This is a genomic window from Collimonas sp. NPDC087041, from assembly GCF_044745265.1.
GTDB lineage: Bacteria > Pseudomonadota > Gammaproteobacteria > Burkholderiales > Burkholderiaceae_D > Collimonas.
Genome location: NZ_JBIUZX010000001.1, coordinates 567,666 through 666,322 on the forward strand (window position 1 = coordinate 567,666; position 98,657 = coordinate 666,322).

General features: G+C 59.5%; 80 protein-coding genes, 1 tRNA gene and 1 pseudogene (1 of these 82 only partly in view). 34 read left to right on the forward strand and 48 right to left on the reverse strand.

Translation table 11 applies throughout. The features are described from left to right. The 10 genes from ACIPF8_RS02635 to ACIPF8_RS02680 form a co-directional block, all read left to right on the forward strand. A protein-coding gene (locus ACIPF8_RS02635; protein WP_061533537.1) for a sugar ABC transporter substrate-binding protein crosses the window boundary here: on the forward strand, positions 1-1,007 show its 3' portion. 49 nt of this gene lie to the left of the window's left edge; the window shows 1,007 of its 1,056 coding nt (coding positions 50-1,056); its start codon lies off the left edge, out of view; its stop codon occupies positions 1,005-1,007. 200 nt (positions 1,008-1,207) lie between these two features. Beyond that, a complete protein-coding gene (locus ACIPF8_RS02640; protein ID WP_400416923.1) occupies positions 1,208-2,368 on the forward strand; it encodes an ABC transporter permease in 1,161 nt (386 codons plus the stop codon). A gap of 2 nt (positions 2,369-2,370) precedes the next feature. Further along, positions 2,371-3,153 carry an ATP-binding cassette domain-containing protein gene (locus ACIPF8_RS02645; RefSeq protein WP_400416924.1) on the forward strand — a complete coding sequence of 261 codons (783 nt, stop codon included), beginning with the start codon at positions 2,371-2,373 and terminating at the stop codon, positions 3,151-3,153. 21 nt (positions 3,154-3,174) lie between these two features. After that, positions 3,175-5,148: a 5-dehydro-2-deoxygluconokinase gene (iolC, locus tag ACIPF8_RS02650; RefSeq protein ID WP_400416925.1), complete on the forward strand. Its 1,974-nt coding sequence runs from the start codon at positions 3,175-3,177 to the stop codon at positions 5,146-5,148. Further along, positions 5,145-7,016: a 3D-(3,5/4)-trihydroxycyclohexane-1,2-dione acylhydrolase (decyclizing) gene (iolD, locus tag ACIPF8_RS02655; protein WP_400416926.1), complete on the forward strand. Its 1,872-nt coding sequence runs from the start codon at positions 5,145-5,147 to the stop codon at positions 7,014-7,016. Before iolC ends, iolD begins: the two co-directional genes overlap by 4 nt. 18 nt (positions 7,017-7,034) lie before the next feature. After that, on the forward strand, positions 7,035-7,949 hold the full coding sequence (iolE, locus tag ACIPF8_RS02660; RefSeq protein ID WP_400416927.1) for a myo-inosose-2 dehydratase: 915 nt from the start codon (positions 7,035-7,037) through the stop codon (positions 7,947-7,949). Beyond that, the gene (gene iolB / locus ACIPF8_RS02665; RefSeq protein WP_400416928.1) at positions 7,946-8,740 is read left to right on the forward strand and encodes a 5-deoxy-glucuronate isomerase; all 795 of its coding nucleotides are present in this window, start codon (positions 7,946-7,948) and stop codon (positions 8,738-8,740) included. The genes iolE and iolB overlap by 4 nt, the downstream gene beginning before the upstream one ends. Before the next feature lie 140 nt (positions 8,741-8,880). Then, positions 8,881-10,383, forward strand: a complete 1,503-nt coding sequence (locus ACIPF8_RS02670; RefSeq protein WP_400416929.1) for a CoA-acylating methylmalonate-semialdehyde dehydrogenase — start codon at positions 8,881-8,883, stop codon at positions 10,381-10,383. A gap of 694 nt (positions 10,384-11,077) precedes the next feature. Beyond that, positions 11,078-11,162, forward strand: a tRNA-Leu gene (locus ACIPF8_RS02675). A 211-nt stretch (positions 11,163-11,373) separates the two neighbouring features. Next, positions 11,374-12,909 carry a BCCT family transporter gene (locus ACIPF8_RS02680; protein ID WP_400416930.1) on the forward strand — a complete coding sequence of 512 codons (1,536 nt, stop codon included), beginning with the start codon at positions 11,374-11,376 and terminating at the stop codon, positions 12,907-12,909. 5 nt (positions 12,910-12,914) lie between these two features. Here ACIPF8_RS02680 and ACIPF8_RS02685 read toward each other — a convergent pair whose 3' ends face one another. After that, positions 12,915-13,469, reverse strand: a complete 555-nt coding sequence (locus ACIPF8_RS02685) for a GNAT family N-acetyltransferase (protein ID WP_400416931.1) — start codon at positions 13,467-13,469, stop codon at positions 12,915-12,917. Positions 13,470-13,480: 11 nt separating this feature from the next. Further along, entirely contained in the window at positions 13,481-17,518 is a 4,038-nt protein-coding gene (locus tag ACIPF8_RS02690; RefSeq protein WP_400416932.1) for a Pls/PosA family non-ribosomal peptide synthetase, read from the reverse strand. A 360-nt stretch (positions 17,519-17,878) separates the two neighbouring features. Here ACIPF8_RS02690 and ACIPF8_RS02695 point away from each other — a divergent pair, with 360 nt between their 5' ends. Then, positions 17,879-20,716 (forward strand): EAL domain-containing protein, encoded by a 2,838-nt coding sequence (locus ACIPF8_RS02695; RefSeq protein ID WP_400416933.1) that lies wholly within the window; start codon positions 17,879-17,881, stop codon positions 20,714-20,716. A 19-nt stretch (positions 20,717-20,735) separates the two neighbouring features. On the opposite strand, the gene ACIPF8_RS02700 is transcribed toward ACIPF8_RS02695, so the two are convergent. The 4 genes from ACIPF8_RS02700 to ACIPF8_RS02715 all read right to left on the reverse strand — a co-directional run bounded on the left by ACIPF8_RS02700 (position 20,736) and on the right by ACIPF8_RS02715 (position 24,630). Next, on the reverse strand, positions 20,736-21,956 hold the full coding sequence (locus ACIPF8_RS02700) for a winged helix-turn-helix domain-containing protein (RefSeq protein ID WP_400416934.1): 1,221 nt from the start codon (positions 21,954-21,956) through the stop codon (positions 20,736-20,738). 69 nt (positions 21,957-22,025) lie between these two features. Then, entirely contained in the window at positions 22,026-22,907 is an 882-nt protein-coding gene (locus tag ACIPF8_RS02705; protein ID WP_400416935.1) for a Dyp-type peroxidase, read from the reverse strand. A gap of 83 nt (positions 22,908-22,990) precedes the next feature. Further along, complete coding sequence (locus ACIPF8_RS02710) at positions 22,991-24,337, reverse strand: type II toxin-antitoxin system HipA family toxin (RefSeq protein ID WP_400416936.1); 1,347 nt, start codon at positions 24,335-24,337, stop codon at positions 22,991-22,993. Continuing rightward, positions 24,334-24,630 carry a helix-turn-helix domain-containing protein gene (locus ACIPF8_RS02715; protein ID WP_400416937.1) on the reverse strand — a complete coding sequence of 99 codons (297 nt, stop codon included), beginning with the start codon at positions 24,628-24,630 and terminating at the stop codon, positions 24,334-24,336. The genes ACIPF8_RS02710 and ACIPF8_RS02715 overlap by 4 nt, the downstream gene beginning before the upstream one ends. 266 nt (positions 24,631-24,896) lie before the next feature. Between ACIPF8_RS02715 and tauA the strand changes: the two genes are divergently transcribed. From tauA to tauC, 3 genes are read left to right on the forward strand one after another with little or no spacing between them, the layout of a single operon-like run. Continuing rightward, entirely contained in the window at positions 24,897-25,898 is a 1,002-nt protein-coding gene (gene tauA, locus ACIPF8_RS02720) for a taurine ABC transporter substrate-binding protein (RefSeq protein ID WP_400416938.1), read from the forward strand. A gap of 10 nt (positions 25,899-25,908) precedes the next feature. After that, entirely contained in the window at positions 25,909-26,751 is an 843-nt protein-coding gene (locus ACIPF8_RS02725; RefSeq protein WP_400416939.1) for a taurine ABC transporter ATP-binding protein, read from the forward strand. Then, positions 26,748-27,614 (forward strand): taurine ABC transporter permease TauC, encoded by an 867-nt coding sequence (gene tauC / locus ACIPF8_RS02730; RefSeq protein ID WP_400416940.1) that lies wholly within the window; start codon positions 26,748-26,750, stop codon positions 27,612-27,614. Before ACIPF8_RS02725 ends, tauC begins: the two co-directional genes overlap by 4 nt. A gap of 43 nt (positions 27,615-27,657) precedes the next feature. Here the strand turns inward: tauC and ACIPF8_RS02735 are convergent, their stop codons facing one another. After that, positions 27,658-28,392: an SDR family oxidoreductase gene (locus tag ACIPF8_RS02735; RefSeq protein WP_400416941.1), complete on the reverse strand. Its 735-nt coding sequence runs from the start codon at positions 28,390-28,392 to the stop codon at positions 27,658-27,660. Positions 28,393-28,585: 193 nt separating this feature from the next. Here ACIPF8_RS02735 and ACIPF8_RS02740 point away from each other — a divergent pair, with 193 nt between their 5' ends. Beyond that, entirely contained in the window at positions 28,586-29,530 is a 945-nt protein-coding gene (locus ACIPF8_RS02740; RefSeq protein WP_400416942.1) for an AraC family transcriptional regulator N-terminal domain-containing protein, read from the forward strand. On the opposite strand, the gene ACIPF8_RS02745 is transcribed toward ACIPF8_RS02740, so the two are convergent. The 8 genes from ACIPF8_RS02745 to ACIPF8_RS02780 all read right to left on the reverse strand — a co-directional run bounded on the left by ACIPF8_RS02745 (position 29,527) and on the right by ACIPF8_RS02780 (position 36,836). After that, positions 29,527-30,708, reverse strand: a complete 1,182-nt coding sequence (locus ACIPF8_RS02745; RefSeq protein ID WP_400416943.1) for a low temperature requirement protein A — start codon at positions 30,706-30,708, stop codon at positions 29,527-29,529. The genes ACIPF8_RS02740 and ACIPF8_RS02745 overlap by 4 nt on opposite strands. Positions 30,709-31,028: 320 nt before the next feature. Beyond that, positions 31,029-31,580 (reverse strand): acyl-homoserine-lactone synthase, encoded by a 552-nt coding sequence (locus tag ACIPF8_RS02750; RefSeq protein ID WP_400416944.1) that lies wholly within the window; start codon positions 31,578-31,580, stop codon positions 31,029-31,031. Positions 31,581-31,800: 220 nt separating this feature from the next. Next, entirely contained in the window at positions 31,801-32,511 is a 711-nt protein-coding gene (locus tag ACIPF8_RS02755; RefSeq protein WP_400416945.1) for an autoinducer binding domain-containing protein, read from the reverse strand. 382 nt (positions 32,512-32,893) lie between these two features. Next, positions 32,894-34,273 (reverse strand): ATP-dependent RNA helicase DbpA, encoded by a 1,380-nt coding sequence (gene dbpA / locus ACIPF8_RS02760; RefSeq protein WP_400416946.1) that lies wholly within the window; start codon positions 34,271-34,273, stop codon positions 32,894-32,896. 148 nt (positions 34,274-34,421) lie between these two features. Beyond that, complete coding sequence (locus ACIPF8_RS02765; protein ID WP_400417018.1) at positions 34,422-34,808, reverse strand: VOC family protein; 387 nt, start codon at positions 34,806-34,808, stop codon at positions 34,422-34,424. A 93-nt stretch (positions 34,809-34,901) separates the two neighbouring features. Further along, positions 34,902-35,432, reverse strand: a complete 531-nt coding sequence (locus tag ACIPF8_RS02770) for a chromate transporter (protein ID WP_400416947.1) — start codon at positions 35,430-35,432, stop codon at positions 34,902-34,904. After that, the gene (locus ACIPF8_RS02775; protein WP_400416948.1) at positions 35,429-36,001 is read right to left on the reverse strand and encodes a chromate transporter; all 573 of its coding nucleotides are present in this window, start codon (positions 35,999-36,001) and stop codon (positions 35,429-35,431) included. Before ACIPF8_RS02775 ends, ACIPF8_RS02770 begins: the two co-directional genes overlap by 4 nt. A gap of 55 nt (positions 36,002-36,056) precedes the next feature. Then, a complete protein-coding gene (locus tag ACIPF8_RS02780; RefSeq protein ID WP_400416949.1) occupies positions 36,057-36,836 on the reverse strand; it encodes a methyltransferase domain-containing protein in 780 nt (259 codons plus the stop codon). A gap of 183 nt (positions 36,837-37,019) precedes the next feature. On the opposite strand from ACIPF8_RS02780, the gene ACIPF8_RS02785 reads away from it, so the two are divergent. Further along, a complete protein-coding gene (locus ACIPF8_RS02785) occupies positions 37,020-37,907 on the forward strand; it encodes a transcriptional regulator GcvA (RefSeq protein WP_400416950.1) in 888 nt (295 codons plus the stop codon). Positions 37,908-38,063: 156 nt separating this feature from the next. After that, positions 38,064-39,359, forward strand: a complete 1,296-nt coding sequence (locus ACIPF8_RS02790) for a lipase family protein (RefSeq protein WP_400416951.1) — start codon at positions 38,064-38,066, stop codon at positions 39,357-39,359. On the opposite strand, the gene ACIPF8_RS02795 is transcribed toward ACIPF8_RS02790, so the two are convergent. The 7 genes from ACIPF8_RS02795 to ACIPF8_RS02825 form a co-directional block, all read right to left on the reverse strand. Then, complete coding sequence (locus ACIPF8_RS02795; RefSeq protein ID WP_400416952.1) at positions 39,356-40,024, reverse strand: hypothetical protein; 669 nt, start codon at positions 40,022-40,024, stop codon at positions 39,356-39,358. The genes ACIPF8_RS02790 and ACIPF8_RS02795 overlap by 4 nt on opposite strands. Next, positions 40,021-40,959 carry an MlaD family protein gene (locus ACIPF8_RS02800; protein WP_400416953.1) on the reverse strand — a complete coding sequence of 313 codons (939 nt, stop codon included), beginning with the start codon at positions 40,957-40,959 and terminating at the stop codon, positions 40,021-40,023. Before ACIPF8_RS02800 ends, ACIPF8_RS02795 begins: the two co-directional genes overlap by 4 nt. Before the next feature lie 18 nt (positions 40,960-40,977). Further along, a complete protein-coding gene (locus ACIPF8_RS02805) occupies positions 40,978-41,781 on the reverse strand; it encodes an MlaE family ABC transporter permease (RefSeq protein WP_400416954.1) in 804 nt (267 codons plus the stop codon). 126 nt (positions 41,782-41,907) lie between these two features. After that, a complete protein-coding gene (locus tag ACIPF8_RS02810) occupies positions 41,908-42,396 on the reverse strand; it encodes a winged helix-turn-helix transcriptional regulator (RefSeq protein WP_400416955.1) in 489 nt (162 codons plus the stop codon). Positions 42,397-42,507: 111 nt separating this feature from the next. Continuing rightward, a complete protein-coding gene (locus ACIPF8_RS02815; protein WP_400416956.1) occupies positions 42,508-43,209 on the reverse strand; it encodes an SDR family oxidoreductase in 702 nt (233 codons plus the stop codon). A 379-nt stretch (positions 43,210-43,588) separates the two neighbouring features. After that, a complete protein-coding gene (locus tag ACIPF8_RS02820) occupies positions 43,589-45,220 on the reverse strand; it encodes a rhodanese homology domain-containing protein (RefSeq protein WP_400416957.1) in 1,632 nt (543 codons plus the stop codon). After that, the gene (locus ACIPF8_RS02825; RefSeq protein WP_400416958.1) at positions 45,217-45,825 is read right to left on the reverse strand and encodes a cysteine dioxygenase; all 609 of its coding nucleotides are present in this window, start codon (positions 45,823-45,825) and stop codon (positions 45,217-45,219) included. The genes ACIPF8_RS02820 and ACIPF8_RS02825 overlap by 4 nt, the downstream gene beginning before the upstream one ends. A gap of 302 nt (positions 45,826-46,127) precedes the next feature. Between ACIPF8_RS02825 and ACIPF8_RS02830 the strand changes: the two genes are divergently transcribed. The 3 genes from ACIPF8_RS02830 to tolR are packed head-to-tail and all read left to right on the forward strand — an operon-like array spanning position 46,128 to position 48,122. Continuing rightward, positions 46,128-46,856, forward strand: coding sequence for an energy transducer TonB (locus tag ACIPF8_RS02830; RefSeq protein ID WP_400416959.1), 729 nt, complete (start codon positions 46,128-46,130; stop codon positions 46,854-46,856). A 32-nt stretch (positions 46,857-46,888) separates the two neighbouring features. After that, positions 46,889-47,692, forward strand: a complete 804-nt coding sequence (locus ACIPF8_RS02835; protein ID WP_400416960.1) for a MotA/TolQ/ExbB proton channel family protein — start codon at positions 46,889-46,891, stop codon at positions 47,690-47,692. Between the two features lies 1 nt (position 47,693). Then, the gene (tolR, locus tag ACIPF8_RS02840; protein ID WP_400416961.1) at positions 47,694-48,122 is read left to right on the forward strand and encodes a protein TolR; all 429 of its coding nucleotides are present in this window, start codon (positions 47,694-47,696) and stop codon (positions 48,120-48,122) included. A gap of 95 nt (positions 48,123-48,217) precedes the next feature. Here tolR and ACIPF8_RS02845 read toward each other — a convergent pair whose 3' ends face one another. From ACIPF8_RS02845 to ACIPF8_RS02940, 20 genes are all read right to left on the reverse strand, one after another. Then, complete coding sequence (locus ACIPF8_RS02845; protein ID WP_400416962.1) at positions 48,218-48,583, reverse strand: 4Fe-4S binding protein; 366 nt, start codon at positions 48,581-48,583, stop codon at positions 48,218-48,220. Further along, a complete protein-coding gene (locus ACIPF8_RS02850; RefSeq protein WP_400416963.1) occupies positions 48,583-50,190 on the reverse strand; it encodes an FAD-binding protein in 1,608 nt (535 codons plus the stop codon). The genes ACIPF8_RS02845 and ACIPF8_RS02850 overlap by 1 nt, the downstream gene beginning before the upstream one ends. A 6-nt stretch (positions 50,191-50,196) precedes the next feature. Further along, the gene (locus ACIPF8_RS02855) at positions 50,197-50,892 is read right to left on the reverse strand and encodes a peroxiredoxin-like family protein (protein ID WP_400416964.1); all 696 of its coding nucleotides are present in this window, start codon (positions 50,890-50,892) and stop codon (positions 50,197-50,199) included. Positions 50,893-50,928: 36 nt separating this feature from the next. Further along, the gene (locus ACIPF8_RS02860; protein ID WP_400416965.1) at positions 50,929-52,260 is read right to left on the reverse strand and encodes an LLM class flavin-dependent oxidoreductase; all 1,332 of its coding nucleotides are present in this window, start codon (positions 52,258-52,260) and stop codon (positions 50,929-50,931) included. Between the two features lie 48 nt (positions 52,261-52,308). Then, entirely contained in the window at positions 52,309-53,301 is a 993-nt protein-coding gene (locus ACIPF8_RS02865; protein WP_400416966.1) for an ABC transporter substrate-binding protein, read from the reverse strand. Beyond that, complete coding sequence (locus ACIPF8_RS02870) at positions 53,291-55,846, reverse strand: TonB-dependent receptor plug domain-containing protein (protein ID WP_400416967.1); 2,556 nt, start codon at positions 55,844-55,846, stop codon at positions 53,291-53,293. Before ACIPF8_RS02870 ends, ACIPF8_RS02865 begins: the two co-directional genes overlap by 11 nt. A gap of 329 nt (positions 55,847-56,175) precedes the next feature. Beyond that, positions 56,176-57,138: an ABC transporter substrate-binding protein gene (locus tag ACIPF8_RS02875; RefSeq protein WP_400416968.1), complete on the reverse strand. Its 963-nt coding sequence runs from the start codon at positions 57,136-57,138 to the stop codon at positions 56,176-56,178. A gap of 123 nt (positions 57,139-57,261) precedes the next feature. Beyond that, positions 57,262-57,696: a c-type cytochrome gene (locus tag ACIPF8_RS02880; RefSeq protein ID WP_400416969.1), complete on the reverse strand. Its 435-nt coding sequence runs from the start codon at positions 57,694-57,696 to the stop codon at positions 57,262-57,264. An 11-nt stretch (positions 57,697-57,707) separates the two neighbouring features. Next, positions 57,708-59,306, reverse strand: coding sequence for a flavin monoamine oxidase family protein (locus ACIPF8_RS02885; protein WP_400416970.1), 1,599 nt, complete (start codon positions 59,304-59,306; stop codon positions 57,708-57,710). A gap of 45 nt (positions 59,307-59,351) precedes the next feature. Further along, complete coding sequence (locus ACIPF8_RS02890) at positions 59,352-61,757, reverse strand: TonB-dependent receptor plug domain-containing protein (protein WP_400416971.1); 2,406 nt, start codon at positions 61,755-61,757, stop codon at positions 59,352-59,354. A gap of 66 nt (positions 61,758-61,823) precedes the next feature. Next, entirely contained in the window at positions 61,824-63,191 is a 1,368-nt protein-coding gene (locus tag ACIPF8_RS02895; RefSeq protein ID WP_400416972.1) for an LLM class flavin-dependent oxidoreductase, read from the reverse strand. 261 nt (positions 63,192-63,452) lie between these two features. Next, a complete protein-coding gene (locus ACIPF8_RS02900) occupies positions 63,453-63,959 on the reverse strand; it encodes a RidA family protein (RefSeq protein ID WP_400416973.1) in 507 nt (168 codons plus the stop codon). A 35-nt stretch (positions 63,960-63,994) separates the two neighbouring features. Continuing rightward, complete coding sequence (locus ACIPF8_RS02905; RefSeq protein WP_400416974.1) at positions 63,995-64,990, reverse strand: ABC transporter substrate-binding protein; 996 nt, start codon at positions 64,988-64,990, stop codon at positions 63,995-63,997. Between the two features lie 64 nt (positions 64,991-65,054). After that, positions 65,055-65,921 (reverse strand): class II aldolase/adducin family protein, encoded by an 867-nt coding sequence (locus ACIPF8_RS02910; RefSeq protein ID WP_400416975.1) that lies wholly within the window; start codon positions 65,919-65,921, stop codon positions 65,055-65,057. Positions 65,922-65,953: 32 nt separating this feature from the next. Then, the gene (locus tag ACIPF8_RS02915; RefSeq protein ID WP_400416976.1) at positions 65,954-66,910 is read right to left on the reverse strand and encodes a D-isomer specific 2-hydroxyacid dehydrogenase family protein; all 957 of its coding nucleotides are present in this window, start codon (positions 66,908-66,910) and stop codon (positions 65,954-65,956) included. Positions 66,911-66,924: 14 nt separating this feature from the next. Further along, on the reverse strand, positions 66,925-68,037 hold the full coding sequence (locus ACIPF8_RS02920) for an LLM class flavin-dependent oxidoreductase (protein ID WP_400416977.1): 1,113 nt from the start codon (positions 68,035-68,037) through the stop codon (positions 66,925-66,927). 28 nt (positions 68,038-68,065) lie between these two features. Further along, positions 68,066-69,307 carry an acyl-CoA dehydrogenase family protein gene (locus tag ACIPF8_RS02925; protein WP_400416978.1) on the reverse strand — a complete coding sequence of 414 codons (1,242 nt, stop codon included), beginning with the start codon at positions 69,305-69,307 and terminating at the stop codon, positions 68,066-68,068. 4 nt (positions 69,308-69,311) lie between these two features. Next, on the reverse strand, positions 69,312-70,199 hold the full coding sequence (locus ACIPF8_RS02930; RefSeq protein ID WP_400416979.1) for an ABC transporter ATP-binding protein: 888 nt from the start codon (positions 70,197-70,199) through the stop codon (positions 69,312-69,314). Between the two features lie 2 nt (positions 70,200-70,201). Further along, positions 70,202-71,065, reverse strand: a complete 864-nt coding sequence (locus ACIPF8_RS02935) for an ABC transporter permease (protein ID WP_400416980.1) — start codon at positions 71,063-71,065, stop codon at positions 70,202-70,204. Between the two features lie 185 nt (positions 71,066-71,250). Beyond that, positions 71,251-72,192, reverse strand: coding sequence for a LysR family transcriptional regulator (locus ACIPF8_RS02940; protein WP_400416981.1), 942 nt, complete (start codon positions 72,190-72,192; stop codon positions 71,251-71,253). Between the two features lie 274 nt (positions 72,193-72,466). On the opposite strand from ACIPF8_RS02940, the gene ACIPF8_RS02945 reads away from it, so the two are divergent. The 5 genes and pseudogenes from ACIPF8_RS02945 (at position 72,467) to ACIPF8_RS02965 (ending at position 79,034) form a co-directional block, all read left to right on the forward strand. Then, on the forward strand, positions 72,467-74,869 hold the full coding sequence (locus ACIPF8_RS02945) for a TonB-dependent receptor (protein ID WP_400416982.1): 2,403 nt from the start codon (positions 72,467-72,469) through the stop codon (positions 74,867-74,869). A gap of 16 nt (positions 74,870-74,885) precedes the next feature. Then, a pseudogene (ssuD, locus tag ACIPF8_RS02950) lies at positions 74,886-75,926 on the forward strand (FMNH2-dependent alkanesulfonate monooxygenase); the annotation flags it as partial. Positions 75,927-76,185: 259 nt separating this feature from the next. After that, complete coding sequence (locus tag ACIPF8_RS02955) at positions 76,186-77,052, forward strand: alpha/beta fold hydrolase (RefSeq protein WP_400416983.1); 867 nt, start codon at positions 76,186-76,188, stop codon at positions 77,050-77,052. A 124-nt stretch (positions 77,053-77,176) separates the two neighbouring features. Further along, the gene (locus ACIPF8_RS02960; RefSeq protein ID WP_400416984.1) at positions 77,177-77,962 is read left to right on the forward strand and encodes a Crp/Fnr family transcriptional regulator; all 786 of its coding nucleotides are present in this window, start codon (positions 77,177-77,179) and stop codon (positions 77,960-77,962) included. A gap of 97 nt (positions 77,963-78,059) precedes the next feature. Further along, entirely contained in the window at positions 78,060-79,034 is a 975-nt protein-coding gene (locus ACIPF8_RS02965) for a sulfonate ABC transporter substrate-binding protein (RefSeq protein ID WP_400416985.1), read from the forward strand. A 55-nt stretch (positions 79,035-79,089) separates the two neighbouring features. Here the strand turns inward: ACIPF8_RS02965 and ACIPF8_RS02970 are convergent, their stop codons facing one another. Next, positions 79,090-79,974, reverse strand: coding sequence for a TauD/TfdA dioxygenase family protein (locus ACIPF8_RS02970; RefSeq protein ID WP_400417019.1), 885 nt, complete (start codon positions 79,972-79,974; stop codon positions 79,090-79,092). 434 nt (positions 79,975-80,408) lie between these two features. On the opposite strand from ACIPF8_RS02970, the gene ACIPF8_RS02975 reads away from it, so the two are divergent. Both ACIPF8_RS02975 and ACIPF8_RS02980 read left to right on the forward strand, forming a co-directional pair. Then, on the forward strand, positions 80,409-80,690 hold the full coding sequence (locus ACIPF8_RS02975; RefSeq protein WP_400416986.1) for a hypothetical protein: 282 nt from the start codon (positions 80,409-80,411) through the stop codon (positions 80,688-80,690). 34 nt (positions 80,691-80,724) lie between these two features. After that, positions 80,725-82,164 (forward strand): DUF389 domain-containing protein, encoded by a 1,440-nt coding sequence (locus ACIPF8_RS02980; RefSeq protein WP_400416987.1) that lies wholly within the window; start codon positions 80,725-80,727, stop codon positions 82,162-82,164. A 7-nt stretch (positions 82,165-82,171) separates the two neighbouring features. Here the strand turns inward: ACIPF8_RS02980 and hmpA are convergent, their stop codons facing one another. After that, positions 82,172-83,353, reverse strand: coding sequence for an NO-inducible flavohemoprotein (hmpA, locus tag ACIPF8_RS02985; RefSeq protein ID WP_400416988.1), 1,182 nt, complete (start codon positions 83,351-83,353; stop codon positions 82,172-82,174). Between the two features lie 169 nt (positions 83,354-83,522). Here hmpA and norR point away from each other — a divergent pair, with 169 nt between their 5' ends. After that, on the forward strand, positions 83,523-85,067 hold the full coding sequence (norR, locus tag ACIPF8_RS02990) for a nitric oxide reductase transcriptional regulator NorR (RefSeq protein WP_400416989.1): 1,545 nt from the start codon (positions 83,523-83,525) through the stop codon (positions 85,065-85,067). Positions 85,068-85,117: 50 nt separating this feature from the next. On the opposite strand, the gene ACIPF8_RS02995 is transcribed toward norR, so the two are convergent. Beyond that, positions 85,118-86,047 (reverse strand): MlaD family protein, encoded by a 930-nt coding sequence (locus ACIPF8_RS02995; protein ID WP_400416990.1) that lies wholly within the window; start codon positions 86,045-86,047, stop codon positions 85,118-85,120. An 18-nt stretch (positions 86,048-86,065) separates the two neighbouring features. Further along, entirely contained in the window at positions 86,066-86,878 is an 813-nt protein-coding gene (locus ACIPF8_RS03000; RefSeq protein WP_400416991.1) for an ABC transporter ATP-binding protein, read from the reverse strand. 236 nt (positions 86,879-87,114) lie between these two features. On the opposite strand from ACIPF8_RS03000, the gene ACIPF8_RS03005 reads away from it, so the two are divergent. Further along, complete coding sequence (locus tag ACIPF8_RS03005) at positions 87,115-87,540, forward strand: hypothetical protein (RefSeq protein WP_400416992.1); 426 nt, start codon at positions 87,115-87,117, stop codon at positions 87,538-87,540. A 147-nt stretch (positions 87,541-87,687) separates the two neighbouring features. Here the strand turns inward: ACIPF8_RS03005 and ACIPF8_RS03010 are convergent, their stop codons facing one another. After that, positions 87,688-88,812, reverse strand: coding sequence for an MlaE family ABC transporter permease (locus ACIPF8_RS03010; RefSeq protein WP_400416993.1), 1,125 nt, complete (start codon positions 88,810-88,812; stop codon positions 87,688-87,690). 276 nt (positions 88,813-89,088) lie between these two features. On the opposite strand from ACIPF8_RS03010, the gene ACIPF8_RS03015 reads away from it, so the two are divergent. The 4 genes from ACIPF8_RS03015 (at position 89,089) to ACIPF8_RS03030 (ending at position 97,197) form a co-directional block, all read left to right on the forward strand. After that, positions 89,089-90,111 (forward strand): alpha/beta fold hydrolase, encoded by a 1,023-nt coding sequence (locus tag ACIPF8_RS03015; protein WP_400416994.1) that lies wholly within the window; start codon positions 89,089-89,091, stop codon positions 90,109-90,111. Between the two features lie 186 nt (positions 90,112-90,297). Next, a complete protein-coding gene (locus tag ACIPF8_RS03020; protein ID WP_400416995.1) occupies positions 90,298-95,148 on the forward strand; it encodes an NAD-glutamate dehydrogenase in 4,851 nt (1,616 codons plus the stop codon). Positions 95,149-95,298: 150 nt separating this feature from the next. After that, positions 95,299-96,075, forward strand: coding sequence for a crotonase/enoyl-CoA hydratase family protein (locus ACIPF8_RS03025; protein ID WP_400417020.1), 777 nt, complete (start codon positions 95,299-95,301; stop codon positions 96,073-96,075). Between the two features lie 168 nt (positions 96,076-96,243). Then, the gene (locus tag ACIPF8_RS03030) at positions 96,244-97,197 is read left to right on the forward strand and encodes a cupin-like domain-containing protein (RefSeq protein ID WP_400416996.1); all 954 of its coding nucleotides are present in this window, start codon (positions 96,244-96,246) and stop codon (positions 97,195-97,197) included. A gap of 98 nt (positions 97,198-97,295) precedes the next feature. Here the strand turns inward: ACIPF8_RS03030 and ACIPF8_RS03035 are convergent, their stop codons facing one another. After that, the gene (locus ACIPF8_RS03035) at positions 97,296-97,757 is read right to left on the reverse strand and encodes an MEKHLA domain-containing protein (protein WP_400416997.1); all 462 of its coding nucleotides are present in this window, start codon (positions 97,755-97,757) and stop codon (positions 97,296-97,298) included. Between the two features lie 271 nt (positions 97,758-98,028). On the opposite strand from ACIPF8_RS03035, the gene ACIPF8_RS03040 reads away from it, so the two are divergent. Then, the coding region (locus ACIPF8_RS03040; RefSeq protein WP_400416998.1) for a thiamine pyrophosphate-binding protein at positions 98,029-98,657 on the forward strand (629 nt) is incomplete at its 3' end.

The window sequence follows — 98,657 nt, forward strand, 5'->3', positions numbered from 1 at the left end:
TGATGGTGGCGACACTGGCGATGACTTTTGGTGCAATGAATACAAGCTATGCCGCGAATGAAAAATTTGTTCTGATCAGCCACGCACCGGATTCCGATTCCTGGTGGAATACCATCAAAAACGCCATCAAGCAGGCCGGCGAAGATTTCAACGTCACAGTCGATTACCGCAATCCACCGAATGGCGATCTGGCCGACATGTCGCGCCTGATCGAGCAGGCTGCAGCGCGCCATTATGATGGCGTGATTGCCAGTATCGCCGATTTCAGTGTGCTGAAAAAAGCCATGGAAAATGTCACCGCCAAGAAAATCCCGCTGGTCACGATCAATTCCGGCACCCAGAAGCAAAGTGAAGAACTCGGCGCGATCATGCACGTAGGCCAGCCGGAATACGATGCAGGCCATGGCGCAGGCGAAAAGGCCAAGGCTGCCGGCATCAAGTCTTTCCTGTGCGTCAACCATTATGCAACCAACCCGTCTTCGTTCGAACGCTGCCGCGGCTTTGCCGATGCAATTGGCGTCGATTACAAGAAATCGACCTTAGACGCCGGCCAGGATCCTACCGGTATCGAGAGCAAGGTAAGCGCCTATTTGCGTAATAATCCCGGCACCCAGGCGGTGTTGGCATTGGGACCTGACTCCGCATCCCCAAGCCTGCGCGCACTGCAGAAAATGGGCTTGAAGGGCAAGATGTGGTTCGCCACCTTCGACTTGTCCGAAGAAGTCGCCAAGGGCATCAAGGATGGTTCGGTGCAGTTTGCGATCGATCAGCAACCCTACCTGCAAGGCTATATTCCGGTTGCTGTCCTGGCAATCATGACGCAAGACAAGATCACCGATGTCGCCGCCATCCAGGCCAAGCTCAAGGCCAATCCGAAATTCCAGGCGCGGTTGGCTGAATACGGTCTGGCGCCAATTTATGGTCCACGCCACATCAGCTCCGGTCCGGGCTACATTACCAAGGACAATCTCGATAAAGTGTTGAAGTACGCCGGCCAATATCGCTGATCCTCACCTGTCCATATAAAAGCATATACAAACGCATGATGCGGTTGCCCGCAACAACGGTGCGGGCAACCAATGAATTGAATCAAGGGGACGAATCGCCCGGGCGCTAGCTTGCCCGCAGCATTCCACCAGGCCCCGCAATAAGCCGCCAGTTTGACGTTTGATCCGGTCGCTGGCCAATACAAGCAGGAGATACAGTCATGAATTCAAGCAGTGCGCACGCTGACAAGCTAAGTGCCGACAGCAGCAGCCCAGCGCAGCAGAATAGCGCCCCGAAAGACGAGCGGGTACGCAAGGAAGGCTCTCTGAAGCGCTTCCTGGGACGTCCCGAGTTCGCCTCGCTGGCAGGAGCGATTCTGGTATTTATCGTATTTGGCATCGCCGCTGGCGATTCCGGCATGTTCAACCTGGATGGCGTGATCAACTGGATGCAAGTGGCCGCGTATCTGGGCCTGATCTCGATCGGCGCCTGCGTATTGATGATTGCCGGCGAGTTCGACTTGTCGATCGGCTCGATGATCGGTTTTGCCGGCATGATGGTGGCGATCCCGACCGTCTATTTTCATTGGCCGTTCTGGCTGGCGGTGATTTTTGCCTTTGCCGGTTCGATGGCGCTGGGCTACCTCAACGGCTATCTGGTGGTGAAAACCCGGCTGCCGTCGTTCATTGTCACACTGGCCTTCATGTTCATCCTGCGCGGCTTGACGCTGGCGCTGTCGATCATGTTTGCCGACCGTACCATCGTCAGCGGTGTCGGCGAATTTGCCGCGCATGACTGGCTCGGTAGCTGGCTGTTCACAGGCAATCTCGGTAGCGGACTGTTCCAGTGGATGGCCAGCCACGGCTGGATTGCTACGGTAGACGGCGGCAAGCCGCTAGTGGCAGGCATTCCCAAGGTCATCGTCTGGTGGGCGGTGCTGGCGCTGGGGGCGAGTTTCGTGCTGGCGCGGACCCGTTTTGGCAACTGGATTTTCGCAGTCGGCGGTGACGCCAATGCGGCCAAGAACGTCGGTGTGCCGGTCAAGCGTGTCAAAACTTCGTTGTTTGTGTTCACCGCATTTTGCGCCTGTTTGTTTGCCGTGCTGCAGGTGGCCGACGTTGGCTCGGCTGCCGCTGATCGCGGCTTGCAGAAGGAATTCGAGGCGATCATCGCCGCAGTGATCGGCGGCGCCTTGCTGACCGGCGGTTACGGCTCGGTAATCGGTGCCTGCTTCGGCGCGCTGATCTTCGGTGTGGTGCAGATCGGCATTACTTACACGAATTTGAATTCCGACTGGTTCCGCGTGTTCCTTGGCGTGATGCTGCTGGTCGCGGTCCTGTTCAACAACTATGTCCGTCGCCGCGTGACGGAGGCGAGGTAATCATGAGTGACATTATTCTGGCATTGGAAAACGTCAGCAAGTATTTCGGTTCGGTGATTGCGTTGCAGAACGTCACGCTGCGCCTGAAAAAAGGTGAAGTGCATTGCCTGTTGGGCGATAACGGCGCCGGCAAGTCAACCTTGATCAAGACGCTGGCCGGGGTGCATAAACCCTCGGAAGGGCAATACCTGGTTGACGGCAAACCGGTTTCCTTCAATTCGCCGAAGGAGGCGCTGGATGTCGGTGTAGCCACCGTCTATCAGGATCTGGCGCTGGTGCCATTGCTGTCGGTGGCGCGCAATTTCTTCATGGGCCGTGAACCGACCAAGAAAGTATTCGGCATCACTGTCATGGATATCAACTATGCCGCCGAGACAGCACGCGCCAAGCTGGCGGAGATGGGCATCATGGTGCGCGATCCGCATCACGCGATCGGCACCATGTCCGGCGGCGAGAAGCAGTGCCTGGCGATTGCCCGCGCAATCCATTTCGGGGCTCGGGTATTGATTCTCGATGAGCCGACCGCAGCGCTTGGCGTCAAGCAGTCGTTCAATGTGCTGAAGCTGATCCACAAGGCGCGCGAACGCGGCATTTCGGTGATTTTCATTACGCACAATGTGCATCATGCCTACCCGATCGGCGATTCCTTTACTTTGCTGAATCGCGGCAAATCGATGGGCACCTTCACCAAGGACAATGTCACCAAGGATGAAGTGCTGGACATGATGGCGGGCGGCGCGGAGATGCAGACGCTGATGAATCAGTTGGAAGGCATACAGGTTTAGGCCAGGTAAAAGGACGCATTCATGCTACACACTAATCAAAATTTTGCATCGGGGCGCAAGCTCGATGTGGTTTGCATCGGCCGCCTGGCGGTGGATCTGTACGCACAGCAGATCGGCGCACCGCTGGCCGATGTCACCAGCTTTGCCAAGTATCTGGGCGGGTCGTCAGCCAATATCGCATTTGGCTGCGCCCGGCTGGGCTTGAAATCGGCGATGCTGGCCAGGGTTGGCGACGAACATAATGGCCAGTTCCTGACTGCCGCTCTGGCAGCCGAAGGCTGCGATGTCAGCCACATCAAGGTCGATCCGGAACGACTGACCGCACTAGTGATGCTAGGGCTGAAGGACAAGGATACATTTCCCTTGATTTTTTATCGCGACAATTGCGCCGACATGGCGCTGGCCGAAGAGGATATCGACGAAGCCTTCATCGCTTCCAGCAAGGCATTGCTGATTACCGGCACGCATTTCTCCACCGCCCAGGTGCATCGCAGCAGCAGCCTGGCGCTGAAGTATGCGCGCCGCAATAATGTCCGTACCGTGCTGGATATCGACTACCGGCCGGTGCTGTGGGGATTGACGCAAAAGGGTGACGGCGAAACCCGCTTCATCGCCAATGACGGCGTGACCGCCCATTTGCAAGCGATACTGCCGCAGTTCGACCTGGTGGTCGGCACCGAGGAAGAATTCATGATCGCCGGCGGCGGCAAGGACATCATGGCGTCGTTGCATGCGGTGCGTGCGGTCAGCCAGGCGACATTGGTGGTCAAGCGCGGGCCGCTTGGTTGCGCGGTCATCCATGGCGCAATTCCGGCTTCGCTGGATGCCGGTTTCAATTACAAGGGCGTGCAGGTCAAGGTGCTCAACGTGCTGGGTGCAGGCGATGCCTTCCTGTCCGGTTTCCTGAAAGGCTGGCTGAATGGCGAGGACGACGAGAGCTGCTGCCGCTATGCGAATGCCTGCGGTGCGCTGGTGGTGTCGCGCCATGCCTGCGCGCCGGCCATGCCGACTCCGGTTGAGCTGGCTTATTTCCTGAAGCACGCCGATCACATGCAGCGGCCCGACCAGGATACCCATCTGCAGCGGCTACATCGGGTCACCGTGCCGCGCAAGGCTTGGGATGAAGTCAATGCGTTTGCCTTCGACCACCGTAACCAGTTTTTTGAACTGGCGCGCGAATCGGGTGTCGGCGAGGAACGGCTGCCGCAACTCAAGCAATTGCTGGTGCAAGCGGTGGCGGCCACGGAACAAGCACTTGGATTGCAAGGGAAAATCGGTATCCTGGCCGACGACCGATATGGGCAGGATGCGTTGAATGCGGCTACCGGACGCGGCTGGTGGATTGGCCATGCAGTTGAGTTGCCACTGTCGAATCCGCTGGAATTCGACTACGGCCGCTCGATCGGTTCGCACCTGTTGAGCTGGCCCAAGGAGCATGTGGTGAAATGCCTGGTGCAGTTTCATCCTGACGATGCGGTCGAGAAGCGCCTGGAACAGGAAGCGCAGATTCGCAGTCTCTACAATGCGGTGCAGATTAGCGGTCACGAATTGCTGCTGGAAATCATCCCGCCCAAGGATTTGCCGAAAGCCGATGACACCGTGCTGCGTGGCATAAAACGCCTGTACAACCTCGGCATCTACCCGGAATGGTGGAAGCTGGAATCGATGTCGGAGAAGCAATGGGCGGCGATCGACGCATTGATTGCCGAGCGCGATCCGTATTGCCGTGGGGTGGTGCTGCTTGGCCTGGCGGCGCCGGTGGAAGCGTTGGCTGCCGGCTTCCGTGCCTCGCGCCACAGCAAGACCTGTCGCGGTTTTATGGTGGGACGGACGATTTTCCATGAGCCGTCGAAACTGTGGCTGCAAGGACAGATCGACGATGCCACGCTGATGCAACAGGTGCGTGGCACTTTTGAGAAATTGATCGGTGTCTGGCGCGATAGCCGCAACGGCCTGGAGGTTACACCGGCCGAGAAAGCGGAGCGGGCAGCATGAGCGCACATCAAAAAACCATACGCCTGACCATGGCGCAAGCGCTGGTGCGTTACCTGGCCGCCTTGCGCATCGATACGCCGGACGGTGAAGTGGCGCTATTCGGCGGCGTGTTCTCGATCTTCGGCCATGGCAATGTCGCCGGGCTGGGCGAGGCGCTATATCAATACCGTGAACAGCTGCCGACGTATCGGGCGCATAACGAACAGGCCATGGCGCACGCCGCGATTGCCTTCGCCAAAGCCAATATGCGACGCCGCATGATGGCGGTGACCAGTTCGATCGGCCCCGGTGCGACCAATTTGCTGACCGCCGCCGCATTGGCGCATGTGAACCGCTTGCCGGTACTGCTGCTGCCGGGTGATATTTTCGTGTCGCGGCGTCCCGATCCCGTGTTGCAGCAGGTCGAGAATTTCCAGGATGGCGGGATTTCGGCCAACGATGCGTTCAAGCCGCTGTCGCGTTATTTCGACCGCATCTATTACCCGGAGCAACTGCTGACGGCCTTGCCGCGCGCGATCCAGGTGTTGACCGACGCCGCCCAGTGCGGTCCGGTGACGCTGGCCTTGCCGCAGGATGTGCAAGCCATGGCCTACGATTATCCGGTCGAATTTTTCTCTCCGCCCGTCGTCAAGTTCCGCGCTCAGCCGCCGGCTGCCGACGAGCTGCATGCGGCGCTGGAATTGCTGAAAAACGCGCAACAGCCGTTGATCATTGCCGGCGGCGGCGTGTTGTATGGCGAAGCCACCGAGGCTTTGCGCAGCTTCGCTGAAAAGCATGGTGTACCTGTCGCCGAAACGCAGGCGGGTAAAAGCTCGCTGGCCTGGCGTCATCCCTTGCAACTGGGCGCGCTTGGCGTGACCGGTTCGCCGGCTGCCAATGCACTGGCAGCCAAGGCTGACGTCGTGATTGCGGTGGGTACGCGCCTGCAGGATTTCACCACAGGCTCGCATTCACTATTTGGGCAGGCCAAGCTGTTGAGCATCAACGTCAATCCAGTCGACGCCATCAAGTGGCAGGGCACGCCGCTGCTGGCCGATGCCCGGCTCGGGCTGGCGGCCTTGTCGCAAGGATTGGGCGACTGGCGCTCCAGTGCCGGCTGGCATGCATTGGCGCTGGAACAGGCGAATGCCTGGCGCGCTACGGTCGATACCATCACCAGCCAGCGTGAAGTGGCGGCGCCGGCCTTGCCGTATGACGGCGAGGTGATCGGTGCGGTGCAACGCTCCAGCATCGATTCGACCGTGCACGATATCGTGGTGTGCGCCGCTGGCACCTTGCCTGCTGAACTGCACAAATTGTGGCGCACCTCGACCCCGGGCGGTTATCACGTCGAATACGGCTACTCCTGCATGGGCTATGAAATTGCCGGCGGTCTCGGCGTCAAGATGGCGCAGCCGGACCGGGATGTCATCGTCATGGTTGGCGATGGCAGCTACCTGATGATGAATTCCGAAATCGCAACTTCGGTCATGCTGGGCCGCAAACTGATCATCGTGGTGCTGGACAATCGCGGCTACGGCTGCATCAACCGCCTGCAGCAGGCTTGTGGCGGGGCGCCGTTCAACAACATGCTGGAAGATTGCCTGCAAGGGCCGCTGGGCGCACCGGCCATCGATTTTGCCGCGCATGCCAAATCCCTTGGCGCGCTGGCGGAAAACGTCAAGGGTATCGCTGAGCTGGAAGCGGCGCTGCAGCGGGCGCGGGCGGCGGACCGCACCTACCTGGTGTGTATCGACACCGATCCCAAGCGCACCACCGAAGACGGCGGCTGCTGGTGGGAAGTGGCGGTGCCGGAGGTGTCGCAGCGGCCGCAGGTGCAAGCTGCCCGAGCCGACTACGAACAAGCCCGCGGCAATCAAAAAGTCTAAAGAATTGCGAGAGAAACCATGACATTCAACGTAAAGATCGGCATCAATCCCATTTCCTGGATGAACGACGATTTGCCGTCGCTGGGCGGCGAGACGCCGCTGGAGGTGGCCTTATCCGAAGGCGCGCAGATCGGTTATCGCGGCTTCGAGCTGGGCAACAAATTTCCAAAAGAACCGGCGGCGTTGGCGGCGGTGCTCGGCAAGCATGGCCTGGAATGCGTATCAGGCTGGTATTCCGGACGCCTGGCGACTGGTTCGGTAGAAGATGAAATTGCCGCCGTTGGTCCGCATCTGCGCTTGCTGGCGGAGAACGGCTCCAAGGTCATGGTGTATGGCGAGGTGGCCAATGCGATCCAGGGCCGGCCCGATCCGCTGTACAAGCGGCCGCGTTTCCTCAACGATCAGGAGTGGCGGGAATATGCCGACAAACTAACCGCCTTCGCGCGCTTTACCTTGTCGCATGGTGTGCGCGTGGCTTATCACCATCACATGGGCGCTTACGTTGAGACGCCGGCCGATGTTGAGCGCTTGATGGCGCTCACCGGCGATGAGGTAGGCCTGTTGTTTGATAGTGGGCACATCACGTTTGCCGGCGGCGATCCGCTGGCAGTGTTGCAGCAACATATCAAGCGCGTCTGCCATGTGCATTGCAAGGATGTGCGGCCGGCGGTAGTGAAGATGGCGCGCAATGGAAATTGGAGTTTCCTGCAGGCGGTAATCAACGGCGCGTTTACCGTGCCGGGTGATGGTGCCATCGATTTTGATGGGCTGCTGCGCGTGCTATATCGGCATGGCTATGAAGGCTGGCTGGTGGTTGAGGCGGAGCAGGATCCGGCTGTAGCCCCAAGCTATCAATACGCCGACATGGGCTATCGCCATCTGGCTGAACTGGTTCGCGCCATCGAAGCCGGTAGCGAAAAGGAGGCGGCATGAGCTTGCTGGTCAAAGGAAAGGCCCAAGGACGCGATATCGTCAGCGTCACGCCGCAATCGGCCAATTGGAATTTCGTCGGCTTTACCGCTTATCGATTGGCTGCCGGAGAGCGGATTAGTTTCAACACTGCCGACCGCGAGGTCTGCATCGTCGTGCTGCGTGGTGTCGTCAGCGTGCAGGCCGGCGATCACACGTGGAAAGAGATTGGCGATCGACAAAGTGTATTTGACGAGCGTTCGCCGTATTCGGTGTATGTGCCGCACTCGCACACAGTGGCTGTCAGTGCGCACGCCGATGCCGAAGTTGCGGTTTGCAGCGCACCGGGCAATGGTGATCTGAGTGCACGCCTGATCGAACCGAGTGCAGCCAAAAGATCGGTGCGCGGGCAGGGCAGTAACACCCGTTACGTCTGCGACATCCTGCCGCAAACCGAGCCTGCCGATCACTTGCTGGTGGTGGAGGTGGTGACGCCGGGCGGTCATTCGTCGAGCTATCCGCCGCACAAGCACGATACTGACAACCTGCCGCAGGAAAGTTTTCTCGAAGAGACTTATTACCATCGTCTCAACCCGCCACAAGGTTTTGCCTTCCAGCGCGTCTATACCGAAGATCGCAGCTTGGATGAATCGATGGCAGTGGAAAACCACGACGTGGTGATGGTGCCGCGCGGCTATCACCCGGTAGTGGCGCCGCACGGCTACGACAGCTATTACCTGAACGTCATGGCTGGCCCCAAGCGTGAGTGGCATTTCAAGAACGACCCGGCCCACGAATGGATGCTGCAGCGCTGACCGGCTGATCAGCTGACGCTGGCGGCGCATCCATTTCCTGAATTTCCTGACTGTTGCATGGCAAGCCTCGTGCCGCCCTTGGCGGCAGAGACTCGTCTCGACTGTTGTACTTAGCAAAATAAACTTCAAGGTTAAATCACATGTCTAGCTTACCTATCATCGGCCATTTTATTAACGGCCAGTGCGTTCCATCTTCCGGCGAACGTGTCAGCGATGTTTTCAATCCGGCCAGCGGCGCGGTCAGCGCCAGGGTTGGACTTGCCAGCTATGCGGATGTCGACGCTGCTGTCGCCGCAGCGCAGGCGGCTTTCCCTGCGTGGGCGGCGCAGCCGCCGCTGCGCCGGGCGCGGGTAATGTTCCGTTTCAAGGAATTGATCGAGAAACACCACGATAAACTGGCGGCGATCATCACCAGCGAACACGGCAAGGTATTTACCGATGCCAAGGGCGAAGTGGTGCGCGGACTGGAAGTGGCAGAATTCGCCAGCGGTATTCCGCAATTGCTCAAGGGTGAATATACGGAGCAGATCAGCCGTGGCATCGATGCCTGGACCATGCGCCAGCCGCTTGGCGTTTGCGCCGGCATCACGCCGTTCAATTTTCCGGTGATGGTGCCGATGTGGATGTTCCCGATGGCCATCGCCTGCGGCAATACTTTCGTGCTGAAGCCGTCCGAACGCGATCCGTCAGCAAGCCTGTTGCTGGCCGAGTTGCTCAAGGAAGCCGGGCTGCCGGATGGTGTGTTCAACGTGGTGCAGGGAGATAAGGAAGCGGTTGACGCGCTGCTTGATCATCCCGATGTCCAGGCTGTTAGCTTTGTCGGTTCGACCCCAATTGCGCAATACATCTACGCCACCGGCTGCGCCAAGGGCAAGCGGGTGCAGGCCTTGGGCGGCGCCAAGAACCACATGGTGGTGATGCCGGATGCCGATCTGGAGCAGACCGTCGATGCCTTGATGGGAGCAGCTTACGGCTCCGCCGGTGAACGTTGCATGGCGATCTCGGTGGCGGTGGCGGTTGGCGATGTCGCCGACAAACTGGTCGCAGCTCTGGCGCCACGGGTGCGTGAGTTGAAAATCAACCAGGGCATGGACCTGGACGCCGAAATGGGGCCGGTGGTGACGCAGCAGCACAAGGACAAGATCCTGGCGTATATCGATGATGGCATCGCCGCCGGGGCAGAACTGGCGGTGGATGGCCGCAATTTCACATTGCCAGGCCATGAGCGCGGCTTCTTCATGGCGGGAACCTTGTTCGATCACGTCACGCCGGATATGAAAATATACAAGGAGGAGATATTCGGGCCGGTACTGTGTGTGGTGCGCGTGCCGGATTTTGCGGCGGCGCTGGCATTGGTGAACCGCCATGAGTTCGGCAACGGTACCGCGATTTTCACGCGCGATGGCAATACTGCACGTGAATACACTTCGCGGGTGCAGGTTGGCATGGTCGGCGTCAACGTGCCAATTCCGGTGCCGATGGCTTTTCACAGCTTCGGCGGCTGGAAGCGCAGCCTGTTCGGCGATCATCATGCGCATGGCCCGGAAGCGGTGCGTTTCTATACCAGGCAAAAGGCGGTGACCCAGCGTTGGCCTGCCAGCATTGCAGCCGGTGCCGAGTTTGCGATGCCGACTATGAAATAAGGCGCTTGTTGAGGGTTTCATATTTCACGACATGGTTACGGGAAATGGCCAGAGTTATCTGGGAGCGGAGTTTTTTTCGGCGGGGTTTTGCCGAAAATTACTCTGCCTCCGTTTAACGGGCCACGGAGTGAGTGTGGTGGTGCATCAGCTTTGTTCGTCTGATTCTAGTTAAAACGGTTGCTACTCCGTGGAAGCTTGCCGGGGGTAGCCCGGCAGCTACTCACTTTCTTTGCTTCGCCAAAGAAAGTAAGCAAAGAAAGGCGATCGCACAGCCGTTGCCCGCCTTCGGCGGGTCCCCAAATGCGCCGTGCGCCAGTCGGATGGGACACAAACTCGCTGCGCTCAAACATGTGTCCCATAATTCCCGACTGTCACCCGACTCATTTGGCAACGTCAGCATGCGAAAAGTCAAAAGCAACGGCAACGTCAAAAGCCAATTCAAAAGCAACGTCAAAACCAACCCCGAGCAGTTAAATGGGGGCAGAGTTTTTTTCACGGTCTCTTGCGAAAGTTACTCTGATCCCAGTTAGCTGCATGCGTTAAGCGACGCGAAAACCGGATTACGGCTTGGTCGCGTTTGATGAATTTCTCAATAATTTCATAAATTTGCAAAACACGATTGACCGAAGCTATCAAATGCACGTATTATTCGGTCTTCGGAATTGCTGCAAGCCTTACTAGGCTTCGCATTACGGCCCACGTGGCGGAATTGGTAGACGCGCATGGTTCAGGTCCATGTGCCGCAAGGTGTGGGGGTTCGAGTCCCTCCGTGGGCACCAGGTAACTGGTGTAGGAAGTGTAGAGAAACCGCATAAACAGTCATGTTTATGCGGTTTTTTTATTGTCGTTTTATTTTCGTGAAAAAAACATGCACGGCATTTCGCCTGCGGTCACATTGTTTGCGTTTCTGCCATACTGCACGATGTTTGGCGTGGGAAAAGCAGATGCCGTGTCATGCAAGAAAAACAATAACAACCTTGGGAGCTTCCAATGGTATTGATCATTTCGCTGGCCCTGGTAGCCTTGTTTGTCGTGTGGGGTGCGCTTGCGCCGATGAGCCTGGCAGCCGTGATGCAAATGGCATTGGGCAGCACCATCGCCAATTTCGGTTGGTTCTACCTGTTGTCGATGTTCGGGTTCCTGGTGTTTGCGTTGTATCTGGCGTTCGGCCGCTTCGGCACGATACGGCTGGGGGGCGAGGATGCCGAACCGGATTTCAGCCGCCACAGCTGGTTCGCCATGCTGTTCGCCGCTGGCATGGGCATCGGCCTGGTGTTCTGGGGCGTGGCCGAACCGGTTTCGCATTTTGCGACGCCGCCTAGCGGTCCAGCTGGAGGTCCTGAGGCGGCACGGCTGGGATTGCGCTATGCCTTTTTTCATTGGGGCCTGCATCCATGGGCTGCATATTGCGTGGTGGCGCTGGCGCTCGGTTTCTTCCAGTTCAACCGCAATCGCCCGATGCTGATGAGCACCACCTTCGAACCCTTGCTCGGCAAGCATGCGCAAGGGCCTTTGGGTAAAGCCATCGACATCCTGGCGGTGCTCGCTACCGCAATCGGCGTCGCCACCTCATTGGGTTTCGGAACGCTGCAAATCAGCAGCGGGCTGCATTCGGTCTTCGGGTTGCCGAACGGGCTGGCCTTGCAATTGACGGTGATTGCGGTGGCTGCCGGTTTGTATCTGGCTTCATCGTTGAGCGGTCTTGATCGCGGCGTGAAAATCCTCAGCAATATCAATATGGTGTTGGCACTGCTGCTGATGCTGTTCGTGCTGCTGCTCGGTCCGACGCTGTTCATCATGGATTCGCTGACCACTACGCTCGGCGACTACCTGGATAACCTGATCAGCATGAGCATGCGCATGACGCCATTCTCCAAAGGCACCTGGATCGCCGATTGGACTTTGTTCTATTGGGCCTGGTGGGTTACTTGGGCGCCGTTCGTCGGCACTTTCATCGCGCGCATCTCGCGCGGCCGCACCATTCGCGAATTCGTCACCGGTGTGCTGTTGGTGCCGTCGCTGATCAGCTTCATCTGGTTCGCCACGTTTGGCGGCGCTGCACTGCACGGCATCATGTTCGAGCATTTGCCGTTGGTCGATATCGTCAAGCAGGACAGTTCGCTGGCGCTGTTTGCATTGCTCAATCATCTGCCCTGGAGCACGCTGACCTCATTGGTCGCCATTATCCTGGTGTCGGTGTTCTTCGTGACGTCGGCCGATTCCGCGACCTTCGTGCTAGGCATGATGACCAGCAATGGCAACCCGGCGCCTTCGGCGCGCATCAAATTGGCCTGGGGTGTCCTGACCGCCTTGATTGCCGGGGTATTGCTGATGGCCGGCGGATTGAAGGGCTTGCAGACGACCTCCATCGTGATCGCGCTGCCGTTCATGATCATCATGCTGGTGATGTGCGCCAGCCTGTTTCGTGCGCTCGGCGAGGAAGCCGATACACTGGAGCGTCGCCGTCACGCGCGCGACCGGCTGTTGGAGCGGCTGCTGCGCGAACGCGAGGAAAGTTCTTCCTGATCCGGTCAGGCGTTATCGGCAGTGGAGAACACGACCAGTTCATAGGTCTGGTCGTTGCACTTGAACGGTTTCAAGGGCGTCATCTTCAAGCCTTTGACATGCGCCGCAAATGAATGCGGATTGCGTTGGTCGATAAATGCTGCGCCGACGTCGTAGCCGGCGCGCGCATGCGATTTTACCGCCGCGAACATCTTCTGCAAGAGGCCTTGACCGCGCCATTCTCGCCCTATGCACACCGGGCCGTAAACAAACACACGTTGATGATCCAGCGGCTTGCCGTTGAACTGCTGGCTTGGAAATGTCGCCAGCATTGCCTCAACCACGGGATGGCGCGGCTGCATGGTGGTTGGCACCATGCAGAGGAAGCCCGCCAGTTGTTCGCCATCTATCGCAACCACCACGCCCAATGCGCGGTTGATGGCCTCCAGTTGGGCTTCATCCAATTGCGAGACGATAAAACCTTGCTGTTGTTCAGCGGCGCTTAGTCGTTCTGGCCGGTTGGCCATTTGCAGCGCGACGATCTTCGGGTAGTCCGCGGCAACTGCCTGTCGAATTTCCACGTCCTGTCCTTTTAGATTTTCGCCGGCGCTGCGGGGCAGCCGCGCCAGTTCGATCCTGGTGGAATCGATTCGCCTTTCATGACCAGCGTCAACGCGCCCAGCTTGGCGTTGTCGCCGACTGAGGCGCCGTACAATACGAAGCTGCGCGGCCCCATATAGACCCGGCTGCCGATGTTGACGTGGTCGATCTTCATGACGCGGTCTTCGAACAGGTGGGTCTGCGGACAGGCCTGGGCGTTGAGTTCGCTGTAATCGCCGACGTGCACGCAATCGAACTCGGTGATGTCGGTGGTGTTCATGTAGACGCCGCGGCCGATGCGGCAACCCAGCAGGTTGAACGCCAGCGGCAACCATGGCGTGCCGCGCAGGTAATTCATGAAATTCGGGATCGCGATCCCTTCATACAGGTTGGTCACGCCTTCCGAGAGCCAGACGAAGCGTGTCCACATCGGCGTGCTGCATTTCTTGTAGCGTCCGATCAGCAGCCATTTGAGGGCGGCGATGAAAATGAAGCTGCCGATGCCGTACATCAATCCGGCGGTGGTCAGCAGCGAAATCACCTCGCCCCATTGGCCGGCACCGGCCAATGGCATCAGGTTCAGCACCACGGTATAGCCGACTGCAATCACGATCGCATGTGGCGAGACGATGCGGAAGCCTTCCACCAGTGCACGGCCGAGACGGCGCCGGCGTGATGGCCGGAATGTCAGGTGTTCGGGGAAGCCTGTGGTTTCCTCACGCGCCGGCAGGTTGATCGGCGGCGAACCGAGCCAGGTATCGCCCGGTTGCATGCGGTGATTATCCGGGGTGCGCGAATGGACGCCAATCAGGACGTTTTCCGGCAGGATGCTGCCGTCCGGCACGTAAGCGCCGTTGCCGACGAAGCTGCGGCGCGAGATGATGGTCGGCTTCATGGTCATCCAGCCGCCGTCGATCTGTTCGTCGCCCAGCAGGACCGCATCGGCGATGAAGGTGTCGTCGCCGAGCGTCAGCATGTCCGGCACCACGCCCAGCGCGGTCGAGATCTCGGCGTGCTTGCCGATCTTGGCGCCCAGCAGTCGGTACCAGAGCGGGGCGTAGACGGTGGCATAAACGCCGTGCAGGATGGCCAGGCTGGATTCCTGAATCTGGTTGACCAGCCACTTGCTGCAATAGACATTGCTGCGTACCGGCCAACTGCCGGCCCGCATGCGCGGCAGCAAGGTCCAGCGGATACCGGCCGAGAGCAGGGCGGTGCAGATAATCAACACTGCAGTGGCGGGGAAGGCCAGGACAAAATATTTGGCCAGCTGGAACGGTAGCTGATTGCTTTGCAACCATGGATAGCGATCGGTATCGTCCAGCCAGTCGATCAGGATAAAGCTCGGGAACACCGGCATGAAGAACAGGGTCGTGATCAGCAAGGCGCCGAACAGGAAGAATGCCGATTCGCCCAGTTGACGGCGGCGCGTAACCGGCGGCCGTGCGGGCTTCGACGCCTGGTCGAAGGCGCCGGCATCGCGCGCCGGCGAACCGGTCCAGATACGGTGCGCGGGGACGCTCTGGCCATCGCTCAAGGCCGATTGGCCTTCCAGGTGACCGTAGGTGCCGACGCGGGTGTTGCCTTCCATGACCACATAGGAGCCGATACAGCTTTCGCGCTCCAGCGTGATCGGTCCGAGTATCAGCTCACCATGCTCGATCCGGGCGTTTTCCAGGTTGACTGCATTGCCGATGCTGCAACCGTCTTCAACGGTCAGCAGATCATGGGCGCGCAGCGTCATCGAGCCGATCACGACTTCGGAGCCGATGCGAGCGCCCAATGCTCTCAACCACCAGGTGTTGAGCGAAGAGCCGCTCAACAGGTAAGCCGGCGCCGCTTCGATCAGGCGGTCGGTCAGCCACCAGCGGTAGTAGACGACGCCCCACAGCGGATAGCGGCCGGGTTTCAGGCGGCCGGCGATCAGCCATTTGGCGGCGATCGCAATGCCGAATTCAAGCAAAGTGGCGACCAGGAAAGCGCCGACAGATACCAGGATCGCCAACGGGATCGAATCGCCGGGGTCGCCGGTGAAGAAGTGATAAGTGAAAAACGGCGCCAACCACTGCATCATGCGCATCGCCACCAGCCATGGCACGGCGGCCGCCTGGGCAGCGCCGCACAGCCAGCGCTTCACATCCGATGGCGCGCTCCAGCTGGTATCGACCGCAATGCTGGCACTCGGCGTTTCCGCCAGCACCTTGGCGATGTTGCCGACGGTGCGGTTCATGTAGATGTCGCGCACTGTCACATGGGCGAAATCCGGATTGGTGCGCAATGCCGAGGCCAGTTTGGCGGCAAACAGCGAGTGGCCGCCGAGATCGTTGAAGAAATCGGCGCTGCGATGGATCGGCTGGCCGGGAAAGAGTTTGTTCAAGGCGGCGAACAATGCGATTTCGGCCGGAGTTTCTGGAATGTCCGAATCGGCCGTGTCGGTTGCCGCAGCGACTGCCAGCGGCCGCGCTTTGAGCGCCTTGCGGTCGATCTTGCCGGACGTCAGGCGTGGCATTTCGCTCATCGGCTCGAAGAAGCCTGGCACCATATAGGGTTGCAAACTTTCGCCGAGCGCGGTGCGCAGTTTGGCTGGGGATACTTCAGCGCCGCTTTCCGGCACGATGAAGGCGATCAACTGGTCGATGCCGTCTTCCTGGCGCAACACCACCGCGACGGTGCCGACACCCGGCTGGCGCGCCAGCACTTCTTCAATTTCGCCCAGCTCGACCCGGAAACCGCGGATCTTGACCTGGTCGTCGGTGCGTCCCAGGCATTGCACGCGGCCGTCAGCTTCAATCCGCGCCAGGTCGCCGGTGCGGTACAGGCGGCGGTCATGTTCGGTGCTGGACCAGGGATTGTCGAGGAACTTCTCCGCGGTCAGGTCGGGCCGCCCCAGATAGCCGGCGGCAACGCCGGGGCCGGTAATGCACAATTCGCCGACTTCACCCCGCGGCAGCAGGGTCAGGCCGTTTTCCAGCGACGGATTGATGACCAGCAGGCCGTAATTGGGCAATGGTCTGCCGATAGTGACCGGCTCGTTGGCGTGCAGTTCGGCCAAGCTGGCCGAGACCGTGGCTTCGGTCGGGCCGTAGGTGTTGAAAATCTGTCGGCTCGGTCCCGCCCAGCGGCTGACCAGCGCTTCCGGGCACATTTCGCCGCCCAGGTTGATGATGCGCAAACTCGGTACATCCTGATTGAACAGCGCCAGCAGTGTCGGCACCGCATGCAGGACGGTCACGCCGTTGGCGGCCAGTGCCTGCGGCAAGGCTTCCGGATCGGAGGCCAGTTCCTTGGGGGCGATCCAGAGCGTGGCGCCGACCAGGTAGCTGATCCAGATTTCCTCGAACGACATGTCGAACGCTACCGAAAATCCCTGGTAGACGCGATCGCCGGCGGTGATGCCAAGTACCGCATTCTCGCTGCGCAGGAAATGACAGATTGCACCTTGGTTGATTTCGATGCCTTTCGGCTTGCCGGTCGAGCCGGAGGTGTAGATCACATAGGCCGGATGGCTGCGTTGTACACCCTGGCGGCGCTGCAGCGGCGCAGCGGACGGCGCCAGCAGTTTTTCGGCGGTCCAAATGTTGCAGGAGAGCTTGCCCAGGCGCGGGCTGAATGCGTCGCAGCTGACGATGCCGGGCGCGTTGGCGTCTTCCAGGCAAACGGCGATGCGTTCCACCGGCGTATCCGCATCCAGCGGCAGCCAGGCGGCGCCGGCCTTGGCAATGCCGGCCTGCATGACGAGCAGGTCGATGCCGCGCGGCAGCCACAAGCCAACAATCTGACCAGGACGGACACCGGCTTCGATCAGGTGCGAAGCGACCAGGTCGGCGCGCTTGTTGAGCTCCTGGTAAGTGACCTGTTGTTCGCCAAAAACCAGGGCGATCTGTTCGGGGGTGCGGGCAGCAGTGGCTTCCAGCAGGTCGGCCAGTACTTCATCGCGTATCAATTCCGGCTGTGCCGGGCCATGCAGGATGTCCGGATTGGATGAAAACGCCGTTGCGGCTGCACTATCGACGGGCAAAGTCTGGATCATGTAGGAAGCAGGTGAGAGATAGCAAACCGGCAATAGTAGCACGGGAGATATGCGTGGCGAATGAACATTTGTATCTTTCCTGTATCGCTGTTATGCCTTGTTTCGTGAGTTGCTTCTTTATATATGTGCCCGCTACTTTGCTGCTTGTGCCACAGTGCGTCAAGCGCAATGCCGAGTGTGGAGCGCGACTACCATGATGGCTTGCTATCGAGAAACTATTAGACGTATGATAGGTGGGGCTGGTTATATTTCAAGCATGTTTTGTTTGTCGCCATTTCTTGTAATTCCGCTAAAGCTTTCTGACCGTTTGACTGTTATCGGCGAGGTTTTGTGATGCAGCGATCCAAGAAATTCCCAGGTATGGTAGGGACAAGCGGTTGGCGTTGGGTAAAGGTGATACTGCCTTTCCTTGCCGTGGTATGCATGCTGGTCTGGCTGCTGGCGTTCAGCATGAATATCCTGTCTTCGGTGCGGGCCTTTGTCGGCGGCGAGAGCCAGTGGTCGAAGGCGCAGAAGGAAGCGGTATTCCATTTGAACCAGTATGCGATCTCCCATGCTGAGGCCGATTTCAACAAGTTCCAGAAGGCCATGGCGGTGCCGGAGGGGGACCGCCGCGCCAGGTTTGAGCTGGATAAACCTAAACCCGACCTGAACCTTGCCCGCCAGGCGTTCATCGCCGGCGAGAATCATCCCGATGACATCGACGGCCTCATCAGCCTGTATCGCAATTTCAAGAACTTCAGTTTGCTGAGCGAGCCGCTGGCGATCTGGCAAACCGGTGACGGCTTGCTGCAAGAGCTGAGTGCGGAAGCCAGTCGCTTGCACGCTGCCATTGAAACAGGCAAGCCTGATCCGGCGGCAATGGCTGGCAGCATCGCCAAAATCAAGGAAATCGATGACCGGCTGACGCCGCTGGAGCGGGATTTTTCGGCCAGCCTGGGAGAGTCGTCGCGCCGTGTGCAGCGGCTGCTGCTGTTGACGACGCTGATCATTGCACTCGCGCTGCTGATTTTTGGCAGCTGGATTTCGCGTTTTTTCCTGAACAAGAGCGATCATTTCGAAGAAGCGCTCAAGGTCAGCGAGGAACGCCTGCAGTTGGCGATGCTGGGCAGTAACGACGGTTTGTGGGATTGGGACATCCAGGCCGATAACATCTATTACTCGCCGCGTCTCAAGGAATTGCTCGGCTACACCAGTGCCGATGGTGAGCCGACGCCGCTGCAGTTCCTTAACTGTATCTATCCATCCGACCTGGATGCGGTGCGCGCCAAGCTGACTTTTCATCTGCATGACAACTCACCGTGCGATATCGAATTTCGCGTGGTGACCAAATCCGGCGAGTTGCGCTGGGTGCGTTCCTGCGCACAATCGACCAGCAACGCCGCCGGCCAGCCGGTGCGCATGGCTGGCTCGTTTACCGACATCACTGCACGCAAGCGAGCCGAAGAACAGTTATATGCGGCCAAGGAGCGTGCGCAGGTGACGCTGGAGTCGATAGGCGAAGCGGTGATCACGTTGAGCACCGATGGCCTGGTTGAATACCTGAACCCAACCGCCGAGATACTGACGCGCTGGACGCTGGCATCGGCGCGCGGCTTGCCGTTGGAGAAAATACTGAATGTGGTTGGTGAAACCTCGGGCAAGCGGATTCCGGATCTGATCCACCAGATTCTCGATATCAACAATCCGATCGCCCGCGAAACCAACCTGCTGCTGGTCTGCAGCGATGGCAGCGAGGTCGCCGTCAACCTGTCGGCCGAACCGATCCGTAACCTGAGCGGCGAGACCATCGGTACCGTGCTGGTGCTGCATGATGTCAGCAAGGATCGCGAATATGCGGCGCAGCTGTCCTACCAGGCCAGCCACGACGAACTGACCGGACTGATCAATCGCCGCGAGTTCGAGCGGCGCCTGACGGTGGCCATGATTACTTCGCGCGACCAGCAACGGCAGCACGCGGTGCTATATCTTGATCTCGATCAGTTCAAGGTGGTCAACGATACCTGCGGCCACGCTGCCGGCGACGAACTGATCCGCCAGGTCAGCGTGCTGTTGAAGCAGCGCCTGCGCGACACCGACACGATGGCCCGGCTGGGTGGCGATGAGTTCGGCGTGCTGCTGGAAAATTGTCCGGTTGAGCACTCGCTGCGGATCGCCGAAGGATTGCGCCAGACCGTCGCCGATTTCCAGTTTATCTGGAACAACAAGCCGTTTTCGATTGGCGTCAGTATTGGACTGATCAACCTGGCGGGCGACATGCATACGTTGGGGCAAATCATGAGCGCGGTGGATGCCGCCTGTTACCTGGCCAAGGAAAAGGGCCGCAACCGGGTGCACGAATATCGGCTTGATGACAGCGAGTTGTCGATACGGCACGGTGAAATGGAATGGATCACGCGTATCAACGAGGCACTGGCCAATGAAAAATTCTGCCTGTACTCACAGGAGATCGTCGCCCTGGGGCAGTTGCAGAGTCCTGGCGCGCACTTTGAAATACTGCTGCGCATGTTGGACAAGGACGATAACCTGGTGCTGCCGATGGTGTTCATCCCGGCAGCGGAGCGTTACAACCTGATGCCGGCGGTCGACCGCTGGGTGGTGTCGACCGTGTTTGCCACGTTGGCGAAAATGCTGCAACAAGGACTTTGCCGGGAAATCCAGACTTGTGCGATCAATTTATCTGGCGCCACCATCGGCGATAGCGACTTCCTGGCTTTCGTGCGCGAGCAGCACGCCAAATTCGGCATTCCGCCGCAAATCATTTGCTTCGAAATCACCGAAACCAGCGCCATCGCCAATTTTGCCAAGGCCGCGCAGTTCATTCAGGAACTGAGAAGTATCGGCTATCGTTTCGCGCTCGACGATTTCGGCGCCGGCATGTCGTCCTTTGCCTACCTGAAAAACCTGCCGGTGGATTTCATCAAGATCGACGGCGGGTTCGTCAAGGACATGCTGAACAGCCCGACCGATTACGCGATGGTCGAGGCGATCAACAAGATCGGCCATCTGATGGGCAAGCAAACTATCGCCGAATTTGCCGTCAATGAACGCACGATCGCCACCTTGACCGAGATCGGCGTCGATTTCGCCCAGGGTTATGGCATTGGCAGGCCGCAACCGTTTGGCGGCGCGGTCGGCAACAGGCTGCTCGACACCACGGAAGCGCTAAAGAGACTGAAGCCTTTCCTGAAAACCTGACGCGCTAAGCCCAAGGTCTTCAGGCCAGGGCCGCTTTCAACATCGGGCGAAACGCGCGTGGATCGCATTTTTCCACTACCACGCGCGGTGTGCCGTGCCAGTCGGCAAAGCGTTGCAGCGTGGCGGCCAGGTCTGTCGCCAGCCTTTGCGTCTGGCGGGTGCCGGCTTCCAGATACAGCGCCTTGACTTCGAACACGCCGTCGCTGCGATGGGCCTTCGCATCCAGCCGCCCGGCCAGGACGCCGCGATGCAGTATCGGCAGTGTGAAGTACCCGTAGTTGCGTTTGGCCTCGGGCGTGTAGCACTCCAGCCGGTAATCGAAATCGAATAATTCCAATGCACGTTTACGATCCCAGACCACCGGATCGAATGGCGACAACAGGCTGGTCATGCTCGGCTTCAGGCGGCCGTCGGCGGCTGCGAGAGCCAGTTCGCGATGAGCCGGATGGATATACACCGGCTGGTCCCAGCCCTCTACCGTAGCCTTGATCAGGCTGCCGTCGCCCACCAGCGATTCGGGGTCGGGAGTGGGGCGGCTTTTGGCGGTGCGGAAGTAATCGCCGATCCAACTGGCCTTGGCCACGCCAAGCGCCTGCACCGCCTTCAGCAGCAAGGTGCGATGGGTTTCGGCGTGGGACGGCATGCGGGTATCGTCCCAGTCCGGCAGGATGCGCTCGGCCAGGTCGTAGATACGGTGGAAATTGTGACGGCGCGCGATCATCAGCCGGCCGGCGGTGAACAGCACCTCCAGCGAGCGCTTTTCCGGTTTCCACTCCCACCAACCGCCGCCCTTGCCGTCGGTGCGTTTGAAATCGGCTGAGCGAACCGGGCCGTGGTCCCGAATGTGGGCCAGCAGTTTTTCAATGGTGGCGCCGTGCTCGCTCATCCACTTTTCAGAATATTTCCAACCCATCGAGCCGGGATCGATCATCCGATGCCGGTACAGGCCGTAATCTTCGATCGGCAGGAAGCTGGCTTCATGCGCCCAGTATTCGAACAGATGGCGCTCCGCCAGCAATTCGTCCAGCCATGCCTGCGGATAGCTGCCGAGCCGGCTCCATAGCACCAGGTAGGGACTGCGCGCCACCACGTGGATGGTGTCGATCTGCAGCACGCCCATTTGGCGGATGACATCCAGCACGTCTTGCTTGACTGCTTTCTTGCGCGGCGGATTGAGCAAGCCTTGCGCCGCCAATTGCAATGCGCGCGCAGCAGGAAGTGACAGATGGAGTGTGTTCATGCGAGGGCCCGATCGAGGGGATGGTGCGGGCGGGCCCGACGCATGCCGGGGCCGCTCAACGGTACTTTTTTAGAGGTCGATGGCGCGCAGATCCAGACGCTCGCCCTGACGCGGCGGACACCAATAGTAGCTGCCGCTGATCGGTTGCGAGAAGCTGAACAGGGCGTCGACGATATCGTCTTCCAGCCCCAGCATGCGCCGCAGGACGTGCTCGAAGCGGTCGCTGCTTTCGCCGAAGGCAATGAATTCGGTGCCTTGCTGCTTGCCGTTATCCCATGGCATCGAATGCCGCACCATGAAGGCTTCGGGCGTGAAGCTTTCCTGTGCCGAACGCTTGACGTGCGCCGATTCCGGCGCATCCTCGATTTCCTCGTTGTCGCTGTGGCGGCGGCCGATGGTGGCATCGCGCTGCTCAGCCGGAAAGCCACGGAAGCGTTGCAGATCGTGTACCCAACGCTGTACCGCGACGAAGCTGGAGCCTTGTCGTCCTTCGCCTTCGGCGACCAGCGCAGCGGCTGCCGCGTCGTCATCTTTGGGGTTTTCAGTGCCGTCTTCGTAGCCGGTCAGGTCGCGGTTGTCGCGGTAGCGGAACGTATCCAGCGCATCGTCCAGAACCAAGGCTTCGCTCAGCAGATCGACCAGTTGTGCGGTGCGTTCGAACAGCGTGCTGCGGTCGTCGCCGCGCAACAGGATCCACATGGCTTGCTGGGTCGACGGCGCCTGGCAGCCACGGCCTTCAAGCGCCGGAAACGGACGCAGGCCGGCTACATGCTGGTCCAGTGCCTCGATCAATGGTGCGCCCAGGCCGACGATGCCCCAATCGGCCGCGAAGCTGTCGCGCAGGCGGGCCAGTGCCGGCCGCGGGTCCTGGCCGTTCAGGCGAAATGTGAGCGAGCGTCCAAGCGGTGGCAGCGGTTTGAGAATTCCTAGTTGGGCTACTGTTACTGACATGTGCAAAATCCTTGTTCGGAAAAAGGGTTTGATATTAGCGGATTCCGCCAATTTGTTGCTGGCGAGTTGAAAAATTGGGAGGGTCAATCGGGTGCAATGTCGTCGCCGCTTGCCTGGGTTGTCGCGGTGGCGGCTTTTGCGGCCTGCCTTTCCTGGCGTGCACGCAAACCCGAAATGATTTCTCGGCTCATGAAATAGTCATGCAACCGGGTTTTTTGATGCGGCAGCAGCTGGCTGGCGGCAATCATGTCGGGCCAGGTTTTCAAGGCTTTCTTGCAGACCTCGGATATCACGTGGCGCAGTGGCGGTTCCAGCATGCCGCTGCGGTTGGCGAAGGCGCGCAAGGTCAGCGGCGACAGGAATGTTCGTTTGGGCTGGCCATCGGCGAATTTGAGCGCGTGGCCGCTACCGTTCAGGTAGACGCCGTAGGCCACGACGTCATAGGCCGGCGACAGTTCGATGGCGCCGTCCGCCAGGTAGCGGATGCCGAAATTCTTCAAGTGGCCGTCGTAGTTGCCGATCAGTTCATTGACCGTGATCCGACGCAACAGCTCATGGCAGGCGGCTTCGCCCAGGCCGTCCACCGACTGCATCACCAGGGCCATGTCGGCATAGCTGGCGCCGGTGTATTTCTTGTCTGGATCGACGCCGAGTATCTGGCAGAAATCTTCGACATGCAGACGGCCCGGTTGATCGCGGTCGAAGCGCTGCACCGCCAGGAATTGCTGGCTGCCGCCCGGTGCGTAGCTGTGCTCGGCCAGGATCGCTTCCAGCGGCTGCAGGCTGGCTTGGCAGACCGTGACGCCGGCAGCTTGCGCCAGTTGCAGCGATAAATATTCAACCTCGGGCAGGTGGTCGAACTGGGCGGTCGGCAATTTGCCGATGATGTGGGCATCGCGGTGGCGAGTACGGCTGACGTAGCGGCCGCCTTCCTGGATCAGGGCCAGCTTCGGCTGCATACCGGAAATCGATACGCCATCGACCAGCGGCGCGGCGATGACACTTTCCTCGATCGCTTCGTGATCCTGCGTTACCAGGCGCGTCATCATGGCGCGTGTCAGCTTGGTCGGCACTGCCTTGACGGCGCCCGGGAGGTCGCGCCCGCAGGCGGCCAGCAGTTCGAAGTGATTGTCTTCGGCACACTGGCGCTCCAGCGCAATCTGCTTGCGCAGCACGCCTTCGGGCAGCAGGTTTTGAAAGAAAGGCGGCAACCGTTGCTGGCCCGGTGAGTTGAACATGGCTGCCAGCGGGTTGAGCAGCAGCGCGGCATCCTGTTCAGGACTGGCGGCGCGCATCGATAGCGACAGCGTTGGCCGCAGCGGATCCTGGGCATAGTCGGCGTCGACCTGGAAACGCACCATGTCGCCGTATTGAAACAGTATGCCGACCTTGCGCTCGCCAAGAAAGATGTCCAGTGCGCTCAGGTTCATGGCTGTTTTCCTTGTCGCGCCAAGGCGGCGGACACCAGGCTTTGCACTTCAGCCGGGGCGGCGGGTTTGGCGGTAATCGAGGCAGCCAGCGCTTTTGGCACCAGCATCACCTCCAACCCCAGCTGATCGGCCAGCGTCATCAGTGTGCTCAGGCGCGGATCTTTCTTGCCGGCCAGCAGGCCGCGTATCGTTACCGCGGTGAGGCCGGTGTTGCGGCTCATCTCAATGATCGGCAGCGCCAACTGATCCTTGGCCTCGCGGAGGGTGGTGGAAAGCTCTGACAGGGTTTTCATAGATGGTCAGTAAACTATCTTTTTGTTGATTATAGATAGTATAGTATCTTTTTCTTGAAAGGATAGTTAAATATCTTTATTTGTAAAAAAGATACTTTAATATCTTTTTTAAGAATCTGATTTCTGCGCGAAAACCACATAAGCATTGCCGAAAACCTTCGTTTTGGAAGTTGGGAGAATCGATTAAGTTAGGAACCGGCTACAGCACCATTTTTCATTCGAATAATTCGATTATCCAACTAATCAACCAACTCAAAGGGGATTTCATGATTGCCAATATTTTCAAACGGCTGCCGGCCGTGGCGGCGGTTTTGCTGCTGGCGCTGTTGTCGGGACAGGCTTCGGCCGCGGATAAAGAAGTCAATATTGCCTATCAGACGGTCGTGGAGCCGGCCAAGGTCGCCCAGGCCGACGGTGATTATGAAAAGGCCAGTGGCTGGAAGATCAACTGGAAGAAATTCGATAGCGGCGCCGACGTGATTACCGCCGTGGCCTCGGGCGACATCCAGATCGGTTATGTCGGCAGCAGTCCGCTGGCGGCTGCCGCAACTCGTGAGCTACCGATTGAAACCATCCTGATTGCGGCGCAGATCGGCCAGGCTGAAGCATTGGTGGTGCGGAATGGCAGCGGCATCAAGACGGCACAGGACCTGGTCGGCAAAAAGATCGCCGTGCCATTCGTCTCGACCACGCATTACAGCCTGCTGGCCGCGCTCAAGCATTGGGGCATCGATCCTGCCAAAGTACAGATATTGAACCTGCGTCCGCCGGAAATTATTGCTGCCTGGCAGCGCGGCGATATCGATGCCGCCTACGTTTGGGACCCGGCACTGGGCAAGGTCAAGGAATCCGGCAAGGTCCTGACCAATTCGGCAGAAGTGGCGAAGTGGGGCGCGCCGACTTTCGATGCCTGGATCGTACGCAAGGATTTTGCGCAAAAGAATCCGGATTTCGTGACAGCCTTTGTCAAGGTCACCGGCAAAGCCTATGCGGATTACCGCGCCCATGGCAGCGATTGGAAGGCCGGCTCGCCACAATTCGAGAAGATTTCCCGCCTGACCGCAGCCAAGCAGAGCGACATTGCTGAACTGTTGGCCGGCAGCGGTTTCCCGACATTGCCGGAGCAGGCGCAACTGCTGAGTAACGGCACCGTCAAGGCCTTGGCTGCGACCTCCGGTTTCCTGCAGGAGCAAAAGAAGGTGGAACGCGTGCTGACGGACTACCAGCCTTATGTCAATCCAGCCTTCGCCAAGGCGGCGATCCAGTAAGGAGTTGTAGATGATCCGTTTGCAATCGGTCGGTGTTGTGTATCCGACAGCCGGCCGCGAGGTCGAGGTCTTGCGCGACTTGTCGCTGGATCTGCACGATGGCCGCTTTACCGTGGTGATCGGCGAGTCGGGCTGCGGCAAGACCACCTTGCTGAACCTGATTGCCGGCTTCCTGCAGCCCAGTTCCGGCAGCGCCAGCATTGATGGCAAGCCGATCAGCGGGCCCGGCGCCGAACGTGGTGTGGTATTCCAGGGCGATACCTTGCTGCCATGGCAAACGGTGCGCGACAACGTTGCCTTCGGCTTGCGCCTGGCCGGGCAAACATTGCAGCAACGGCATGCCCGGGCCGACGAATACCTAGCGTTGACCGGTTTGCAGGCATATGCCGACGCCGCCATTTGGGAATTGTCGGGCGGTATGCGGCAGCGGGTCAGCCTGGCGCGTGCGCTGGCGGTCGATCCGCGCTTCCTGTTGCTGGATGAGCCGCTCGGCGCACTCGATGCGCTGACGCGCGAGCAGATGCAGGAGCATCTGCTGCAGGTCTGGAAAGCGTCGGGCAAGGGTATTTTCATGATTACCCATAGCGTTGAGGAAGCCTTGTTCCTGGCGACTGACCTGGTCTTGCTGCGCGCCAGGCCGGGGCGCGTCGACAGCGTACGCAAGCTCGATTTCGGCGAGCGCTTTGCGGCTGGGGAATCGGCTCGCAGCATCAAGTCCGATCCGCATTTTGTCGGCTTGCGCGAAGAAATCCTCGCGCAGCTGTTACATTCGCATCCACATCCACATCCACATCCACATCCGCATCCGCCCGCGAGCCGTATTGCGGCAGACAGAGTGAAGGAACTGGCATGAGCGAATTATCCGTGACCTTTGCGCCGCTGGAGTTGCCGCAAGACGGTGGCGAGCAATTGTCTTCATCGCAACAACAACGCCGCGCCGTACCGGTGCGGCGCCTTTCCGATCGCAGCGTGACGCTGCTAACCGTGTTCGGCCTGCTGGGATTGTGGTGGCTGGTCAGCGCCTTGGCGCTGGTGCCGCCGTTGTTCTTGCCGTCGCCGTTGGCGGTCCTGCAGAAATTCAAGTCGGTGGCGCTCGATGGGTTTGTTGACGCCACCTTGTGGCAGCACACGGCAACCAGCGTCGCCCGGGTGCTGGCGGCCTTATTGCTGGCAATCGCCAGTGCGATTCCGATCGGCATCCTGATCGGCCTGAGCAATCAGGCGCGGGCGGTGTTTGATCCATTGATCGAGTTCTATCGGCCGATACCGCCGCTGGCTTACCTGCCGCTGATCGTGATCTGGTTCGGCATTGGCGAGTTGTCCAAGGTGCTGCTGATCTACCTGGCGATTTTCGCTCCGCTGGCGATCGCTACCCTGCACGGGGTGCGGCGGGTCGACCAGAATCGTCTGCGGGCGGCGCAGACGCTGGGGGCTTCGCGTTGGCAATTGATCCGTTTCGTGATCCTGCCGTCGGCGGTGCCGGATATCCTGACTGGCGTTCGCATCGGCCTCGGCGTCGGCTGGTCGACGCTGGTGGCGGCGGAATTGATTGCGGCTACGCGCGGCCTGGGTTTCATGATCCAGTCGGCGGCGCAGTTCCTGGTCACCGATGTGGTGATCATGGGGATTCTGGTGATCGCTCTGATTGCTTCGGCATTCGAGTATGGTCTGCGTCGGCTGCAACGCAAATACGTGCCTTGGGAGGGGCGCGCATAGCGCATAAACGCGGGCTGGTTATTGCCAGCCCGCGTTTATCCTCTTAGTGCGGACTGGCGGTCGGACGCACCACGATCTCGCTGAGGTCAACGTCAGCCGGCTGTTCGATGGCGAACAGTATGGTGCGCGCCACAGCCTCGGCGGAAATCGCAATCTTGCGATAGGCTTGCATCCCCAGTCTGGCGTCGGGATCGCTGATGCTGTCGGCCAGCTCCGATTCGGTAACGCCGGGCGAGATGACGGTGACTCGGATATTGTCAACCTCCTGGCGCAAGCCATCTGAAATCGCCCGTACTGCAAACTTGGTGGCGCAATAGACTGCCGCGCTGGGCACAACCCGATGGGCGCCGATCGAAGCGACATTGATGATCTGGCCACTACCCTGAGCTTGCATGACGGGTAACGCGGCGGCAATGCCGTACAGTACCCCCTTGATGTTGACATCCACCATGCGCTCCCATTCGTCCACCTTCAGCTGCTCCAGCGTCGACAGCGGCATGACGCCGGCATTGTTGACGATGACATCGACCCGCCCGAAGCGGCTTTTGGCGAGCGCCACGATATCCTCAAGCTGGCTGCGCTTGGTGACGTCCAGGGCTTGATATTCCGCCACGCCGCCAGCCGTGCGGATCAGTGCTGCCAGGGTTTCCAGGCGTTCGGTACGGCGCGCACCCAGCACTACCCGGGCGCCGTGTGACGCCAATATGCGGGCAGTGGCTTCGCCGATGCCGCTGCTGGCGCCGGTGATGACGACAACCTTATCGTGAATTCCTAACATGTTTTTCTCCTTGTGATTCCGGGCGGGAAGCGCCGGATATGTCAGCACTGTAGGGCGCGTTGACCGGGCGCAGATAGCCGGATTCGCGCAACTTCTTGCACAATCCTCCAGATCTTTGGATGGGCGCCGCCGCGACGAATCGAAAAATAGTAGACTCAGGCTAACGCTGAAAATGGCAGGAAATGAGGCAAAAATGATTGATTCAGAAGCAATCTCGGCAGAGCGCGCGGTGTCGCTGCAGCAAATCGAACTGGCACGCCTGATTGCGCAATACGCCGCCACCGATGGGGTGCACCAGACGGCGATCGCGCCGCTCAATCTGGTGCGCGTGTCGCAGCCTTCGGCACCGACGCACACCTTGCACATGCCGGCCTTGTGCATCATCGCCCAAGGCCAGAAGCGGGCGATGCTGGCCGACGAGCTATATGTCTACAATTCCACGAATTATTTGGTCGTGTCGGTCGACCTGCCCGTCACGGGACAGGTTACGCAAGCCTCGCCTGAGCTGCCGTATCTGTGCCTGCGGCTCGATCTTGATCCGAAAGAGATCGGTGACCTGATCATGGGTGCTGAACCTCGTCCAAAAAAGGATGGCGCGCCGACGCGCGGCATGTTTGTCAGCAAAGCCACGACTAGCTTGCTGGATGCGGTATTACGTCTGGTGCAATTGCTGGCCGCGCCGCAGGATATCCCGGTGCTGGCGCCGCTGGCGATGCGCGAAATCCTGTATCGTCTGTTGCAGGAAGAGCAGGGCGGCATGTTGCGGCAGATTGCCATGTCCGATAGCCAGGCGCAGCACGTGGCCAAGGCCATCGAACTGATCAAGCGCGATTACCGGCTGCCGTTGCGGATCGATAGCCTGGCGCGGGAAGCCAACATGAGTTCATCCTCGCTGCACCAGCATTTCAAGGCAGTCACCGCGATGACGCCGTTGCAATACCAGAAGCAGTTGCGGCTGCAGGAGGCGCGCCGCCTGCTGTTCGCCGAGATTGGCGACGCCGCTACTGCCGGCCATCTGGTCGGTTACGAGAGTCCGTCGCAATTCAGCCGCGAATACAACCGCATGTTCGGCGCCCCGCCGGCACGCGATGCCGCCCGTTTGCGCGCCAGCGAACCGGCGCTTGCCAGTGAGGCCTAGTGTTCTTCGTTAGGTCGATTACGGCGGCGTGAGACGCTTTCCTGGATCGCTACCAGCAACAGCACCAGCGTGGTCAGGCCGGATATCATCAGCAGGTCGGTCCGATAGGCAAACGGAATCAGGATTGCCAGCAATGCCAGGCCGATCATGTGGGAAAACGGGAAGCGGCGGTACACCACGGTCTTGTAGATACCGTTGCCGAACAGGTAGGTCATCGGGCCGCCGACCAGCACTGCCAATGCCTTGGTATCAATGTGGCCGGGCGGATGGGCAATCGCCAGTTCGTTGCCGACGGCGGTGATGATCACGCCGGCGACGATAATCACGTGGGTGTAGTGGAAGTAGGCGCCAATCCGGCCTGGATCCTCAGAATGCACGATAGCCTCGGTGCCGGCCTGGCTGCTGGTGTCGAAATAGATCCACCACATCGCCAGGCTACCGAGGAAGGCCACCAGGAAGGCGATCAAGGTGGGCGCATCCCAGCTTGCCATGTGGCTGATGCTGGCGCCGGTCACCAGGATCGATTCACCCAATGCGACGATCACGAACAACTGACAGCGCTCAGCCATGTGACCGCCTTCAATGGTCCAGTCCCGGGTTTGCGAGCGTCCCATGCCGGGCAGCCACAGGCCGAACATCGGCGACACATATTCGCAAACCACAGCCAGCGCCCAGAACAGGAAACGGTAACTGCCGTCGGACGGGCCGCCGGCAATCCACAATGCGCCGGAGATGCACAGCCAGCCCAGCATGCGTTGGAAATTGGCGCTCAACGGGTGATGGCGCCCAAGGTGCAGCACCACGAACAAGGTGCGGCCGATCTGTATGGTGGCGTAGCACACGGCAAAGATCATGCCGCGTTCGCCAAACGCATCCGGCAGCACCGCCGACATCACCAGGCTGACCAGCATGATCGCCAACAGCAATATGCGGATCGGCATTGCATCGGGATCGAACCAGTTGGTGACCCAGCAGGTGTATTGCCACACCAGCCACACGGCAAACCACAGGACCAGGGTTTGCAGCGCGCCTAGCGGACTGAGATTTTCCAGCAAATGGTGCGACAGTTGGGTGACCGCGAAAACATACACCAGGTCGAAGAAAAGTTCGATGGAAAGTACTTTGGCTTCGTGCCCGTCGCGGGTCCGCAATAGATCTCCCTTGCCTAATATGCTCATTACTGCGTTCTCCCTTGTGGCGCCAATACGTAGCGCCAATATCGTCTTTTGCAAATAACCGACGATTACAATAAGGGATCGCTTAGTCTAGTGTCAATCGCGGGGCGGCGGCTTCTGGTGGGCGTTACCAGGCATTGAATGTCACGCATTGTGCACCTCGGCACGAGATACATCGTTCGAATGCAAACGCCGACGAGATTGAATGACCGGGTCGAAACAGGGAGGAAAGAGATGGAGGCAAACCACAGGAAGCTTCATTTCAAACGCTGGGAACAGATCGACTCGGCCACATATGCTTCTTGAGATCGAAAACAGAGGGGCTACACCTCGATCCAGCAGGCGAAGATTGGATGTCCTCCAATTACCATCGGTGGTCCGGAGCGCCTTGCCCGGAAGCCCGCCCTACGGAGTAGCCGTTCGACGCCGATGGGCGAGACCGTGATGAGTCGCTTGGCGCCGTGTGCTGCAGCGCAGGCAATTGACGCCTGCAGCAGCTTGACTGCAATCGGCGAGGAAAATTGACCAAGCGCGGTATTGCTCGGTTTGTTGAAATCCATCGCCGCAAAGCGCGACAGCTCCCACACGTCGGGTGTGCTGGGCGGCGCCGAATCCTCTAGCAGTTGCGGAAACACTTCGCCCAGCAGATAGGGCTGATCTGTGGGCAGCAGCCGGGCGCAGCCGTTTACCTGGCCGCAACCGTCCTGGGCGACCACATACACGGTATCGTCGCGGTCGAACTGGTCCAGTTCGGCGCCGTCTTTGGTATCCAGTTTCCATTGCAGGGTTTCAACGAAAACCTTGTGGCGATAGCTGGATATTTTGGAGAAAAGTTCATTGGATAATTCTGTTGCCGCACCGGAAATCACTTTCATTTTTCACACCTTGTCAAGTTTCAATGTCGGCTGATTTTGGTGTGCATGCTGGGTGCGCGTAACTGTCAAGGTTAACAGCTACGATGGCGTCGGCGGTCGCGCCAGCCGTTGCCGAAAACGATATGCTTGATCGGAATAGTGTTTGTTGAAAATTAGCGGCGCGCCAAAGCGTGTCGGCATGTCGCCGACATTGATCGAAAATCTTGAGCATGGCGCAGTGCTACAAAATGCCGAGCATCGCTGCCTTGATGGTCGCTGCGGTTTTATTTGTTGCGTTTAGCTTTTTCAGCGTGTTGGAGATGTGAAAGTTCACAGTGCGATCGGAGATGCCCATGATCCTGCTGATTTCTCCAGAGGTCTTGCCATCCGCGGTCCAGCGCAGGACTTCGATTTCCCGCGCGGTCAATTGCGTGACGGCTTCCGGCAGGTATTTTTCAAGCAATAGCTGTGACAATCCCTCGTGCGCGACGTCAACCAACCACGATAGCTTCAGCGCAATTCCGCGCAACTCCTTGCTGGAAACAGACTCATCCGAGCGCGACAGATTCAGCAATCCGCCAATGCCCTTGGCATCGTGGCAGGATTGCGCCCAGCCGGCATGCAGGCCATGGGAGCGCGCATCTTCCCAAAAAGACGGGCAGGAGGCGAAGCTCTTGTCGGACCATACCAGCGGCAAGGTCGAGCGCTTGCCATGCGATACGGTGGGGTCCACCTTGACGTACTCTTGCTGTGTATACCGCTGCTGCCAACTCGATGGGTAATTGTTGAGCATGATCACCTTGGGCTGGGCTACCGGCCACGGCAGGCGCATGCCGTAGGCGCAGTAATCGAAACCAAGCTGCTTGGCCAAGCCTGACAGGGTGGTGAACAGGGCCGGCACGGATGGCGCGCCCAGGATGGACTGAATTTGCTGTTCTTGCCATTCAACCATAACTACACTCCCGTAAAAATATATGTCTTTTCATGGAAGGAAATTCTTTTCTTATGCGCCCCGACGCGAATCAAGTCCAGGCGCATCGCATCTGCTAGCATTTTGGCTGCTTCAACCACTTTCGCTTATGCTTCTTTTGGCTTCAGTTGCGACACCAGTCTCCGGGCTTTGGCGCCACAAAAAAGTTTCCATTCAGAAATTTAACACATTTTAGTAATTTTACAATTGACAAATTGTAAATATTCGCGGAGTGCACATTCAAAAATATTTGTGGACGATTTTGTATTTTTTCCGTGCCGGAAATGCATGGCAGCAGCGAGGCGCTCATCGCCACATAGCCGAGCGCCGCTGATGCGGCTCAGGCCATGCAGGCGAACCGGCTTCAGATGAAGCGCATCTTGAAGTTCTTGCCCTTGATGTTACCGGTACTTAAGCGGCTGTAGGCGTGTTTGGCTATGCGCCGATCCAGCGCCACGTAGGTGACGAATTCAAATACGCTGATCTTGCCGACCTGTTCCTTGGTCAGGCCGACATCGCCGGTCAATGCTCCCAGCAGGTCGCCGGGGCGCAGCTTGTCCTTCTTGCCGCCCATGATGCACAGCGTTAGCATCGGCGCCGTCAACGGTTCGCCGTCAGCCGGTTCCAGGGTATCGAGGTCGAACCAGGCGACTGGACCCTGCTGATACTCTTCGATCAGCTTGACCCATTTCTTTTCGTTGGGCGCGCACAGGCTCAGCGCCAGCCCTCGGTCCTGGCCGCGTCCGGTACGGCCGATGCGGTGGATGTGGACTTCGGTGTCCTTGGAGACATCGACGTTGATGACGGCGCCCAAGGTCTGAATGTCCAGGCCACGCGCGGCGACATCGGTGGCAACCAGCACCGAACAGCTCTGGTTGGCGAAGCGCACCAGGATCTCGTCGCGTTCGCGCTGTTCCAGTTCGCCATACAGCGCCAGCGCGCTGAAACCCTGTTCACTGAGCTCGGCAGCCAGTTCGCGGCAATGGATCTTGGTGTTGCAGAAAGCGATGGTCGATACCGGTTTGTAGTGGTTCAGCAGTTGCGCCACAGCTGCGTTGCGGCCTTCGTACGAGACTTCATAGAAGCGCTGTTCGATGCGGCCGCCATCGTGCTGCGCCTCAACCTTGACTTCAACCGGGTGGCGCAGGAATTCTGCGCTGGCCTTGCGGATGTCATCCGGGTAGGTGGCGGAAAACAGCAAGGTCTGGCGGCGCGCCGGGCAGGCGCTGACGATGCCGGAGATTTCTTCGTAGAAGCCCATGTCGACCATGCGGTCGGCCTCGTCCAGCACCAGCGTCTGCACTGTGCTCAGGTTAATGCTGCCGCGGCCGATATGGTCGCGGATGCGGCCCGGGGTGCCGACCACGATATGCGCGCCATGCTCCAACGAGCCGATCTGCGGTCCCATCGGCGTGCCGCCGCACAAGGTCAGGATCTTGACGTTGTCGGCGAAGCGCGCCAACCGGCGCAATTCCTTGGCGACCTGGTCGGCCAGTTCGCGCGTCGGGCACAGCACCAGCGCCTGGATCGCAAAATAGGTGGGATTGAGCTTGTGCAGGATGCCGATGCCGAATGCCGCGGTCTTGCCGCTGCCGGTCTTGGCCTGGGCGATCAGGTCATGGCGCTCCAGGATCACCGGCAGGCTTTGCTGCTGGATGGTGGTCATCTCGTGATAACCCAGGCTGTCGAGGTTGCTGAGCAGCGCTGGCGCCAGGGGCAGGGAAGAGAAGGAGGTGGTTTTCACGATGATGTTGGTGGCCAGCTAAAAAGGGAGGGAAGTCTAACAGGCGGACCGGCTTAGAGCCAGGATTCCGTCGCATTTCGCCGCATATTATGGCTGGTTGTTGTCCGATCGTGCATTCATATTCCGTTTACATCTGCCATTTGTGCGGTTATTGCTCGTACAGTTCCAGCGGCAGCCCATCCGGGTCGCTGAAGAATGTAAACGGGCTGCCGGTGAATTCATCGATCCGGATCGCTTCCACTTCGATGCCCTTGTCGCGCAATTCCTGCGCCGCATCGGCCACGCTCGGCACGCGGAACGCCAGGTGGCGCAAGCCGCAGGCTTCCGGCCGGCTGACGCGCGGTGGTGGCGACGGGAAGGAAAACAATTCTATCTGGACGCCGTCCGGGGTGCGCAAGTCCAGTTTATAAGAGTCGCGCTGGTGCCGGTACGTTTCAGCGACGATCGTCAGTCCCAGCAGTTCGGTATAGAAATGCTTCGAACGCTGATAGTCCGAGGCGATGATGGCGACGTGGTGGATGCCGGAGATGTGCATGGATGAAAAAATGGGCGAATGACGAAAATTGGCCGCCAGCCGGAAGGCAGCGGCCATCAGTCATGACTATACCTTGGGTTGCAACTTGACGGACTAAAACTGCCCAATCCCGCTCAAACCCAGTAGCGCGCCAGCTGCCAGCACCCACAGTGGATGTATCTTGCTCTTGAACGTCACCAATGCACAGCCGGCGGCAATCGCTGCCAGGCCCCAGGTTTGTGCTGACGCTTCGGTAATCAGCGCCGCGCTGGCCGCCACCAGGCCGACCGTCATCGGCACCAGCCCGGCCTGGATCGTGGCGCGCCATGGCTTGTCCTTGAAGCGCAGCCAGAGATGCAACACCACGCCCGTGAGAAGCGAGGACGGGCCAAACTTCGCCAGTGTGGTGACCAGTACGCCAGGCCAGCCGGCGACATGCCAGCCGACCAGCGTCACGATCATCATGTTCGGCCCCGGCGCAGCCTGCGCCAAGGCAAACATGGCGCTGAAGTCTTGGGCTGTCATCCAGTGATGGATGTCGACTACCTGGCGTTGCATTTCCGGCAGGATGGTGTTGCCGCCGCCAAACGCCAGCAGAGACAGCTGGCTGAAGATGGTCGCCAGGGATACGAGTGTGTCGTTCATGATGGCAGCTTCCAGGTAATCAGCACGCCAAGCGGCGCCAGCACCAGCATGGTCGGCAGCAGCGGCAGGCGCAGCAAGGTAATGGCGATAAAGAACAAGGCCGCAATAATCAGCGGCACCGGTTTTTTCAGCAACGGCACCAGCATCTTCAATGCCATCGATATCAACAGCCCGGAAGCGGCGGCAGCCAGGCCGGCGAACATGTGGTTGAGCGCGGCGTCATGCTGGAAATGCTGGTAGAGCACGCCCAAGGCGATGACGATGGCTGACGGAGCGGCAATCAGGCCCAGCAGCGAGGCGATGGCGCCAGGGATGCCGCGAAAATGCAAGCCGATCGCTACCGACAGGTTGATGATGTTGCCGCCCGGTAGAAATTGGCACAAGCCGAGCAACTCGGTGAACTGCGTACCATCCAGCCAGCGTCGTTGCTCGACGATCATGCGGCGCGCCAGCGGCAGGACGCCGCCGAAACCGATCAGGCCGAGCGCCAGGAACCCGGTGAACAGCTCACGCGTGGAGGGTGTTGTTAAAGCCAGGTCTTCACCGGTGGCGACGGTTTCTGTAGTCATCTGCGATTTCTCATACTTCTCAAGCGGTTAAATATTGACGGTCACACATTGACGGTTACACATTGGCGATGATGAACAGCCGCTTGAACGGCAGCAGCGTAACGCCGTTCTCGCGTTGTGGATAGGCCTGGCGCATGGCTGCCGAATAAGCATCGCGAAAGGCTTCGCGCGGCCCGGCCGGCAATGCTTCCAGGTAGGGACGCAGGCTGGTGCCGGCAGCCCACTCGGTAACAGCATCGTCGCCTTTCAAGGTGTGCAGGTAAGTAGTTTCCCAGATATCCAGCGATGTGGCGCGTGCACGCAGCAAATCGTAATACTGGTCGGCATTGAGGATCGGCGGTTGCCGGCGCAGGTCTTTCAGATACGGTGCGAAGGCTGGTGAATCGGCCAGTTCCACCTGCATCTGCCGCAACGGTTCGTTGTGCATGGCCGGCATTTGTGCGGCCAGCCAGCCGCCCGGCCGTATCGACGACAGCAGGTGCGGGAACAGGCTGGCATGGTCCGGCAGCCATTGCAAGGCGGCGTTGGTATAGAGTACGTCGACTTGTTGCTGCGCTTTCCATTCACCAAGATCGGCGCGCTGGAAGCGGCATTCCGGGGCGGTTGCGGCGGCCTTGTCCAGCATGTTTTGCGAACTGTCGATGCCGAGTACATCGGCATGTGACCAGCGCGCCTTCAGCAAGGCGGTGACGTTGCCGGTACCGCAGCCGATGTCGACCACGTGCTTGGGATCCTGGTCCGGGACGTAGGCCAGCAGGTCAAGCGCAGGGCGCAGGCGCTCGTTGCCAAAATGCATGTATTGTTTTGCATCCCATATGTCTTTGGTGGTGTCCATGCTAACTCCTAGTTTTTGTCACAAGGTTGATTTGGGGAGGGACTGTCGGCTTCAGCTGTGCATGTATCCGGTGTGGTGCGCTGGCCGAAGCTGAATGCTGATCCAATAGGCGCATGTTACCGAAATTCGGTCTGTCGACAAATCGACTTTTTTGCCTCGTCGTTGTGATTTATAATCACAAGCATGTCTCGTCAACTTCCCCCATTACAAGCGCTGCGTGCATTCGAAGTCGCCGCCCGCTTTGAAAATTTCTCCGCTGCCGCCGAGGAGTTGCATGTCACGCATGGCGCGGTCAGCCGCCAGATCGCGGTCCTGGAAGCCTGGCTTGGCATGCCGGTGTTCCATCGTATCGGCAAACGCGTGCAGTTGACTGACGACGGTCGCCGCTACCTGCTCACGGTGCAAGCGGCTTTTGACAACATCGCAGTGGCTACCAAGCAATTGCGAGAGTCCGGCACTGTGAGGGTCCTGCACATCAACGCTTTGACGACCTTTGCGATGCGCTGGCTGCTGCCGCGCTTGAGCGGGTTCCAACGCCTGTATCCAGGGGTGGAACTGAAATTGTCGACCTCTACTTCAGACAAGCCGCTGGGCGAACTTGGCGAGTTCGACGTGGCGATCCGGCGCGGTCCCGGCCATTGGCCGAACTGCGAGAGTGGTGAGTTCCTGGAAGAGAGCGAACTGCCGGTGTGCAGCCCGGCACTGATAGCACGTTCGCCGATCAGGCAAGCTAGCGATCTGGCGCAACATACGCTGTTGCACTCCGATACGCGCCCGGATGCCTGGTCGAAGTGGCTGCTGTCCGCCGATGTCGCGCCGGCTTCATGCAAGAAACGCCAGTCGTTCGATCATTTCTACCTGGCGTTGCAAGCGGCCGTCGACGGCCTTGGCGTGGCGCTCGGACCGCTGCCGCTGATTACCGACGAGCTGGCTAGCGGCCGCCTGGTGACGCCGATTGCGGAGCCGGTGATCCGCGCCCGAAGTTATTGGTGGATCGTGGCGCGCCATCAGGCGCAAGTGCCGCTGATCAGGCATTTTTGCGACTGGTTACAGCAGGAAGCGAAGCGCTGACAAGTCGCTTGCGCGCTTCAGCGTTCTGTTTCGAGCCAACGAATGATGCATAATGGAAACAATCACTGTGGCAGGCGCGTACTGCATCCGGAGAGGTGCGACGGTTCCGTCACATGAGAAAAAACCACACATAAAAAATAAGTGAGGAGACAATTCATGCGCATCATCCAGTCGATCCAGCAATCGAAATTCGTGGCATTCCCAATAGCGACCCTACTCAGCCTGACGCTTGTTGCCTGCGGGGGTGACGGCAGTATTGAAGTCCAGCAGCAGCCGAAAGCATTCACCGCCGATGGCGGCGTCTCTGCTTTCTACACCTGGAACGGCACGACACCCGCTGCGCCGGGGGTGCTGTTGCGACAAGAGCCGCTGCCTGCCAATCAAGTCTTGCCGAATGCCTCGCAAGGCATCCGCATCCTGTACACCTCGACCGATGGCGACGACGGCAAGACCGCCAACTACGTTTCGGGCGATTTGCAATTGCCGAAAGGAATTGCCCCGGCCGGTGGCTGGCCGCTGATTGCCTGGTCGCATGGCACCGTCGGCGTGGCCGATGTGTGTGCGCCGTCATGGACCGTGCGCGACCCGCGCGATGTCGACTATCTCGATGCCTGGCTGGCGCAAGGGTATGCGGTGGTGTCGACCGATTACCAGGGATTGGGTACGCCCGGCCTGCATCCCTACCTGCATGCGCGGCCTGAGGCTTACAGTGTGCTGGACAGTATCCGCGCTGTTACCAAGGCGTTTCCGCAACTGTCCAGTTCAGTGGTGATCGTCGGCCAGTCGCAGGGTGCGCAAGGGGCGATTGCGACAGTCGGCTATGCGCCGTCTTATGCGCCTGAAATCAAGCTGTTGGGAACGGTGGCGACCGGCGTGCCTTACCAGCTGCAAAGCGTGCTGGCTTATCTGAACTCGTTGACTGCACAAGTTCCGACCACGGGATTTACCTCGGTGCTGGCAACGCTGGAGGCGTATGCCTGGCTGGGGTACGCGACTGCGGAAAGAGTGGTGCCGAATTTCGTGCTGGCGGATAACCTGACCGACAAGGGCAAGGCTTTCTATTCAGTAGTCGCCAGCCAGTGCCTGGCGCCCATCGAGTCTTACATCACGCAAAACAAACTGGTGACGTCGGATGTCTTCAAGGGCGATGTCACCAGTTGGGCGACTCAAACTTTACAGTCTTCGAATTATCCGACGGTCAAATTCGCGGCGCCGATTTTTGTTGGTACTGGGACCTTGGATACGGATATTCCGACTGCGGTCCAATATCTGTTCGCCAAGGATGCCTGCGCGGCCGGCAGCACCGTCGAGCAGCATTATTACGTCGGGCAGGATCACAGCGGCACGGTCAATGCATCGCTGGTGGATTCCGTACCGTTCGTCAAAAAACTGTTTGCCGGCCAATCGATCACCTCGAACTGTGCGGCATTGGTGCCGCCGCCGGCCAGCTAAGGCAACGGTTTCGACACCAGGTCCATGCGCCGCCGAATCTTCGTTTCGGCGTCGCGGTCGCCGGCAGTTTGGGCGCGCTGCGCCTGCACACCCAGCCAGGCCAGTAGTGGCCGGCGCCAGCCCTGGGCGGAGGCGGTTTCTGTCGCCGTCACGATTTCGGCGGGCGTCAGCCTGCCGTTCTGCAGCAGGGCGGCAGCTGCCACCAGGCGTGATAACGGATCCTTGATGTCATCCAGCCGGCTCTTGTCGGCAGATGCTGCGCTGGCGCTGACCAGTGCCCGATACTGCTGCGGCAACAGGTTCGCATCCAGTCCTTGCCATTGTCCATTCAGATAAGCGGCATAGCTGCGTTCACTGGCGTCGGCGTCCTGCGCCAGCGGCTGGAAACCGGCGCAATTATCCAGTTCCAGGCTGGCCGCACGGGCCGCGCAACGCACCAGTTCCGCGCGCGCCAGCAAATCGGCACGGCCGGTGCTGGCGATTTCATTGCGGGCGCGGGCGAATTCGAGATCGGCCACGCGGCTGTTGCCGGTCAGGTAGGCGGATGTAAAACTCTGCAGGGCGCCATGCGCGTTGCTTTGCCAGTCCGGCGGCGGTGGATTGCTGCCGCAGGCGGCCAGCAACAAGGTCAACGACATGGACAAACAGGAGGCGGTGATCTTCATGGCAGCTTGATCTCCGTATCGCGGGCGAAAGGCCATTTGCGGTTGATTTCATCCACCAGTTGCGTCACTTTGCGCAAACTGGCTTCCACTTCGGCGCGTAGTGCGCCCAGATCGTTGCTGGCCATATGCGCATTGCTGCCGATTGCCTGTGCTTCGGCCAGCACCGCATCGACTTTCTTCAGGCTGGCGCGGGTATCGCTGAGGACGCCATTCAATTGCACGATCGCGGCCTGGGTTTCATCCATCACGCCGCGTTGACCGAAAACACGCTGATCGGCCTTGGCCAGCAATGCATTGACACGGTCCAGTGCGACGACGATTTTCTTCGCATCTTCATCGCTGCCCAGTGCGCCGCCCAGCAATCCGTATTTCCCGGTAAGGCGGCCGGTCATGGTCTGCACGTTATCCAGGCTGGTATTCAGGCTGGAGTCCGCCGCTGTAATGGCTTGCAGGTTTTCCAGCAAGGCGCTGGCGGTCGCCACCAGGCGCGGGATCTGCGCTGCGGTATCGCCAATCAGCACCGTGCGCACGGAATCAGGCGGCAAGGGCGGGTCGGTCAGGACGCCTGAAAACGCCCGAATCCGAGTGTCGCCCACCAAGCCATGCTCCAACGTGAAGACGCTGGTGGTGCGCAGCCAGTTCGCATCCTTGCGCGGCACATCGATGATGATCCGGGCCTTGCCGTCCTCGCCCAGCTCGATGCGTTGCACGCGGCCGATCGGAAAGCCCGAGAAAGTCAGGTCCATGCCCACCAGCACGCCCTGTGAATCGTCGGAGATCAGCACCAGACGTTGGGTGCTCTCGAACACGCCGCGCGCGTACATCACATACAGCACAAAGCCACATATCAAGGCCGCCATCAAGGCCAGCAGCAAGAGCGCCTTGAGTTCGACGTTGGTAGACGTTTCTACGGGAGAATCGGGAGGCGATGTCATGAGTGGTGTGTTCCTTCTTTAGATGTATTTTGCCGCCAGCGCGCCAATCTCGATCAAGACCAGCACGAACAGCAGTCGGATTGCGCCGGGCTGGACTGTGGATGAAATGCTGGCATGCTGTCGCGACGCTTCAAGGATGGCAGCCATCGGAATGACCGCAACCGCCAGTCCGAAGAGAATGGTTTTCAAGGCAAAGCCGATCGTCACCGCCGGCTCAAACACGCGCCCGACGGTGCGGGTGTAGTCGACCAGCCCCCAGGGCGACATGCCATAAACATTGACGTAAGCCAGCACCAGGACGATTACGCCGCTGACCACCGCCAGGCTCAACACAGAGAAAGCGTTGGCGATGACCTGCGGCACCAGGTCTCGGCGCAATAGTGCGATATCTTGCCATTGCTGGCTTGGTTTCGATCCGGATTCGGCAAACCGCGCTGCGCCGGCATTGAACGCTAGGCCGGCGCGCAACGCCACGAACAATGCCGCCGACAGCGGTATCAATTCAAGCACCAGCACCCGCACCACCATCTCCAGCGCATAGCGCGACAAGCCATAACTCAGCGCCGTCACAATCACAATCCGGATCAGCACCAGGCTGAGCAGGGTACACAGCAAGGTGAACCAGGGCAGTATTTGCCAGGTGCCGGTATAGATATAACGATAGGTCGCACTACGGTTTGCGCGGTGGTAGGTGGAAGGCGAAAATCCCATCACCAGCGCCACTGCCGCCAGATGCAGCATGAGCCACCAGCTCTTCGCGGTGCGTACGACGGCCACACCCCATTGTTCGGGCTTGACGTTGAGATAAGAAGTTGGACGCATGCGGCAATGATAACGCAGCAATTCATGTCTGGCGTTGATCGATTCTTGCTGCTTTGCCAAATTGTGATGCGTTTATTTACATGAGGCGCCCAAACGCGATGAAGGTACGGGGCCAGCGTTACGGCATTATTTTGCTACAGCACCGGCCACGCGCTGCAGGGTTGTTTCATCAGCGGCCGGTCCGGCGCCGATGATATATCCCTTTTCGTTGATGTACTTGCCCGTGACCGCATCGACCAGCACCGGATCGGCGTTCTGGCCGGTCTGTGCGTCAAGCAGGACGATGCTTTCTCCTTCCGGGCAGAAATGCTTGTTGCCCCAGGTTAGCAGCGCCAGCAGTACGGGCCGGAAATCACGGCCGCGTTGGGTCAGGCGGTATTCGTAACGTGGCGGCTTTTCGCAGTAGAGATGACGCTCCAGCAAACCTTCTTCGACCAGCGCGTTAAGCCGTCGCGTCAACATGTTGGGGGCGATGTCCAGGCTCTTCTGGAATTCATCGAAACGCGTCAGGCCAAAGAAGGCATCGCGCAGGATCAGGATACTCCACCATTCACCGACCCGCTCCAGGCTGCGGGCGATCGGGCATTGCATGCTGCTGAAACTCTTGCGTTGCATGGTGGGTATCCTTTCCAGATTCTTGTGACTTTTACCATGATAGCAACTCTGGAGATGTTGCGGGACAAAACCGCAAGTGCGGACGCCTGGTTTTGTCTCTGGCTAACTGCTTCAGCGTTGCGGCGGCGCCAGGTAAATGCCGCTTGACAGGCCTTGCTTGACAGCACGCGTGATGTCGTCCGCCAGCACTTCTTCCAGGCCGCTTTCGACGCCGGCGATGGTAATCGCTGCGACCGCTTGCGGGCTGGTCTTGGGGAGATCCAAGCCGTGCGTCATGTCGGTGTCCATGAAGCCCACATGTAGACCGACCACCTGCGTGCCTTGTTCGCGCAGCGAAGTCCGCAAACCGTTGGTGAAACCCCAGGCGGCGGATTTGGACGCGGCGTACAGCGATAGTTCCGGCGAATTGATCCAGCTGCCGACCGACAGCACGTTGACGATGGCGCCGCCGCCGTTGCGCTTCAGGATTGGCGTGAAGGCCTGGCTCATGCGGATCGGGCCGATATAGTTGGCTTCCAGGATTTCGCGCGCGGTGTCGATCGCGGCGGGATCAAGGTAGCTAACGATACGGGCAATGCCGGCGTTGTTGATCAGCAGCGTGACATCGCCGCACTGCGCGGCCGCCGCGGCGACTTCTTCCGCATTGGTGACATCCAGCTTGATCGGGATCACCCCCGGCAGCTTGATGCTGGCCGGATCGCGCACGCCGGCGTAGACCTTGCTGGCGCCACGGGCCAGCAGTTCATGGACGAGGGCCAACCCGAGGCCGCGGTTGGCGCCGGTGACGAATGCAACGGAATCCTGGATTTTCATGATGTGTTTCCTTTATGTTGGTTGGGGCAATTCAGTTGAGGTAATGAACAGCGGTGGTGATTGGCTCGCAAAAGAGTATATGGATTTCATGATGATAGTTACTTTAGCCTAGTAACTATTATTATGCAAGTTACTTGAGGTGCAAGGCCGAAGTCATAAATCTGATGAGGTCGCTGGAAGAGGTCGCCAGTTGGGGGCGCACGCGATCAGTTTCAGTTGGTGCGGGCAAACAGCTAGCAGTTGTGGCGCGTTAGGGGGGAGGGATTGCGTTGTGGCTGTGAATGACTGATTCGTCAATAACGGATGTGCTGGGGTTGCGTGTATGGAGAATCACGCAACCCCATGCTTTTCAAGGGCGCTGCAAACAGGCCCTGGTGCTTCAAATTACAAAGAAGCCGTGGCTGCCATCTGTGGCAAGTTGCGCCACCAGGCCGTATTCCCAATCCAGGTAGGCTTGCATCGCGGCGACCGGGTTGTCGGTGCCTTCGTAAGGGCGTTGATAACGGTCGATGCGCGGCGAGGCGAGAGCGGTTTCGCCGGATTCCAATGGCAGTCCAGCGGCAATCCAGGCTGCAGTGCCGCCGGCCAGCACAAACACCGGCTTATCGGTCAGTTGTTGGGCATCGCCGGCGGCGTAACCGGCCAGCAGGCTACTGCCACAGGTCAGCACATAGCGCGTGGCTGCCGGGGTTTGTTGCAATGCTTGCGCCAGTTGCGAACGCAGTGCGAAGCGGGCGCCGGGAATATGCTGTTTGACGTAGTTGGCGCTACTGGTGAAGTCGAGCAGCACAGTGTTGTCGTTGCCAGATGCATTGTCTTGCAGCCATTGCGCCAGCTGTTGCGGCGTTACCGACTCATACGGCGACGTCGGCGGCAGTTGCGGCGGCGGATTGCCGCTGGCGCTGAAATCTGTCTGCTGCAAGCCATCGAGTACATACACATCCCAGCCCATTTGCGCCAGCCATGACGCACTCATGTTGGCGCGTACGCCATCGTCGTCGGCCAGCACGATGCGGGCGCCACGTACCGGCGCAATATGGTCGGTTTCTTGCACCAGTTGGCCGCCCGGGGCCGAACTGAAACCGGGTAAATGGCCGGCTGCATATTCTTCCGGCGTGCGCACATCGAGGCGATACGTGGTGCGGCCAACTTCTTCTTGCCAGCGCGCCAATGTGGCCAGGTCGGTCCGCCCGACACGAGCGCGATTGGCGACCTCGCGGCTAGAGGCGACTGCCTGCGCATGATTCTGGCTGCCCGGCGGATCTGTCGGACGGTCGGAAAAGCGTTGGGTTTTCCCGTGTTCCAGCTGCTGTCCGGCCAAAGTCCAGCCGATGGTGCCGTTGCGCAGGGCGCTGACCGGATTCGGAATGCCTGCATTGATCAGCGATTGGCTGCCGATGATACTGCGGGTGCGACCGGCGCAATTGACGATGACCCGGGTTTCCGGGCGCGGCGCCAGTGCGCGCACTCGCAATACCAGTTCGGCGCCGGGTACGCTGATGCCGCCGGGAATACTCATCGTGTTGTACTCGTCGAAACGACGTGCATCAAGCACCACCACATCGGCCTTGGCGTCCAGCAGCGCCTTGACTTCTGGCGCCGATAGCGACGGCGTGTGCCGTTGCGATTCCACCAGCTCGCCGAAGGCTTTGCTGGGCGCATTGACGTCGCGGAATATTTCGCCGCCGGCATCGCGCCAGCCTTGCAGCCCGCCGTCCAGCAAGTGCACGGCGCTATAGCCTAATCGATGTAATCTGCGCGCGGCCGGCAGCGCCAATCCTTCGCCATCGTCGTACACCACGATGGTGGTGTCGCGGCGCGGAATGCGCGCATAGGCTTCCAATTCGATGCGACCGACGGGCAGGTTGGCGGCGAACAAAGGATGGGCTTCGGCGAATGGCGCTTCTTCGCGCACATCCAGCAAAGCCAGTTCGCTGCGTTCCAGCAGGGCGGCGTGAATCTGCTGGAACGACAGCAAAGGGAAAGTGGCGATGTCAGTGGTAGTTGTCATGTGTTTTTCAATTCGATGGAGCGATCCCAAATGTTCGGCAAATGGGTATTGGAGTAACCGGAGATAAAGGGTTTGCGGCTGCCGTCTTCGGCATATACCGAGCGTCGTACTGCGCCGATGTTGGCGCCGTATACGTGGATGCTGATCGAGGCGCGATCGTCGAATGCGTTGTGTACCTTGTGGATGTCGCCGACCGTCGGTGAGATCGCCTCAACCGCGCCAGGCAACAGTTTGTGTGGCGCACCGTCGGCTTGCAGGCGGCCGTCGTCGAACGCCTTGTAGGGTTGCGAATATTCGGCGCCGCGCAGCATGCCGATCAAGCCCCATACCGTATGGTTGTGAATCGGCGTTGCCTGTCCCGGCCCCCAGACGAAACTGACGATCGAAAACCGCTCCGCGGAATCGGCATGCAGCAGGTATTGCTGATAACGCTCCGGCTGCGGTTGTGCGTAGGCATCGGGCAGCCAGTCGTCAACTGCAACCAGTTGCTGCAGCAAGGCGCCGCCGTCGCGCAGGATTTCTGCTTCGGCAGGCTTGCTGTCGAGCAGCGCCGCCAGCGCCGTCACGAACTCGCGCAGGCGCTGCGGATTGTGTGAGTCAGACATATTGCCCTTTCTTATTCCAATGCAAAGATCTGTAAGGCCGAGGCGTGCAGGTTAATGTCGCAGAAACTGAAGTTAAACGAATTATTTACTATTTTCTTATGCGTGCAATGCGCTTTGCAAGGTTCGCACGAGGGCGTCAGGCGGTGTCGCCGACATGAGAAATATTATGTAATTTTTTTATACTTGTATATATAAAATAATTCTTTTATTCATATTGTTGCAGCGATTAATATCGCCATGACTGTCTCGTATCGGCGTTTTTGTGCCGGCGCATCGGAATTTCACATCGCAAAGCATTCACTATGAGCATAATTACCTTATCCCATCCGAACGATATTTTTGTGGCATCGCTCAATCCGGATCGGTCTTGGTGGAACAAGCCCGGCGCACTGACTTCGTTCGGCTTGCATGTTGCCGCGATTGCCGCAGTATGGGGCTTGTCACAACGTGTGCTGCCGCCCGAGCCGAAGGAGCGGGCGATTGAACTGGTGCTGGCGCCGAAGCAATTGCAGCCGCCGGAACCGCCTCCGCCGCCGAAGATCGAGCCGCAAAAGCCGCAGCCGAAAGTGAGCAGCGCCAGGCCGCTGCCGGCGCCGGTCCCTCGCAGCACGCCGGTTGCAGCGGAAAAGGCGGAAATTGCAGCGCCACCGGCGCCGCCGGTCGTGCCGACGCCGTCAGAACCGGTCAAGGCCGCCGCTCCCGAAGCGCCGCCGGCGCCACCCAAGCCACGCGTGATCAGCAACGACGGCATCCCTAGCGACTACGTGAATCAGGTCTATAGCCGCATCAGCCGTCACACCAACTATCCTCGCGCTGCCAAGATGCGCCGCGAGGAAGGGCGGGTCGCCTACAAGCTGACGCTGAATCCGCAAGGCGAATTGCTCAAGTACGAAATCCAGACTTCCGGCAGCGAGACGCTGGACGATGCTGCGGTTGACGCCATCAAGAGTGCTGCGCCATTCCCCAAATTACCCGACCTGGGCGGCAGTTCCTACCTGCTGGCCGGGGCAATCGTTTTCAAAGTCAACTAACTAGACGCAAACCATCTTTTCAGGAGTACATCATGCATCCCACAGAACTTTCCGCACACTTATCCCCGCTACAACTCTTCCTGCAGGCCGACTTGATCGTCAAGTCGATCATGGTCTTGCTGGCGCTGGCGTCGGTTGCCAGCTGGGGCGTGGCGATTGAAAAACTGCTGCGCTTCAGCAGCCTGCAACGGCGGGCACGGGTCTGGATTGACGCCTTGGCCGGGCAGCGTTCCTTGACCAAGCTCGGCGTGGCGTTGAAGAGCCAGCCGGCCGATCCCTTCGCCAGGATTTATCGGGCGATTATCGGCGAATGGCATGAAAGCCATCAGCAAGGTTTGCATCAAAGCGAAGCCGAGCGCGATAGCCTGAAAGAACGCATCAACCGCGTGGCGCAGATCGCCAGCGGCATCGAGATAGAAAAACTGCAGCGCGGCTTGTCGGTGCTGGCGACGGTTGGTTCGGTGGCGCCTTTTGTCGGGCTGTTCGGCACTGTATGGGGCATCATGAATTCGTTCCAGGGGATTGCTGCCTCCAACAACACCAGCTTGTCGGTAGTGGCGCCGGGCATTGCGGAGGCGCTGTTTGCCACCGCGCTGGGCCTGGTGGCGGCGATTCCGGCGGTGATCGCGTACAACCGCGCGTCGGGCGAACTCAATAATTATGCGAATCGGCTCAATACCTTGATCGGCATCACCGAGGTGCAATTGTCGCGGCAATTGGAGTCTGGTGAGCCGCTGGCCGATATCGAAGGCAGCCACGATCAGCAAGGCAAGACCATTAGCCTGGAGCAGCATGCGCACAAGGGCGGCGCCAAACTGGTCGCGCAGGGAGCTTGAGATGGCAGTCAAATTATCCAATAACGTGACCGGCCAATTAGGCGGCCCGGTCAGCGATATCAATGTGACGCCGCTGGTGGACGTGATGCTGGTGCTGTTGATTGTATTCATGGTGGCGGCGCCGTTGATGGCGTCGGGAGTCAAGGTCGATCTGCCGACTTCGAATGCGAAGCCGTTGAAAGAGGAGAAGTTGCCGATTGCAGTGAGCCTTGATGGCAGCGGCAAGATTTATGTCGACAAGAACGAGGTCAGCAAGGAATCGCTGGTCGCGGCCTTGAAGCAAGCATCAGAAGGAGATCTGGAACGCCGCATCAACATCCGCGGAGATAAAGCGCTGGCTTACGGCAAAGTGATCGAGACGATGGGAGAAATCAACGATGCGGGATTTGCAAAGATAGCGCTGGTGTCGGAGCCAGCACCGGCGAAATGACCGGAAGCAACGAGAAAAGGCTGTCGCTGTCGTAATGATTGGATCAAATTAATTGGGGTCAGAGTCGAATTAAATTAATTTGACTCTGACCCCAATTAATTTGTTGTTTCGCTTGCGGCCATTTCTCTGGCTCTGGCGAATACCTGGTCCATGCGCCAGTGCTGGTTGGCGTATTGTGGGTCCTGGCTCCACTCATTCCAGCCGGAGTCGCGGCGGAATTGGCCTAGCAGGCCGGAGGCTTGGATGGCTGCAGGCTCTACTGCTACGGGGCGGTCGCAATCTGGGCCGACGTATAGGGCGTCGGCGGCGCAGTAGAGTTCGCACATGAAGCAGGTCTGGCAATCCAGTTGGCGGGCGATGACGGGTGCGGCGCCGGCTTGCAATTCGAAGACATTGGTTGGGCACACCTGTACGCATAGCCCGCATTGGGTGCAGCGGTCGGTGAGGATCAGTTCTATCATCAGGCTGTTTCCTTGTGTGGTTGCTTGCTGCTCGATTGCTCTTCGGCGGCAACCCATACCCGGTCGAGGCCGCCTGTCAATAAGCGATGCGCATAGTCTTCATCCTGCTGTGGAATGTCACTGCGCTGATGCATGCCACGGCTTTCCTTGCGTGCCAGCGCGGCGCTGTAGCACCAGCGGGCCGAGGCCACGAGTGCCGCGCTTTCGCGTGCCGCTACTGCAGCTAGGCCTGTTCCCCGCAGATGGTTGCTGACTTCGCGCCAGGTTCTGTCAAGGTTTAGTAATGAGTGTTCCAACCGGTCGCCGTTGCGAAACAGGTTTTTGTCTAGTGGGAGCATTTCTTCCTGCACGGCGGCGATGACGCTGCGGTTGTCGATCTCTGCGCTATTGCTGGTCGGCCGCAAACCGGCTTGGCCGCAGGCGCGTACCGGCGCATCGGCACGGCGGCCGGTTTTGCTGGCTAAAGCTGCCGCGCCTTGGCCGGCCCAGTGGCCGGAAGACAAGGCCCATGCAGAATTCTGTGCGCCGCCGCCGGAAGTGGCGCCGGCGATCAATTCACGGCTGGCAGTGTCGCCGGCGGCGAACAGGCCGCGTACGAGGGTCTGGCAATTGGCGTCGATGACTTGCAGGCCGCCAGTTCCGCGCACGGTACCTTCGCAGTGCAATGTGACTTCAAAACGATCTCGATACGGATCGATGCCCTTGCGCGCGAACGGCAGCATGACGTTGGGGCTGATCTGCGGCAGTTGGGCGCGGATGTCTGCGGGCGTGCGATCCAGGCTGCAATATACCGGTCCTTGCAACAGCGCCTGACCGAGGCTGGTGCTGGCTTGCGGTCCGCCCAGGATCGGCAGTTCGTGGCCGTCGCTATTGAAATAGCGGGCAAACGCGTAGGACATGGAACGCGTCATGCTGGTATGCGCTTGCGCCACTGTGTAATAGTTCGAGAACTCCATGCCTGACAAAGGCACACCAACTTCTGCGGCCATCAGATAGCCATCGCCGGTGTTGGTATGGGCGCCCAGCAGGTGCGAGCGGAATGCGCAACCGCCGGTGGCCAGCACCACGGCGGCGGCGCGTATGGTCCAGGGTTGGTCGAGCTGGCGTCGGATGCCGTTGGCGCCGGCGATTGAGCCGTCGTCATGCAGCAATAGTTCCAGCGCCGGACTGTGATCCAGGATCCTGACGCCGAGATCGGTGGCTAGGCGCCGCAATGCGCGCAGATACTCAGGGCCGCGTAATGCGCGGTATTGCGTGACGCCGTGCTGGTCGACCGGAAAATCGTAATACGCCGCCAGCATCGGCAGCGTGCGCCAGGTCTGGTCGATGATGCGCGCCATCCAGTGCGGATCGGCCAGGCCGCCACTCAATGCGTGACGCCGTTGAATGGCTTGCTGGCGCAGCAGCGGGTCGGGTGGCACCCACCAATGGCCAGGGCCGGCAGTGGCAGTGACGCCACTGCTGCCGAAATAGCCTTTATCGACCAGGGTCACGGCAGCGCCTGCCAATGCGGCGGCAATCGCCGCCCACGCAGCGGACAAGCCGCCGCCGATGACCAGCACGTCGCTGTCAAGTTGCAGCCGATCCTTGTCGCTTTGCGCCGACATTCCCATCTAGCTGGCCAGTGCCGGCTGCCGCTGCTCAACCTGCAACGCCTCGACCGCAGCCAGGATAGGCTCAGCCTCGGTGCGCACCAGCCAGTCGGGAGCGACGTCGACAAAGCGCACCGTGCGCTGGCGATCGATCACCAGCACGGTCGGCATCGGCAATTCCCAGGTGCCGGTCCCGGTCACTTCTCCGATCGGCTTGCCGCTGGCGACGCTGGCCTGTTGCGACGCCTGATCGAAGGTGTACAAGATGCCAAGCCGGCGACCGAGTGCATTGCCGAGATCCGAGGCCACATGGAAATCAAAATTGTGCCGTACTTTGATATCGACCAGGCGCTCCGGCACTTGCGGGCTGACTGCCACCAGTGTCGCGCCCAGTTTCTTTAATCCGGGCGCAAGCTGCCGCTGGTAGTAGGGCAGTGCGATATTGCAGGCAGGGCAGCCGGCGAAGCGGAAGAAGATCAACACTGCCGGCCCGTGTTCCAGCAGTGTGTCGAGCGTCAATGTGGCGCCGTTGACTTCTTCCAATTCGAAAGGCGTCAAGACGTCGCCGGTCTTGACGAAACGCCCGCGATTCACGCTGCGCACCAGCAACTGGCGTTGGTCGATGTTGATCTGCAACGCTTTCGGATCCATGGTGGCGACGCGTTGGGCGTGCAGGTCGGCGAGTAGCTGGCGTACTGATTCCTTGTTGTCTGGCATGGCATGCTCCAATCGAAGGGGGAATGAAAGTTCGGCTCAGGCGGCCTGGCGGCGCGCTGCCGTGTAACGGTTCTCGGGCACGGTCAAGCCGAGGTGGCCGCGCAAGGTGTCGTGCGTATAGTCCTGGCGATAGATGCCGCGCGCTTGCAGCAGCGGCACTACCAGTTCGACAAAGGCATCCAGCTGACGCGGCAGGGTTTCGACCAGGATGAAACCGTCGGCGGCTTCGCCGTCGAACCAGCGCTGGATCGAATCGGCCACATGTTCGGCGGTGCCGACGAACTCTCGGCGTGGGCTGACGAAACGCAAGGCGATCTGGCGCAGGCTCAGGTTTTCGCTGCGTGCCAACTGGACGATGCGTTCGGCGGTGCTGCGATTGCTGTCGTGGCCGAAGCTGGCGACATCGGGGAACGGTGCATCGAGCGGGTAGGCCGTGAAATCGTGATCGTTAAAGGCGCGTCCCAACATCGGCAATGCGTCTTCGATGCGAATCAGCGCCAACGCTTCCTGGTATTTGCGTTCTGCTTCTTCTTCGGTCGCAGCAACGATGCTGCGCAGGCCTGGAAATACGCCGATGCGCCGGGCATCGCGGCCAAAGGCGGTGGCGCGTGCCTTGATATCCTTGTAATAAGCCTGGCTTGATTCGAACGATTCGCTGGCGGTAAAGAAGGCGTCGGCATGGCGGGCTGAAAAATTGCGTCCTTCTTCTGACGCGCCGGCCTGGAAGATCACTGGTTGCCCTTGCTGTGAACGGCTGATATTGAGCGGGCCGCGCACTGAAAAGAAATCGCCTTGATGATTCAGTGTGTGCAGCTTGGCCGGATCGAAAAACTCGCCGCCGGCCTTGTCATGCGTCAGCGCGTCGTCTTCCCACGAATCCCACAACCCTTGCACCGTCTGCAAATGCTCGGCGGCGATGCGGTAGCGTACCTCGTGCGGCGGATGCTGCGGTTTGCCGTAGTTGGCGGCGCTGCCGGAAAGCCAGGAAGTCACGACGTTCCAGCCGGCGCGGCCACGGCTGATGTGGTCCAGCGAGGCGAACTGGCGCGCCACTGTGTACGGTTCGCTGTAACTGACAGTCAATGTACCGACCAGGCCTATGCGTGAGGTGACCACGGCCAGCGCCGACAGGATGGTCAATGGTTCAAAGCGGTTCAGGTAATGCGGGCTAGATTTTTCGGTGATGTGGACGCTGTCGGCAACGAACAGGAAGTCGAATTTCCCGGCTTCCGCCAGCCGCGCCTGGCGTGTATAGAAATCGATGTCGATGCTGGCGCCCGGATGGGCGTCGGGATGGCGCCAATCGCCCCAGCCGGGGCCGACGCCGTGCAGCATGAAACCGAGTTTGAGTTGTCGTTGTGTTGTCATGATGTCTCGTAAGTAATTTGGGTGAGGGAGAAAATGCCGCGATCTTGCCTACGGCAGTTTGAAAATATCGGTGTCGGCCAGCTTGGCGGCGTCGACGCGGACCGGAAACAGCTTGGCTTCATAGAAAGTGTCGGCAATTTTTTGCAGTTGCTCGACGATATGGGCGTCGACCGGTACCAGTTGAGGGTGTTCGCGCTTGAGCACCAGCGCCACCACGTCGTCCGGTAATCCGGTCAGTTTGGCGAACACGCGCGCATACTCAGTCGGATGCTGGATCACCCAGTCGTTGGCGCGCGCCAGCCGTTGCAGGACGTCGGCCAATGCCGCCCGTTTACCGGGATCGGCCAGTGCCTTGTCCGAGGCGGCGATCAGGCCGGTGCCGCTGTAGATGCCCACGCCGTCACGCAGCACGCGCGCGCCATGCAGTTCAGCCGCCGCCTGGTAGGTGCCGAAGGTAGCCCAGGCTTCGATCTTGCCGGATGAGAATGCCACCGAGGCATCGCCCGGCAGCATGAAGCCGATGGTCAAGTCGTGCTCGGTCAATCCGGCTTCGCGCAAGGCGCCGAACAGGACGTACTGGGCGACGCTGCCGCGCGCCGATGAGACGATCACCGTGCGGCCCTTGAGATCGGCGACGGTCTTGATCGGTGACCCGGGTGGCACCAGTATCGCTACGCCGGTGGCAGCTGTTGGCGACACCGCCGCTGCTATCAGCTTGATTGGTGCGCCGCCGGCAGCAGCTGCCAGTACCGGCGTATCGGCGGCCGGTGCGGTATCGACATCGCCGGAGCGCACCGCTTCGAACAACGGCGCCGCGCCCTGGAAGCTGGCCCATTGGATCTTGTAAGGCGTTCCTTCCAGCACGCCCGCAGCCTCGGCCTTGGTGCGCGTGAAATTCACCTGGTCGCCCAATACCAGTGTGACTTTGCTGAGGTCGGGCGGACCGGCTTCGGCAACCGGCTTGGCCTGCTTGCCGCAGGCGGCCAAGGCCATGATTGCCAGCAGCGACAGTCCGGCGTGCCGGACGCGTTTAGAAATCATAGGAAGCCTTTGCATAGTAGAAGCCGCCGGTCGGTGCAAACGGCGATGGTCCGTAGTAGAAGCTGGAGCCGCCGGTGCTAGGATCGCCGGGGCCGTTCTTGTCTGGGCGCACATCGAACAGGTTGGCCGCGCCTATGGTCAACTTGATCGATTTGGTCAGCGCGTATGTGATGTCGAGATCGGTAATCCACTTGGCGCCGAACTTGTAGGCCAGGGTCGGCGTGGTTTGCCAGATGTAGGAGCCGTAGCGAGTAGTCTGCAGGTTGACATCGAAATCCTTGACCAGCCAGCGGCCAGCGAGGATCAGCTTGGTGCGCGGCTGAGCCGAAGTCAGTTCACCGATGCCGCCGCTGGCGGAATAGCCGAACCAGGTCAGGCTGCCGCCGGGATTGGCGCCGAGTCCGCTTAGCTGGGCCGGCGTGGCCTTGATGCCGGTGATGTCGGTACGATTCCAGTTGAGTCCGGCATTCCAGCGCACTACGCCGAGGCGGCCGAAATCGGTGGTGGTGTCGGCCACCAGATCGAGACCGCGGGTACGGGTGTCGACACCGTTGGCGAAGTATTGGACCCATTCGGTGCCGGTCAGGCCATTCGCCTGCAGCAATGGGGCCAGCGCCGGGCCGAACAGATAGCCGGTGCGGACGATACGGTCCTTGATGTTGATCTGATAGGCATCGAGCGTGACGTTCAGATTGTCGGTCGGTTTCAAGACCACACCGAGGCCGAAGTTGACCGATTTTTCCGGCTTCAGATCCTGCGCGCCGAGCGCCCGCGCCAGCGGCGAATCATTGAGCAGCAGTTTCGACAGGCTCGGCCCGACCGCGCCTGTGACTGGATTGATGTTGGTGCGATTGTCGGTCTGGGCGTAACCGATCTGCGTCAGCGACGGCGCCCGGAAGCCGGAACCGATGGTGCCGCGCACTGCGATCTGCGGCGTCAGGTCATAGCGCGAGTTGAGCTTGCCGCTGATGGTGTTGCCGGCGCTGTCGTCGTAGTGCTCGCCGCGCACGGCAACGTCGACGAACCATTTGTCGGTCGGGTAGAAGCCGACATCGGCGTAGGTCGCCAGCACATTGCGGCGGATGTTGGCAGCGTCCTGCGGCGCCAGCGCGATTGCGCCCTGTGCGCCGACGGCAGCCGGACTGCCGACGTTAGGGTTGCCAGGCTGGTCGCCCGGCTGGAAGATATAGCCGCCGTTGATATAGCCGAGCGGATCGCCGGCATAGGTGGAAAAGCGCTCGCTGCGCTGTTCCAGGCCCCACGACAGTTGCACCGGTTTGGCCAGGCCGAGGTTGAAGGCCTTGGTGAAGTCGGCGTTGGTGGTCCATTGCTCGAACTGGAAGGTGGCCAATTCATCGAAGCTGGTCGGCGAGGCCGGCCCCAGCGATGGATTGATAGTCAGGTTGCTGTACTGGCGCACGTGATTCTTGCCGTAGCCTGTACTAAAGTCCCAGTTCCAGCCATCAAATATCCCTTTGGCGCCCGCGGTCACCTGGAAGTCATAGGAGCTGGCGTTATTCAGTGGGAAATACCCGTCCGGGTAAATCTGCGTGATGGTGCCGAGTCCGTTCGGACGGCGGAAGTTGTTGCCGGCGACGACATTGCTGGTACCGGCGGTGCCGAACGAATACACGGTGATGCCGTTGTTGAGCGGCAGTTCGGCGTTATACCCGATGTTGTAGGCTTCGACGCCGGGGTCGCCGTTGTGCGCGCCGTCGCGATTCCAGGTGGCGTTCTTGGGATTGCTGGCAGGAGAGTAGACGGTGGTGTTGGTTGCCGGCAGGTTCCACCACGACTGGCCACGTTTGCGAGCATCCGCGCTCAGGTGAATGAAGCCGTCGTTGGGCAGTTCGAAGCCAACGTCGCCGCTCACCTTGCGGTTGCTGAGATCACCGTTGCCGCCATACAGGCTGCCGTCCTCGACGCTGATGCTGCCGCCGTGGCTGCCGGTTTTAAGCACCACATTGACCACGCCGGCGACCGCGTCCGAGCCGTATTGGGCGGCCGCGCTATCCTTCAATACTTCAATATGATCGACCGCTGACAGCGGAATGGTATCGAGGTCGACCGCATTGACGCCACTGCTGTCGCCGCCGCCATTGGTCAGCAGCGCCGAATTGTGGCGCCGCTTGCCGTTGACCAGCACCAGTGTGTATGCCGGCCCCAAGCCGCGGTTGCTGACCGGGCGGATCACCGAATTGACGCCGGCGATGTTGGTGCCGAAATTGAAAGAGGGCAGCAGCCGTGCCAGCGCTTCGCTCAATTCGGCGCGGCCGGTATGCTGCAATTGGTCGCCGCTGATGACGTCGATCGGCGCCGGGCTATCGGCAACGGTGCGCTGCTCGCCGCGCACGCCGGTGGTGACCACCACATCCTGCACCTGGCCGATGCTGGTGGCGGTTTTCTTGCCGCCGGCCTGGCTGTCATTGCCGGCCTCCTGTTGCGCATACGCCAGTCCATAGTTACCGGCCAAGCCGGCGGACAAAAGTGTGGCAACGGACAATGTGCGTACCCGTCGGCGCTTGCGGTGGTGCGATGACTGCATGAAAAACTCCCCTGTGTGGTTGATGTGGTGAAGCGGTGTCTTGCGGAGTGATGCAACAGGCCCTGTGGCCGGGCCTTGCGACGGCTGTCGACGCTGCACCAACTGCATACAGAGGCGCATCGTGAAGAGATGATATGGGGAGTTTAATTATTACAAAACGAATTATTTATGATATTCAAATATGAAAATTGAGCATAATAAAATGCGTTGAAAACGGGTCGCGTCAGCGACTGCAGAATCGGCAACAGCAGTGGCAACGGCAGCGGAAACAGATCGGGCCAGGTGCGATAGCAACCCGGCCCGATCTGTCTTGTTGGCCAACAGCGCCGTTATTTCAACTTGAAGCTGGTGTCGAAGCTTGGCCCGACATCGAGATGGCGCGGAATCACGCCGGCACCTTCGTAGACATCGGCGGTGCGCTGCTGGGCGCGGATCACTTCAGCATCGATCGGCACTGGATGCAGCTTGGCCCGGGCGTAGATGTAGGTCAGGACTTCCTTCGGCAGGCCGGTGATGCGCGCCTGCGCCTCGGCCACTTGCTCAGGATGCAGCAGCGCCCAGCGTTGTGCCTGCGCCCAACGCTGCAGGAAATCGGCAAGGATCGCGTGCTTGTTGCGGATGGCGTCGTCGGTAGCGGCCTGGTAAGTATAGGAGTCCCGCAAGCCGACCGCATTGACGATCACTTTGGCGTGATCGTGCAATTCTTCGATGGCGACATAAGGATCCCAGGTCGACCAGGCATCCACTGCACCGGCCGACAGCGCGGCCTTGGCGTCGGAGGGGTTGAGGAAAACCAGGTTCACGTCGCTGGTCTTGAGGCCGGCTTTTTGCAGCGCGACGATCACCAGGAAATGGCCGATCGACCCGCGCGTAGTGGCGATGCGCCGGCCTTTCAGGCTGGCGACGTCGGTGATCGGCGAATTGGCGTTGGCGACGACGGCAAGTCCTTCTGACTGTAATTTGGAAGCGCTGACAGCACGCGCCCTGGCGCCGGCCGCCAGCGCAAAGATCAGCGGCGCATCGCCCAATGCGCCGGTATCGATGACGCCAGCGTTGAGGGCTTCGCCCAACGGTTGGGCCGCAGGAAAGTCGGACCACTCAATCCGGTACGGCAAATCCTTTAGCAAGCCTGAAGCTTCCAGAATGCCACGCGTCCCTTGTCGCTGGTCGCCGACTCGCAATACTTCCGTGGCAGCCGCATGCGCGGCGCCATGGCAGGCCAGCGCCACGATCCCGGCTAATAACCAGTGCCAGCTCGGTAATACCTGATGTCGTACAGAGGTTGTTTTCATATTTTCTTTCGTTGTGTTTAACGCACGCAGCTAACAAAAAACTCCGACGCCAGATGACTCTGTCCATTTTCTGTTGCCATGTCGCGAATCATGAAACTCTCGATAACGGGTTGTTAAAACCTGTTAGCGCAATTTTTTTACATCCTCCGCCGTGACGACATCAGCGTAGTTGTTACCCAGATGAGTGCGCGTATAGTTGACGACCTCCGCCACCTGCGCGTCGCTCATGTATTTGCCGAAACTGGGCATGCCATGTCGGCCATGCAGCACGTTGTAGATCGGATATGCCGCGCCGGCCAGGCGTGGATTGTCGGCCAGCGCCGGGAAGTGGCCGGCGCCCGATGCGCCTTCACCTTTCGCCATGTGGCAGCCCTGGCAGCTGGCGCGGTACAGGCTCTCGCCGTCTTGTTCGACGAAACGCCATCCTTCCGACAGGGCGACGGCCGGAGCGTCGCTGGCGGCTGAGGCCGGCAATGCAAAGAGGGCGGATAGCGGGAGCAAGGCAATACACGCAAAGCTGAGGATTGCCACCCTGCGATGGTTTTTTTGTGTTTTCATTATTTTCCCGTTCAAACCTTGGACTTGATGCGCGCATGCAGACGAGTGATTGCATCGAGCGACGACAGCACCGCGCCTTCCTGCCAGGCCGGAATGTAGGAGGCGTGCTCGCCGGCCAGCACAATGCGGCCGTCGATTTGGCACAGGTTCTTGTAGTGCTGCTTGCGCAACTCATCGGTCCATGTGCCGAAGCAACCGTTGATGAACGGCACCCGGTTCCAGCTGACGGCAACGCCGTTGTCGAATTCCTGCAAGTACTGCGGATGCACCTGAGCGCCTTGCTGCAGCGCCAGTTGCACCCGTTGCTGCGGCGTCAGCGCGCCGAACTCATAGGCATTCGGACCCCATATATAGGCGCCTAGCAGCACGCCCTTGCCAGGTTGGCCGTAGCCGGTCGACGGGTAGCTGATGGTGGAGATGGCCTGGTCGGTATAGCTGATGCCGCCGTAAATATGTTCATCCTGTTCCCAGAAGCGACGCTTGAACTGCAAGCCGACCTTGACTGAATTCTCGTACGGCACTGCCTGTATCGCATCTTGCAACGGCTGGCTGACATTGATTTCGATTTCGCTCAGGATCGATAGCGGAATCGTGCACAGCAGCCAGTCGGCCTTGGCTTGCCGAGCTGTGCCACCGTTGCTGTCGGCATCGTTGTAAGTGACCGTGACGCCGTTTTCACCCTGTTCGATTTTGGTAACCTTGGCGTTGAACTGCACCAGGCTTGCTACCTGGCGATACACCGCCTGGGCGATCTGATCCATGCCGCCGACCGGCTGGAAAATCGAACTCTGGAATTCCTGGCCGCTGCCGGCCGACAGCTTTTGCCACAGGCCGGATTGCAGCAGTTCATCCAGTTTCAACGGCTGCGATGGCACCGCCTCTGGCATCAGGCCGCCGCCATGGTCGACATCGTAGCCGCGGCGGTCGCTGGTGAGCGGGCTTGACAGATAGCGGTAATCCTTGTCGAGCGCGCCCCAGCTTTTCAAAGACTCCAGCAGCTTCTCCTGGTCTTCGCGCGACAGTGCCGCATCGAGCTGGTTCTTGTTGACCGCCTTGCCCAACAGTTCCGCCACATAGCCGTGGTAGTCGGCCTGCACCTGGCGGTAGCGCTGCGGTTTGCCGCCGTAGGCCTTTTTGGCATGCAGGTAGGCGTTGTAATTGACCTGGATGAATGGCTCCAGCGGTACGTTCAGGCGCTTGGCGTAATCGAGTATCGCGTGATGGTTGTACGGAATCCGCCAAGGGCCGGGATTGATGTAGTGGCCCTGGTCGAATTCGCAGCGCTGCTTGGCGCCGCCCAGTTCGGTATATTCGTCGCCGCCGCGGATGGTCCAGGAGCGGCCGCCGGCGCGCTTGTTGTATTCCAGCACCTTGACCTGGTAGCCGGCCTGCTTGAGTTCATAGGCGGCCACCAGGCCGGCGATGCCGGCGCCGAGGATCAGGATGGTGGTGTTTTTCGGTGCACCTTGTAACTTCAATGGCCCGTTGTATGTCGACTCGGCAGCGAAGCCGAGGCTGGTCATTGCCTGGTACATGGCGGCGCCGCCGGCAGCCTTGCCGACCAGCGATAGCAACTGGCGCCGGCTGATGGTGTTTTGCATGTTTGTCATAGGGTTGTCGGTTATTCCGCAAAGATGTGCGCCTGGTTCATCGGATCAGAACTTGTAGTTCGCTCTCAGGTAGTAGAACGCGCCATTGATGCCAATCTGTGACGAGTAGATGTTGTACTGGGATACCCCGAGGTAGCGGTTTTCAGGCGGCAGCTTGGTCGGATAAACGTTGAACAGGTTGTTGGCGCCGAGCGCCACCTGGAAGCTGTTGGTAAATGAATAGCGCACTTCCAGGTCGGTGATGAACTTGGGCGTGTTCTCGATGTGGTTGAAAGTGGTGGTCGAGAATGCGTTCGGGCCGGTGTAGTAGGTGGCCTCGGTGGAGGTTTTGCCGAAACGCGTCACATGCAGGCTGGTGCCCCATTTATCCTTGGTCCAGACGCCGCCCACGATCAGCTTGTTGCGGGGCGTGGCACTGGTCAGGTAACCGATTTGCTGCGCGTTCAGCAGGATATTCCCGTTGGCGTCCTTGGCGACCCGCGTGACGCTGGTTTGATTCAGGTTGGCGCCAAAATCCCAATCGATCTTTCCCCATTCCTTGAGGTTGGTCTTGTAGCTGGCGACAATGTCGACGCCACGGGTGCGGGTATCGACGCCGTTGGCGAAGTAGCTGGCTTGCACCGAGGTCAGGCCGGACGGCAAGTTGAGGCCCGAGGAAGTTAGTGCATCGATCGCGGTCTGGCCGGAGTAGCTGCCACCCTGGACGATACGGTCCTTGATGCCGATTTGGTAAGCGTCGACCGTGATGCTGAGTTTGTCGACCGGTTCGGCGACGATGCCGACGTTGAAACTGGTCGATTTTTCCGGCTTCAGCGGTTGCGCTCCCAGGCTCCTTGCCGCGGCTGAATTGACGCCAAGCAGGCCGGTGGCGCTGGTCGGCGATACCGCCAGGCTGGTGTAATACTCCTGCGCCAAGGACGGCGCACGGAAGCCGGTACTGACCGTGGCCCGCACCGCCAGGCGCGGATCGAGTTCATAGCGTGTCGAGAATTTGCCGTTGGTAGTGTTGCCGGCATCGCTGTAATGCTCGAAGCGGCCGGCCAGGTCGACTTCCCATTGCGGCGTCAGCTTGGTGGAAAAATCCGCGTAGCTGGCCAGGACGTTGCGCGAGAAACTGCCGACACTAAGTGCGCCCAGGCCCGGCAAGGCCTGGCTGCCGCTGCCGAATGAGGACGCGGCATCGCCGGCGCCGACCTGGTAGGTTTCCTGCCGATGTTCGGCGCCGAGCGAGATATTCAGCGGTGCCGGTAGGAAGCCGATATCGACCGGCCGTCCGACGTCCAGGTTATTGGTCCACTGGAAATTCTTGTATTGCGCCAGATGGAAGCCGGTCGGCGTGCTACCGGTGGCGGCGAACAGGCTGGTGTTGGCGGAGTCGGTCATGCCGATATTGATGTCGTCGCCGCCGTAGGTCGAACTCAAATCCCAGTGCCAGGCGCCAAGTTTGTCGCCGCGGATACCGCCGGTCAGCGAGTAATCGTTTTCGCTGCTGGTCTCCTGCGGTGTAAAGCCGTTGGGATAGATCGACGGCAGCACTGTCGGCAAGCGGTAATTCTGATAGCTGGCGCTGGTGCGGTGCGCATAGGTGCCAAAGCCATACAGCTCGACGTCGTCGTTGATTGCATAGCCGGCATTGAAGGCGACCGATTCGCGCTTGATTTCAGGATCGCCAAGAATCTTGTTGATACTGGTGTTGGTGCGGCTGTCGATTCCGCCACGATTGGTATGGTCCTGATTGCGGTACTCGGCGCTCAAGTGCAGGAACCCGTCGCGGCCCAGCTCGGTGCCGATGTCGGCGGCGCCGCCAAAGTTCAGGCCGTCGCCGGCATTGTACTGGCCGACGCTGGTGGTGGCGCTGCCGCCGCGGCTGGACGATTTCAGGATGATGTTGATGACCCCGGCGATAGCGTCCGAGCCGTATTGCGCCGCGGCGCCGTCGCGCAGGATTTCAATATGGTCGACCGCGCTGACCGGGATCAGGTCGATATCGACCGGCGTCGAGCCTTGCTGCGGACCGGCGTCGGCGGTGATGTTGGCCGAAGTATGGCGCCGCTTGCCGTTGACCAGCACCAGCACGTGGTTGGGGCTGAGGCCGCGCATGGTGAGGGCGCTGGTCAGGTTGGCGGCATCGGCGCCCATTGCCTGGCGCGTGATTGATGGCGACAGCTTGACCAACGCGTCGCGCAGGTCGGTCTGGCCGGTTTTTTGCAGTTCGGCGGCGCTGATGACGTCGATCGGACTCAGGCTTTCACGCGCCGCCTTTTGCGTATCGCGGGTGCCGGTGGTGACTATCACGTCCTGGATGTTGCCTATGTCGGTGCTCTTGTCGGCACCGTCCGCGGCTAACGTCGGGCCTACTGCAAATATGCCACCGACAGCGATGGCGACGCCGGTGAGTTTGATTTTTTTGCGTTTCGAATGAGTCTGGTGACTAGATGCAGCTGACGACATACTTTCCCCTTGCTTGCCCGGTTGATGAAATAAGTTGGAAATATTTTTTTGATTGATGGATTATTTTTATGCAGCGATTTTGTTGACGGCTGCGCTACTCTGGGTGTGGCGGTTTTCCACAAATTTCAGGCCCAGGTTGCCGCGTAGCGTGTCGTGTTCGTATTCATTGCGGAACAGGCCGCGCGCCTGCAGGATCGGCACCACCAGATCGACGAAGTCATCCAGCCCGTTGGCGCCGGCCGTGCCGATGATGAAACCGTCGGCAGCGCCTTGCTCGAACCACTTTTGCGCGACATCGGCCACCTGCTCCGGAGTGCCGATGAAACTGCTGCGCGGCACCGCGAAGCGCAGGGCGGTCTGGCGCAGGGTCAAGTTTTCTTCCTTCGCCACTTTCTTGATCTTGTCGGTATAGCTGCGGTAGCTGTTGCTGCCGATGTCGCCCAGTTCCGGGAATGGCGCATCGAGCGGATAGACGGAGAAGTCGAGATAGGTGAACGGACGTCCGAGTTGATCCAGCGCCTCCTCGACGGTGATCAGTTCGACTCGCTCCTGATACTTGCGCTCGGCTTCCTCTGCGGTGCGGCCAATGATTGGATCGATGCCAGGCAACACCAGGATTTCTTCCGGTGTGCGGCCGAAGGCGGCGGTCCTGCGCTTGATGTCCTGATAGAACTCGCGCGCCTGCTCGAAGCTGTCATGGATGGTGAAGATCGCATCGGCGCTGCGGGCCGCCAGATTGCGTCCGTCTTCCGAACTACCGGCCTGGAAAATTACCGGCTGGCCTTGCTTGGAGCGGGCAATGTTGAGCGGACCCTTGACCGAGAAAAACTCACCCTTGTGCTCAAGCGAATGCAATTTTTTCGGATCGAAGAAGATGCCTGCTTTGCGGTCGCCGACGAAGGCATCGTCTTCCCACGAATCCCACAGGCCTTGCACCACTTCCAGATGTTCTTGCGCCAGCTTGTAGCGCACGTTGTGCGGCAAATGCTCAGTCTTGCTGTAGTTGAGCGCAGCGCCTTCCAATCCGGTGGTCACCACGTTCCAGCCCGCGCGGCCCTGGCTGAGCAGGTCGAGCGAGGCAAACTGCCTGGCGGCGGTGTACGGTTCGGTGAACGATACCGACAGCGTGCCAACCAGCCCCAGATGCGTGGTCACCGTCGACAGCGCGGACAAGGCTGTCAGCGGCTCCAGTCGGTTCAGAAAATGCGGCGCCGATTTTGGCGTGATGAAGGTGCTGTCGACGATGAACAGGAAATCGAACTTACCGGCTTCGGCTTTCTGCGCAACCTGCTTGTAGTGCGCGAAGCTGACGCTGGCATCGAGCGCCACTTGCGGATGCTTCCAGGCGGATTGCGTGGTGCCGGCGCCCTGGATGGTGGTGCCGAGTTTTATCTGACGTTTTTTTTGTGCGGTATTTTGCTGTGCATTGGTCATCTTGCTCTCCGTTGTGATGAGTTGATGAACCGATGGTACACATCAAATAATAATAAATGAACGTAATTATTGTTCTATCTAAATATGCATATCGAGAATGAAAATGGAGGTGCGACGTGTGATTTGAAATGGCGAATTTAGGCATTCCTGGATACAGGAAAGGCGTGACGGATGAGTTTGTGATGAGACGCGGAGCCGTGCGCAGCACAGCTCCGGTATTGATGTCGGACTACGATCCCGATGGGATGAATCAGTCGCCGTTCAGCGCACTTTTGCTGCGGTGGCTTCGATTTCTATCAATGCTCCGGGCAGCGCCAGGCCGGCAATCTGGAAGGCCGAGCGCACCGGCTTGTTGGGCTGCTCCTTGGTTGAGAAGAACTTGGTGTAACCGGACTGGAAGCCGGCGAAATCCAGCTTGCCGTCCTTGCGCGGATCGCCGACCAGAAATACTTTCAACTGGATGATGTCGCCTAACGTGAGTCCCTGGCTGGCCAGTGCGGCTTCGATGCGGCGGAACACGGAAACGGTTTGCGTCTCGGTATCGCCGAATGCCTCAAACGAACCTTTCGGCGCATCCTTGTTGCTAACTTCCGGCAAGATGCCGCTCAGGTAAATGGTGCTGGCATTCGGCGGCACTACCACTGCTTGCAGGATCGGGAAATCGGAATTCGGCAAAGGAATGCGTTTGATTTCCTGCGCGCCGGCAGTGGCGGTGGCGAGCAGCAGGCCGCCAAACGCCAGGCCCAGAAGAACATTGGTTTTTTTCATGCGTTTCTTTCTTTACGTTGAGAAGGAAAGGGTAATCAGCTCAGCACGCTGCTAAAGCTGCGATCCCATAAGCCGCTGACATCGATACGGCGGTCGAGCACCTTGTTGTCGGTGAAGACATCGGCAACCTGTTGCTGCGAGCGGATTGCCGCATCGTCGATCGCGACCAGTTCGGTCGGCTGGCTCTGCTGCTTGCGTTGTTCGTCGAACAGCCATTTCGGCAGGCCGGTAATTTGCGCCAGCTTGGTAGCGTAGGCATCCGGATTGTGGTTGATCCATTGATACACTTTACGCTCGCGCAGCAGATAGTCGCCGATGGCGGCATGTTTGATTGGATCGGCAATAGCCTTGGTATGCGCTGCCAGCAGGTAGTTGCCGGACAGGTAGCCGAGCCCGGTCTTGACGATACGTGCGCCTTGCTTACGCGCCAGCTGGATCAGCGGGCCGTAGATGACCCAGGCATCGAGCTGGCCGCTCTGAAATGCTGCCAGTCCGTCTTGCGGCGACAAGCTGATCGGCTTGATGTCGGCAAAGCTCAAACCCTTTTCCTTGAGGAAGCGCAGCAACAGGTAATGCGAAGTGGTTGAGCGCACATAGCCGACACGCAAGCCCTTCAGGTCGGCGGCATCGCGGATTTTCGATTGTTGCGGCACCAGCAGCACCTGGTTGTTGACATCGCCGCGCAGCACCGCAATCAGCTTTAGTGGCGCACCGCTTTGCACCGAAAAAATTGGCGGAATTTCACTCATGCCGCCGAGATCGATCGAGCCGCCGGAGATGGCTTCGACGATCAGGTTGCCACCGGCGAATTCGGCGTAGTTGACGCGATAGGGGAAATTATCCGTACCGACATCTTTGTAAAAGAAAGATGCATCGCCTTTGTAGGAGGCGACCCGCAACAAGGTGTCGCGTGAAAACGGCGCGGCCAATGCGTTACCCGCACCGAAGCCCAGGCTCAACCCGAGTCCAGCACCCGCGCTGGTCTGGAGAAAACGACGGCGGCTGAAGCCTGCCGAGTGGTGGTGCGTCATCGTTATCCTTTATGCAAATGATGAGATTCTTGAGTTCGCCGGTAAGCGCTGCTTCCGGCACGCATTAATCGAACAGGTCCGGCTCTTCGCGTGTCACCACGTCCCACAAGGGCTGGAAGCTGAACCAGCCGCCGGCATCGCTGCCGATCTGTGAAGCAGTGTGTTGCGCCACCGCCTGCGATAAAGGCTTGGTGGGGCCGGCGGCTTCAGAGATCAATTGCGCCTGGGCGGCGTTTTCCATCGCGATATAGCGCCACACTGCGGATTCGACCGAGCCGCCAACTGTCAGCAAGCCATGGTTCTGCAGGATCGCCGCTTTGTGGTTGCCAAGCTTTTTGGCGATGCGTTCGCCTTCGCTGGTGTCGAGCACGACGCCGCTGTATTCGGAAAAAATTACATGGTCGTTGTAGAAAGCGCAGGAATCCTGGGTCAGCGGATCGAGCAAACGCCCCTGCGCCGAGAACGCCTTGCCCCACAAGCCGTGCGAGTGGGCGGCGGCGATCACGTCAGGACGCGCCTTGTGCAACTCGGAATGGATGGCGAAGGCGGCGCGGTTCAGTAAGCCGTCGCCGTGCAGGATCTTGCCGCTGTGGCTGACCAGCAGCAGATCCGAGACGCGGATGTGGCCGAAGTAGACGCCGGCCGGATTGACCCAGAAATGCTCAGGATTTTCCGGATCGCGTGCAGTGATGTGGCCGGCGCCGCCCATGTCGTAGCCGTAGCGGGCGAACAGGCGGAACGAGGCGGCCAGCCGCTGCTTGCGGTGCAGCCGCGCGGCTTCCAGCGTTGGCGGCGGTGGCGGCTCGGCGAAGATGATGTTGCCGTCGGCATCGCGCGGAGCCGAGTATATGGCAGGCCTTGGCGGCGGATTGCCGACTACGCGCAAGTGCGGTTTGGACAGCGGCGCGCTATGCAGGGGAGAGGTGCTCATGATGTGCGAATCCTTGGATGTGGAGGGAATGTTCAATAGCCGCGCGCCGGATCGACGATGTCGGTCAGGGGCTGGCCGCTGCGGAAGCGCTGCAGGTTGCCGAAAAACTTGTCCAGCAATGCCTGCACGATGTGGTCGGTGCTCGGTGAAATATGCGGCGACAGGCGAACCTGTGGATGGCCATAGAAACGATGCCCGGCCGGCAGCGGCTCCGGCTCGGTCACGTCCAATGTCGCCAGGCCGACACGGCCGGCATCCAGCGCTGCCAGCAGCGCCTCGTCGTCGATCAGGCTGCCGCGCGCGATGTTGATCAGGTGCAGGCCGGGCTTGGCCTGCGCCAGCACCGCATGGTTGATGGCGTGGCGGGTGGCGGCGGTGGCCGGCGCCGCCAGCACCAGGTGGTCGGAGCGGGCGGCCAGTTCGGCCAGGCTGGCGACGCCTTCGACGCCATCGATCTCGAACGGCGCATCCGAGCGGCGCAACGCCAGCACCTTGATGCCGAGCACCTGCGCCCGTTGCGCCAGCGTGCGGCCGATCGAGCCGAAGCCATACAGGCCGAGCACGCTGCCTTGCACCAGCGACAAGGTCCGGCGTTGCCATTGCGAGGCGTCCTGCAACCAGATATCTGGAATGCGTTTGGCAGCGCTGAAAATCGCCGCCAGCACGTATTCGGCGATGGCGTCAGACGCTGTGCCGCGCGCCGAGGTGACTACCGGGCCTTGAAACAGCCAGGCCGGGTAATAGTCAATGCCGACCGAAGCCAGTTGTACCCAATCCAGTTTGAACGGCCAACCGTCCGGGACCGGCGCGGTCTGGGCAGCGCTGGCGCCGCCGCCTTTGCTGAAAGGCAGGGCAAACAGCACACTGGCATCGCCAGGCAGCGCGGCCAACGGCCCCGGCGCCAGGTCGATGACGCGCACGCTGGCTTGTTCGGCGATGCGCAGATTGACAGCCGGGTCAAACTGGCTGGCGACGACGATTTCACTCATGCTCGGTTCTCCGTTCAGGCCGCTTGCTGGGCCGGCGTTGCTGCTGCCGATTCGCGTTCAGCCACGGCGCGGCGCACCAGCGGGATGAGTTCGCGCCCGTATTGCAAGGCGTCGGCTACCGGGTCGAAACCGCGGATCAGGAACGTGGTGATGCCGAGATCGTAGTAATCCAGCAGCGACTCGGTCACCTGCTCCGGCGTGCCAACCAGCGAAGTCGAATTGCCGGCAGCCTTGGTCAGGGCGGCAATCCCGGTCCACAAGCGCTTGTCGACCACCGTTCCTTGTGCGGCGGCGGCCAGCAGGCGTTGCGAGCCGACATTCTTCGGTTGTTGTGGACGGCTGGCAAAGAACACATTCTTGTTGGCGTTGGCCGTCGCCTGTTCCAGGATATGGTCGGCACGCGCCCAGGCTTGTTCTTCTGTGGCGCCGATGATCGGGCGTAGCGACAGGCTGAAGCGGATCTTGTCGGCGCGACCGTGACGACCGGCGGCGGCGCGCACCTTGTCCACGGTTTCCTTGACTTGCGCCAACGACTCACCCCACAGCGCGTACACATCGGCATGCTTGCCGGCGACTTCGATGGCGACATCCGAGGAGCCGCCGAAATAGATCGGCAGGTGCGGCTTTTGCTGCGGACGGACGTTGGCGTTTTGCCCTTTGAGACGGTAATGTCGGCCTTCATGATCGAAGGGCGCAGTAGCGGTCCAGGTTTTCCGGACCACATCGAGATATTCGTCGGTGCGCTGGTAGCGCTCGTCGTGATTCAGGAAATCGCCGTCACGCTGCTGCTCGGTGTCGTCGCCGCCGCTGATGATGTGCACCGCCAGCCGACCGTCGCTGAACTGATCGAGCGTGGCCAATTGGCGTGCCGCCAGCGAAGGCGCGACGAAGCCCGGCCGGTGCGCCAGCAGGATGCCGAGTCGTTCGGTTTCGTGGGCGATGTAGGCGGCGACCTGGAAGCCGTCCACCGAGCTGCTGCTGTGGGCCACCAGCACGCGGTCGAAGCCGGCGTATTCGTGGGCGCGGGCGATGGCGCCGACGTAGCTCTTGTCGATCACGGGACCGTGCGGCAACAGCGTTTCAGACGCTTCCTGGGTGGCGGAGATGCCGATGAATTCGATGCTCATGTTCAATCCTTGTCAAACAGATGGATGATCAGGCGGCGCGCACTGCGGTCGTCTGGGGTTGCGGCTGGGACTGCGGTTTTGCTTGCGGTTGCTGCTGTTGGACGGCCAATGCCGCTCGTCCGCCGGCAACCAGGATGGTGTCGTTCTGCGGTGTGTGAATGCGGCTGCACAGCACATTGCGGTAATGCCGCTCCAGGGCATTGCTGCGCGACAGGCCGGGATTGCCGCTGACCTCGATGGCCTTTTCGACTACCGCGATGGCCTGCGTGGTGACCAGGTATTTGAGCCGGCCACCATCGCCGGGCTGGGCCAGGCCGGCAATCGCCGCATCCAGCAGGACGCGATTGGAAAACAGCCAGGCGTCGAGCTGCCCGACCACTTCCTGGAAGCGCGGCAAGGTCGCCAGCGGCACGCCAAGATTGCCTGGCACCCGCGTCTGCAGCCACTCCACCAGCCAGTCGCGGGCGGCGCGGGCGACGCCGTCATAGATAGCCCCTAGCAGCACCGACATCCATAGCAGCAGAACCGGATCCAGTTCCGGCGCGCTGCCGACCGGCGCGACATCGACCGCATGCTCGGCCGGCACCAAGACGTTGTCGAATACGACTTCGTGGCTGCCGGTAGCGCGCATGCCAAGGTGATCCCAGCTCTCGATGATCGAGATGCCCGGCGTATCACGGTGCACCAGCCAGGCGCCGACCAGCGGTTCCGGATCGTCGCTACGGGCCCAGACCGAGAGCCAGGTCAGGCGCGGAATGCCGGTCGAGTACAGTTTGCGGCCACTGATCAGCCAGCCTTCGGGGACCCGTCGCGCCACGGTAGCCGGCAGGCCGCCGCGTGCCGGCGTGCCGAGTTCGGGTTCGACCCGCAACGCATTGATCAACGCGCCGTCGCGTACTGCATCGACCGCCACTTGCCGATACAGGTGCGGCGGCCAGCGCGTAGTACGTGGGGTTGCCGTGTGCTGCAGATATTGCATGGTCAGCACCAGCGCGGTGGATGGGTCGCCGTAAGCCACTGCGGCAATCACCTTGCGCGTTTGCGCCAGGTTGGCGGCGAGGCCGCCAAATGCCCGTGGCACTGTCAGCGCTAGCAATCCGTGTTCGTGCAGGCGTTCGAAATTTTCGTGCGGGAAGCTGCCGTCACGGTCATGCTGGGCGGCACTGGCGGCAAATTCGGCACTCAAGGTGGCCAGCAGCTGATCGAATTCTGGCGTGTCGAGCTGTGATGCGATCTGCGTCGGCAATGGCGTCAAGGTGTTGGTTGGCATGGGTTCAGATGGAAAAATTGCTGAGGTTGAAAGGGGCCGCGGGCGACGGCTGTTCGACTCTTTCCGATTGGCTCGCCACCAGATGCAGCGCCGGCTTCGGATCGGCAATAACTGGGTCCAGCTCGACACCCAGCAGTCGCAGCAACTGCGAACGAACTTGCTGGAATGCGTGGTTTTCGGCGCTACGCGGGCGTTGCTGGTCGATGCGCAGATCAGCGACGATGCGGCCGCCGTCCAGCACCAGCACGCGATCGGCCAGTAGCACGGCTTCGTCGACATCGTGCGTCACCAGCAATACGGCAGGTTGATGCACACGCCACAGCGACAGGATCAATTGGTGCATGCGGATGCGGGTCAGGGCATCGAGCGCGGCGAACGGCTCGTCGAGCAGCAGCAATTGCGGTTCGCGCACCAGCGCCCGCGCCAGCGCCACGCGTTGCGCTTCGCCGCCGGAGAGCGTGCCTGGCCAGGCATTTTCACGATGCGCCAGACCGACTTCGGTGAGAGCCTGGCGCGCCCGTTCGCGTGCGTGGTCGATGTGCAATCCCATCACGACATTGCGCCAGGCGCGTTTCCAGGGCATCAGGCGCGGTTCCTGGAACACCGCGGCACGCGCCGACGGTACTTGCAGCTCCCCGGAACTGATCTTGTCCAATCCGGCCAGCGCGCGCAGTAAGGTGGTTTTGCCGGAGCCGCTGCGGCCGAGCAGGGCGATGAATTCGCCAGGCCGGATATCGAGATCAAGCCGATCCAGGATCGTGTTGTCGCCAAAGTGCTTGCTCAGTTGGCGGGCGCGCACGGCAGTGTTGTGGTTTGGTCGGATGGTTTCCGGCTTGGCGACTTCATCTTGCAGGCGCTCTGTATCTGTAACTGAAAGTTTGGCGGTCAGCATCGTCAATCCTTGATGAAAGATGGGCGCCAGGCCAGCGCGAAATGTTCGATGCTGCGCACCAGCACGTCGGTAAACAAGCCCAGCAGGCTGTAAGCCAGCAGGCAGACCACGATGATGTCGGTGCGCATGAAATCGCGGGCGTTGTTGATCAGGTAGCCGAGGCCGGCGGTGGCGTTGATCTGTTCGACGATCACCAGCGATAGCCAACTGATGCCGAGCGCATAGCGCAGGCCCAGCAGGAAGGAGGGCAGAGCGCCGGGCAGGATCACATGCCATATCAGACCTAGCTGGCTCAGGCCGAACAGGCGGCCAGCCTCGATCAGCTTGGCGTCGATGCTGCGAATGCCGCTGTACAGCGTCAGGTACATCGGGAAGGTAGTGGCAAAGGCGATCAGCGTTACTTTGGTGACTTCGCCGATGCCGAACCACAGGATGAATAACGGCACCAGCCCTACGAATGGTAGCGTGCGCACCATTTGCATCGGTGAATCGACGATCACTTCGCCACGGCGGGAGAGGCCGGCGATCAGTGCCAGCGCGGTGCCTAGCGAGAGTGAAATCGACAGGCCGGTCAGCACCCGGCCGAGCGATACCAGGATATTGCTGCCCATTTCGCCGGACGCCACCAGTGCGCCGAAAGTACTGCCGATTTGCGACGGCGCGGCCAGGATGCGTTCAGGAATGAAGCCCAGCCGCGATGCGATTTCCCAAAGCACCAGGATGGCGATTGGGCTGGCGGCGCGCGACAGGAATGCCAGGAGGCGGCGTCGCAGTACTTGGCGCAAGGCCGGTTTATTGGTCTCGGCGGGCGTCGGCTGCGCTGCGGCCGGAAGAGAGCCGGGGAGTGAGGCGGTAGATATCGACATCGTGCTTGCTGATCCGTAAAACAGTTGCCACCGGTCGTCGAAACCCTTGCCTGGCGCCTTGAGGCGAACAGTGCGGTGCGACCGTAAAACGGATCATAAGCGGTGCGATATTATGATAAAACGAATTATTTATTATATGAAAATATGAATTTTGCGAATAATGCTGGCGCGATCTGAGCGACGGATCAAGCCCGCAGCCGGCGTCGCGGTTCGGCGCCTCCGCTGTGCTCTGCGCTGCTGTCGAAGGTGCGCGCCACGGCGCTGCCAAACAGGTCGACCGCCTGCTGCTGGCCACTAGGCAGGCGTGTTTGCTGGATCAGCCAGATGTCGAGTAGCGGTTTGAAATCGGTGACACTGACCACATCCAACTGGTCGCGATAACGGCTGCGCGCCAGTTGCGGTTGCGGCATCAGGCCGAGTCCCAGGCCGTTCGCCACCAGGCCGAGTTGCAGGTCGGCGCCGAAGGTTTCGAGGTTGATCTTGAACGACAGGCCCTGGCCTGCCAACGCCCGCTGCAAGCCGGCGCGGAAGCCGCAGCCATCGGGATTGAGAACCCAGCCACGCTCATGGCAGTCGGCCAGCTTGTAGCTGCGGCGCGTCATTTCGCCCTTGGGGGCGACCACAATCAGTTCGATCCGTCCCAAGGTCTTGCCGCTGACGCCATCCGGCAGCACTTTGGTAGCCGGGAATAGCGCGGTAGCGGCATCGAGTTCACCGTTGGCGACCTTGTCGACCAGTTGCGAACCCCAGCCGGTTGACACCTGGGTATTCAGTTCCGGAAAACTATCCTTGATTTGTCTGAGCGCATCCAACAGCGCGATGTCGCCGATCGACTGGATCACGCCCAGGCGAAAAACGCCGCTTGGCAAGTTGTCGTGGGTGACCAGATCGCGCAGCGATTCCACTTCGCGCAGCACTGCGCGGCATTGTTCGTACACCAGCTTGCCCATCGCATTCGGCCGCGGCGGCTTGGTGCTGCGGTCCAGCAGGTCGATTCCCAATGCCTCTTCAAAACTCTGGATGCGTCGCGTGATGGCTGGTTGCGTCAGCTGCAGGGATTCAGCCGCAAGGCTGATGGATTGACAGCGCACGACGGCGACGAAGGCATCGATATCATCTATCTTCATAAGAAATTCGCATATATCCGTGAGTTATTTATACGGATTTTAACAGCAACATTGTCATCGTGGATTGGCATTTTCGTTTGGACCATATCTGATATTGGCGAGATGAGACCGAGGGTCTATGCCATATGGATATAACGATTTCTTCTGTTGCTGTGTCGCCAGCGCGCCAGATTCCTTGCGCGCTTGCCGACATACTTATCATCGTAATACGGCTGGCGCTGCACGAAACAAAAAGACAGGCAGCGACCGAATGAATCGGCACGGGGAGAAACAATTGAAAGCAACGACAGGTAACACAGAACAACGACGGCAAGCACGGCTGCGCCAACGCAGCTTGCGCATTTCAGTGATATTGGCGGCGATCTCCGCTGCCTATCCGGCATATGCGCAAACAGCCGACGGCAACGCGGCAATCACAATCGCTTCGGCCAAGACCGACGGTGAATCGGAAGCGCTGCAAACGGTGACCGTCAATGCGCGCCGCCGCGATGAAAATCCGCAGCAGGTGCCGGTAGCCATCACGGTACTGAGCGGCGATGCGTTGGCCGAGCAACGCGTTTATAAATTGCAGGACCTGCAACAACTGCTGCCAAGCACCACGGTATCACTGGCGCAGCCGCGGCAAGCCAGCATCAGCGTGCGCGGTATCGGCAATAATGCGGGCAACAGCGACGGCATCGACGGCAGCGTCGGGCTCTACCTGGATAACGTGTTCCTGGGTCGGGCCAGCATGGCGGTGACCGATTTGCTGGATATCGACCAGATCGAACTGCTGCGCGGACCGCAAGGCACCTTGTTCGGCAAGAACACCACCGCCGGCGTACTGAACATCAACACGCGCCAACCGACATTCGAACACGACAATAGCGTCGAGGCGTCGGTCGGATCACGCGGCTATTATCAGACCAAGGCTACGTTGTCCGGGCCGTTCAACGACACCTGGGCCGGGCGCCTGACCGTTTCGCAGACCGGGCAAGACGGTAACGTCACTAATATCAGCAACGGCGAAAAACTCAACGGCGGCACCCGCCGAGGTATCCGCGGGCAATTGCTGTACCGTCCCGATGACAATTTCAGCTTGCGCCTGATCGCCGATTACAGCGAAGAAAATTCCAGCAACGGCGTGCCGCTGTTGTACAGCACCGGACCGACGGTCAACGGCGTCAACAAATATCTCCAGCTCAGCAGCAAGTTAGGCAACCAGCCGGTTACCAATCCCGGCCAGTATCAGCTCAACTTCAACGGCAATCAAAGCCTCAGTGTGCGCCAGGGTGGCGCGTCGGCTGAAGCCAACTGGAAGCTGAGCGACGGTTTCAAACTGACTTCGGTAACGGCATGGCGCTTCTGGAACTTCAGTCCGGTGAACGGGGTATTTGCGCCAACGCTGACCAACTACGGCACCCAGGTCAATGATCACCAGTTTTCCCAGGAGGTCCGGCTGGCATCACCGACCGGCGGCGCTTTTGACTACGTGGTCGGTGCTTATTACTTCAACCAGCACCTTTCCAACCAGACCTTTCTCGATTACGGGCCAAAGGCTGACATCGGCATTACCGGCGTCAATCGCGGCGTGCTGAATAACGTCACCTCGATTTCGCCCGGGCATATCGATACCGACAGCTATGCGCTGTTCGGCCAATCGACATGGCATATCAACAACCGCTTCGATCTGACGACCGGATTGCGCGGCACGTATGAAGAGAAGAGCGGGGAGGTAAGCCGCAATGCGCCGCTCAATGCCAATCCAGCCACCGCGCCTTATTGGAGTGCTTACGGCCTCAGTGCCTACGACTCCGGCAATTTGAAGATTAATAATTTCAGTCCGGCTGCATTGTTGAACCTGAGTTATAAAGTTGACCAGAATGTGCTGGCCTACGGTTCGCTGTCGCATGGCGAGAAATCGGGTGGGCTGGGCATCGTTGGCGTATCCAATGCGCCAACCCTCGGCAGCAACTCGTTGCTGATTGCGCCGGAGCGCGCCAATGCGGCCGAACTGGGCATCAAGAGCAGCTGGCTCGACAAGCGCCTGCAAGTAAACGCCAATGTGTTCTGGACCGGCGTCAATAATTACCAGGCGACGACTTTCCTGGCCGGCGCCAACGGCGTCAGTTTGCCGACCCTGATCAATGTCGGCAAGGTGCGCAGCCGCGGCGCCGAGCTGGAAATACAGGGCAAGCCGATCAAGGGCCTGACACTTGGCTTCAACACCTCGTTCATCGATGCGACTTACCTGTCCTATGACAAGGCGCCTTGCCCGGCCGAAGTGGCCAATTTGCCTGGCGCGCCGGCCAGTTGCAATCTTACCGGGCAGCGCGTGGCGGGCGTGCCGCGCTGGACCGCCAACCTGTCGGCGGAATATCAACACCGCGTGAGCGACAACGTCGATCAGTACGTGACGGGCAGTTACGCGTTGCGGTCGTCAACCCGCGGTTCAGTGGATAACTCGATCTATTCGGAGATTCCTTCCTACGGCCTGGTGAACCTGGCCACCGGCTGGCGTATCGTTCAAGGCGACAAATCCTGGGACCTGTCGCTCTGGGTACGTAATCTGTTCGACAAGCGCTACTACCTGTCGGTCTATTCGGCCGGCGCTGGAACCCAGGCCAGCGGCTTGTACTACAACGCTGCGGTTGGCGATTCGCGCACTGTCGGCGCCACCTTGCGCTACAACTTCTAGAAGAACGGGATTCTTGATGAGTATTTTCTGGTTCCTGCCTACCCACGGCGACGGTAACGATTTGGCCGGCGCAGGCGGCGCGCGTCCCGCCAGCCTTGCCTACATGAAGGAAATCGCGCAAGAGGTTGACCGCCTGGGTTACTACGGCGTGCTGATTCCCACTGGCAGGTTTTGCGAAGATTCCTGGGTGGTGGCCTCATCGCTGGTGCCGTTGACGGAAAAGCTGCGCTATCTGATCGCCATCCGGCCCGGCATCATATCGCCGACGCTGGCAGCGCGCATGACGGCGACATTGGACCGCTATTCTGACGGACGTCTGCTGCTCAACTTTGTCACCGGCGCCGATCCGGACGAAGCGCATGGCGACGGCGTATTCCTGGATCACGACGAGCGTTATGCCGTGACCGACGAATTCCTGCATATCTGGAAGAACACGCTGCGCGGCGACAGCGTCAGCCATCAAGGCAAGCATCTGCATGTGGAAAACGCCAAACTGTTTTATCCGCCGTTGCAGAAGCCGCACCCGCCGGTGTATTTCGGCGGGTCTTCGCTGGCGGCGCAAGACATTGCGGCCGACCATGTCGATGTCTACCTGACCTGGGGTGAGCCGCCGCAGGCCGTGGCGGAAAAGATCCGGCAAGTGCGGGAGAAAGCAGGGAGCAAGGGCCGCAAGCTGCGCTTCGGCATCCGCCTGCACGCCATCGTACGGGAAACCAGCGCCCAGGCCTGGGCCGACGCCAATGCCCTGATCGCCCATGTTTCCGACGACACCATTGCCGCCATGCAGAAGGCATTCGCGCGTCTCGACTCGGTCGGCCAGCAGCGCATGATGGCCTTGCATGGTGGCCGCCGCGATCAGCTGGAAGTGTCGCCGAACCTGTGGGCCGGCATCGGCCTGGTCCGCAACGGCGCCGGCACCGCACTGGTGGGCGATCCGCAGACGGTCGCTGATCGCATCCACGAATACGCGGACCTCGGCATCGACAGCTTCATTTTTTCAGGTTACCCGCACCTGGAAGAAGCGACGCGCTTTGCCGAGCTGGTTTTTCCATTACTACGCTCGGAGCTGCTGCAGCACTGATTCCATCCCTTCTTATTATTGAGAGTTTCATGATGCATTGCATAGTCGCAGAAAATGGACAGAGTCGTTTGGGGTCAGAGTGAAGTTTCTGCAAAAAAGCGCGCAGAAAGTTCACTCTGACCCCAGTTAGCTGCGTGTGTTAAGCGCGATGAAATTAAGTGCGACGAAATCAAGGTTACGGCTTTTCGGGTTTTACGAAACTCTCATTAATCGACACCACAATCAACATTATTCCATGCCGCCATTTCATATCGCTTCCGTGGTTTCGCAGTCGCCTGCCGGCAAGCACACGTTCTATTACAAGGATTGGGGTGACATCGCCAATCCAAAAGTACTGCTATGCCTCCACGGCCTGGTGCGTGCAGCCGACGATTTCGATTTTCTCGCCGAGGAGTTGCGTCGCGACTATCGGATTATTTGTCCCGACCTGGTTGGACGCGGCCGCTCCGATCGCCTGCGTGACCCGCAGCATTACCAGGTGGGGCAATACGTGCAAGACATTGTGGCGCTGCTGAGCAGTTTGCAGTTGTCGCAGGTCGATGTGCTGGGCACCTCGTTGGGTGCACTGGTCGGCATGGTGCTGGCAACGCTGCCTGGCGCGTTCGTCAGACGCCTGATATTGAACGACGCCAGTCCGCAGCTGCATGCCGAAGGGATGCGCGCACTTGGCGCGCAGATCGCCCGGCGCCTGCAGTTTTCGTCCTTCGAGGAAGCTGCTCAACATGTCAGGAAAATATCTGCCGGGCAGGGCCCGCACAGCGATAGCCAATGGCAGACGCTGGCGCGCAATGCATTGCGGAAAACCGCGGAAAATACCTGGGAATTTCATTACGATCCGGCGCTGTCGGTGCCGCTGCTGGCGGCAACGGAAGAGAGCGCCAGGCAGGGTGAGCAGGCGCTGTGGGAAATCTACGATGCGATTTCCTGCCCGACCTTGCTGATACGCGGGCAGGAATCGACGCTGCTCAGCGCGGAGATAGCAACGTCCATGACGCGTCGCGGCCCGCAAGCCGAATTGGCGCAAATCGCGGGAGTGGGGCATGCGCCGACTTTCCTGCACGCCGACCAGGTTGCCGTGGTCCGGCATTTCCTGCTGCGATGAACGGCATATACGGAAACCGCATATGCAAGGAAATTATGATTACTTTCATGATTCAGGCCGTGTTCGTATACTCGAACCGCATACGCAGGCAGCTTGCCTGAGCGCACTTGGCGGAGAACGATACATGATGGTTGTCAATGCATTGACCGTGGAGCCGGCAAAGAACGTGACCGGTTTTACACCGCGGAGCGATGCACCGCGGTTTCCCGATGCCCATCCAGACCAATGGCAGCGCATTTTGTCGACGTCCTTGCAAAAGCAGTTCAGCGGCTGGACGCCTGCAGCGCTGCTGGCATTGCAGGAGAGTGCCCGTATCCAACGGCACTTTGACGGCACGCTGGTGTATGCGGAGGGCGATACGGCGGAACATCTGCTGCTGGTGATCTCGGGTGCGCTGGAACTGTCGATCGGCAATGCGGAAGGAAAGCGCGTGGTGATGAACTACGTGTCGCCGACCGAAATGAGCAATTTCATCCCTGTGCTGGACGGTTCCAGGATCGTGCATGAATACCGCACGCACGGCAAAACTGTGCTGGCCTACATACCGAAAGCGGCATTTTTGCAGCAACTGCAAGCTACACCGAGCCTGATGGCGGATGTGGTCAGGCTGCTGTGCGACCGCAACCGGCAATTGCAGGACTATCTGGGCTACCAGGTCCTGGGCAGCTTCCGCAGCAAGCTGGCTGCGCGATTGCTGCATCTGGTCAAACAATATGGCCGGCCCGCTCCGCATGGCATCGATATCGACCTGAAGCTGTCGCAGGAGAACCTGGCTTCGCTGCTGGTGACGTCGCGCCAAAGCGTCAATCGCGAATTGCGCTGGCTGGTGGAAAACCACATCGTCGCCATCGAATACAACAAGGTGACGGTATTCAACTTGCCGGCGTTGCAGCGCCTGAGCGCAGTCTAGCTGCCGTTTGGCGATCATTCGACCGCTTCGCAAAACAAATTCTCTATCCGTCAATCCATCAATTCACAAATCACCGTCATTCTTCAGGAAAAAAGACATGAGCATCGTATATAAAAAGAACAAACCATCCGGCAAGCGCCGTCATCTTCTGCAGGCGGGCCTGGGCCTCGCCGCCGTTGCGCTGTCACCGTTGCTGGCGCATGCGGCACAACGCGAATTCCGTATCGGCAATCAGAAAGGCTTGCTGAGTTTGCTGAAGAAGCGTGGCACGCTGGAAAAGCGGCTGGCGCCGCTGGGAGTGAGCATCAAGTGGATCGAATTCACGGCCGGACCGGTGCAGCTGGAGGCGCTCAACGTCGGCTCCATCGACTTCGGTGATGTCGGCGAGGCGCCGCCAATCTTTGCCCAAGCCAACGGCACGCCTATCGTCTATGTTGCGGCAACGGTGCCGCGTCCAGCGGTCGAAGGAATCCTGGTCCGGGGCGATTCGCCGATCAAGACGGTAGCTGACCTGAAAGGCAAGAAGGTCGCACTGAACAAGGGGTCGAATGTGCATTATTTCCTGGTCAAATTGCTGGAGAAATCCGGCCTGAACTATAGCGATGTGAATCTGGTCTGGCTGTCGCCAGCCGATGCGCGGGCCGCATTTGAAAAGGGCGCGATCGATGCCTGGGCGATCTGGGAGCCGTATCTGGCTGCAGCGGAGCAAACCTTGTCGGCGCGCATCCTGGCTGACGCCACCGGCGTGGTCAAGAATCGCGCCTATTATTTTTCATCGAAGGACTACGCACGCAACAATGCCGATGTACTCAGTATCACCATCGATGAATTGAACAAGATCGACGTCTGGGGCAGCGCCAACCCCAATGAACTGTCGGCCGAGCTGGCTGCAGTGTGGGGCATCCCGAAGCCGATCGTCGATGTGCTGGTCAAGCGCTCCTCGTTCGGCACCGCGCCGATCACCAAGTCAATCCTGGCTGAACAGCAAGTCATTGCCGATACGTTCTTCGATTTGAAGCTGATTCCGAAGAAGATCGATGTACGGGATGCCGCACCGGCCACGTTAGGCTGAGCTTGCAAAACAGCCCTTGCAAGGAGGGCTGGCAAGTTGTTCGAGCAGACGCGATTTACACCGGCACGTCACCCTCGACCGTGGTGCGATACAGGGTGCGCCGCAGATGCTGCGGCGTAATCGGCGCATAGTGAACCGTGCTGCGGTTGTCCCAGAAAACGATGTCGTGCGCGCGCCATGTGTGGCGATAGACATTTTCCGCTCGGATCGTGTGTTCATGCAGGAATTTCAGCAACGCCGCGCTTTCATCGGCAGGCAAGCCGATGATGTGCGAGGTGAAGCCTTCGCTGACAAATAACGCCTTGCGCCCGCTTTCCGGATGCACCCGCACTACCGGATGATCCACCTCAGGTACTTCGTCGATCTGTTTCTGTGTCAGGTCGGCACGCCACGGCGACAGCTTCTGCAGGCGCCGATAGCGATACACATACGAATGCACCGCACGTCGTTCTTCCAGTGTTTTCTTGACATCGGCGGGTAAGGTTTCATATGCGTTGAACATGTTGGCAAAGCTGGTGTCGCCCTGTTCGGGCGGCAGCTCCTGCGCGTGCAGTAGCGATCCCAGGCTCGGCTTGGGCATGTACGACAGATCCGAGTGCCAATCGGCACCGGCATCCACCAGCCCGATCGGCTGGCCATTTTCGATGACGTTGGAAACGATCAGGACTTCCGGATGGCCTTGCAGGTGGAACCGGTTCAGTACATGCACTTGCAGCGGACCAAAGCGGCGGCTGAACGCCACATGCTGCTGCGGTGTGATGCGTTGGTCGCGGAATATCACCAGGCCGTATTTGACGAACGCCGTGCGGATGCGCGCCAGATCCGTGTCCGACACTGGCTGATTCAGATCAAGGCCGATGATTTCGGCGCCGAGTGGACCATTGACCGGCAGGATGTCGAATGTCTGTCTGGAGATTGCGGAAGAGAGTGCTGCTGGCATGACGGACATGAATGTCTCTGGTATGGGAATCGGCGGCCGCATTGTCTGCGGGAAGATGCGGCGTTAAAACAACATTACAGCCGTTTTGGCATGACATCCGCAAATAATCATTTCTCATATCCTTATGAGTCTCCGGCTGCGCTGAATGCCTTCGTGGCGCGATTTGCCGTCGATATGAATGCCATCAGACAACTACTCATTTCCTGCTAACAATAGATGCCGTGGCTGATAAAAAAATCAGTCTTTGAGCTAAGACAATTCCTATATCTTGTTTTTTTGATTTCTGAAATGATGTCATTTTTAACATTCATTTTTCCTGTTTGCTGGAGATTATTCCGTGCAAACGGCGCCTGGAAAATCAGGCGCGCCCAGGAAAATTGATGCGTTTTAATCGAGATCATCCCTTGAGAACCGGCGAGGGTAAAGGAAATCCCATGACAAGACTCACGACATCCAGATTTCACCGCATCGGAGCCGACCTATATCAGTATGGTCGCATTACCTTTGATCACCTCATCATTTGTGCACTAGTCGCAGTGGTCGGCATCGGTGTTTTTTCAGGAATGAGGAAATTGACACGCGATCCGGCTTATATCAGGAGCGGGGTGGTGCGCGCCAGGGGCAACAGATCGCCGGTGATCGGTGTCGACCACACGGAAGAACAGGATGCGCCGCTCCGGATCAAGAGCAAATGGCCTGAGGAATCTGATAAATAATTTTTGGCAACAAGTAGCAAGAAGGAAAAGTATCTTGAGTATAGGAAGCAGGCGTTTTCTCACTACGGCGCGGCGGGAACTGGTGAGGTTGTTCAGTCTTAAGGACGACAAGGCAGACGATCAGGAAATCGATCAGGCTTTGCGCGCCGGTATTGAAATGAAGGGCACCAATCTGTGGGTGCTGATGTTCGCGATTTTCATCGCATCGATCGGTTTGAACGTCAATTCCACCGCCGTAATTATCGGCGCGATGCTGATTTCACCGCTGATGGGACCGATCATGGGGATCGGCTATGGCGTTGGCGTGTACGACTTTGATCTGATCAGGACGGCGCTGAAGAATCTCGGCATCGCAGTGTTGATCAGTTTGTTGACATCTGTCGTCTACTTTTTAATCACGCCGTTGACGGAAGCGCAGTCAGAGCTGCTGGCGCGGACCACGCCCACTATCTGGGATGTCCTGATCGCCTTGTTCGGCGGTCTGGCGGGAATTGTCGGCGCCACCCGTAAAGAAAAATCCAACCTGATTCCGGGCGTGGCGATTGCCACGGCATTGATGCCGCCGCTGTGTACCGCCGGCTATGGCATTGCCAACGGCAACTGGGCCTATTTTGGCGGTGCGTTCTACCTGTTTACCATCAATAGTGTGTTCATCGCCTTGTCGTCGGCTTTGGTGATCCGGTTTTTCCATGTCAGGGAAAAGCATTTCGTCGACGCGAAAACCAGCGGACGGGTAAAAAGATATGCGTTGGTGGTTGCGTTGCTGACCGGGGTGCCGAGTGTGTACCTGGCTTACGTCTTGGTCCAGGATGAGGTGTTCAAATCGAAGGCGGCGCAATTCGTTGCGCACGAAGTCGCTTCCGACAAAACCTACGTCACGCAATCGCGCATCGATCCCAAATCGAAAGTGATTGAACTGACCGTCATGGGCGATTTTCTGTCGCAAGGCAGGCTTGCCGCGATTGCCGGGCGCTTGCCTGGCGCCGGCTTGTCTGCCGCCAAACTCAAGGTACACCAGCAGGCCGACCAGCAAAAAATTGATGTCAGCACGCTAAAGAGTGGAGTGTTGAGCGATCTCTACACAATTAGCCAGCAATCCCTTGAAAGCAAAGAGAAAAAAATCCAGGAGCTGCAAAGCGCGCTGAATTCACGCGAGGAACTGCAAGTGCAATTCAGGAGAGTGCCGGACGAACTACATGCGATTTTTCCTCAAGTGACGGAAGTCTGGCTGTCTGAAGCACTGGACTGGACCCAGGGGACGGGTCTCAAGGATAGCCCTGTGGTGGTGCTGAACGTCAAGGTAGCCAAGGCGTTGTCGGCTGAAGACAGAAGCCGAATAGAAAACTGGCTCGGCGCCCGCATCAGGACCAAGACGATCAAACTGGTTGTCGAAACGGCGCCGGCCGAAGCCGGCACGCCATCAAAAAAACTGACATCCGACCGGCAAGCCGGTAAAGCCCTGCGTCGAGGATGAGCTGGTTTCAGTCGAGCGATGAAGCCGGGCCGAAGAATTCGAAACGGCTTTGCGCTGGCGGCACGCCGATCTCGCCCAGATAGCGTTTGATGGCTTTCATGAACGGTTTCGGCCCGACGAAGTAGGCATCAACGTCGGTCGACTCCGGCATCCAGCGGCGCAACTGCTCGCGGTTGATCTGGCCGACGGCATGCGGCGGCTGGTCTTGTTCACGTTGCTGTTCATAGCAAAAGAAACGCTTCAGTTGTGGATGCCGTTGCGCCAGTTCGTCGATTTTTCGGCGGAACGCATGGGTTCCGCCATGGCGCGCGGCGTGGATGAAGTGCACCGGCCGGCTGCCGCGCAGTGCTTCTTCCAGCATGGCCACCATTGGCGTGATGCCGACTCCGCCGCTGATCAGCACCAGCGGCTTGTCGCTGGCAGTCAGCGTGAATTCGCCTGAAGGCGGAAACAACTCAATGACCGAATTTTCGTTGACCTGATGATGCAGGTGGTTCGATACCAGGCCGCCGATTTCGCGCTTGACGCTGATACGATACTGGCGCGCATTGGCCGCCGCCGACAGCGAATACTGGCGACGCATTTCGACGCCGTCGACGAAGACGCGCAAGCCGATGTATTGACCAGGCTGGAACGCCAATAATGGCTTGCCATCTTCCGGTTCGAGGTAGAACGAGGTGATCTCGTCGCTTTCCTGCACCTTGCGCGCCACCACGAAATTGCGGGAGCCGCGCCAGCCGCCGGCGGCAGTCGCCTTGTCATCGTAGATTTTTGCTTCAACGCCGATCAGGATGTCCGCCAGTTGCTGGTATGCCTCGCCCCAGGCTTCAATGACCTGGTCGGTGGCGATGTCGGCGCCGAGCACTTCGCGGATTGCGCGCAACAGACAGTCGCCGACCATCGGATAATGTTCCGGCAGGATCTGCAGCGCGACGTGCTTGTTGACGATGGTCGACACCAGGCCGCCCAATTGGTCGAGGCGATCGATATGGCGGGCGTACATCAGGATGCCGGCGGCCAGGGCGCGCGGCTGCTCACCGCTGCCTTGATGCGCCTTGTTGAACAAGGGCAGCACCTGCGGATAGTCGCGCAGCAGCATTTGATAAAAATGCGTGGTCAGCGCTTCGCCGCCGCTTTCCAGCAGCGGGACAGTGGATTTGACGATGGTACGTTGCGCGTCGGAGATCATATGGGCACCTTTATGGAGTGGTTGATGGACAAATCGAGAGTCAAAAATTGTGTCTCGTCATGTTCAGTTATTCAATATCTGTGCCAGGAGTAAAATCCTTTATAATCAACGCTTTATAAATTAATGAAGTCAAATTGACGCAAGTCATATTGACTTCAATAGAGTCGATATGACTTCAAAAATATTGCTTGATGCGTTGATTCCGCTGGTCGCCGATCTATCCCGTGAAATCAGCGACGGCGAGCGTTACCGGCGTTTGCTGGATGCCATGCGCACGTTGTTTCCCTGCGATGCGGCGGCCTTGCTGCGGCTGGAAGGCGATGTACTGGTGCCGCTGGCTACCGATGGTTTGAGTAGCGATACGCTGGGACGTCGTTTTCGGGTTGAAGAGCATCCGCGCTTCGCCGCCTTGTTGGCCGGTTCCGCACCGACCAGGTTTCCGGCCGACTCGCCGTTGCCCGATCCCTATGATGGCTTGGTGGAAGCGCACTCCGGCCTGCTGGAAGTACATGATTGCATGGGTTGCCCGGTCACTATTGCCGGCCGTCCCTGGGGCTTGCTGACCCTCGATGCGTTAGGCCCGAATCGTTTCGATCTTGTCGAAATGGCGTCGCTGCAGGCGTTTTCCAGCCTCGCCGCGGCAACCGTCAACGTGGTCGAGCGCATCAGTTTACTGGCCGAAACCGGCGAACAGGAAAGGCAGCGCGCCGAGGCCTATCAGCTTGCCGCCAGCCAGAGCCGGCGCGAGTTGATCGGTCAAAGCGTCGCCCACAAGCGTCTGTTGCAGGAAATCCGGCTGGCTGGTCCGAGCGACATGACGGTCCTGATTAGCGGCGAAACCGGGGTCGGCAAGGAGCTGGTTGCCAATGCCATCCATGCGGCATCGACGCGCGCGCATAAGCCGATCATCAGCCTCAACTGTGCGGCGTTGCCGGAAACCCTGGTCGAGAGCGAATTGTTCGGCCATGTGCGTGGCGCTTTCTCCGGCGCCATCAGTGATAGGCGCGGCAAGTTCGAGATGGCGCATGGCGGCACGCTGTTTCTGGATGAAGTCGGGGAACTGTCGCTATCGGTCCAGGCCAAGCTGTTGCGGGTCTTGCAAAGCGGGCAATTGCAGCGCGTCGGCTCGGACGAGGAGCGCGTGGTCAACGTGCGGGTAATTGCCGCGACCAATCGTGACTTGAACGAAGAAGTGCGGTTTGGACGTTACCGCGCCGATTTTTACCATCGGCTCAGCGTCTATCCGATTGCGGTGCCGCCGCTGCGTGAAAGAGGTCACGATGCATTGCTGCTGAGTGGTTTCTTCCTTGAGGAAAATCGCGCGCGGCTGGGCTTGCTCAGCCTGCGGCTGGCGAGTGACGCGCAAGAGGCGTTGCTGGCTTACACCTGGCCCGGCAATATCCGGGAGCTGGAGCATCTGATCGGACGTAGCGCCTTGCGTGCGTTGGCGCGGCATCCGGAACGGCCGCGCATCCTGACCTTGCGCGCCGCCGATCTCGACCTGCGCCATGAGGCGGCGCTGCTGTTGCCTGTGGATGCCGAGGCCGAACCGGCAGTGGACGGCGGCTTGCGCGAAGCGGTGAGTGCCTTTGAACGACGTTTGATCAGTCAAAGCCTGGCGCGCAACGGCAACAACCTGGCCTCTGCTGCGCGTGAACTGGGCGTTGATCGCGCCAATCTGAACCGCATGGCAAAACGTCTCGGATTGAAGTGACGCCGATGCGGAGTGTGCCGCCATGCGCCATCCCGCACTTGCCGTACAAGTCAACGTGTTGCGGTTGGCGCGACAAATCCAGTCTCGCCCGGCCCGGGCGGCGCCGGCTTCCGGCCGAACACCAGGCTTTGCGGTTGCTGCTGGACGTCCGACAGCACGTGATCCAGCGTATGCGAGCTGCGCGAAAAATCGGTGATCATGCCGCGCAGCGGCGGCAGCGTATCCTTCAGGTCCTGGCTGGCTTGGCTGAGATCGTCTGCGGTTTGGCCAATGCGATCGAGCGTGCCAACCCGGCTGCGGATTTCCTGCGTCAGGCCGTTCAGGTTCGCCAGCAGCGGATCGACGCGCGCCAGGGCCTTGTCGGCGTGGGCGCTGATGCCAGGTAGCGTCTTCAGCGTCGGTTGTAGTTCGGCGGCGAGGTCGGCGATGCGGCCCGATGCTGTCTTGAGATTGCTGATGGTCGCCGATAACTCTGCCAGGTTGTCGTCATCGAGCAGTTTGTTCAAGCGCTTTGCCGCCTGGCCGGTGTCGCGCAACAGTTCCTGGCCTGAATTGCCGACCTGGTCAAAAAACGAGGGGCGCATTTCGATGCGGCCGATTTCGTCGGGATTGAGCGCCAGTTTTTCCGGTTTGCTGCCATCGTCGTCCAACTGCACGAAGGAAAGCCCGGTAATGCCGAGATAGCTCAGTTGCGCATAGGTGCCTTGATTGATGGGCGTGCCTTTATCGACGCTGATCTTGACCAGGATCAGGTGCGGATCGGTCGGCGAAAACTGGATATCCTTGACCTTGCCGACATCAACGCCGCGCAGCCGCACCGGCGCGTTGCGGTTCAAGCCGGAGACGGGCGTCCGTGACAGCAGCAGGTAATCCTGCTGGTCGACGGCATTGCCGTTAAGCCGGATAGCAACGAATATCAATCCGATGCAGAGCAGCACCAGGAACAGGCCGGCGGACAGGGCGTGGGAGCGGTTTTCCATTGACTACCTCCTTGTGTCTTACGCGGCATGCAGGCCGACGCCCATCTTGTCGCGGAAATCCTTGACGTTTTCCTGTTCACAGCGCTTGATGTGGCCGAGGAAGAAATTCTGCACGAACGGATCGGGATGCTGCACGATGTCCCATAGCGGGCCGACCGTCAGCAACTGCTGGTTGGCGAGGACGGCAACCCGGTCGGACAGGGCTAGCAGGGTGTCGACATCATGGGTCACCATCACCACGGTGAGGTTCAGCGCGCGCCGCAGCGATTCGATCAGTTGCACGAAGCCGTGGCTGCGTTCGGGATCGAGGCCGGCGGTGGGTTCGTCGAGAAACAGCAATTCGGGATTGAGCGCAAGCGCGCGAGCCAGGGCGACGCGCTTGACCATGCCGCCGGACAGTTCGGCGGGCATCTTGTTGGCGCTCATGGCGTCGATTTCGACCAGATCAAGCTTCATCATCACCAGTTCGCGGATGACGTCTTCGGGCAAGGCCTTGAGTTCGCGCAGCGGCAGGGCGACGTTGTCGAACACGCTGAGTGCTGAGAACAACGCGCCTTCCTGGAACAGCACGCCCCAGCGGTTGCGCGTCTGGCGCAGGTCGCTGTCGGCGCAGCCTTGGAGGGGGACGCCGAATACCTTGATGGTGCCGCGGCTGGGGGCTTCGAGGCCGAGCATCAGGCGTAGCAGGGTGGTTTTTCCGCTGCCGGAGCCGCCAATAATGGCCATCACTTCGCCGTAATTCACGCTGAGCGTGAGGTCGCGGTGGATGATGGTGTTGCCGTATTGGGTCCATACGGCGTTGATGTCGATGATGACGGTTGGTGTGTCCACTTTTTTTGCCCGCTAGAAGATTTTTACGATTACGTTTTTCTAAAATCTTTTCTATATTGTTGCTTTCTGCTTTCTGCTTTCTGCTTTCTGCTTTCTGCTTTCTGCTTTTTTGCCTTTTTCTTTTTCTTTTTCTTGTCTCTGCCGGTGATGCCCCGACAACGCAGTTAAATGGGGTCGGAGTTTTTTTTCGCGGCTTTTTGCGAAAATTACTCTGACCCCTTTTAACGGTCTACGGAGTGAGTGCAGTAGTGCATTCAAAAGTGGCCGTTTCGTCGCTATTTAATACGTACTCTACTCCGTGGATACTTGCCGGGGGCGGCCCGGCAGCCGCTTACTTTCTTTGCTTCGCCAAAGAAAGTAAGCAAAGAAAGGCGATCGCACAGCCGTTTCCCGCCTTCGGCGGGTCCCCAAATGCGCCGCGCGCCAGTCGGATGGGACACAAACTCGCTTCGCTCAAACATGTGTCCCATAATTCCCGACTGTCACCCGTCCCATTTGGCAACGTCAGCATGCGAAAAGTCAAAAACAACTACAACGGCAAAAGCCAATTCAAAAGCAACGTCAAAACCAACAACAACGTCAAAATCAACTCCACGCAGTTAAATGGGGTCAGAGTTTTTTTTCGGCGGGGTCTTGCCGAAAATTACTCTGACCCCTTTTAACGGACCACGGAGTGTGTGCGGTGGTGCATAAGTCGTGTGCATCCAGTGCTGCTTAAAAAGGCTACTACTCTGTGGAATCCGCCGGCGGCAGCCCGGCAGCGAGTCACGTTTCTTGCTTCACCCCCCTAATCGATATTTAATCGTCTCTTAAAACCCCACATTCGAAAAAATCACCGCAAAAATCGCATCCACAATGATGACGATGGTGATTGATGTGACTACAGAATCAGTCGTACTCGCACCCAAGCTTTCTGTGTTTGGCTTGATTTGCAAGCCGTAGTGGCAGGCGATAAGGGCGACCAGCATGCCGAATACGGAGCCTTTGCATAGGCTCAACCACAGGTTGGCGATGGGCACGGCGGCGGGGAGGCCGTGCAGGAACTGGCGGTAGCCGATGTCTAGCTGGAGGTAGGCCGATAGCATGCCGCCTAGCAGGGCGGCCATGTCGCTCCAGATGATCAATAGCGGCAGCGTGATGGCAAGTGCGATGACTTTGGGCAGTACCAGACGTTGGGTGTGGGAGATGCCCATTGCCGAGAGGGCGTCCAGTTCGCGGGTGACGCGCATGACGCCTAGTTGCGCGGTCATCGAGGAGCCGGAGCGGCCGGCGACCAGGATCGCTGCCAGGATCGGGCCCAGTTCACGCACGATGCCGAGGCCCAGGATGTTGATGATGAAGACATCGGCGCCGTAGTTTTTCAACTGGATCGACGACAGGTAACTCAACACCACGCCGACCAGGAAGCCGACCAGCGCCGTGATAGCCAGCGCCTGGCTGCCGGTGCGGTGGATGTTGGCGGAAATTTCGCGCCATGGGATATCGGCCGGGTGGCGCAGCAGGTAGAGCAGATCCAGCAGCAGATTGCCGGCCAGGATCGTGATCGCATACAGGTTCCTGCTGAACGATAGCAAGCCTTGGCCGAGTTTGACCAGCAATCCCAGTCGATCACGCGGTAGTGGCGGTGGCTCCGGGAACGGCTTGGTGGCCAGGTTGGCGAAAATGTCTTCGTATTCCGGCTTGAGCAGGACATCCGGCCGCCGCCGTCCCCACATGCGCCACAGGAACAATGCGCCGGCGGCATCCAGCTGCTGGATGGCGCGCAGGTCCCACCTGGCGTTGGTGTCCTTGGCATATTGCGCCAACTGCGGCCGCAAGATGGCGGCATCCGGCAGGATCTCGCGCAACAGCCAGGTGCCGCTGACTTCAATCCGGTTGAGACCGTCGGCATCGGTCACGCGCTGCAGGCGCGGCGGGTTCAAGATGATGGCCATGAATCCGCACTGCATATCGGTGGGCAAACAGGGCGTTCGCTGATCATTCGTCACTCTCCGCCAATCTGGATCGGGTCGGGAATTTCGCGTATTGAGCATGAATCAGGCTACTGTTGCCGATGTTACGCCTCAACGCGCATAAATAGAAGCTGCCTACCGCATTCGGCAGTTGAACGAAATTACCGCCGCGCGATCTGAAAAACGGCTTTTTCATTCAATCGTTACAATGACACACGCCTGCAAAGCATTTTTACGCTATCCAAGGATAAATCAAATATGCGTCATCCATTAGCCGCTGGCCTGTCCGGCTTTTTGTTAGCCACCGTGTTTTCCAGCGCGATGGCGCAGGCGCCCCAAGCCGCGCCAACTTACGGCCCTGAGCTGCAGGGCTTCGCTTATCCCTATGCGTTGCAACATTACATTTTCGAATCGCAGGGAGAGCGCCTGCACATGGGGTACATGGATGTTGCCGCCGCTGGCAAGCCGAATGGCCGCACTGCTGTGCTGATGCACGGTAAAAATTTCTGCGGCGCGACCTGGGAGCAGACCATCAAGACCTTGAGCGAGGCCGGCTATCGGGTGATCGCACCGGATCAGATCGGCTTTTGCACCTCCTCCAAGCCTGAGCATTATCAATATTCGTTCCAGCAACTGGCGCTCAATACGCATGCGCTGCTGGAGCAGCTTGGCGTAAAGCAGGCCACGCTCATCGGCCATTCCACCGGCGGCATGCTGGCCACCCGTTATGCCTTGCTCTATCCCGAGCAGGTCGCGCAGCTGGTGCTGGTCAATCCGATCGGCCTGGAAGACTGGAAAGCGCTGGGCGTCCCATACCGTACTGTGGACCAATGGTACGAACGGGAACTGAAGCTGACTGCCGACAGCGTGCGCAAGTATGAACAAAGCACTTACTATGTCGGCCGCTGGAAGCCTGAATATGAACGCTGGGTGATCATGCTGGCGGGTCTCAACCAAGGGCCTGGTCATCGCCTGGTGGCGTGGAACTCGGCGCTGCTGTATGACATGATCTTTACCCAGCCAGTGGTGTATGAATTCAAGAACCTGACCATGCCGACGCTGCTGATGATCGGCGATGCCGATACCACCGCGATAGGCAGCGACATCGCGCCACCAGAGGTGAAGGCGAAGATCGGCCATTACAACTTGCTGGGCAAGCAGGTTGCCAAATTGATTCCGGCATCAACGCTGGTGGAATTTGCCGGCAAAGGCCATGCGCCGCAGATGGAAGATCCTGCTGCCTTCCATCGAGCCTTGCTCGATTGGCTGGGATATCAGTGAGCCGACGTTGAGTTGTTGTGACGCATTATTGACTAAATGGCATCCAAAGAATCATAGCGGCTAGCCGCTGCCATGCTGCGACGCAAACTTCGACGGTGTTTCTAAAAAACGTGCGGCTTTGCGTTTGTCATGGGTAGAATCTGGATTGCAATTCTCCGCTCGACATTCACCGTTCGAAAGAAAATCATGCACAGCGCCGCCGAAGAAAGAAAGCAGCAGAAACTGGCAGAAATGCTCCAATTCGCCCAAGATCGCTTGTCGCCGGAAAGTTTTGCGCCGATGCAGACATTCCTGAGCAATTATTACTCGCAAGTTGGCGAAGAACAGATACTGAGCCGCGACGTCGCCGATCTTTACGGCGCTGCGGTAGCACACTGGCAATTTGCGCGGCATTTCAACAGCGGCACGCCGCGCGTGCGTATCTACAACCCGCGCATCGATGAAAATGGCTGGGAATCCGGCCATAGCGTGATCGAAATCGTCAACGACGACATGCCGTTCCTGGTTGATTCGGTCACCACCGAAATCAATCGGCTTGGCCTGACCTTGCACGCGGTGATCCATCCGGTATTCCGCGTTTGGCGCGATGCCGCCGGCCAGATCGAAAAAATCCAGAGTGCCAGCGAGAGCAGTGGCGCGGATGGCGGCAAGGCGCAGCTGGAATCGCATATCCACATTGAGGTAGACCGTTGCACTGAAACCGCCAGGATGGACGAAATCCTGGCCGGCGTGACCAAGGTGCTGGGCGATGTCCGCGCTGCGGTGGAGGACTGGCGCAAGATGCAGGCGGCGGCCAGCGATGCCATCGACGAATTGAAGGGGAATGCGAGCACCGACGTTGCGTTGCAGGCTGAAGTTGCCGAAGCGCGGGCGTTCCTGGAATGGATGGTCGACGATCATTTCACTTTTCTCGGATATCACGACTACGAACTATTGACCAACGCTGGCGAAAACTATCTGCAAGGTGTGGTCGGTTCCGGGCTGGGCATACTGCGCGATATCTTGAGCAGTAGCGACGGCGCCGACATGACTAAGCTGCCGATTGCGGCGCAAGGTGTGATCGATGCCCGTTCGCCGATTTTCATCACCAAGGCCAACATGCGCTCCACTGTGCATCGCGCCGGTTATCTCGATTACGTCGGCGTCAAGCGTTACGATGCAGGCGGCAAGGTGATTGGCGAACGGCGCATGGTTGGCCTCTACACATCAACCGCCTACACCGTTCCCACCGGCGAGATTCCGCTGGTGCGGCGCAAAGTAGCGGCGGTGCTGGCGCGCGCAGGCTTTGTGCCGAAGGGGCACTTGGCCAAGACTTTGGCCACCATCCTGGAGCAATATCCGCGCGATGAACTGTTTCAGGTCGACGAAGATGAACTGTTCGATACCGCGATGGGTATCCTGCGGCTCGAAGAGCGCCAGCGCACCCGCCTGTTCGTGCGCCGCGATGCGTTCGGCCGTTACGTATCCTGCCTGGTGTTCGTGCCGCGCGATCGTTTCAATACCGAACTGCGCGAGCGTATCCAGAACCTGCTGCTGGAAGCCTTCAAGGGAGATAGTCTGGAATTCACTCCGTTGCTGTCGGAGTCAGTCCTGGCGCGCATGCAATTCACCGTGCGCACCCAGCCCGGCAATGTAATCGATGTCGATGTCGCCGAACTGGAAGAACGCATTGTGCAGGCGACACGGCGCTGGCAGGATGATCTGGCCGAAGCCTTGCTGGAGCATCGCGGCGAAGAACAAGGCAATCGCCTGTTGCGGCGCTACGCGGCGTCGTTTCCGGCCGGTTTTCGAGAAGACTACGCAGCCCGTTCGGCGGTGCGCGATATCGAACTGCTGGAAACGGCTCGCCAGAATACCGGCTTGGCGATGAACCTGTACCGGCCGATAGAAGCCGGGCCGGCTTCGTTGCGCCTGAAAATCTATCGCGCCGGCAAGGCGATGGCGTTGTCGCAGAGCCTGCCGATGCTGGAGCACATGGGCGTCAAGGTCAATGAGGAACGACCGTACAAGATCGATTTGCAGGATGGAGAACCGGCGTGGATACACGATTTCGGTATGCAGACCGCGGATGACAGCGAAGTTGAAATCGACCGCATCAAGGATGTATTCGAAGATGCGTTCGGCCGCGTCTGGAGCGGCGAGGCAGACAATGACGATCTCAACCGGCTGGTGCTGCGCGCACGGCTGACCTGGCGTGAGGTGACTATCCTGCGCGCCTACGCGCGTTACTTGCGGCAGGTCGGTTCGACCTTCAGCAACGCCTACATCGAACAGGCGTTGACCGCCAACCCGGCGATTGCGCGCAAGCTGGTGGAACTGTTCCTGGCGCGCTTCGATCCGACGCAGGCCAAGGATGCCAGGGCGGAAGCAAAGGTTGCAGCGCTATTGCAGCAAACCGAGGCGGCGATGGATCAGGTGCCGAATCTCGATGAAGATCGCATCCTGCGCCAGTTCCTCGGCGTAATCGGCGCGACGCTGCGCACCAACTATTTCCAGCGCGGCGCCGATGGCAAGCCGAAATCCTATCTGTCTTTCAAATTCGATCCGGCGAAAGTGCCGGGCCTGCCTGCACCCAAGCCGATGTTCGAGATTTGGGTGTATTCGCCGCGTTTTGAAGGTGTGCATCTGCGTGGCGGCAAGGTCGCCCGTGGCGGTTTGCGCTGGTCCGACCGGCGCGAAGATTTCCGCACCGAGGTGTTGGGGCTGGTCAAGGCGCAAATGGTCAAGAATGCGGTCATCGTGCCGGTTGGCTCGAAGGGCGGCTTCGTGCTCAAGAACGCCCCGCCTGCCAGCGATCGCGATGCTTATCTGCGTGAAGGCGTTGAATGCTACCAGACCTTCTTGCGCGGATTGCTCGACCTGACCGATAACCTGGTGGACGGCAAAGTCGTGCCGCCGCTCGATGTGGTGCGCTACGATCCTGACGATCCGTATCTGGTGGTGGCTGCCGACAAGGGCACTGCCAGCTTTTCCGATTACGCCAACGCCATTTCCGCCGAATACGGTTTCTGGCTGGGCGATGCGTTCGCCTCCGGCGGTTCGGTCGGCTACGATCACAAAAAAATGGGGATTACCGCAAGAGGCGCCTGGGAATCGGTCAAACGCCATTTCCGCGAGCTTGGCGTCAATACCCAGGAGCAGGATTTCACGGTGGTCGGTATCGGCGACATGTCCGGCGACGTGTTCGGCAACGGCATGCTGCTGTCGCAACACATCAAGTTGCTGGCGGCTTTCGATCATCGTCATATTTTTCTCGATCCGAACCCCGATCCTGCCGCCAGTTTCGCTGAGCGCGAGCGTTTGTTTGCGTTACCGCGATCCAGTTGGGCCGACTATTCGGCAACGCTGATTTCAAAAGGCGGCGGCATCTATCCGCGCACACTCAAGACGATTCCATTGTCGCCTGAAGTACAGGCCGCGCTTGGCATCTCCGCTGCAGAGTTGCCGCCTACCGAACTGATCCGCGCTATCCTGCTGGCCCAGGTGGACCTGCTCTACAACGGCGGCATCGGCACCTATATCAAGGCCAGCCGGGAAACCCACGCGCAGGTCGGCGACCGCACCAACGATGCGATTCGCGTCAATGGCGCTGAACTCAATTGCAAGGTGGTGGCCGAAGGCGGCAATCTCGGCTGCACCCAATTCGGCCGCATCGAGTTCGCCCAGAAGGGCGGCCGCATCTGCACCGACGCCATCGACAATTCGGCCGGCGTCGATTGTTCGGATCACGAAGTCAACATCAAGATCATGCTGGGCTTGATCGTCAGTGAAGGCGAGATGACCGAAAAGCAGCGTAACAAGCTGCTGGCGGAAATGACCGAGGAGGTCGGCCTGCAAGTGTTGACCGATAACTACTATCAGACCCAGGCCCTGTCGGTCGCCGGCCGCCGCGCGCCGACCCTGCTGGAGCCGGAGGCGCGTCTGATGCGCTTTCTCGAACGTGCCGGGCGGCTCGATCGTGCCGTCGAATTCCTGCCGTCGGAAGAAGAATGCGCCGACCGCAAAACTGCCAAGCAAGGATTGGCGACGCCGGAGCGCGCGGTGCTGATGGCGTACAACAAGATGTGGCTGTTTGAAGAATTGCTCGCTTCCGACTTGCTGGAGGATTCATTCATCGCCGGCTCGTTGACCGCCTACTTCCCGCAGCCGTTGCGCGCGCGTTATCCGGAGGCGATGCAGCGTCATCCGCTGGCGCGCGAAATCATTGCGACTTACCTGGTCAACACGTTGACCAACCGGGTCGGCAGCACCTTTGTGCACCACCTGGCGGAAGAAAGCGGCGCCAGTCCGGTCGAGGTGGTGCGCGCCAGCGTCATTGCGCGCGAGGTATTTGAGTTCGAGGAAATCTGGCATGACATCGACTTGCTCGACAATGTCGTGCCGGATGTCTTGCAGGCGCAAATGCTGGTCGATGTCGGCGGCCTCATAGAACAAGCCAGTTTCTGGTTCCTGCATCGTCATGGCAAAGGCGAAACGATCAGCAGCACCGTCGAACGCTTCCGCCAGGCCGCCAACCAGCTCGGCCCGCAATTGGTGAGCCTGCTGGCCGCCAGCGACGCCGAGGCGCTCAAGGCCAAGCGGGACAAACTGATACAGGCCGGCGTCTCGGAAGTCTTGGCGCGGCGGGTCGCTAGCGCTGAGTTGATCGGCGCCGTGCTGGATATTGCCGAAGTTGCCGCATCAACCGGCCGCAGCCTGGAACTTGTTGCCAGCGTTTATTTTGCACTCGATCTGAACCTGAATTTCGGCTGGATGCGCGAGCGAGTCAGCGCTTTGCCGGCGGAGACACACTGGCAGACGCTGGCGCGCAGCGCGCTGCAAAGCGATCTGACAGGTCTGCAGCGAACCCTGACCGCCAATGTGATCCAGCTGTCGCCGGCACTTGAACAGGCGCAGGAAATGGTCGACGCCTGGCAAGCCTCATGCAAGACACCGCTGGAACGCTACCGCCGCCTGCTGACCGATTTCCAGATGGGCGGCAATGTCGACCTGGCGATGCTGTCGGTGGCGGCAAGGGAAATGCGGGAATTAAAATAATTGCGAGGCTGAGTTGATGAACGCGTAGGGTGGGCATGTTTTTTTTGCCCACGCGCTGTAAGAGTGACTAGCGTGGATTGAATTGGCGCAACGCGTGGGCACGGGGTGCCCACGCTACAAAGCGATTGATTTGCGAGGAAAGGCATGGCAATGCAAGCGATTCTGTTCGATACCGACGCATCGATCTGCACCATCACACTGAACAAGCCGGCCAAGCGTAACGCCGTCGATCGCGCAATGGCTGCGGAATTGCATGCTGCGTTTGAGCGCTTCGAAGCCGACGCTTCGTTGCGGGTAGCGATACTCACCGGCGGCGGCAACCATTTTTGCGGCGGCGCCGACCTCAGCGCGATCGCCGATCCTGAATCGCGCAATGAACTCGATCCCGAAGGCGGCGGCAGCGGGCCGATGGGGCCGACGCGGATGGCGTTATCGAAACCACTGATTGCGGCCGTCAACGGCTATGCGGTGGCGGGTGGACTGGAGCTGGCCTTGCTGGCGGATTTGCGAGTGGCCGATGAGGATGCCGTATTCGGTGTGTTTTGCCGGCGCTGGGGCGTGCCGTTGATCGATGGCGGTACCGTGCGGCTGCCGCGCATTGTCGGCATGGCGCGTGCGCTCGACATGATCCTGACCGGGCGCCCGGTCAGCGCCAAGGAAGCGTTCGACATGGGATTGGTGAACCGTCTGACCCGAACCGGCGGCGCACTGGCCGAAGCACAGGAACTGGCGCATCAGATTGCCAGCTTCCCGCAGCAATGCATGCTGACGGACCGGCGCTCCGCGTATGAACAATGGAATTTGCCGCTGGATGAGGCCTTGCGGCATGAGGGCAAGCAAGGCGTGCCGATTGTGCTGGCCGAAGGCGAGGAGGGAGCCGCCAAGTTCACCTTCGGTCTCGGGCGGCATGGGCGTTTCGGCGATTAGTTGATTCGAGCGGAGATGCCTTTGAACGCCATAATCAAGCCGCAGCTGGCTTCAGCCAATTTTGTTATGATGTTTCCTTTTGAAAACATCGCCTGTGGGCAGCCATCGACGATGTGAATTGCAGCTGTTTTCCCGCTGTTTTGATACCTGCATACTCAGACGATGGACATGACGCAACTACTTGGCCCTGCATTCAAACTCGTTGAAGAAATAGATGTTTCGCAACTCGATCAGGTCGGCGGTTTCGGCCATCGGACTCGGCCGCTACTGGTGAAGGGCGCGTTGCGCAACTGGCCGGCCAGCCAGAACTGGTCTTTTGAAAAATTGGCTGAACTGCGCAACAAGGACGGTTCCGAGCCAACTCGTAAATTCCAGAACGGCCTGGTCGAACAAGGCGAGACGCAGGAGCGCCCGCTGTTGCCGATCGCGCCGTATTTACGAGAACTGGCGGGCCTGGCCGGCCAGCCAGTCAGCGAAGATGTGGGCTTGCTGCCGAACCGGCGTCGCCGACTGTTGCAGCCTGGCGAGGAATTCCACCTCAACTGGGCGCACATGCAGTCATTCACGCCGCATCGCAACTACCTGGCGCAGTGGAGCATCCTCGAAGATTTTCCGCAGCTGCGCAGCGATTTCGACATCCAGAGCCTATGGCCCGGCTGGCGCTGGACCTGGGAGTCGGTGTTCATCGGTCCGGCGAATACCCACACGGGGCTGCATCGCGATGTGCCGAACAACTGGTTCTGCCAGGCGCGCGGCGTCAAGGAATTCATCATGTTCCCGCCTTCGGAAGAAGCGTTCATGTCGCCGTCGAAGAAATACGATTGGGGCGCCACTTTGAGTTCGATCAATATCGCCCGTTTCGACGAGCACCCGGAACAATTGCGTGCGCTGGAACAGGCCAAAGGCTTGTATGTACGGGTCGAGGAGGGTGATGCCCTGTTCATTCCGAAGCGCACCTGGCATGCGGTGGTGTCACTGGCGCCGTCCATCAGCCTGGCGGTGTTCGGCCTGACCGCGCCGGAGATATTGCTGGAAGGCGTGCCGACTGCCACCAAGGACCTGCTGCACAATATGCATCTCTATCGCTGGGGACATTGCATTTGCCATAAGCACCTGGCATAGGAGCTGCCAGAAAGGTGCAGGAAACCGCTGAACTTTGTTGTTTCAGCTTTCCTGCATCTGTCTTGACGAATAGCCGTCAATCAAACAGCCCTGCACGATCACACATCTTTCCACTGACGGAAAACTGCTGCCTGACCGCGATACACTCCTTGGCGATCGACAAGATTCCAGAGAGTGCCTTGCTCTATCCAGAAACGTCTTCCCGATTTCGCGATACGCACTCCCTTGTAGTCGCTCACAAAACCTTGAGTCCGCACCAGGCTCATCAGGCGTTCGCGCTCCTCCCGGTTCTGCTCTTCGGCTGAAAGCCGCGACTGCAGAGCGGTCATTTCTTCCCAATTGTATTCAAAGCATCGTTGCGCGGCCCTGTTTGCGTAAACAAAACGCGGCGCCGGATCGGTGTTGTGCGCCAGCACGCAGAACGGCGCGTCTTCGTAGAGCCAACGGGCAGTGTCGGCAAGCGGTGCGTCCAAAGGCAACAATGATGCGCCGACCAGCCGCTTGTGGCTCTCCGTCAGCAGCGCAAAAAAATTGGAATCCAAAGCGAGTGATGTTGACATGTGAAGATATCCGTTTATATCCGTTGAAAAGCGTGTGGGCGATATGGTGTGATGATGACATGTTTTTTTGCGGTCGTTTCTCCTGCGCTTGCTCCGGTGCCGGCATTCAGCCCCAAGCGTTGTCGTTGACATGATTTCTCCCTGAGTGGGTGTTGCGGCGAATCTTGACCATGGTCAATGCTGTACTGCGTGCGTCTGTCTAAGATGCCATCACGCTGTACAAGAAGACAAATCAAGATAACTGACGAGACAACCGACAACAGGAGGCGCAATGGCAGCAGTCATATCCGAGCTCAAGGCCGTGGCAAGTACGACGGCCGATGACACACTCAAACGCAAGAGCCGGGAAGCTGGCGTGGTATCGGGAGGGCATCTGGTGGCCCGGGCGCTGAAGAATGAAGGCGTCGATACGATATTTACCCTGTGCGGCGGTCACATTATCGATATTTACGACGGTTGCATCGACGAAGGCATTCGCATCATCGATGTGCGCCATGAACAGGTGGCAGCGCATGCCGCTGACGGTTATGCCCGTCAAACCGGCAAGCTGGGCGTGGTGGTGACGACCGCCGGTCCGGGTTGCACCAATGCCGTGACCGGTATTGCTACCGCCTTCCGTTCTGAAAGCCCGGTGCTGCATATCGGCGGCCAGGGTGGGATTACCCAACACATGATGGGTTCGCTGCAGGATTTACCGCATACCGAAATGATGCGGCCGATCACCAAGTTCTCCGAAGGCGTGCGTTCTACGGAACGCGTGGCCGATATGGTGTCAATGGCGATCCGCGCCTGTTTCGCCGGCGCTCCTGGCCCGGCTTACCTGGAAATCCCGCGCGATGTGCTGGATCGTGAGATCGATATCAGCAAGGCCGTGATTCCAGCAGCGGGCCAATACCGCGC

Coding starts and splice junctions, on each gene's coding strand:
- ACIPF8_RS02640 (WP_400416923.1), top strand. CDS start 1,208: ATGAATTCAAGCAGTGCGCACGCTGACAAGCTAAGTGCCGACAGCAGC.
- ACIPF8_RS02645 (WP_400416924.1), top strand. CDS start 2,371: ATGAGTGACATTATTCTGGCATTGGAAAACGTCAGCAAGTATTTCGGT.
- iolC (WP_400416925.1), top strand. CDS start 3,175: ATGCTACACACTAATCAAAATTTTGCATCGGGGCGCAAGCTCGATGTG.
- iolD (WP_400416926.1), top strand. CDS start 5,145: ATGAGCGCACATCAAAAAACCATACGCCTGACCATGGCGCAAGCGCTG.
- iolE (WP_400416927.1), top strand. CDS start 7,035: ATGACATTCAACGTAAAGATCGGCATCAATCCCATTTCCTGGATGAAC.
- iolB (WP_400416928.1), top strand. CDS start 7,946: ATGAGCTTGCTGGTCAAAGGAAAGGCCCAAGGACGCGATATCGTCAGC.
- ACIPF8_RS02670 (WP_400416929.1), top strand. CDS start 8,881: ATGTCTAGCTTACCTATCATCGGCCATTTTATTAACGGCCAGTGCGTT.
- ACIPF8_RS02680 (WP_400416930.1), top strand. CDS start 11,374: ATGGTATTGATCATTTCGCTGGCCCTGGTAGCCTTGTTTGTCGTGTGG.
- ACIPF8_RS02690 (WP_400416932.1), bottom strand. CDS start 17,518: ATGATCCAGACTTTGCCCGTCGATAGTGCAGCCGCAACGGCGTTTTCA.
- ACIPF8_RS02695 (WP_400416933.1), top strand. CDS start 17,879: ATGGTAGGGACAAGCGGTTGGCGTTGGGTAAAGGTGATACTGCCTTTC.
- ACIPF8_RS02700 (WP_400416934.1), bottom strand. CDS start 21,956: ATGAACACACTCCATCTGTCACTTCCTGCTGCGCGCGCATTGCAATTG.
- ACIPF8_RS02705 (WP_400416935.1), bottom strand. CDS start 22,907: ATGTCAGTAACAGTAGCCCAACTAGGAATTCTCAAACCGCTGCCACCG.
- ACIPF8_RS02710 (WP_400416936.1), bottom strand. CDS start 24,337: ATGAACCTGAGCGCACTGGACATCTTTCTTGGCGAGCGCAAGGTCGGC.
- ACIPF8_RS02715 (WP_400416937.1), bottom strand. CDS start 24,630: ATGAAAACCCTGTCAGAGCTTTCCACCACCCTCCGCGAGGCCAAGGAT.
- tauA (WP_400416938.1), top strand. CDS start 24,897: ATGATTGCCAATATTTTCAAACGGCTGCCGGCCGTGGCGGCGGTTTTG.
- ACIPF8_RS02725 (WP_400416939.1), top strand. CDS start 25,909: ATGATCCGTTTGCAATCGGTCGGTGTTGTGTATCCGACAGCCGGCCGC.
- tauC (WP_400416940.1), top strand. CDS start 26,748: ATGAGCGAATTATCCGTGACCTTTGCGCCGCTGGAGTTGCCGCAAGAC.
- ACIPF8_RS02735 (WP_400416941.1), bottom strand. CDS start 28,392: ATGTTAGGAATTCACGATAAGGTTGTCGTCATCACCGGCGCCAGCAGC.
- ACIPF8_RS02740 (WP_400416942.1), top strand. CDS start 28,586: ATGATTGATTCAGAAGCAATCTCGGCAGAGCGCGCGGTGTCGCTGCAG.
- ACIPF8_RS02745 (WP_400416943.1), bottom strand. CDS start 30,708: ATGAGCATATTAGGCAAGGGAGATCTATTGCGGACCCGCGACGGGCAC.
- ACIPF8_RS02750 (WP_400416944.1), bottom strand. CDS start 31,580: ATGAAAGTGATTTCCGGTGCGGCAACAGAATTATCCAATGAACTTTTC.
- ACIPF8_RS02755 (WP_400416945.1), bottom strand. CDS start 32,511: ATGGTTGAATGGCAAGAACAGCAAATTCAGTCCATCCTGGGCGCGCCA.
- ACIPF8_RS02765 (WP_400417018.1), bottom strand. CDS start 34,808: ATGCACATCTCCGGCATCCACCACGTCGCCATCATCGCCTCGGACTAT.
- ACIPF8_RS02770 (WP_400416947.1), bottom strand. CDS start 35,432: ATGAACGACACACTCGTATCCCTGGCGACCATCTTCAGCCAGCTGTCT.
- ACIPF8_RS02775 (WP_400416948.1), bottom strand. CDS start 36,001: ATGACTACAGAAACCGTCGCCACCGGTGAAGACCTGGCTTTAACAACA.
- ACIPF8_RS02780 (WP_400416949.1), bottom strand. CDS start 36,836: ATGGACACCACCAAAGACATATGGGATGCAAAACAATACATGCATTTT.
- ACIPF8_RS02785 (WP_400416950.1), top strand. CDS start 37,020: ATGTCTCGTCAACTTCCCCCATTACAAGCGCTGCGTGCATTCGAAGTC.
- ACIPF8_RS02790 (WP_400416951.1), top strand. CDS start 38,064: ATGCGCATCATCCAGTCGATCCAGCAATCGAAATTCGTGGCATTCCCA.
- ACIPF8_RS02795 (WP_400416952.1), bottom strand. CDS start 40,024: ATGAAGATCACCGCCTCCTGTTTGTCCATGTCGTTGACCTTGTTGCTG.
- ACIPF8_RS02800 (WP_400416953.1), bottom strand. CDS start 40,959: ATGACATCGCCTCCCGATTCTCCCGTAGAAACGTCTACCAACGTCGAA.
- ACIPF8_RS02805 (WP_400416954.1), bottom strand. CDS start 41,781: ATGCGTCCAACTTCTTATCTCAACGTCAAGCCCGAACAATGGGGTGTG.
- ACIPF8_RS02810 (WP_400416955.1), bottom strand. CDS start 42,396: ATGCAACGCAAGAGTTTCAGCAGCATGCAATGCCCGATCGCCCGCAGC.
- ACIPF8_RS02815 (WP_400416956.1), bottom strand. CDS start 43,209: ATGAAAATCCAGGATTCCGTTGCATTCGTCACCGGCGCCAACCGCGGC.
- ACIPF8_RS02820 (WP_400416957.1), bottom strand. CDS start 45,220: ATGACAACTACCACTGACATCGCCACTTTCCCTTTGCTGTCGTTCCAG.
- ACIPF8_RS02825 (WP_400416958.1), bottom strand. CDS start 45,825: ATGTCTGACTCACACAATCCGCAGCGCCTGCGCGAGTTCGTGACGGCG.
- ACIPF8_RS02830 (WP_400416959.1), top strand. CDS start 46,128: ATGAGCATAATTACCTTATCCCATCCGAACGATATTTTTGTGGCATCG.
- ACIPF8_RS02835 (WP_400416960.1), top strand. CDS start 46,889: ATGCATCCCACAGAACTTTCCGCACACTTATCCCCGCTACAACTCTTC.
- tolR (WP_400416961.1), top strand. CDS start 47,694: ATGGCAGTCAAATTATCCAATAACGTGACCGGCCAATTAGGCGGCCCG.
- ACIPF8_RS02845 (WP_400416962.1), bottom strand. CDS start 48,583: ATGATAGAACTGATCCTCACCGACCGCTGCACCCAATGCGGGCTATGC.
- ACIPF8_RS02850 (WP_400416963.1), bottom strand. CDS start 50,190: ATGTCGGCGCAAAGCGACAAGGATCGGCTGCAACTTGACAGCGACGTG.
- ACIPF8_RS02855 (WP_400416964.1), bottom strand. CDS start 50,892: ATGCCAGACAACAAGGAATCAGTACGCCAGCTACTCGCCGACCTGCAC.
- ACIPF8_RS02860 (WP_400416965.1), bottom strand. CDS start 52,260: ATGACAACACAACGACAACTCAAACTCGGTTTCATGCTGCACGGCGTC.
- ACIPF8_RS02865 (WP_400416966.1), bottom strand. CDS start 53,301: ATGATTTCTAAACGCGTCCGGCACGCCGGACTGTCGCTGCTGGCAATC.
- ACIPF8_RS02870 (WP_400416967.1), bottom strand. CDS start 55,846: ATGCAGTCATCGCACCACCGCAAGCGCCGACGGGTACGCACATTGTCC.
- ACIPF8_RS02875 (WP_400416968.1), bottom strand. CDS start 57,138: ATGAAAACAACCTCTGTACGACATCAGGTATTACCGAGCTGGCACTGG.
- ACIPF8_RS02880 (WP_400416969.1), bottom strand. CDS start 57,696: ATGAAAACACAAAAAAACCATCGCAGGGTGGCAATCCTCAGCTTTGCG.
- ACIPF8_RS02885 (WP_400416970.1), bottom strand. CDS start 59,306: ATGACAAACATGCAAAACACCATCAGCCGGCGCCAGTTGCTATCGCTG.
- ACIPF8_RS02890 (WP_400416971.1), bottom strand. CDS start 61,757: ATGTCGTCAGCTGCATCTAGTCACCAGACTCATTCGAAACGCAAAAAA.
- ACIPF8_RS02895 (WP_400416972.1), bottom strand. CDS start 63,191: ATGACCAATGCACAGCAAAATACCGCACAAAAAAAACGTCAGATAAAA.
- ACIPF8_RS02900 (WP_400416973.1), bottom strand. CDS start 63,959: ATGAAAAAAACCAATGTTCTTCTGGGCCTGGCGTTTGGCGGCCTGCTG.
- ACIPF8_RS02905 (WP_400416974.1), bottom strand. CDS start 64,990: ATGACGCACCACCACTCGGCAGGCTTCAGCCGCCGTCGTTTTCTCCAG.
- ACIPF8_RS02910 (WP_400416975.1), bottom strand. CDS start 65,921: ATGAGCACCTCTCCCCTGCATAGCGCGCCGCTGTCCAAACCGCACTTG.
- ACIPF8_RS02915 (WP_400416976.1), bottom strand. CDS start 66,910: ATGAGTGAAATCGTCGTCGCCAGCCAGTTTGACCCGGCTGTCAATCTG.
- ACIPF8_RS02920 (WP_400416977.1), bottom strand. CDS start 68,037: ATGAGCATCGAATTCATCGGCATCTCCGCCACCCAGGAAGCGTCTGAA.
- ACIPF8_RS02925 (WP_400416978.1), bottom strand. CDS start 69,307: ATGCCAACCAACACCTTGACGCCATTGCCGACGCAGATCGCATCACAG.
- ACIPF8_RS02930 (WP_400416979.1), bottom strand. CDS start 70,199: ATGCTGACCGCCAAACTTTCAGTTACAGATACAGAGCGCCTGCAAGAT.
- ACIPF8_RS02935 (WP_400416980.1), bottom strand. CDS start 71,065: ATGTCGATATCTACCGCCTCACTCCCCGGCTCTCTTCCGGCCGCAGCG.
- ACIPF8_RS02940 (WP_400416981.1), bottom strand. CDS start 72,192: ATGAAGATAGATGATATCGATGCCTTCGTCGCCGTCGTGCGCTGTCAA.
- ACIPF8_RS02955 (WP_400416983.1), top strand. CDS start 76,186: ATGCCGCCATTTCATATCGCTTCCGTGGTTTCGCAGTCGCCTGCCGGC.
- ACIPF8_RS02960 (WP_400416984.1), top strand. CDS start 77,177: ATGATGGTTGTCAATGCATTGACCGTGGAGCCGGCAAAGAACGTGACC.
- ACIPF8_RS02965 (WP_400416985.1), top strand. CDS start 78,060: ATGAGCATCGTATATAAAAAGAACAAACCATCCGGCAAGCGCCGTCAT.
- ACIPF8_RS02970 (WP_400417019.1), bottom strand. CDS start 79,974: ATGCCAGCAGCACTCTCTTCCGCAATCTCCAGACAGACATTCGACATC.
- ACIPF8_RS02975 (WP_400416986.1), top strand. CDS start 80,409: ATGACAAGACTCACGACATCCAGATTTCACCGCATCGGAGCCGACCTA.
- hmpA (WP_400416988.1), bottom strand. CDS start 83,353: ATGATCTCCGACGCGCAACGTACCATCGTCAAATCCACTGTCCCGCTG.
- norR (WP_400416989.1), top strand. CDS start 83,523: ATGACTTCAAAAATATTGCTTGATGCGTTGATTCCGCTGGTCGCCGAT.
- ACIPF8_RS02995 (WP_400416990.1), bottom strand. CDS start 86,047: ATGGAAAACCGCTCCCACGCCCTGTCCGCCGGCCTGTTCCTGGTGCTG.
- ACIPF8_RS03010 (WP_400416993.1), bottom strand. CDS start 88,812: ATGGCCATCATCTTGAACCCGCCGCGCCTGCAGCGCGTGACCGATGCC.
- ACIPF8_RS03015 (WP_400416994.1), top strand. CDS start 89,089: ATGCGTCATCCATTAGCCGCTGGCCTGTCCGGCTTTTTGTTAGCCACC.
- ACIPF8_RS03020 (WP_400416995.1), top strand. CDS start 90,298: ATGCACAGCGCCGCCGAAGAAAGAAAGCAGCAGAAACTGGCAGAAATG.
- ACIPF8_RS03025 (WP_400417020.1), top strand. CDS start 95,299: ATGCAAGCGATTCTGTTCGATACCGACGCATCGATCTGCACCATCACA.
- ACIPF8_RS03030 (WP_400416996.1), top strand. CDS start 96,244: ATGACGCAACTACTTGGCCCTGCATTCAAACTCGTTGAAGAAATAGAT.
- ACIPF8_RS03035 (WP_400416997.1), bottom strand. CDS start 97,757: ATGTCAACATCACTCGCTTTGGATTCCAATTTTTTTGCGCTGCTGACG.